Here is a 115343-nt window from a genome sequence, read left to right as displayed (position 1 = left end):
CCCAATTTGGCCGCATCCCAATCAAAATAGGCGAAAACGGCGCGAGGGTATTGTTACGCGATGTCGCTGAAATCACCGATGGCTTCGAAGAAGGCGAGCGCTACTTTAAATACAACGGCCAGAACGCCATGTGGATGGCTGTGAAAGCGACAAAAACGCAAAACATGGTGCCGGTTGCTGAGAGTGTGAAAAAGTATATTGAACAACGTAACAAAACTTTGCCCGACGGCGCGCAGATTAAAATTGTTGTCGATATGACGTATTACCTTAACGCGCGACTGGATATGATGCTCAGCAACCTGTTTCAAGGAGCTGTATTAGTGGCGTTACTGCTCACTATTTTCCTGCGCTTTAGGCTGGCATTCTGGGTGATGGTGGGGCTACCGGTGTGTTTCCTGGGTGCGGTAATGATGATGCCGGTATTTGGCGTGAGCATTAATATCCTCTCACTGTTTGCATTCATCATGGTATTAGGGATTGTGGTCGACGATGCCATCGTGATTGGAGAAAGTGCCTATACTGAAATTGAAAGTAAGGGCGGCGGCGTAGACAATGTGGTGCGTGGTGCGAAGAAAGTAGCTACTCCCGCAACCTTCGGGGTACTGACGACCATCGCGGTGTTCTTACCCTTCACACAAAGTTCTGGGCCAGAAGGCGCTTTCTTTTATAATATTGCGGTGGTTGTTATCTTGTGTTTGGTTTTCAGTTTGATTGAGTCCAAGCTGATACTGCCAGCCCATTTAGCCCATACCCGCTTTTCACCGGTGAAACAAACGAGTTGGCGTGCCCGGTTCAATAAACGCTTTTTTGGGTTTGTAAATGGCCCCTACCGTTCCTTTGTTTCCCGTTGCGTGGAAATGCGCTGGGCGGTGCTTACCTTTTTCATTGCCATGCTTATGGTCACTATGGGGCTTATCAACGCGAACTACGTGCGCACAGTTCCTAACCCGAAAGTACCACACGACTTCCCCAGCGTTCGTATTGAAATGAACGAAACCGTTTCAGATACCGCAACGATAGAAGCGCTGCAAACCATCGAAAATGTCATTTGGCAAATTGAAGAGGATATTGTCAAAGAGTATGGCTCGGGCATGATCCGTGATTTACTTGCTTTCAATGAAGACCGCACCGAAGGACGAATACTAGTGCCACTGGTCGGTGAGGATGATCGTCATTTTGATACATTTGAACTGGCTCGACGCTGGCGTGAAGCCATACCGGCCATACCGGGCATGAAATCGTTCGTTGTACAGGATGATGTGAATGGCGGCGGTGATGATGGAGAGTTCGGCTACTTGTTGTTTGGCCCTGATTTACAAACGCTGAATGCCGCAGGCCGCCAGTTTATTGAAATGTTACAACAGCAGGAAGGGTTGTTCGACGTCAGCTCCACCATTGACCCGGCCAGTAAGGAAGTACAGATGACACTGCGCCCCGTTGCCTATGATCTGGGTCTGGACATTGCCAATATCGCCAGCCAGGTAGGAGCCAGTTTCTTTGGTGGTGAGGCCCAGCGGGTTATTCGGAATGGCGAAGAAGTGCGTGTGATGGTGCGTTACCCGCGCCTGACGCGCGAGCAGTTTTCCTCGTTAAAGTATGCTGTTATCACAACGCCGTCGGGTCGTGAAGTCATGCTGGGGGATGTGGTTGAGCTAACGGAAAAACCCGGCATTAGCTACATTCGCCGCGAGGCGGGCTATCAAAGTGTTTACGTGTGGGGCTCGATTGATGAGCGTTTAGTTGAACCCAACGAAGTCGTGGAAGAGATAAAGGAAAATCTGCTGCCTGAATTGTTTAAGCAGTTCCCCGGCGTGAAAACTGAGCTGGGGGGTGATATAAAGGAACAGCAGGCACAGCAAAACGAACAGGTCATGTTTTTCATTGCTGCCATGATCATGGTGTACATTCTGCTTGCAGTGCCGCTGAAGAGTTATGGGCAGCCATTGATCATTATGTCGGTCATTCCATTTAGCTTTACTGGCGCAGTCTGGGGTCATTTCTTCTTCGGTCTGGACTTAAGCATGATGTCAACCTTTGGCCTGATTGCCGCCGCCGGGGTCGTGATTAACGACAGTCTGGTGATGACCGACTTTGTCAATCAGCGACGCGAGCAAGGTTACTCGATCAAAGAAGCGGTTTTGGAAGCCGGTTGTGCACGTTTCCGAGCAATCACATTGACGTCCATCACCACCTTTGCGGGGGTGTTGCCTATCATGTTTGAAACCAGCTTACAGGCATCGTTCGTGATCCCCATGGCAGTCGCACTGGGTTTTGCGGTCATGTACGCCACCATCGTGACATTGGTGCTCGTGCCCTGCCTCTATCTCATCCTAATCGATTTACGCAAACCTTTTTCGTGGGTTAAACGTAAAGTCAGCTCGCGCAAACCGCACGATGCAGACCCAAGCAATCCAGTGGCAGCGAATAAATAGCGTTGTAGAGAGCGGCTAGCATTATTTCAATAGGAAGTGCTAGCGCTCTTGAAAATTGCAAAAAGCCCCCTACGCTTTATTCATGGTGTTTGGAAATTAAGGGATAGCAATGACACAAACTCAAGATAACGGCGAAAATGCGGTCGGCAATATGAAAGCGATTGAAACTGCGATTGTTAACGAAGAACCGGACCGCTTAAAGTCCTTGCTGGCAGGGCGCACGCTGGACAGCCTACAAAAAAGTTACCTGATTGATTTAGCCAAGTTAAACGGAAGCCCTGAAATCGCGGACATCGTAGAAAATGCGCCTGTAAAACCGTAGGGCGCGTAGAGCCGTCGGTTGCCTCAACGTCAGGATTAATCACACCCGCGTTCATCCGCCATGGCTTGATTAAATGTGGTTAGGGCGATAAAGCCTTGCCCTACTGACTCAAAGAAGGATGCCAAGCGCATACTGAGTAGAGGTGTTTGTAGCCCTGTGAGATTGATGGCGGCAATGGTTCCCTCTGGATCTTTCGGCCGGTTCACAATGTATTTCCGCAAAGACACGATCGTTTCATGGATTTCATGGGCTGAGAACTGACTGAGATCGAGCGCGTTATATTCAATGCTAGCCGCACGTTGGTAACGGGAGCCTATGGGTATTTCAGCGGTCACGATACCGATGTCGGATATGGGTGTTTGGTGTTCTACCAGTCTTGCCAGTAGTTGCCCCTCTACATAACTGTAATGTTGTTGAAAACCGTAAAGATCGTTGTATTCAAGAATGTCGGCAGCACTTCTGTCATCTTGCATAGGCGCCTGAAACAGTGCTATTGATCGCTTCGCAATGTGGGCAACATCTTTGCCAGACGATTGCGTAAAACGACACAGAAAGGCGCTCGTGGCAGCTAGGCGTTTATTTAATGTGGCTGGTTCATTATTGGTAAAAACCAAATAGACGTAATGACCATAGCGGTCAGACTGTAGCTCAGACGGCGAGTATAACTGGGTTAACATGGCAATTAATTCAGCTTTCTTGGGTTTGCCCATGATCCCCAGCAAACCACTGAGCGCGTTAAGACCAGAACCATATTTTGCATTCGCGTTTTCAGGCGCTACATCTACCGCTATTTTTTGAGGCGGGTTAACGCGAGGCGGGTTAACGCGAGGCGGTTCCACGCTAGGCGCGCTAGTAGACGCCGCGGGAGTCTCGGGAGGTGACGCTTGCCGCGTGCTTTGGCATGCGACTAACGTGAGCAATGCGAAACACATGATAATATGGCGACGTTTATGCATTAGGTTTACCGCTGTCATCATTCACCAATCGTTTCAGGCTTTTGATTGACATTTTCGCAACGGCGACCAAGAAAATACTGCAAATTGACACGCCCAGCATCATGGTGCTGTTTAATGTGCTGTCGATGATTAAGTCGTAATAAAGCCACACGCACAGCGATATAGCGAAGGCGGCCAGGATACCGGGAACACCCAACCAGTCTGTGAACTTACTACCAATGTCAGAAAAAAACGGCATGCATCAATCCTTGAGCCACGCTCACTATCGATACAACAAGCATTGCAGCGAACAGCGCAAAGATCAAATTTTAACCAAATAAAGAGACAAGGCTGCTCTTTCGGGCGTTTGTGCTAGGGCCGGTTGAGCTCTGCGATACAAATTTTGTTCACACTATTGCGTTTAAAAGGCACTAAATTAACGGTTTTGTAAATCAGTGATTGAACCACCGTACAATGCCGTGTGTAATGACGTCATTCGCCGCTAGCGATTAGAGGGTAAAGCAATGAAACAGCGCTGGATTGAGTTTATTTTACGTCACCCATGGTGGGTGCTTGTTTTAAACGTTGTATTGCTCGTGGCACTTGCTGCTGGCGTGCAAAATCTATACTTCCGTGGTGATTACAAAGTTTTTTTCCAACCCGATAATGCGCAACGCATGGCGTTTGAAGAAATGCAGAATATCTTCAACAAAAATGAAAATGCCAGCATTGTGATTGCGCCGAAAAGTGGCAATGTATTTACCCAAGAGACGCTCACCCTCATTCACGATTTAACGGAGGCCTCTTGGCAAACGCCGCTGTCTACGCGCGTTGATTCTATTAGCAACTTTCAACATACCTACTCTGAGTTTGATGACTTGATGGTAGAAAGCCTGATAGATTCGCCCTCTGAGCTTACACCAGAACGTATTGCCAAAATTAAAGCGGTTGCGTTGGCGGAGCCCAATCTGCGTGACCGACTCGTATCCGACTTGGGCCACGTGGCCGTTGTGAATATCACGGTACAATTGCCCGACGGTGATCAGACTAAAGAAGTTGACCAAATCAGTCAGTTTGTGCGCGACATGACGGCTGAATTTGAAACGCAATACCCGGATCATACGTTTTACTTCACGGGTATGGTGATGTTAAACAATGCGTTTCAACAGGCAGCAAATCATGATGCACAAACACTGATCCCTCTGATGTTTGTGACCATCATTGTCGTCATGTGGTTATTATTACGCTCAATATTATGTACTCTGGCAACACTTTTGGTGGTTGTGCTGTCCATTGCAGCGACGATGGGATTTGCGGGGTGGAGTGGCTTTTTCTTAAGTATTTCGACGGTTAATGTGCCTACCATGGTAATGACACTGGCCGTTGCTGATTGCATTCACGTGATATCGTCGATGATGTTTGGTTTGAGAGAGGGAAAATCCAAAGCAGACGCGTTGCGCTATAGTCTAGATATAAATGTGATGCCGGTGATCATCACTTCGGTAACAACAGCCATTGGATTTTTAACCCTCAATTTCTCACCCGTGCCCATCTTGCAGGATCTCGGTAATCTGACAGCGATTGGCATGATGCTGGCTTGCTGGCTTTCGCTAACGTTCTTACCGGCGCTACTGAGCGTTGTCAAAATCAAAGCACCGCAAAATCAAACCAGCGACAAACGCTGGTCACTTAAGTTTGCCGACAGCATCATCACGCATCATCGCAAGATTCTGCCCTACAGCATTGTTCTCTTTGTGGCGGCAATCACCTTGGCATTTACTAATCAGGTGAATGACATTGCGATCGAATACTTTGATAAATCCAGTGAGTTTCGCCAAGGTGCCGATTTCCAGACGGACAACGTCAGCGGTATGTCGAACATTGATTTTGCTATCTATACCGGAGAAGCCAGTGGCATCAATGATCCTAAAGTCATGCGCGCTATCGACGCTTTTAGCGACTGGCTGCGTCAGCAGCCCGAAGTCGATCATGTCGCTACGTTGTCAGACACCATGAAACGTCTGAATAAAAATATGTATGGCGATGATCCCAACCGCTACGCTCTGCCGGCCGATAAAGAACTATCAGCGCAATATCTTTTACTCTTTGAGATGTCGTTGCCCTACGGTTTAGACTTAAACAATCAGCTCGACATTGATAAATCAGCAACGCGCGTTGTGGCCACGTTACAAAATTTAGGCAGCGCAGAATTTACCGCATTTGAACAGCGCGCCTATGACTGGTTTAATCAAATTGCGCCTGAGCTACGCATTACAGCGGCCAGCCCACCATTGATGTTTGCTCATATCGGCGAGGCGAATATGCGCGGTATCATTCAAGGAACCTTATTTGCCTTACTGCTTATTTCCGGTCTGCTGATGATCGCTTTAAGGTCAGTAAGAATGGGCTTTATCAGCTTAATCCCCAACATGTTGCCCGCCGGCATTGGCTTTGGAATTTGGGCCTTGATTTCAGCTGAGATTAACCTTGCCCTGGCGGTCGTGCTCAGCATGACATTGGGTATTATTGTGGATGATACGGTGCATTTTCTGAGCAAGTATAACTACGCCCGACGTCGAGGCGACAACGCACAAGACAGTGTACGCTATGCGTTTTCAAGTGTGGGTAGAGCACTGGTGATCACCACCGTTGTACTTGCGCTAGGCTTCTCGACACTGACCTTATCAACATTCGCCTTGAACGCTGATATGGGCTTGCTAACGGCAATTATTATCGTTGTAGCGCTTCTGGTTGACCTTATTTTTCTGCCGGCCGCATTGGTATTCTTCGACAAGAAAACCACTCCTGCCCCTGCTGTACAGACTGGATAAAAAGTGGATAAACACGAATTTACACAAATACGCAAATTCATCGTCAAATTAGGAAAAATGCTGCACAAGTACGGTACGCCGGCGTTTCGACTTGAGGCACATCTCAATGAGGTTGCCGCCCATCTGAATGTGAGAGCAGGCTTTATCTCCACCCCAACGTCACTCACATTCGTGATCTGGAGCGACAAGCATGAAGATGAATATAATCATGCCGCCCGCGTTCAGCCCGGTGATATGGATTTGGGTTCATTGTCGCGCACGGATGAGTTGGTGAATCAGTTATTGGAAAACAAGCTGACATTAGAGGAAGCCGACCGCCAACTGACGGAAATTGATAATCTGGGGGATTTTTATCACCCACTGGTCAGCTTCTTTGCGTTTGGCCTTTCCACGGGGGCTTTTGCGATTGTCATGGGTGCCAGCTTGCATGATGCGTTTGCTGCCGGTGCCATTGGCCTCATTATGTATTTGTTCGCTGTTTGGGCAACTCGCAGCAAGCGCGTCAATCACATGTTAGAGCCTGCTGTCGCGCTCGTTTCAGGCGTTTGCGCCTGTGCCATTAGCAGCTTCATTGACCCAGCAATTAATATTCGCTTAGTTGTCTTGTCGTCGATCATCATCTTCATTCCTGGGTTGGCATTGACCATCGGGCTGGCAGAGTTATCTTCAAGACACCTTGTGTCCGGCACCGCCCGCGTGATGGATGCGCTAATGCAACTGTTTAAATTATACTTTGGTGCCTTTCTGGGAATCGCTTTGGGCTTCGCATTGTTTAGCGAAGTAACCCTTGTTCCCACCGAGCCGCTGCCGAAATGGGCCGCATGGGTTGCCGTACTGATCTTGTGTTCTGCACTAAATGTTATCTTCAAAATTCGTATTAAACACGCACCGTGGGCCGTTATTTGCGGCTTCGTCGGTTATTTTGGCACCTACTGGGCCGCGAAATACCTTGAGTTTGGTTTAGGCACCTTCGTCGGCGCGTTTGCGGTGGGTGTGTACGCCAACCTATTTACACGCGTGGCAAATGCCCCTGCCAGCATCGTGCTCATGCAGGGGTTAATTGTTCTGGTACCGGGCTCAAAAACCTACATTGGCTTAAATTCGTTTGTCTCAGGGCAAGACTTTATGCAGACAGAGCATATTGGGCAGGAGACGTTTGTGATCTTTATGTCGTTAGTCGCTGGGCTTATTTTTGCCAATGTGATCATGCCGACCAAGAAGGCACTGTAGGATCAGCGAAATCGTTTTTAATCAGATAACCCACTTGACGACACTTTCAACGTCGCTGTTGCCAGGCTCACCTCAAGGAAAAAGGCGATTAATCCGCCAGTGATCAGCACCAGCCCAAAAATGAATGTAACCAGTATGGTCACGTCTAAACTGGTGTCGATAAGTCCGTTTAACAACAGCAGAATAACGTCAACACACACGGCCACGGCCGCCCCCGTGAGAAAGTTAATCGACCAGTTAGCAAAACGCATACGCCGACGCAGCGATGTCATTTCAAGCCCTTGCTGGCTCCTCTGTGCGGGTGAAGTCTGTTTCTGATGCTCCTCAATCCACCGTGCCCGATCGATGATACGTGCCAATCTACCCGTGACGACATTGATAATCTGCCCAATACCCACCAATAAGAATACCGGAGCCAGCGATAACTGTATGAGTTCGACAGCTGAATCAGTGAGATGAATTTCCATGTTCGCACCTTTAACGAAAGTCAGCGTAAACGCTACCACTAACCTCTCTCAGGCTCAATTTAAACTGTTCCGACACGACTAAGACTTATGTAAACCAGCCGAATACGGTACTATGCGCGCTACATTAGCGCGGTGTTGCGCCAACTGTAATCCAGCGGAGAAGACTATGTTGATTTGTGGCGTTGATATCAAAGGAACGGAAGCAGTGATTTGCCTGTTGGAGTATCGTGAAGGGGTATTTTTTATGCCCGAGTGTCGAGCTCGCAAGGTTGAATTCAGTAAACGCAACCGACGCACCGATTTGAGCTATTTCCAGTCACAATTTCGACAATTGATGAAAGACTACAAAGTCGAAAAAGTGGTGATTAAAGAGCGCCCACTCACCGGAAAATTTTCTGGCGGCGCGTTGGGGTTTAAGATGGAAGCGGCCATCCAATTGATCAATGATATTGATGTGGAAACCATAAATGCGCAAACATTGAAAGCCTCTTTAAAACGCAACCCTATCACTGTCAGTTTTGCAGAAACAGGCTTAAAAGTGTTTCAAGAACATGCGTTTGCAGTGGCGCACGCTGCACACATGGATATTGTTTATCCTCCGGCGTAATGTGTTAACCTGAGGGTTAGTATTCATCAGCAGTGATGCCCATGCGTTACCTTGTGTTTGCTCTTTGCCTTGTTATTAGCAGTTGCAAAACCGCCGCAGACCTTAAACCTGTCACTGTAGTGATTGGAAGCTGGTACGGATTTTATCCACTTTATTACGCCATCGAGCATCAACTCGATGAAGCTTTTGGCTTACGTGTTAAGGTGCTTGAACCTACCACCATTGCTAATTTGCGGCGAAGCTACCTGCGCGAGCAGGTCGATTTCACGGCGACCTCCATGCTGGAGTTCACCAATGCATCGACCTTAAGTGGGTTGGAGCTGTTCCCATTTCTTATCACTGACTACTCCAATGGCGGTGATGTCATTGTCGCGAAAAAGTCGATTCAACAGGTTTCGCAACTCAAAGGCACTCGAATTGCAGCACCGAGTCAGGGGATCGCGGAGTATATACTCTCAATTGTGTTCAACACGGCCGAACCACAAGAATACATTACTCAGATCCGCATTCCCGAAACCGAGTGTGGTGAAGCCTTTGAAAAAGACATGATTGATGCATGCGTGACTTACCCTCCGGTATCTACCTACTTGTTGAGCAACCCGGACCTTCATACGATTTACACATCGGCAGAACACCCGCAGCGCATTTTTGATGTCGTGTGGGCTAAACCGCATATTGCGCCTGAAGTGCAAGCGCAATTTGTCGCTATGTGGGATGCTGCGGTGGATAAAATACTCGCAGATCCGCAAATGTTTAATCAATTTGTCGCCGACATTGCGTCAGTATCGGTCGACTCTGTGGCAGAGACAATGGCTGGCATTAAGCTGATTGACGCCAATGAACGCGCCAGATTGCTGGCTGAGCCGCAGAACTTAGGCGAAGATTTGGTCATCGCCTGCGGTGTCGCAAAAGGTGAAGGTTGCCACCGATTCGCCAATGCCTTTGAGCCACGCTAAATGATCCGCTTGCCGATTGTTTACAAACTTTTTGTCCCTGTCAGCCTTTTGTTTATTGTGCTGACAGCGGTCGCGGCAACGTGGCTGTTGAGTGAGTTTCGCCAGCAGCAAATTGACACAACAAAAACGAACTTAGTCGGTATTGCCTCGCAAGCCGCCATGCAATTTGATGCATCGATTGATGAAGAAACGCTAAAGCGTGTTGCGACCATGATTGCGCTGAGTGATCACGTGCTCCAAACGACTATCGTTTCCCCTCAGAATGATACTATTTTAGCGACAAGCCGTTATCGTCATGCTAATCATCAACTTCCTGATCTGCCTGCGTTAATGCGCTCCGCCTATGCGAAAGTAAAATACGGCGGCAGTTGGTATTTCACGCCAATTGTGGAACAACACTATGCATTGGCTTATCCGCTGGTTGCCATCGCGCAAAACGGGATTGACAGTAATCAGTTTGTGCTTTTGATCTATATCGACACTTACGAATTAGATGCGCAATTTACCGACTATCGCAATACCGTGATAGTCATCTGCAGCGTTTTTCTAGCCGTGCTGATCACCGCCCTATTCGGACTTATTCACTATTTTGTGCGTAAACCGCTGAATACATTTGAATCAGCGCTACGTAAACAGACCGGCGGTCAGTTCCAATTAGTCAATATTCACAGTAATGACGAATTCTCTGACATCGCTATCGAGTTCAATCGCATGCGCGAAATAGAAGTTGATAGTCTGGCCGCAGCGGAGCAAGCCCGTCAGGCAGCAGAAGCTTTGGCTGCGCAGAAAACACAATTTTTAGCCAATATGAGTCATGAACTGCGCACGCCCATCAATGGCATTCTTGGTTTAGCCCAATTGATGGAAACCACGCACGATCCTGAACGGCAACGAAGTTACCTGACCAAATTAATCAGCGCCTCAAATATATTGCTCTCCGTCGTCAATGACATTTTAGATTTTTCAAAGCTCAGTGAAAAAGGGATGCGCTTACGTGTCAAAGAGACAACGCTGTTTGAGCTGTTGGAAAATTGCGTTTCATTGATCACAGTATTAGCCAATAAGAAATCCATTCAGTTTAAACTGACTATCAGCAGTGCCTGCCCTTTCAGTGTGCACGTAGATGCCGAACGGACTCAGCAAGTACTGCTTAACGTACTCAACAATGCCGTAAAATTTACTCATGAAGGCGACGTACATCTAACCGTGAATTTTACGTGGCATGATGCGCACAGCGGTGAATTGATGTTTATCATCAATGACTCGGGTGTTGGCATCGCTGAGCATGAGTTGCCTCGCTTATTTATGCCCTTTGAACAGCTCGATAACAGTGCTTCTCGCAAAGCCGGTGGAACCGGTTTAGGGCTGTCTATCAGCAAACGGTTGCTGGAGCTGATGCAAGGAAAAATCTCTGTGCGCTCAGAGGCCGGAGAGGGTACTGAATTTACGTTGAGGCTGCCGTGCCAAGCAAAATCAGTAGAGCAAGCAGTTGCTGACGCAGAGCAGCGGTCAGGCCATGCGAAAGCGTTCTCCTTACCCGCGCAGCCATTGCCTCGCCGAGTAGCGTATGTGGTTGAGGTGATCAATCAGCATGTTTTCACTTCAAATACAGTGCCAGAGACAACGCCAGTCGATGCAGTCTTTCCTGAATACCCGCTACCCTGTGCGCTGGTTGATGAGCGGGCGTTACTCGACACGGCGTTTGGAAGCGAGCGAACCCTGCAGCCTCGTGTTGAAAATGAAGACCGGGAAAATGCGGCGCACTCGACATCGCAGGCAATCAATTTGTTGGTGGCCGAAGACAATGACATTAATGCGGTCGTGATCCAGGAAATGCTGATACAACTGGGTTATTCATCATTACTGGTCGAAAATGGGCAACTTGCCATTGATGCGCACAAAAAACACCAATTTGATCTGATCCTGATGGACATTCAAATGCCGGTAATGGATGGGTTAGAAGCAACACGGCAGATCCGTCAATTCGATACGAGCACGCCCATTGTTGGGCTGAGCGCCAACGTGTTGCCAGAAGATAGAGAATTGGCTGAACACGCTGGCATGACCGATTATCTGAATAAACCCGTCAAAAAACGCGAGCTGGAACAGATGTTAAGCCGCCATCTCGTTAAATAATCCTTCAAACGAAATGTGTTTGTAGATATCCACCGAACGCTTAAGAAGCCTTGCCACATCGCGTGCTGAAATTAATCCTCTAATTTCATGCTGCGTTCTGTCTGTTACCAAACAATGCTGCTGATGGTTGTTTTGCTGCGTTTCCAGAACGTCGCTAATGGTGGCGTTGAGCAATTCCCCGTAATCGAAACTGCACAAACTGGCACGGTGCTGCATGAAGTCAGACACGAGCAAATCATCTCGCGATTGCCCTTGCGCAACACGCATCATTATTTTGTCTTCCGTAATATCGTTGTAACTGACCAGACCGACAAAATTGTCATGCTTGTCTAACACCAGTTGTAACTTGACGTGAGCCTGGCGCATCAAGCGCTCTACGTCTGAGGCTTTTTGGCTGGAACTGATCACAACCGGCCTATGTTGACGGAAATCAGTAAACGCTGCTACTGCAGGCATGTGTACTGATAAGGAAGTATTATTTTCAGGCCATGCGAGATGGTCACTATTCTGAACGGCATAAAGTGATAAAGCATTCATAGAAAATCTCCAACAATGTAGTTTGACGCAAAGGCGAACATTCGCGCGTTAATGAGTGATAACTACAGTTTGGAGATAGGTGGTGCGCGAATGCGCTCGTTGCCGTTAGAAAAACGATGCCAGAAACCCTCTGGCGCTCTTAGCGCAACATTATTAATGTTGTGACTAGCTTGAGTCGCAGAATAATCAACGTACCCGTCTACGTCAGACGCGTCGCTTTCCGCTGTGGAGTCAGCGCTAGTCAGCGCCAGACTCAAGTCATAATTACCCTTTTCAAAGCTGTCATCAAAGGAACTCGTTCCGGCGCTACACGCCGCAGCATTGATTAAACACGAAAGAATTAGCAGCCGGAAAAACACAACGTATCCTTTAGCGGTGAGTAGACGCCGATGCATCACAGCCTTCGCTGTCGCAACGCGCTTCCTGTTGTTGGATCTTTTCCAGTTTCTTTAATTTCATGATCCGCGCACCAAATATGCGCTCGACATTTTTACGGCCTAAATAGGCAACGGGCGAATAAGGGTAGCGCTTTTTAAATAACTTCGATAATTTCATAAGCCTCCCGAATAGCGGACATTAAGCACTGAGCAACGGAAATCAGGAAAGTAATTGCCTGTGACGCTACACCAGTGGTAATGCGTCGACAATATGACGTACCACGAATGTGCGGGGTACTCAGTGTGACTGGTTAACAACGTGCGTTTAACACGCGTTTTTGTATAGCACTCTTTTTGTATTCCGTACTCTTAGTATAGTCCCATCCCGCGAAATATAAAGGGTTAATTAAAACAACAAATTTTAATCGTCACGAAAACAGGTCATTCTCGACGTCATCAATACAAGTGCTGGCGGTTTGAAGAACACAGCACCGACTGAGCATTGCAAGGCCGCATGCTCAGTCGGCGCTCAATAGTTGATTACATACCGTATTGATTAGAATCGGTCAGCATTCATCACCTTAACCCATGCACTAACGAAGTCTTTGACAAACTTCTCGTGGGCATCATCAGCGGCGTACACTTCGGCAATAGCGCGCAACTGGCTGTTGGATGCAAATACCAAGTCAACTCGGCTTGCCTGCCATTTGGGTTGACTGTCACCACGTTGACTACCTACGAAATGCCCTTCTTGCTCTGAGTCCAGCGACCATACGGTGTCGACGTCGGTAATATGGATGCAAAAGTCAGGCGTTAACGTTCCCACCTGATCAGTGAGAACGCCTATGGGTGAGCCCTCATAGTTAGCGTCCAACACCCGCATGCCTGCCACTAAAACCGTCATTTCTGGCGCGCTGAGCCCAAGCAATTGCGCTTTATCTAACAAAAACTCCTCTGCCGGCATGGTGTACTCTTTTGCCGCATAATTTCTAAAGCCATCGACTTTCGGTTCGAGTAAAGCGAACGATTCTGGATCGGTATGCTCTTCTGATGCATCGACACGTCCAGGAGTGAATGGGACTTCAAGGACCACACCGGCTTTTTCAGCAGCGCGCTGCACACCGATGTTACCGCCCAGAACAATCAGATCAGCCATCGATACCTGAATACCTTCCTGCGCGATGCCCTTTTGAATATCCTCGAACACAGCCAACACTTTGGACAATTGCTCCGGTTGATTGACAGGCCAGTCTTTTTGAGGTGCTAACCGAATTCGTGCGCCATTAGCCCCACCACGATAATCAGAGCCACGGAATGTCGCAGCAGATGACCACGCGGTATAGACAAGTTCTCGATCGCTCAGGCGAGAAGCACCAATGGCTACTGCCAGTTTCTCAATATCACTGTTACTTAGCGTGTTATCAGCACTGGGCAGCGGATCTTGCCAAATCAAATCTTCATCAGGTACGTCGCTTCCCAGATAGCGCGATTTCGGCCCCATGTCACGATGCATCAACTTAAACCATGCCCGTGAGAATGCATCAGCAAACTCTTCCGGATGCGCATGAAAATGTTCAGAAATTTTGCGGTATTCCGGATCCATTTTCATCGCCATGTCGGCCGTAGTCATCATGATGTCGACCTTCGTATTGCTATCCTCAGCGTCGGGGGCGTGATCTTCGTCCGCCAAATCAACGGCCTGCCACTGTTTGGCGCCTCCCGGCCCGGTGACCAATTCCCATTCATAACCCAATAACACATCAAAGTAACTCATGTCCCACTGGGTAGGTGTGGGTGTCCAAGCACCTTCAATACCGCTGGTAATGGTATCGCGCCCCTTGCCGCTTCTATGGCTGCTTTGCCAGCCCAACCCTGCTTGTTCAATCGGCGCAGCTTCCGGTGCTGGCCCAACATGGTGCTCAGGGGCTGCGCCATGCGCCTTACCGAAGGTATGACCACCCGCCGTTAGCGCGACCGTTTCATAATCATTCATGCCCATTCGCTTAAACGTTTCACGGATGTCTCGCGCGGACCCCAAAGGATCAGGCTCCCCATCGGGGCCTTCGGGATTAACGTATATCAACCCCATTTGTACCGCCGCCAACGGCTGCTCTAACTCGCGATCACCGGAATAGCGCTTGTTGCCAAGCCATTTATCTTCTGCCCCCCAGTAAACATCTTCTTCAGGTGCATAGATATCGGCTCTGCCACCGCCAAAGCCAAAGGTTTTTAAACCCATTGAATCGAGTGCGACGTTTCCCGTCAGCACGAAAAGATCGGCCCACGACAATGCGGCACCGTATTTGCGCTTAATGGGCCATAAAAGACGACGGGCCTTGTCCAGGTTGCCGTTGTCAGGCCAACTGTTAAGCGGTGCAAAACGCTGATTGCCGGTATTAGCTCCACCTCGGCCGTCTGCTTCGCGGTAGGTTCCTGCTGCGTGCCACGCCATGCGGATCATAAATGGTCCATAGTGCCCATAATCGGCAGGCCACCATGGCTGTGAATCCGTTAACATGTCAGCGATATCTTGCTTGACAGCGTCTAGGTCAAGCCCTTTGAACGCTTCAGCATAGTCAAACGCTTCACCCATTGGATCAGCGGATACAGGGTGCTGGTGTAAAATGCCGATATTGAGTTGATTCGGCCACCAATCGATGTTCCGCGTGCCACGGTTGCCAGCTGTCGTATTCGCACCGTGCATAAAAGGACAACCGCTTGATTTCTGTTCTGACATCATATTTCCTTACTGTTGAGACGCTTCTTGGAGGTTACGTCTAGGATTTTACATGAGGATAGGTAAAGAACTGGCGAAACGAAAATGAAGATAACCAATCTGTTTAATTGATTAAATAGATTAGAAACGCCGCATTAATCGCCAACGCTAGAGCGCGTTGATAACGATTAATACGGCGCGGCTCATTGGTTACGCGCGTACTTAGAATCGATAACTCACAGAGGCTCTTAGACTGCGCGGCTCCAATATGTGGTAGTGCTGGTCTTCGACGCCAATAGCCTCACCCGGGAGCCGGCTTTCGTAGAAGTAATCAATATCATGATCCTGACTATCGAATGCGTTCAGCAGCTCCAGAGAGACGGTGACTTGTTCGAACGTATAACCCACTTTAGCATTAACCAGCGTCGTCCGATCCGACGTTTCCCTACCATCTTCTACTAGCGGGCGCTCGCCAAAATGGCGTAGGCGAACGCTACCAAACCAACTGTCGCTTTCGTAGTTTACGCCCGCTTGCACGACTTGCTCAATCGCGCCGGGAATGTGATTTTCGCCTGACGGCAAGTCGGAAAACTGTGCGTCAGTATAAGCATATTCCAAGTCCACAGCCCATTGTGAAGTGATGGCGTAGTAGGCTGTTAACTCGATACCACGGCGCTCAGACTCGCCACTGGCCTCGGTGTTACCAGCATCTCCAACAAACAGCAATTCGCTGTCTACATCCAGTGCCCACAATGCAGCTGATAAGTGCATGTGCTGTGACAGCTCTGCTCGCACACCAACCTCATACCCTAGTGAATCCACAAGAGGGTCAACCGGCTGCACAGCGTCGCCAGACGCAGGATCGACTTGTTGTATTGTTCCGCGTGCATCATTTGAATGAAAGCCCTGACCAATAGAAGCGTAGGTTTCAACCGCGTCACTGAACTGATAAATCAGACTCGCTTTTAACGACACATTGCTATCGCTCTCCTCGCCACGATTGGCACTCAAATCTACACCATTAACGTTGGTGTCGATTAAACTGCGCACGTCAAAGTCGTAGCGGTCGACGCGAGCACCGATGACAGTGCGTAACGACGGTGTCCAAAACGCCTGATTTTCAACATACAACCCAGCACTGCGCTCCATTACTGAGTCGCTGCGGATCGCGCCTCGGCGCAGACGTTGTTGCGTTGCATGTAAGCCAACTTCGTCAATATTATCCACCTGCAGTTGCACACCTACGGTCGTTATTGCATCAATGCTACCCAGAGGAGTTGCCATTCGCTTCTCGGCGAAGCCGCCATACGTCGTGCGATCATCCACTTGCTCAAACTGGTCACCGGCTGTGGGATTTTCCAGAAAATAGGTAAAATTAGACCACAGGTTCAAATCATAACTTATCCAATAAGCCCCGAGTGTAATGTCGTTACTACGCCAAATAGTATTCACGCTGTATCGACTGCTTTCTCCACCCGTGGTGGTATCTATTGAACCAAACTCGTCGATTAAACCGCTCTGCACTGCGCGCAGTGGAATTTGGTCAGCACTGTTCCATTGGTTGTCATAGCCCATTACGCTGACACTTAACTTACCGCCTAACAACGGCGTTGAATATTTAACAAACGCATTGGTTTTATCGACGTCTTCATTGATATCGGTCCATGGGCCACTGTAAGTTTGACGTTCAAGTGCATAATTCAGCGTTCCATCAGACAACTCTGCGCCCTGTGTAATAACACCGCGACGATACCCAAACTCACCCACGGTTAGTGACAGCGTTGGATCAGAAACCGCGCTGGTTGTATTAAACCACGCACTACCTGAACCGCTGAAATCGCCGACATCACTGTAGTAAGCGCCTTTGCGATATTCGAGAGAACCAATCGTTTCGGGAATGATGAAGTTCAAATCTGTGTAGCCTTGGCCATGGCCATGCGTTCTTAGGTTGACGGGCATGCCATCAATCCAGGTTGCAAAGTCAGTGCCGTGGTCTAAATTAAACCCACGCAGAAAATACTGGTTTGCTTTGCCCGATCCACTGTGTTGCGTGACTGCCATGCCTGGCACAAGCTCTAAAATATCACCTGTGCGTAGCATAGGACGAGCCGCAATGTCTGCTTGTCCTGCATACCCTTGGGAAGTAGAAATGGCTTCGCCGATTAAATGAGTTTGCCGCCCTTTTACACTGATCGACTCAATTTCTGCCTGAGAAGCAACATGATCAAGGGTTGGATGAGCAAAGACCATGCTGCTCATTAAAGCGGTAGAAACCGCGCTCGCTACGCTAATATGGCAAGACTTTGTCAATATCCCTCTTTTTTTCGTGTTCATAAGCTATCCTTTGTGTGTGAGTGCATCTGATCAAACAAGTTGATCGTTATTTAAATACACATACTTAACACCGATAAGGCCTCGTTTTTCCATGACAAATAATGCAAAGAAAAGCGCACAATGGCTTGCACAAGCCCCATCAGCATCGCCAGCTCCGACCTTGGGAAAACGAGAAATAGAGGTAATGGAGCTGTTTTGGTCTCAAGGTAGCGCATTGCATACCGCCACCGATATCCTTCAGGAATTGAATCAACACGCAGGCGCCGCCGATGACACGATCACGCTGAATACGGTGCAAAGCACTTTGGAGCGGTTAAGCCGCAAAGCGTTGCTTAAGCGAACAAAGCAAGGCCGTGCTTACGCATATCAAACGGTACAATCAAAACATACGGTCATCAGCCGCCTTATTGCAGAGATCAGTGAGGAAATCAGTGACGATGATCCTAATGTCATGCTCGGCGGTTTCATTGAATTCTTGGAAACTCGCCACCCAAAATGGACGATGCCCTTAACGCTATTAGAAGGTATGAGTAAACTTGCACGTAAAACCGTGGGCAATTAAACGTGCAGCAGTTATTTCTAGCGTTGCTCGCCACCGCGATTTTATTTATCACAGCCAGCTACGTTAGCAGTGTCATTTTTGTTGCAACCAAAACCCGCTTGTCTGCCGCCTCGCCTGCTGCGCGATGTTTGTGGCTGTTAGGGTTAAGTTTAACGCCGGTCATCATTACGGTGATTTCGGCAGTGTCATTAGTGTTCCCCGAACAGGTGAATTTGTTTTCACACATCACGCACTGTCACGGTGAATCCTGCAGCCCGCACGTACCCGCTGAATTAGCTCACAGCGCTTGGGGAACGGCGATGGTAGTCACACTGTTGGCTGCTACAGCAGTGCCTTTTTTGCTTATCAACGGCTATGTATATCGTACCGAAAAGCGACTTGCCACGCTGAGCGCATTATCGAGCGATAAAAATAAGTCTCCCCAGTTCAGATGGCCGTATTCGGTTTTGGAACACAGCACACCAACGGTTTTCTCCGCCGGTTGGCTACGCCCCAGAATTTTCGTATCTACGGCGGCGTTATCGCAGTTTGATAGCGCCGAGTTAACCAAAAAATTAGCTTACGAGCACGCCAGTATGGTGTATCACGATCGTGAACAAAAACGTGCCATTCATGAATTAAGCCGTGCGTGGCCATCTATGGCAAGGCAGAGATTGAAACGTGTATTCGCTGAAGCTGTGCATGAGCGTCAGCGTCATGCTGCGAAGCGATTGCTTCAACAAACTGGAAACGACGCTGGGCAAGATGGTTTGTCATCAAAAGTACCAACGCAGAGCACCCAGTATGTGATAATTGCTTTGCTCGCGATTTACACATGGGCAATGAGTGTCACGCTGACAAGTGCGCTTCACTGGTTTGTTGAGGGAATGTAGTGCCGTCCTTGGCGAGAGATTAGCGTTGGGGAAGGTCTAGCTTAGTTATCCAAATCGGCGGCATTGAATTCGGCGTAACTTACACTGCCATCGCCATTGGTATCAATTTGGTCAAAGTTGCTGGCGAGTGTAGTGTGCACTCGAGCTTCTTCCATGGATATGTAATTGTTGTTGTCGGTATCAAGCGTGTCAAAAAGTTCGCCCATGGCGTTTGCCGAAAACGTGGTACCCACAGAAAGCGCTGCGGCTGAAAAAACAATAGATAGCTGTTTCAGTGAATTTTTCATAATAAGTTCCTCACGGTTATTCAAGGTTTGGACCCTCATTGTGATGAGTCACTTATCGTAATACACATGCTGTGCCATTAACGTTTTATCTAATTAAATCAAAGAGTTGAAAACTATTTGCGCGCAACAGTCTGCCTAATCTGTCGGTCGTTGCCGACAATCTCGCTGTGTAAACTTTACAATGGCATTAAGCTATTGAATTTCAACAATTTATGAGCAATTTTGGTGTGGTAGATTGACTACATAATGGCGCAGAGCCAGAGTCTACTGGTGATGTGATGTGCATCAAACAGTTCAAACAAGACTGTGATTTTTACACAGCGCAATGGACGGCATAAGAAGCGCCGCTACCTTGGAATAAGTGGCAGCGGCACAGGCAGTTTTCTTTAAAACTGGTAGGCAACGCTAAAGGTTGCGGTACGGGGCAAAATAAAACGGCCATTGGGTGAATTGACACTACGAGGGTCGCCCTCAGTCAGCGCATCTTCGTCAGTCACGTTTTGCACTGCGACTTCGAAGCTAAACCCTTCGTAAGCGTACATGATCACACCCACATCCAGCTTTTCATACCCCTCTAGAACGACCGAGTTTGCATTGTCAGAGAATCGATCATCAACCATCGACAGTGTGCCATACACGGTGCCGTAGTAATCGCCGAGATCAAAGTCATAGCTAGGTGTCACGCGAATTTGCCAGCCAGGCTGACGCTGCGCTTCGTTACCCTGATTGTCGGGGCTCTGTGTGATCTCGGTCTCTTGCAACGTAGCGTTTAGCGTGACAGAGAAACCGTTGTCAGCATAGTATGCGCCGTCCAACTCTATCCCGTAAGCTTCGTTGGTCAACACCTGAACTGGGGCTCCGGGTTGGGTTTGGAACGTATCACCTTCCACCTCGTTGTAAAAACCCGTGGCATAAAGGCTAAAATTGGCTCGCGCTAATTTATAACCCAACTCGAACTGAGTCACATCAACGATCAAGTCTTCGCCCGCCTGAAAACGACCAAAGTTATCGCGTAAGTCGTCAAAATAAGGCATTTTGCTGCCTTCGCTGTATCGAGCAAAAACGCCCATGTCTTTTTCGAACTGCCAGTTTGCACCTGCGGTGAAAGCGACATCCGATTCATCATACTGAACCGCTTTAGTGATTACGCCATCGAGACCTTCGTCGACGGTATATTCGATTTCGTGATCTTCACTGCGCACACCAATATCGGCTGTCACGGTGTCTGTTAACTCATACTTTAACGCAGCGTACAACGCGGATGTAGTGCCGTCGCCGGTAGAGTTAATATCGTAGTTCCACGCACAACTGTCTTGATTGTCATTACAGTCGATACCCGTAAGATTCTCGCCTCCACTGGCGATCACATGATAGGAATGGTTGCCCAGTGCCCACCAGTCGTTGGAAGAAAAGTTTGCGCGGTAGTAGCCCAGAGTCGCTTCATAGCGATCGCCAGTTTTGGTCAACGCAAGATCATTGGTAAATGACTCTATGTCTTTGAGCACGACCCAACGACCAATTTGCTGAACCAACGTATCGCCTGCATACACATTACCCGTCACAGCACCCTGTGCATTAGTGCCATTGTCTGCCACGCTGGAGAGCGCAACGGGATCGCCATTGGGCACCAATCCAAAGGTATTGGCTTCACCAGACGTGTAGGCAAACCGATCAACGAATGACCAGCCCTGCCCCAGATCAAGCTCTACGCTGCCTCCTGACACCGCACCATCCCACCCTCGACCGCGACCAAAATCAAACGCCTGACTTTCACCGTCTGGACCAAATTGAACCGTTGCCTGGCGATTTAACGTGCCGATTTGGGTATACGTATTGTCAACGCCCTCTACCAGCGGTGTCGGCAAATACCACGTGCCGTGGTCATCGGTCACGCGAGAAAAAAGGTTGATCTTGCCGTTGTCGAGCTCTTTCGTAAGGTTGACGGTAAACTGGTGGCCTTTTTCCGATGTAAATCCAGCATCGCGGATACCGGGGCTCTGCTGAATATAGCCGCCCACCATAAAATACAGATCTTCAGCGACTTCACCACTTAATACGCCGTCTACCCGTTGCAAATCGTAATCTGAGGTTGTGTATTTAAATGACCCTTCGGTCACTTCGCTACCTTCTTTCAGGATGAAGTTAGTGGTAAGCCCCGGCTGACCATTCGACACGACCGAGTTAGGACCACCACGAAGCCCCTCCATAAACTGAATCGTTTCATCGATTCGAAACAGCGTGGAATTCTCCAAAAACGAAATGGTTGGGGGTGGGAATACCGGAACGCCCTGTAATTGTAACGTTAGAAAGGGCGCGTCGCCTCCTCCCGGAAAACCACGCACAAAGACATTGGCGCCAGATACGCCGCCTGAACTTTCAGACCAGACGCCAGGAATAGCGCGAAACAATTCGGCTGTGCTTTTCGGGGCGAGTCGTTTGATGTCTTCTTCGCCCAGTGAGGTTGTCGCGTAACTGGATTCTACTTTGCGCTGTGCTTTACCACTGGCCGTTCCTGTGACAACAATCTGTTCAAACAAATCGTCTGCGGGTTCATCGCCCGTATTTGTTTCCTGCGCCGTTACCGTTGACGAAAGACTAAAAGCCGTTGCGACAGAAATGGCAAGTACGCTTTTGGTTAAAGGAGTTTTTGTCATGAGTGTTCACCTAGTTGGGAGTCCTGATGTAAACTTTATGTAAAAATGTAATCGTTTGCAATTTATTTTTGCAATCGATTACATTTGATTAACTCTGCGCCGTGGAAAGTTGATGTTAGTTGCTGAAAAGTCATCCGATTCACGCTATATTAATCAATGACATAAGGTGCAGATTGTGAATATATCAAAAAAATTAACACTGGCCGATTTGGCCAAGCTCGCGAACGTATCCACCGCCACGGTATCCCGCGCGCTGAATAATAATCCCCTGATCAAACAGCAGACGCGTGAACGAATTAATGCATTAGCAAAGGAACATAACTTCAGTCTGAATGCGGCAGCCAGCCGATTACGCACTCAAAAAACCAATGTGGTGGCAGTGATCCTCAACATCATTGACGAAACTGAGCAAAGCATTACTGACCCTTTCTTGCTCAAGGTTGTCGGCGATCTCAATAAAGCATTGAATCAGGCTGGCTTCGAATTACTCTTGTCGAACTCGGCGATGGCCCGAGATGATTGGGCGCGCTACTTTATTGATGGACGGCGCGCCGATGGCATCATTGTGGTAGGGCAGGCAAAGAACGACGCCAAGGTGCGCCAAACCGCTGCGCGACACGTGCCCCTCGTGGTATGGGGCGATCCACACTCAAGCGCTGGGTATGTCATCGTCGGCAGTAACAACCAGTTAGGCGGTTTTACCGCCACGCATCATTTGCTCAATAGTGGCTGCCAGAAGGTGCTTTTTCTGGGTGATCCCGAACATGCTGAAATGTCTGAACGTTACCGAGGCTATCGCCAGGCTATCGCTGAGGCGAAGCTGGAGTATGATGAAACACTGACACTGTCCATTGACATCACCAGCACCGCCGCCTACGAAGCCATCAGTGCGCACATTATTAGCCGAGGTCTTACCTTTGATGGCATTTTCGCATGCAGTGACATGGTGGCTCTAGGTGCAATGAAAGCGCTTAAAGAACGCTATATCAATATACCTAACGAGGTTGCCATCATTGGATTTGACGACATAGCGCTGGCAGAGTTAATGCACCCCGCGTTGTCGACAATCAAACAAGACACTGCGGCCGCGGCTGAACATATTGTTGCCCAATTGTTGGCGCAATTAAACGGTGATGCAGCAGAATCGGTCATGATGGACGTTAAACTTATACCGCGCATGTCGACACGCCAACCACCGACTGAATATCGCTGAAACTAATTTAAAAGCAGTCTGCACCATAGCGAATCACAAATGCAATCGTTTGCAATTATTCTTAATTATGCCTACACTCTCGGCATAAAAACCGTCTGAGCCCACCATTTATGTCTCGATACCTCATCATTTTTGCGATTGCAGCCTGCTATTTTGTGTTTGCTATTCTGCTCAATAGTGTGGGCACAGTGATTTTACAATCAATTAACTCATTTGATATCACTAAGACCGATGCGGGGTTGTTAGAAGGGTTCAAGGATTTATCAATCGCCATAGTGTCTTTTCTGGTCGCTTCGTTTGTGCCGCGAATTGGCTATCGATTTGCGCTTGCGGGTGCATTGCTATTGGTCACCGTAGTTTGTTTTATCACCCCCGGTATCGCCGAATTTTGGGCGTTTAAGTTACAGTTCGCCGCGATTGGCAGTGCTTTTGCTTTCGTTAAAATTTCGGTGTATTCCGTTATTGGCCAACTGTCGCCGACCGTCAAAAGCCATTCCTCACTGATGAACTTTATCGAGGGGCTATTTATGGTGGGGGTGTTGAGTGGGTACTGGGTATTTAGCGCCTTCATCGATCCACTCCAACCCACGTCGCTGGGCTGGTTAGCGGTATACTACTGGTTGGCAGGTTTGCTTTTAGTTACCACGCTCATTGTGCTTGCTGCCCCCATCGCTAAACCACCACAGCAACTGCCAAAGCCTGTGGTGCGTGAGTTTGTCGATATGTTGCAGTTGACCTATCAACCCCTGGAGCTTATTTTTGTGATTTCCATCTTCATGTACGTTTTGATTGAACAAGGCATTGGCACATGGTTACCCACCTTCAATAGTCAGGTACTGTTTCTGCCTGCTGACGTTAGTGTGCAGCTAACCAGTTTGTTTGCCGCGATGATTGCCTTGGGTAGACTCAGCGCAGGCGTGATACTGCGAGTTGTCGACTGGTTTACGTTTTTAGTTGTTTGTCTTATTGGTATTGGTGCAGTACTGCTTATCTCGTTGTCTATGACCAATAACGTACCCAACGAGCAAGTCACTACTTTGATGCAAGCACCGTTAGCCGCATTCTTGATGCCTGTAGTCGGGTTAATGATGGCGCCTATCTATCCCGTCCTAAACTCTATTATTCTGAGCGCATTGACGGTATCGAAGCAGCCGCAGATGACAGGACTCATTGTTGTTTTCTCTGCATTAGGGGGCACAACGGGTTCATTAATTACCGGAAAACTGTTCGACACGTTCGGCGGTCAGCATGCGTTCTATCTGATTTTAATACCAATTACATTGTTACTCATTTGTTTAGTGCTGTTTAGGCGTGCAAATCATCGCGTGGCTCAGCATGCAGCGGCTCAAGAACACGGCGTAAAATAACAATGAGCAGACGTAATGAACACGATGAGTGCATGCGATTTTTTAACAGCTCGCTCTTTCACGACGTGCAGACCAGTAACGTGTTTGCGGACAGTAAGACATTTGCTGACGCAATACCGACGCACAGTTTCACGTATGCCGCTAATGCCTACTTGAGTGAAAAACACCTGCAAGATTTTGATTTGCAGCAGTTCGTGCAAACGCAGTTCAGCTTTGCCCCTGTCGGTGAGGTATTGGGTACTCCCAAACCACAATCACTGACTGACTATATTGAGCAACAGTGGTCATTGCTCGCCAGAGCTGCCGATGTTGAGAAAAATACGACGCTTATTCCACTCAGTCACCCTTATATTGTGCCCGGAGGTCGATTCAGAGAGATCTACTATTGGGATAGTTATTTCACCAGCCTCGGGCTGGTGTTGAGTGACAAAATGCCGCTGGTACAATCGATGATGGAAAATTTCATTGAGTTACAACAGCATATCGGACTCATCCCCAACGGCAATCGCTACTACTACGCGACGCGCACCCAGCCGCCAATATTATCGTTATTGCTTCAGCTCATCATTGATACCAGCGATGACGTTAAAGTGAGTCAAAATGACGCGTTTTTCATGCGCAGTCTGAAGGCTATCGAAACTGAATATCGTTTGTGGATGGACGGTGCAGACCAGCTTTGTAGCCATGGCGATAGCCACCGGCGAGTGATCAACGTGCAGGGCTTCACACTCAACCGGTATTGGGATGATGCCGACGGCCCGCGGCCTGAGTCATACCGTGAAGATATTGCGTTGGCGGCAAAAGTCCCTGACGGGGAAAAAGCTGCATTTTACCGGCATTTGCGCGCGGCCTGCGAATCTGGATGGGATTTCAGCTCACGTTGGCTACGCGATCCCACTGACTTTAGCTCAATTCACACAACAGATGTCATCCCTGTTGATTTAAACGCCCTGCTTTACTTAGTAGAGCGGCATCTGGCTGGCTTTCACCAGCGATTGGGTCACTGCCGCGAGTATCGTCGCTACACCGCGCTTGCAGACGACCGACAAGTGGCGATAAACACACTGATGTGGTGTGAACAGCATCAGCTGTATTTTGATTTTGATACGTCACAAGAGATCCGCTCATCCACATGGTCACTTGCCGCTACTGTTCCGCTGTTTGCTGGGCTATGCAGTCATCAGCAAGCACGTCAGATAGAACAAAATTTGCGCACGCACTTTTTAACTTCCGGCGGGTTGATCACAACCTTAAACGACACAGAGCAACAATGGGATTCTCCGAATGGCTGGGCCCCACTACACTATTTCGCTGCCCAAGGGCTTGCACGCTACGGCCTAACCGCTACCGCCACACACATAAAGACAGCTTGGCTTAGCACAGTAAATACCCAATTCGACCGTCACCAGAAAGTTTTTGAAAAATACAATGTCGTCACTCCTTCTGCGCTTGCGAGCGGCGGAGAGTATGATGTACAAGAAGGATTTGGTTGGACAAACGGCGTTACCCTTCAATTTGCTCACGACTTGAGCCTGTTCTAGCACCGCTGCCGTATTACCCAGCCTTTACGTTCAAATCTGGCGCGCTGAATGATAGCATGCGTTTTTCTCACCATGAGTTGGCCTCGTGATCACGCTGTTGTTTCTCTTCAATATTGCCGCTACCATCGCGTTTGCTGTGTCAGGCGCCCTCGTTGCAGCCCGCCATCGGCTCGATTGGATTGGTTTTGTATTTATGGCCTGTATCACAGGCATCGGTGGTGGAACGCTACGCGACACCATTCTTAACGTCCCGGTGTTCTGGCTGGATGATTATCACACCATTTTAGTCTGCAGCGCGTCAGCTATCCTGACGTACTTTGCGGCAAAACATATCTCGCGGCGCTCTAAACCGCTACTGTGGGCTGATGCACTGGGGATGGCCTTATTTACGGCGCTGGGCGCGCAAAAAGCCATGGCACTGGGCATGAATATCCCCGTGGCAACCATTATGGGTGTGTTTAGTGCCTGTCTTGGCGGAATCATTCGGGATGTGATCGTGAATGATGTCCCCGTTGTATTCCAACGAGAGATTTACATCACGGCTTCGCTATCTGGAGCCCTCACCTACTGCTTACTGCATACTTATCTGCCATTGAACGAAAGTGTTGCCTTAGTGGCTGGAGGCTCCGTTGCATTTACCGTGCGTGCGCTGGCAATCACGCAAAATCTGACTATGCCAGCCCATCAAGGGCTGGATGACTAGGCCTAATTTTTACGGCTATATCACCTGGTTCGGATAAAATATTCCGTTAGAGAGCAGTCAGCGATTGTGGCGTAATCGCGTTGACTTATTTAGTTCTTTTTTTGTTCATGAAAGTGTCATTCTGCTGCGCTAGCGTGTAGCTCTATTCATATTGAAGGAGTTACCCATGGGACTCAGCGTTTGGCAAATCGCGCTTGTCGCACTGATTTTTATTCTGTTATTTGGCAGAGGTAAAATTCCTGCCTTGATGACCGATTTGGCTTCAGGCATCAAAAATTTCAAGCATGGGATTAAAGATGACGCTGAGCCGTCTTCTTCACCCCCTAACAACCTAGACGCCAACATAACGGCAGAAAAATCGAAGCAAGATAACTAAAGCCTAAGATGAGGCGACTGTATGTTTGATATCAGTTGGTTGGAGCTGGGCTTTTGCGCAGCCTTCGCGTTGATCGTTATTGGGCCAAAAGATTTACCGGTCGTGTTTCGCTGGGTAGCCAACGTGATCCGCGCAGCGAAAAAAATGATGAATGAGGTTAAAGGCAGCGTCACTCAGCTTGAGCGCGAAATTGGCTTAAGCGAAGGTAATCACAAAGCCGACGCTGCATTTGACCAATACCTGCCAGACGAAGTGCGTCAACACTTACCCAAAGACTTCATTCCCGGCAGTTTATCGCCAGACTACCATCATCAGCGTCGTCTCTCGCAATCGCGTAGAGACGAGCAGCCCGATACGCCTAAAGCCGAGGCCCCCAGTGAATAGTCCTGAAACGGAAGTGAAGACTCCCCTACTCACACACCTGCTTGAGTTGCGTAAACGGCTCATGCTGTGTTTACTCTTTTTTGCGATTGCGTTTGGTATCTCCTACTATTTCGTCGAAGCGGTTTATGCCTTTTTACAGCAACCGTTGCTGCAAGCCTTCCAGGGCGACAGTGAGCGGCGGATGATTTACACCGGCCTGCATGAAGCATTTTTCACCTATCTCAAACTTTCTTTTTTCAGTGCGCTTTTTTTCACCTTGCCGCTGGTGTTAAACCAAATATGGAAATTTATTGCACCGGGGTTGTATCGCCATGAGCAAGGCCACTTTCTGCCTTTATTCATCTTAACGCCGGTGCTGTTTTTTTGCGGCGCGGCGCTGGCGTTTTACTTTGTGATGCCGATGGCGTGGGAGTTCTTTGTAGGCTTTGAAACGCGTCACTCTGAGCAAGCCATTGCGGTTCAGCTTGAAGCGCGTGTTAGTGAGTATTTGTCACTCGTGATCCAGTTAATTTTGGCCTTCGGACTGTGTTTTGAGTTACCTGTTGCATTATGGGTGGCAGCGAAGGCTGGTTTACTTTCGCCAGACTCGCTCAGTCGCTATCGGCGCCACGCCTATGTTGCCGTATTTCTGGTCGCCGCTTTTATGACCCCTCCCGATCTTATCTCTCAAATCGCGTTGGGCGTGCCGGTCATTTTACTCTATGAGTTTTCAATTCTTTTGATCCGCTGGAGTCAGCGTGAGCCTGCGCCTCAGCGCAACAATTCGCTTGTCAAATAAAATCACTAAATCTGTCATCTAACGATCACCATACTGTCAATTAAGTGACCGAAATTTGTCATCTGAGCACGCTACTGTGATCCGTGTCGGGTTGTTGTCAATCGAATGATTGAACCCTTTTTCGCGGTACAACAAACTCTTAAGGACCAACAATGAAAGCGTTACATGACTCAATACCAGATATCGATGCAACCGCTCTCCCGAACGAGCCAGCCAAATCGATTTTTTCAAGACGACAAGTACTGAAAGGTTCAGCAACGGTAGCGGCAAGCACGGCCTTTGTGGCATTAGCCAGCAAGGCAAACGCAGCGTCACTTCCTTATACTGATAGCTATGGGCCTCTATCACCCACGTTAGATAAAGCCACGGGTTTACCCCTTATTTCGCTGCCTGAAGGCTTCGAGTACACCAGCTTCGGTTGGACCGGGCAAATACAAAACGATCGCCTACCGACGCCAACGGATCATGATGGAATGGCGGTGGTCGCTGCGAAAGGTAATGTTGTTGCCATCGTGCGCAATCACGAGTGTTCCGAAGGCGAAGGGCCTAAATCTTCACCCAGAGGAAATCGTGGTGTGTATAACGACGTACAACACGGCGGTACTTCGACACTGTTATTCGACGTAGTCAAAGGCGAATTTTTATCCTCGTACAACAGCCTTGGTGGCACTATCAGAAACTGTGCAGGCGGCCCAACGCCGTGGGGAACCTGGATGTCGTGTGAAGAAACATTCCATGCGTGGAACCAAGGCCCTCAAGGATTTAATCACGGCTATGTGTTTGAAGTACCCGGGTTTGGCTTGTCGGATGGCGTTCCAATCCGCGAAATGGGTCGTTTCTCGCATGAAGCGGCTGCGGTCGATCCTGCCACGGGTTTTGTGTATGAAACTGAAGATGCCGGTTCATCAGCGTTTTACAAATTTGAGCCTGCTGGTGAATGGGGTGATCTGAAATCAGGCGGAACCCTTTACGCAATGGTGTTAGACAACACCAGTCGCGTTGATTTACGTCAGGGATTGGCGGTTGGCACAACGTGGGATGTTACCTGGCAAGAAGTGCCCGACCCCGATGCGATGAGCCAGCGCTGCTACGACCAAGCCACTGATGCTGCAATCGTTGAGCGCGGCGAAGGCTGCTGGTACGACGATGGCAAAGTATATTTTGTGTCTACCTCGGGCGGCGCCGCAAACCTGGGTCAGATTTTCTGCTATGACCCGCGTAAAGAACTCCTCACCATCGTTTATGAATCAACTGATGCCGCTGAAATGGATGGCCCAGACAACATTGCGATCAGCCCTCGTGGCAACATGTTGTTGTGCGAAGATGGGGGTTCAAATCCGAAGCGTTTGATTGGTTTGACTCAATCGGGCAATACCTTCCCGTTCTGCGAAAACAACATCAATCTGGATGCAGGTGATTTAGCGCTTATCGATTCGATTTACCCTGGCACACAAGCCAACTTCTGGGACAGAGTCGGTGAATCGACGGATGGTTCAAATCGACGCAGTTTCACCAGCCGCGAATGGGCAGGTGCTTGTTTTTATGGGCGCTGGTTGTTTGTAAACATTCAGTCACCAGGCGTTACCTTTGCGATTACTGGCCCGTGGGAAAATGGCGCGTTGTAAGTCGAGTTATCTCTTGTTGAATCACGCAGCGCCGTAGAAGGCGCTGCTTTTAAGGAATTGCTATGAAAAATTGTATTAAAATGAGTTTAGCGGCGTTAATGCTAACGGTATCGGGTATCGCAAACAGTGCGATCATTAGCGCTGATTTGGATACGACCTACACAGGTGACGTTTTTGGCGATAGTGGCTGGTTAGACGAGGACACGTTTAACGATGCGATCGATTTCTACGTTTTTGATATCCGCAACGCTGGTGAGTTAAGTATCGACGTCGTCTCAGATATTGCCTTTGGGGCGAGCTTGTATCTGGGCGAGATCACCGAAGAAGCGGGTATCGTGTTTGATAATGATGGTGACTTCTTTACTTTCTTTGAAGATTTGACCTACGTGGGTGGCTTGTCTGCGCTGTTGCCGGCGTTCGGCAATGATACGCTGTTGATCAATGTGATGATGCCTGGCATCTACACCTTGGCTGTGGGTGGCGCTGAAGGGCTTGGTTTACCGGGCGAATTTAGCTACTCATTGAGTGTCAGCAACGCTGTTGCTGCCGTACCTGAGCCACGTACCGTTTTTTTGATGGCTGCGTTTATTCTGGCTATGGGCGCATTGAGACGTCATCAGCAACTCAATCGGTAGGCCGAAGATTAAACCCGCTTTTTAGCGGGTTTAACTGTTCAACACGCTACTCAAACCAACGGTTGTACAACGTTTTCACTGACCTGACGTTGGCCCAGCATGTAACGCCTTCAGCTTCTCGCCAAGCAGCGATACAGCCGGCTTCCCGCCTTTAGCAAGTCCACGGATCGTGAGGCTAACAACCCCCTCAACGCTCGGGTCATACACCCATATAAAAGCCGAGCTCGCCGCTTGGCTGCCACAGCGCTTATCGCCACCCGCCTGTTCACCCGCTTTCAGCGCAGCCATTAATCGCGCGGAAAAATGCGCCTGACGGCCATTGAGAAAGGTTTCATAGGCATCTGAAATGACATCGGGGCTGACTAGCAAATTGCCCATTACAATGACGTCTTCCCCCACATGATGACCGCTGTAATCTTTAATTTGGTCACCTGAATTCACTAGAGGTTGAGCACCTTCTGCAAGACTAATAAGACCTATCTGCTGCTGTTCAGGCGAATACTTATCAACCCGCATTTCGTTTAAAATATGCGTCAGAGATTGATCGGTGTGCATCAGTTCAACGCCTTTCATGCGCGCAAAATAATTGCTCGCCGCCTGAACAACCACAGCGCCCTTGCCGGGTACGATAGACGCGATCCCCGATACATCGGACGTACACGACGCGCCCGCCACGCCCAATTCACCGGTTTGCTTATCCACAGCTAAAATAGACCAGGTGGCGTGCGTGGTAAATGAAAGAAGCATCGTTGCTGTTACGGCGACCCATTTTATGCAATTCACTACACCAGAAAATGTCATGTTTCACTCCCAGAGTTGAGGTACGTAGTGGGTTTGTCGTCACCCGCGATGCGAAGGTTTAAACCGAGCATAAAATAAACTTACCTAAGACTTACCGTCTTTATCGTTTCAGCAGCTTTTCACGCCATACGTTTGCTAAGACTGGGTGCTCTTTTTCACTGCGCTGTCGGACTGCCACGGCCATCGGCCGGTCAATTCCAAATCCAGCGTAAAGCTTAAGAATGTTCGGATCAGAACGATAATGGCAAGGACACCGACTGACTCAAACGACAATGTCACCGCGACTGTTTGAATGATGTCTGCTGCGACTAAAAATTCAAGCCCCAACAGAATGCCTCGGGCTAAGTGATGCCGAATTTGCATCAGTGCCTCAGTGCCAAGGTTTCGTTTAATCGTGATAACCGCCCCTTTTGCAATCGCACTGATCGCGGCAAGTACAATAATAAGAATCCCCAGCGATTCGATAAAAATCGCGCACATTTCAGCAATAGGTTTAATCATCTCCGTCATAAGCGGGTCCTCTCTCATACAGTTCATGGGCAAGCGGTCACTCAAACTCGCTCTAGTGTAAAATAACGAGAACCTCGTTAAAACCTACTGTGATTTGCCGGCGATGAAACTGCAGAAGCCGCTGTACACCGGTTCTTTTTGGAATAGACGGGCAACCTGATTCAACGACATCGCCTGCTAGTTGCGTTGTGTATTGGACGAACGTCAAAGCATCAGAGCGTGTTAATCGTTTCGGTACTGAAAAAAAGGGCTAAAATCTTTCAAATTCGTTGCTGACCTCACCACGCAATGATATGTTATACTATAACACTATTGAATTGGCTAACTTGAAACGTTGGCGTTAATCAACCAAAGGCTTTTTATGTTTCGGTCATGGCTAAATCTCGCGGATAAAGTCGCGGTAGGAATATCCGCACTCTGCGTTATTCACTGCCTTTTATTACCTGCTCTGTTGATCATATTACCTGCCATATCCAGTGTCGGCATTTTTGGCGATGAGCAGTTCAATTGGTGGTTGCTCGTCGCCGTAATCCCTATCAGCTTCGTCGCCATCCTTCTGGGCTTTAAGCATCATAAAGATTGGCATGTGGTTCGCCTTGTCTCAACGGGGATCATGATCCTCACGCTGACTGCATTGTTCGGACACGATGTGTTCGGTGAACAAGGGGAAGTTGTAGCATCAGTGATTGGCTCATTGCTCGTCGCTTACGGCCACCTAAGAAATTTCAAATTTCGCCGTATTCACACAAACTGCCAGGCCCGCTAATGAACATGTCTGAACAACAATGCCCACATCAAGGAGCCCTGAATGAAAAATAAACTGTCCGTAACAGTACTCTCTGGTTTTTTAGGTGCCGGAAAAACCACTGTTTTAAGTCATATTTTAAACAACCGCGAGGGCAAAAAAGTCGCGGTGATTGTTAACGATATGAGTGAAATTAATATCGATGCATCACGGATCAAGAACGAAGTGTCGCTCAGTCGCAGTGAAGAAAAATTAGTTGAAATGAGCAATGGATGTATCTGCTGCACACTCAGAGAGGACTTGCTGGTTGAAGTCAACAAGTTGGCCGCCGCTGGCAAATACGAATATTTAGTGATTGAGTCAACGGGTATATCTGAACCGCTACAGGTTGCTGAAACATTTACGTTCGCAGACGAAGACGGCATATCGTTGTCAGACGTTGCAACACTAGACACCATGGTCACGGTGGTAGACGCCGTCAACTTCATAAAGGACTACGACGAGGCGGTGTATTTGCAGGAAACGGGAGAACATCTTGGCGAAGACGATGAGCGAAGCGTCGCCGATTTGCTGATTGACCAAGTTGAATTTGCAGATGTCATTTTGATCAGTAAAACAGATTTAGTCGATAAAGAAGCCATAGAACGATTGACGGCCATTTTACGCAGTCAAAATACGTCGGCCAAGATTATTCCCATCATCAACGGAAAAATTCATCTAGACCAAGTACTCAACACCGGCCTATTTAATTTTGAAAAAGCCCAGCAGGCTCCGGGTTGGTTGAAAGAAATGCGCGGGGAACATGTGCCAGAAACCGAAGAATATGGTATCAGCAGTTTCAGCTATTCGGCACGACGTCCGTTTCATCCGCAAGCATTTTATGAGTTTTTACATGGCAGCAAAAATTACGGGAAACTGTTGCGCTCTAAAGGCTATTTTTGGCTAGCCACACGACCCGGGTGTGCCGGTCAGTGGAGTCAGGCTGGTGGGATTGCTCGGTATGGGTTTGGCGGCTTATTTTGGAAAGCCGTACCGGCAGAACAGTGGCCTACGGAGCGTGAATACCTCGATGCCATTGCTGCGCTATGGGAAGAGCCATTCGGCGACATGCGGCAAGAACTGGTTTTCATAGGCCAAGATCTCGACAAACAGGCCATGATTGACGCACTTGACGCCTGCCTGCTCAGCGACAGTGAAATGCTTCTGGGTAAGTCTCACTGGAAAACGCTGGCAGACCCCTTTCCAGCATGGGAACAAAGTGCATAACAAGCGGGGTCACCCTGCGGAAAATAATCGAATTAAATTGTGATTAAATCAGAAATATACGTTTTTAGCTGATGGAACGATTGGCGTTAACATTGTCTGAGTATCGTAACGCAACAGTAACCACAACCTAATGAAGGAATCTTTATGAACACATTGTATTCAACCAGTATCGGCCTTTTATCGCTCGCCACTGCCGCATCACTCTCAGCAGCCCCTATTACGGTGGCAGAAGTAGAGGCGGCGCAGAAAGCGTGGGGGGATGGCATTGTTAAAATTGGTCAAGCTAAGGATGCTAAAGCTGCTGCGGTAGCGCATATCGACAAATTTTACGCGTTCGATAGCGGAACCGTCTTGTTTAAACCAACATTGGCCTCGGTAGATCAGTTCCGTGGAACTGAAAAAGAGGCACTGTCTTATTTTATCGGTCAGGACATGAAGGAAGACAATGGTTTCGCGCTGGCCCCGTATACCAATGTAAGATGGGAAAATGAAGGGATAATCACTGACGGCGACTCAGCGATGTCGATGGGCAACTACTTTTTTACCAAAACAAACGGTGAAGAAGTGAAAGTTGAGTACAGCTTTGGGTATATGAAGGACGACGAAGGTAACGTCAAGATAAACCTTCATCATTCATCGTTACCTTATACACCCAACTAGTTTCACATCAAAACGAACTAAGGCCTGCTTCTCAACAGGCCTTTATTTTATGAGTTTGGCGGCAACTCACAATGAAAAGTAATCGTCAGTTCGCAGCAGTCAAAGTCACTATAGGAAATTTTATGAAAGGTTTTAAACGCTCAATGCCAGCCATCGCAGTGGCAGTCTCATTGTCATTGCTTGTGGCAGGATGCTCACGTATTGACGAACAGGGTTCACCGGAAAGCGCATCAACGCAAACCTCTGATGCAGAGAAATCCACCAGTACTCAGGCTAACCCGTTATTGCATGAGTGGGATACCCCCTTCGGCGTGCCTCCGTTCTCTGAAATAGAGAATAGCCATTTTCTTCCTGCTTTTGATGCTGCCATCCAAGAGCATCGCGAAGAGATCCAGCAAATTGCCAATGATGACAGTGTCCCTAATTTCGAGAATACTCTGGCGCAAATGGAATTATCAGGAGACAAACTCACCAAAGTGAGTCGCGTGTTTTTTAACCTAGCCAACACAGAATCAAACGATGAACTTCAACAGCTACAACGCACCCTATCGCCCAAACTCACTCGCCACAGTAACGCCATTCTGATGAATGAGGCCCTGTTTGCCAGAATAAAAACGGTATACGACAGCAGAAACTCAGCCGGATTAAATGCAGAACAAATACGATTGACCGAGCGCACGTACGGCGACTTTGTTCGGGCCGGTGCCAACCTTTCCGATGAGGATAAAGCAACCTTGTCAGAAATCAATGAATCGCTTTCCAGCTTAACGACCCAATTTGGCCAAAACGTATTAAACGATACAAAGGCATTCAGCTTAGTGCTGGGAGAGAATGATTTGGCGGGTCTTCCCCAGTCATTGATCAATGCTGCTGCGGCACAAGCAAATGCTCGTGAGCTTAAAGGCCAATATGTGATCACATTGCAACGTTCGAGTGTTGAACCTTTTCTCCAGTTCTCAGAGCGCCGCGATTTGCGTGAAAAAGCGTTTAAGGGCTGGGCAAACCGCGGAGACAACGATAATGAATTCGACAATAAAGCGATTGTTGAAGATATTGTTAAGTTAAGAGCAAAGCGCGCGCAGTTACTGGGCTACAAACACCACTCTGACTATGTGCTTTCAAATACCATGGCGGGAACGCCTTCTGCCGCGATGGATCTTCTGCTTAAGGTCTGGGAACCGGCCGTCGCCAAAGCGGAACAAGAGCAACAGTGGATTGAGGAACTTATGCAGGCTGACGGCGTGGAGTATGAGCTTATGCCTTGGGATTGGCGATTCTACGCGGAGAAAGTCAGGAAGCAACGGTTTAGCTTGGATCAGAGTGAGATCACACAATATTTTGATCTGGAAAACATGATCGACGCTCAGTTTTACGTGGCAGAACAATTGTTTGGCCTGACGTTTAAAGAGCGATTTGATATCCCACTCTATAATCCGGTGGTCAGAACCTGGGAAGTTCTCGACGCGAACGGCGATACCGTTGGCCTCTTTTTCGGCGATTACTACGCGCGCGATTCAAAGCGCTCTGGCGCTTGGATGAGTGCATTCAGAATGCAGCAAAAACTTGCCGGTGATGTCAAACCACTGATCCTCAATAACATGAATTTGAATAAACCGGCTAAGGGTGAGCCGACGTTGATGAGCTATGGTGACGCGGTAACGCTTTTTCATGAATTTGGTCATGCGCTGCACGGGTTATTGTCTAACGTGACCTATCCGACCTTATCCGGAACCAACACACCGCGTGACTGGGTTGAGTTTCCTGCACAAATTTACGAACACTTTATCGCGCAACCGCAGCTTCTGAAAAAGTTTGCCCGACACTATCAAACTGATGAACCCATGCCGGATGAGTTAATCCAGCGCATTAAAGATGCGAGTACGTTCAATCAGGGTTTCGCCACCGTCGAGTACACAGCGTCGGCGCTGGTAGACATGGCATACCATCAACTTACATCGGTTGATTCGCTAGATGTCAGGGCGTTTGAAGATAAGGTATTAACCGAATACGGTAAACCTGACGCCATCATCATGCGCCATCGCAGCACACACTTCGGGCACATATTTTCCGGCGGTTATTCATCTGCCTACTATGCCTACATGTGGTCAGAAATATTGGATGCCGATGGTTTTGACGCGTTCTTAGAGAAAAATGACATTTTCGATAAAGAAACATCACAGCGACTTTATGACTATGTATTCAGTACGGGCGATACTCTGAATTACCTAGATGCTTACGTGGGTTTCCGAGGCCGTCAGCCCTCTACAGACGCTTTGTTACGTAATCGTGGACTTGATGAGTAACTAGCAAGACGTTGGGTGTCTTATCTCGTCCTCTACTCTCCAAAAACACAAAACCCCGCAATAAGCGGGGTTCTCTATTTTGGCGGAGAGAGGGATTACTCCGGGCATCCTGCCCTTCGCCCTTCGGGCCGTGCTAAAGTATTTGTAAACACTGTAGGTGAGATAATATCAACGCAGCGCCACAAATATTAGAAAGATAGACATTTTCAAAAGAAAGCTAACAAGGATAGGATATCAGTATCTATTATCCGCTCGGGAGTCGCGCAGAACATGTTTTTGAACAATGAATTAGTAGATACCTTTTTGAAAGGCTTGTTATTAACCTCGTTCGCTATGGTTTGGGTGGTTATCTTAGTGCGAGTGAACGGCCTACGCTCATTCTCCAAAATGACTAACTTTGATTTTGTTATGACAGTTGCAATTGGGTCTTTGTTAGCAGGGGCGAGTCAGTCCAACTCATGGTTGGACTATTTTCAGACAATTCTGGCTATGGCCACTTTGTTTATTGTTCAATGCTCGGCTGCCAGACTTCGAAAGGCCTCTGATTCTATTGAATCGTTGATGCAAAATTCGCCGGTGCTACTAATGAAAGACGGTGAGATAATTCACTCGGCGTTAACCGAAACTCGTGTTGCACAAAGCGATCTAATCGCCAAATTACGGGAAGCGAATGTTCTGGCATTCTCTGATGTTCGCGCAGTAGTCCTTGAGACTACCGGGGATATTTCTGTGCTACATGGCTCTCACTGTGCAGAAGAGCTGTTAGATGGTGTAAGAACTACGACCACCTGAACTTAAATCGAGCACTGTCTAATTCCTGCGTCAGATATAGGGGGTGCTAATAAGCTCAATGAGTTGTCAAGCTCGTGGAAACTATGTCAGAAAATTCAGGGTCGTTTACACAATCCTGAATTTACAAATATACAGCGACAAGTTTTACTTTCAGCAATAATATTTATACTGGATTCTCCTTCAAATAAGTTAATGCCAATGCGAGTCGCATCGTGAGTTATCGAATTGCAATAATCGGTGGCGGGCCTAGTGCTCTTTTCACTGTGTATCAACTATCGAGACGTGAACTAGACGGCCTGAGTATAGATATTTATGAGCAATCTTCATGCTTAGGATACGGTATGCCTTACGGACCGAGCGGTGCGGGACACGAGCATTGGAGCAATGTTTCATCAGACGAAGTTCCGCCACTCCCAGAAAGCCTTAAAGACTGGATAGCGTCGCTACCAGACTCAGATATGCACGCCTTCGGGATGGATAAGTCTGCGTTTCATGAGAAACAGGTCGTTCCTAGGTTATTGTTAGGACAGTACCTTCATGCACAATTCACAAAGGTCATTCACGTCGAGCGCAATCGGGGTATCCCTATCAGGGTTCGATTAAACAACCGTGTTTGTGACATTAGTTACTCATGCGGGTCACAAAAATTTCATGTTATTTGTAGCGAACCACCTGGCCAAACGTTTGATTCGGTTATTATCTGTACCGGTCATGTATGGCCTAAATCCACTGAAAATGGTTGTGAAGGTTTTTTTGAGTCTCCTTACCCACCTTCCAAGTTGGAAAAAACGTTCAATCATCCGGTTGCGTTGAAAGGAAGCTCGTTAACGGCGATCGATGCCGCTCTGACGTTAAGTAAAGCGAACGGCAAATATTCACGCGTTGGCAGGCGCTTGCAATACCAGCGGAATGCTGAGAGTACAGAATTCCAATTGAACATGTTTTCTCTCGGTCACTTCCCAAGTGTCAGGTTCCACATTGACCAACCGATGATGGAGACAAACGATACTTTGTCGGATGAATCTATCCAGAAGCACAAAACCGATAATAACGGGTTCATCTCGCTAGATTTTTTATTCGAACGTAATTTTAAGCGTTTACTCATGCTGAGAGACAACCTGCGCTACCGGGCGGTGATGGATAAAAATGTTGAAGAGTTCTGCCAGTGGGTAACCGCTTCGCGAATGGAGTTCGACCCTTTCGCTCTTCTAAAAGCTGATTATTTACAGGCCGAAAAATCTATTCACTTTCAAGAATCCATTGTGTGGAAGGAATTAGTGACCGTGTTAAATGCTACGTTAAACGAACCTGCGAAGTATTTCTCTGCCGAAGATTACCTTCGGTTTAAGAATATGTTGGTGCCCCTTATCAGCGACATCATCGGCCAAATACCACAATCATCTGCGGAACATTTACTCGCACTGCATGAAGCGGGAGTACTAGCGTTAGCGGTTACGTCTAACGATAGCAAGGTGGAGGTAATCGACAACCATGAAATTCGTTACGCTTACACCACTAAATCAGGTATTTGTAAACATCAAACGTTTAAGACCTTCGTCGATTGCACTGGACAAGTACCTCTCGGTCACAAGGATTTACCCTTTCGTTCACTACTAGAAGATGTCGATATAGGTTCAGCAGCTGTGCGATTTCGCGCTAGCTCTACAGCTATTGAATCAAGGAATATCAACTCTATTGCGGTAAGAACTTATGACAATTCGATATTTTACCTCATGGTTGGAGGGGTTGCTATCACCGATAGTTTTCAGTTAGTACTCAGTGATGGCCGGGTATTCGACAACTGTTTTATCACGGCGGTACCTTTTATCAGTGGCTTTAATCCAGACTACTCTGGACTAGATATTTGCCACAACGCTGCTGTTTTGATCGCCGAAAAAATCGAAAGTGTATTAACAAACCCCTAATTAAATTCCCGTTGCTAAATTACGCGACTTGTACATCGGCGTTTCGGCTAGAGCACAGCAGCATAGGCAGAGTGGTACTGGTGAAGTCTATGTTATTGTGCGCTATTTCTCGTTATTTATTTATTTCGATTATCTTGTTTTTACATTTTTTACTCTAAACATTTGAATCAACAATACCCAATCGAAACGCGTGCTTTTTCCTCAAACGCGTTGGCATGTAATTTGTTAGTTTGCAAAGATGATTTACTTAATTCGACAAGTTTGAATTCAGGTGGTTGCGTCAGCAAAGTCAATTGAATAAGGAGATAAGAATGATATTTTTTGAATCCTGGAGTGAAATTTTACGGGTAATTGTATCTGCTCTTGTTATTTATCCATTCCTAATATTGACCACTACCGCGATGGGAACACGCTCGTTTGCCAAAATGAATAATTTCGACTGGTTGGTAACTATTGCAACCGGCTCTATTTTAGGTGCGGCTGTGATGTTAAAAAACGTAGTACTTCTTGAGGTTATTGTCGGTGTCAGCACGCTATTGTGCCTTCAATACTGCTTAACCTATGCAACAGCAAATTTCTCAAAAGTGAGTCATGTCATTAAAACCTCCCCCAAAATGGTTGTTTATCAAGGGGAATTTCTGCGTGATCATATGAAAGCGGAGCGTGTTTCAGAGGACGAGATTAAAGCGGCAATTCGTAAGGCGGGGTTAGGTGATGTTAAATGCGTTCAGGCGGTAATTTTTGAATCGGATGGCGAGCTAAGCGTGATTTGCAACAATCAGTTTAATAACCCGCTCATTTCCGATATAGAGCGTTAATAAGTAACACTCATGAGTTATGCGGCGTATGAAGTGTTACCAGAATCGCTCCCCGACAACAGTAGCGAGCTGCAAAAGCACTGACACTCGTAAAGTGATAGCGCTCTTTCCAATAGCTGCAAATCTCCATATTCGGTTGAGGGAAACGGGAGTAGCTCGTTGAGTACGTCTCGTTGAAAAATAACGGATTCGAGCCGCAGTGGAAATGAATGACTAAATTTAGGCCGTTCAGCTTCCGAATATGAAGCACACACTAACTTTTCATCGCCTAACCTTTTTATAAGACTCAACGTGTGTTGCTCATCAATAATATCAACATCGTTTCGAAAGCTAACGTAATCGCTTTTCGACGTAAGCAACGCTTTGTTTAATGCTGTAGATTTACCGTGTGCGTTATGATCGATATAGATCACGCTGTCTGATTCAATCTTTAGCAGCAGCTTTAGCCCAAATCGTCGTTTGTAGTTGATTGATGAGGTATCCACAACTGTTATCTTAATTTCTTCAAGCGATGAGGAAAATGCGGATAATATTCGTCGTACAGTGGCGAGTGCCCCTGTATTGTTATTGGCGGTATGAATGATAAAGGCATTTTTAAAAGTTTTTGCGCCAGTCATCGCGATAACTCATCCAGTAGTAAAAACATCAACTCAGCAAAATTCAGGCCGTTGCGAGAAAGAAGATTAAGTGAGTAACCTAGCGCAATAGTCGTGTTACCTGCAGTAGAATCCCCGCTCACACTTGGTAAATTTTTCAGGTATTAGTGTAATAATGGTGTGCTTATTTCGTCGTTAGATCTCTTTGGCCCGCTTGAGCGCTAGATTGAGCTGGCATCGCCCTTGCAATAGCTAAAATGAAAATATGATTTCAAAGAACAGCTAAAACAAAATATAGGAGCGAGATATGAGCAAGGTAATAACGGGGCTATTTATGGATTCGGTAAAAGCGAGCGACGCCATAATGCGTTTAGAGGCTCATGGGGTGATCCATGCTGATATAAGTATTGTCGCTAACGATTCTTATTCTAAAGAGGATTTTGCAGTCTCCGAAGGTAGTAAAGCCGCAGAGGGTGGTGCTATCGGTGCGACTGCAACCGGAATTCTAGGTGCAGTAGTGGCTGGGCTGACCGCCGTTGGTGCAGTAGCGACGGGCGGAGCAGGGATTATTGCCACTGGACCACTGGTGGCCGCTCTCGCAGGCGGTGGTGCCGGTGCGGCTGTAGGCGGTACAATCGGAGGCATTATTGGCTCATTTATCCCCGAACACGAATTAAAATACTACGAAGATGCTATCGAAAAGGGCTCCGTTCTCGTAGGCGTTAAATACGATAATTACGACAAAGATGCCGTTGAAAAAGCTTTTGAAGATGCGGGCGCAGATAAGGTATCGAAAGCTTAAGCAAAGATGAAACATACCGGCGTTGGAAGATTTTTTTCAACACTATAAGCTGCACGTGATAGAACCCCGCTTATGCAGGGTTCTCTGTTTTGGCGGAGAGAGAGGGATTCGAACCCTCGTTAGGTTTAACCCTAAACACACTTTCCAGGCGTGCGCCTTCAGCCACTCAGCCACCTCTCCAAAACTGTTATTCTAAAAGCTTTCGCCCTTAAAATGCGCGCGTATAGTAGGGAAAAGCGCGTGGGTTATCAAGCGTTTCCTTTGACTTTCAGTTTTAAGTCGGCCGCAAAATCGAGCATTCTCGTTAACGGCTTCATGGCTTTAACGCGTAAAATGTCATCAACCCGTATTTCGTGCTGTTGATGATTGCCCGTCAGCGCGCTGTAAATAGCCTCAAGGCCATTCATCGCCATCCATGGGCAGTGAGCACAGCTTTTACACGTTGCGCCGTTACCGCCGGTTGGCGCTTCAATAAAGGTCTTATTGGGTGCCTGTTGCTGCATTTTGTAAAAAATGCCTCGATCAGTCGCCACAATAAAGGTCTGATTTGGCAAAGCTTGCGAGGCACTGATCAATTGCGTGGTCGAGCCAACTGCATCGGCCATGTCGACCACGCTAGCTGGCGACTCTGGATGGACGAGAATTGCAGCATCAGGATGAAGCTTCTTCATATCCCGCAATGCCTGTGCAGAAAATTCATCATGCACAATACATTCGCCCTGCCACATCAGCATATCAGCGCCAGTTTGTTTCTGAATGTAGGCGCCTAAATGCTTGTCGGGCGCCCAAATTATCTTTTCGCCGTTGGCTTCAAGATGATCCACGATTTCCAGTGCAATGCTGGATGTCACCACCCAATCCGCTCTTGCTTTAACTGCCGCCGACGTGTTGGCATAAACGACGATGGTATGATCAGGGTGTTGATCGCAAAACGCGCTGAACTTGTCTGCCGGACAGCCTATATCCAAGGAACAAGTCGCTTCAAGTGTCGGCATCAATACCGTTTTTTCAGGGCTTAGAATCTTAGCCGTTTCGCCCATGAACTTAACGCCAGCGACTATCAACGTTTGCTGCTCAGCATCTCGCCCGTAGCGCGCCATTTCAAGAGAATCCGAGATGCAGCCACCGGTTTCTTCAGTAAGAGCCTGAATTTCAGGATCGGTGTAATAGTGCGTGACCAATACCGCATTTTGCGCTTTCAACAGGCGTTTAATCTCACTTTTAAGCCACGCCTGTCTATCTGCACTGAGCTTTTTCGGCAATGCAGGGAAAGGATAGTTGACTTCATCGATGCGGAGCGTAACTGCCATAATAAATCTTCTTCGACTGTAAAAAAAACGGGGGTACTGCTTGCCCCTGATATGCTGCGGATTATACAGCAGTGTCATAAAAATTACATAATTGAAGGTTGTGCCAAAAAGAGAACCAATGGAAATAACTTAGACAGGGTTTCTTCGTTGATGGTGGGTCGTGCTGGATTATTCGTATCATCCTGATACTCACCCTTCGGGCCGTGCTAAAGCACGTTCAAAATTGTTCCTACAATTTTGTCGAACCGCTGCGCTGGTTCGCATCCAGATGAACAGGGTTTCTTCGTTGATGGTGGGTCGTGCTGGATTCGAACCAGCGACCAATTGATTAAAAGTCAACTGCTCTACCAGCTGAGCTAACGACCCTTAACGAAGATTGTTGTTGTGGGCTTGAATGGTGGGTCGTGCTGGATTCGAACCAGCGACCAATTGATTAAAAGTCAACTGCTCTACCAGCTGAGCTAACGACCCTTAACGAAGATTGTTGTTGTGGGCTTGAATGGTGGGTCGTGCTGGATTCGAACCAGCGACCAATTGATTAAAAGTCAACTGCTCTACCAGCTGAGCTAACGACCCTTTCAAGCTGTTGCGTTTGGCTGTTTGACTAGCCCTTGGCAACGGCGGCATATAATACTTATTTAAGCGCTCGGTGCAAGATAAAAATGACTAAAATCGAAACTAGCCGGTTATCTGCTTAAGAACTAAACAAACCGATGAATTAACCACCGGTTTGCGTCAGTCTGTTTTCTGCAAGCTTTCGCGCTGATGAATCAGGATATTCAGTCACAACGCGATTAAACATTTGTGCAGCTAGCGCACCATTTCCCAGTCGTTCCGCAATAATCCCAAGCTTGAGCAACGAGTCCGCTCGCTTTGTGCTGTCAGTATATCGCTGTACGACGGTTTCAAACTGGATCTTTGCCTCTTGCCAATTCTGCTGATTAAACAACAATTGCCCTAACCAGTAGTACGCGTTAGCGGCGTATTGAGAGTCTGGATATTGGCGGATAAACTCACGAAAGGCCGGTACCGCTTTGTCATAATCCCTATCCCTGAGAATAAGGTTCACGGCAGCTTCATACGCTTCGGCTTCGCTATCAGAAGAAGGTGGTTGAACTGATGAAGGGGATTGACCAACATTGCCTGTACCCGCCGTAGGAGGTGAGTTAGGCACCGATGCCGCAGCTCCTTTGAGCGCTTCAACACGCTTATCAATCTCTAGATAAAGCTCGCGTTGTCGTTGCAAGACTTTTTCCAGCTGATTGGTATGAACCTCAACAGCGCCGCGCAACTGATCAATCTCGCTTTGCATATTGTCAAGCTGAGCCTGAATGCGATGCTGGCTTTGCGTTCTGGAGTCAACAATGCGTTCGATAGCGCTCAATCGAGCTTCAAGATCGCTGGAGTTAACATCGATCACTGGCGCTTGCGCCATCACCGCAGCGCTAAGGAACAAAGAAGCGGCCACAAGGGCCGCTGACTTCATGTAACCCATTACTGGTAAACAACTACACCGCGACGATTTTGAGCGAACGCGTATTCAGTTGCACCCATAACCGCTGGTTTTTCTTCACCGTAAGACACCACTGAAACCTGTGATGAGCTAACACCCGCATTCATCAAATAGGTTTCAACAGACTTAGCACGACGCTCACCCAACGCGATGTTGTATTCTGGTGTGCCGCGGCTGTCAGTGTGACCTTCAATCACAACGCGCTGTGACGGGTTTTGCACCAAGAACGCAGCGTGCTTATCCAATACTGGGTAAAACTCTGCTTTAACGGTTGAGCGGTCAAAGTCGAAGTAAACCGTTTGTTCATTTTTCAATGCTTCAAGCTCACGCTGGGCAGTTTGTTCTGCACGTTGCATGCGCTGAGCCGCTTCTGCTTGCACACGAGCCTGTTCAGCTTCACGCGCTGAGCGCTCTGCTTCTGCTTGCTCTTGTGCTACACGGTTGCGCTCTGCAGCCAACTCTTCTTCGCTAGGGCCTGACGAACATGCCATAAGTGTAACAACTGGCAGCGCAATCACTAACGATCTCATAAACTTGTTCATTTGCATTTTCTTTTCCTTATTGTGTGTAAACCATTAAAACAAAAACGGTGACCAGCTTGGCGACTTCACCTGCCCATTCGCGGCAGGCAATCGCGCTTTAAAGCGCCCATCAAGTGACACAAGCGATAATACTTGTCTCCCTTCATGCAGCGTACTATAAATTATCATACTGCCATTGGGGGCAATACTTGGTGACTCATCCAAGAACGTTTTAGTCAGTACCTGAATTGCACCGTCTTCAATTCTTTGACGTGCTATATGGTAATCACCTCGCGTGCGATTTACCAACACCATTTCTTGTCCGTTCGGTGAAATAGCTGCACCGAGGTTCATTTCCCCTTCGTATGTCAGCCGTTGCACTTTCCCCGACGATAAATTTACGCGATAAATCTGAGGTTTACCACCCCGCTCTGAACTAAATATTAAGCTTTTTCCATCCGGCGTCCAAGTTGGCTCTGTATCAATGGTGCGATGGTTAGTGATCCGGCGCAATTGTCGCGAGGCAATATCCATGATGTAGATCTCTGGATTGCCGTCTTTCGACAGCACCATGGCTAACTGTTTCCCATCGGGAGAGAAAGCCGGCGCACCGTTAATCCCAGGAAAATCCGTTAAACGCGTCCGCGTTGTGGTGTAAATGTCCTGAATATAAATTTGAGGCCGTTTGTTTTCAAAGCTCACATAGGCAAGCTTGTCACCCGAGGGCGACCACGTCGGTGACATCAATGGCTCAGGAGAAGATAATAGACGCGTTTCGTTCGCTCCATCGTAATCAGAAATCACAAGCTGATAGGGAAGATCGGTCGTGTCACGATCGCGCACAATCACATACGCCAGTCGAGTTAAAAACGCGCCACGCTCGCCGGTCAGTTTTTCATACACGGCATCGCTGATTTGGTGGGCGTGCTGACGTAAATCATTACCGTTTATCACGGCATTACCACGTGCAATAATGTGATCGCTATTCGATTGCAGTTGTCCATTCACGAGCATTTGCGTGTTACCACCGGTGATTTGCCCACGCAGCACATCAATCAATTCATAAGTCACGACGTATCGGTCGACTGATTGCAGTTCTATTCGGCCAACTAAGATGGTGTCAACGCCGGTCGATGCCCATGCGCTGTAGTTGGTTTCAGCATCCGCCGAAGGAAACTGCGGCATACTGCTCATTGAAATCGGGCTAAATTTACCACTGCGACGCAAGTCATTGATGATCACTTCCGTTACGTTTTCAGGTAGTAAGCCCTCTCCTCGCCATTTAAATGGCACAACCGCAATGGGGCGTGCGCTGTCAACACCTTCGGTGATCACAATCTCAAGCGTGGCGTGCGCACCAGCACTCGTTATAAAAGCCGTTAAGGCGAACAGTAGTCGGGTTAATTTCTTCACAGTTTCACCGTTAATGTTAAGTCTTTAAGTTGGTTGTAGACATCGAGATCATCCGGCACGGGCATTCGGTCTGGCCGCAGTACAGCACTGCGGGAGGCACGACATAATGCGTCATCACCCGATAAGATAGTGACTTGCGTCACTAAACCGTTGCTCGCTAAGCGAATATTCAGTCGACAGGTTTTCCCCTTAAAACTGATGTCGTCATAGATGTAGCGATTAATCGTTTGCGTAATCAAAGCGCGGTATTTTTCGACTTCGCTGAGTACCTGTTGCGAACGACGCTTTGCCTGCGCCGCCTGCTCTGCCGCAAGCTGTTCCTGCATGAGTTTATCCAGCGCTTCCTGCTCTTTACGCTGTGCTTCCTCTTTCGCTTTGCGCTCTCGTTCGGCGCGCTCCCGGGCTTCCTGCGCTTTCTTGCGTTCTGCCGCTTCTTTAGCCTTACGCTCAAGCTCTCGTTGTTCAGCTTGTTCTTTGGCCTGCTTTTCCTTGCGTGCTTTGTCAGCGGCCGCTTTTCGTTTAGCTTCCCGCTCAGCTTCACGACGACGCTCTACTTGCTGTTGGCGCTCGCGCTCTTCTGCCTGCGCAGCCGCTTGCGCAGCTTCACGCGCTTTTTGTTGATCGTGAATTGCCTGTGCATCAATAAACTGCGCTTGGATCACAGCTTGTGGCTGTGCCATGTCTGGCAGCTCGACTTCGCCAATCACAACACTCAGCATCAGTATCGCCGCTATGCCCAGATGTAGCAGCCCGGATTTGGCGAACGACTTTTTATTCTCCGTCATACACGCATCGCATCGTCTGGATTAACCATCAACCGGGTCTGTCATAAGCCCCACCGATGGCACACCCGCGCGTTGTAACAACACCATGAGTTGGATAACGTCATTGTATGGCACAACGCCATCCGCTTTCACAACCACCGGCGTGTTAGGCGCTTTTTGTAATTGCGCAGCGACTAGTGTTGCGAGATCGACAGGGTCCATGGCCTGTTCGTCATCGTCACCAATGTTCAGATAATACAAGCCCTGCGCATCGATAGAGGCAATCATCGGGGGATTGTCTTCCTGCTCTATCATCTCCGCGTTCGCATCAGGTAAATCCACTTTAACGCCCTGTGAAACGAGTGGCGCAGTCACCATAAAAATGATCAGCAGCACAAGCATTACGTCGATATAGGGCACAACGTTAATTTCTGAAACCGGGCGACGGCGTTTTCTTACATACATAAGGTTATTCGCTCTTGTCTACTGCTGGGTAGCGCTAGCAGCCAATGCCTGGCGCTGCAAAATCGCGGAAAACTCTTCCATAAACAAACCATAATTATTTTCGAGCTTCTCGACCTGATTACTAAACCGGTTGTACGCAATAACGGCTGGAATCGCTGCGAACAGGCCAATTGCAGTCGCAATCAAGGCCTCAGCGATACCCGGCGCAACCATCGCCAGCGTCGCTTGCTGAACTTGCCCTAATGCGATGAAGGCATTCATAATGCCCCACACGGTACCAAACAAACCGATATAAGGGCTGATAGACCCCGCTGTTGCCAGGAAAGGGAGATGTGTTTCGAGTTTATCGATTTCGCGCGACATACACACGCGCATGGAGCGGTATGTACCATCGACAATAGCCTCTGGTGCGACATTCGGGCTTTTGCGAAGACGCACAAACTCTTTGAATCCCGCACAAAAAATGCTGCTCATGCCACCGATGGTTTGGCGAGCGGATAATTCTTGATAGAGTTTATTAAGATCGGCCCCGGACCAAAAGCGATCTTCAAACGCAAGCATCTCTTTATTCGCGCGCTTTAAGATACTGCTGCGTTGAAAAATAAATGCCCATGACACAATTGAGATGGTCATTAGTAATAACATTACCAACTGCACCACAAAGCTGGCCTGCAAAAACAGACCGATAAAAGTCAGATCAGTCGACACGTTTCATTTCCCCTAAAATATCAGCCGGCACTCGTGTGGGTTTCAGCGTGTTTACATTCACACTCGCCACCCGAATTTCAGCATCAGCCACAGTGTTATCCTGTGAACCTATTATTATTTGTTTAAACAGCAAACTTGCGCCTTTGCAGTGTACAAGCTCGGTGCGAATTCTCAACAGCTCGTTGAAACGGGCTGGCGCATGGTTATGCATCTCAACGCGTTTGACGACAAAACCAAGCGATTGTTCCATTAACTTGTCTTGCTCAAAACCTAATTCACGTAACCATTCAGTTCTGGCTCGCTCAAAGAATTTCAGGTAGTTGGCATAAAACACGATACCACCTGCATCGGTATCTTCGTAATACACCCGTATTGACATTTCACTCGATCGATATGAATAATTACCCATGATTAGTTTTTCGCATCATTTGTCAAACCAGCAACACCTTTTATTATAGTGAATATCTTATTGAAACCAACAGATTTGAAGCATTTACACAGCACACTAAAGTTTAAAACAAATTTTTAACAGATTAGTTTTTTTAATGGTTATTCAAATTAATTCTCAATTGTGCGTTTGAAAAACGTCGTTATAATGCGCGCATCTGTCACCAAGACATCTGATTTTCCTGTTGACATGAGTTCCCTTGGATTTATTCCTTCCTTAAACACTTGTTGTTTTGCCCGCTGCTTCAGCGGGCTTTTTTTTTGCCCTAATTCTTCTCTTTATGGCCTTTGAAGCCAAAATGTTCATAAGCCCGTGATGAGGCGACTCGCCCGCGAGGCGTCCGTTGCAAGAAACCCTGCTGGATTAAAAAAGGCTCTAAGACATCTTCAATGGTGTCTTTCTCTTCGCCGATTGCTGCCGCGAGATTATCTAACCCGACGGGCCCACCATCAAACTTATCAATAATCGCCATCAACAGCTTTCTGTCCATGTAGTCGAACCCTTGTTGATCGACGTCCAACATATTCAGCGCCGCAGCGGCAACGGATTGCGTAATTTCGCCCGATGATTTTACCTCGGCGTAGTCGCGTACACGGCGCAGCAACCGGTTCGCAATACGCGGGGTTCCGCGCGAACGTGCTGCAATTTCTCCCGCGCCTTCGGTAGCCAGCGCCATGTTTAAATACCCTGCACTACGCGTGATAATGCTGGTTAAGTCTGCAACATTGTAAAACTCTAATCGCTGCACGATACCGAATCGGTCGCGTAAGGGTGAGGTAAGTGAACCGGCTCTGGTGGTTGCACCAATCAACGTAAATGGCGGTAAATCAAGCTTTATCGAACGCGCTGCAGGGCCTTCACCGATCATAATATCGAGTTGGTAATCTTCCATCGCTGGGTAAAGGATTTCTTCAACCACCGGACTCAACCGGTGGATTTCATCAATAAAGAGCACATCATTCTCTTCTAAATTGGTCAGCAGTGCGGCCAGATCGCCGGCTTTTTCCAGCACAGGTCCTGACGTAGTCTTTATATTCACGCCCATTTCATTCGCCACGATATTGGCGAGCGTGGTCTTACCTAAACCCGGTGGCCCAAAAATTAGCAAATGATCCAGTGCATCGCTACGATTGCGAGCCGCCTCAATAAAAATCGACATTTGTTCGCAAACATGTTCCTGGCCCGTATAGTCGGCTAACAGCTTCGGCCGTATGGCACGGTCAATCGCTTCTTCTTCAGGTTTAGCGCTTGCGTTGATAATACGATCAGCTTCAATCATGAACTTTTCTCTAAATCATTGAGCGCAGCGATTCACGGATGAGCGCCTCACTGGTCATGTTTTCCTGGTAAATGCCATTCACTGCTTTACTGGCTTGGGCTGGTTTATAGCCAAGAGCAACCAGCGCACTGACCGCCTCTTCTTTTGCATCGTTTAGTGGCACTCGCGCGTCGCCCTCAATCGGTGAGAGCACAATGCCGCTGTCATCCACTGCACCGGCTGTCAATTCCAGTTTTGCGAGTCGGTCTTTCAGTTCAACCACTAAGCGCTCGGCGGTTTTCTTACCCACGCCGGGTAACTTCACTAAACCACTCACGTCTTCAAACCGGACACATTGCATAAACTGAGCCGCACTCATGCCAGACAATATAGTGAGGCCCAGTTTCGGCCCGACACCATTGGCTTTAATCAATTCGCGAAAAAGTGCGCGTTCGTTCACATCGATAAAACCGTATAACAACTGTGCATCTTCGCGCACCACAAAGTGTGTAAAGACAGTCGCTTGTTGCCCGACTGCTGGTAGTGCATAAAAACTCGTCATGGGTAACTGCACTTCGTAACCAACACCATTCACATCCAATAGTATTTCGGGTGGTTGCTTGCTGAGCAAAATGCCTTGTAAACGGCCAATCATTTAATTTTCTCTATCGTAGTCGACCGCGAACGGTCTTTGACGCCTGCCCCGACAGTCGGATCAGACTTTGTGTAGTATGAGCATGACACAGCGCTACTGCTAACGCATCGGCTGCATCACTTTGCGGCGTTGCGTTAAGATCCAGTAAATGAGTGACCATGTGCTGTACCTGCGATTTCTCTGCACTACCTCTTCCAACAACAGCTTGTTTTATCTGTCTTGCCGAGTACTCCGCCACCGGTAACGCACCCTGAGTCGCGGCAACGATTGCTGCGCCTCGCGCTTGCCCCAGCTTCAAAGCAGAGTCAGGATTTTTGGCCATGAACACCTGTTCGATGGCAAACTGATTGGGTGAGAATTCTTCGATAATGGCGCGAACGCCACAAAATATTTGATTCAGACGATTATCAAGTTCGCCACTCACTCGGATACAGCCACTGCCCATGTAATAAGGCTTGCCTTGCTGATAGCGCAACACACCGTATCCGGTCACCCGAGAACCGGGGTCAATACCTAGAATGATCATGCAGGCTCCGGTACAAACCGCTCAATAGCCAGGCGATTCGTTTCTGACCAAACCGTTTGCATGGCTTGCGCTTTGGATTGCCATTCAAAGGCGCTATGTTCAGTCAGCGTGATCGCGACATTGCTATCAATACAGGCCGCAAATACATATTCCGTGTTGCTCGTCACTCCTTTAGGGTATCGGTACAACCAACGCGAGCGAATTTTATACTGATTGATGGTATGGCAGTCCTGAATCGCCAGTTTTCGAGGATCTAACTGGATACCCGTTTCTTCCATAACCTCACGATAAGCGGTTTGAAGGGGCAGCTCATCTTCTTCAACGGTCCCGGTTACCGACTGCCAAAAAACCGGGTCATCGTTGCGCTGCAATAACAGCACCTGACTGTGTCTGTCATACAAGATTACCAGCGCTGACTCCGGCCGTTTAAGTGCAGTCAATCAGTTACTCACTTTTATCCGCGCTGTCAGACTTACGCGCTATAACCGCCACGCCAAGTTCAGTTAACTGTTCTGGATTGGCGGCGCTTGGAGCATCAGTTAAGGGACATGCAGCCGTTGTTGTTTTTGGAAAAGCCATCACATCACGTATTGAAGTTGCACCCGTCATCAACATCACCATGCGATCTAAACCGAATGCCAACCCCGCATGTGGCGGTGTGCCATACTTCAATGCCTCCAACAAGAAGCCGAATTTCTGCTCCGCTTCCTGCTCGTTAATGCCGAGCAATTCAAAAACCGTGGCCTGCATTGCAGAGTCATGAATACGGACTGAACCACCGCCCAGCTCCACACCATTTAGCACCATATCGTAAGCATTCGACAGCGCATTGGCTGGATCGGCCTTAAGCTGCTCTGCGGTCAAATCTCTCGGTGCGGTAAACGGATGGTGCAACGCATGATACTGACCATCAACCGCCTCAAACATAGGGAAATCGACAACCCACAGCGGCTTCCATTCACCCTTAAGTAAATTCAAATCTTCACCTAACTTAAGACGCAGTGCGCCTAAAGCCTCAGTGACAACGTTTGCTGAATCTGCACCGAACAAGAGGATATCACCATCAGTAGCACCACACCGACGAACGAGTTGTTGCGCGACCGATGCGCCTAAAAACTTAAGCACGGGCGATTGCAGCCCGCTTTCACCGGCGCTGATGTCATTCACTTTCATCCACGCCAGTCCTTTAGCACCGTAGATGCCGACAAACTTCGCGTAATCATCAATTTGTTTGCGAGACAACGACGCACCACCGGGCACGCGTATCACCGCAACTCGTCCGTTGGTGTCGTTTGCAGGGCCGCTGAATACTTTAAACTCAACGTCCTTGAGCAGGTCAGCAACATCAACCAGTTCCAGTGGATTGCGTAAATCTGGCTTGTCGCTGCCAAAACGACGCATCGCGTCGGCATAGCTCATACGAGGAAACTCACCCAAGTCAACATTAAGCAATTGCGCAAACAATTGGCGGATCATATCCTCAGTGATTGCCATCACGCCGTCAGCGTCTAAGAACGTGGTCTCAATATCAATCTGAGTGAACTCAGGTTGGCGGTCAGCGCGTAAATCTTCATCGCGAAAACACTTCACGATTTGGTAATAGCGATCCATACCTGACATCATCAATAATTGCTTAAACAGCTGTGGTGATTGCGGTAATGCGAAAAACTCGCCTTTGTGAGTGCGGCTAGGCACTAAATAATCACGAGCACCTTCTGGGGTTGCCTTGGTGAGGATAGGTGTTTCTATATCCAGAAAGCCATTATCTTCCATATAACGGCGCACAAACCCTGTGACTTTGGCACGAAACATTAATCGCTGCGTCATTAACGGTCGACGCAAATCTAAATACCGATAACGTAAACGCTGCTCTTCAGAATTGTCCTGATTTGAATCCAGTGGCAACGGTGCTGACGCATTGAATATTGAGATTTCTTTGCCCAGGATCTCAATCTCGCCCGTTTTCATGTCTTTGTTTATCTGACCTTCTGGGCGCTTGCGCACTTGACCAACCACTTTGACACAAAACTCATTGCGTACCTTGTTGGCGGCACTGAATTGGTCAGCCAAGTCGGGGTCGAACACAACCTGCACCACACCCTCGCGATCACGGAGATCAAGAAAAATAACTCCGCCCAAATCGCGGCGTTTATTTACCCACCCGCACAGGGTGACGGTTTGCTCAAGATGAGATGCGGTGATGTTGCCGCAATAGTCGGTGCGCATTAAAAAACCTCTAAAAGCTCAGTCACAGCTAACCACTACTCAACACAATTGAGTTTAACCAGCTGACAAATTATTGGAAATCGGGAACATAACCCAAGGCCGCATAGTATAAACAAATGCGCCATAAAAGCACTAGGCGTATTGGTCTTTGCGGACTCGTGGGTTTAATGCCTGAAGGTGGCAGCTTCCAAAGAATGCTTTTTCATCAGCTTATGCATATCGGTGCGGTTTCGACCAGCCATTTCCGCTGCTCGAGTGACATTACCATCGGTCAATTTTAACAGCTTAAACAGATAGTTCTGCTCGAACGCATCACGTGCCTCGGTTAACGACGGCCAACTCTGAGAAGAGGAGGACAACGCCTGCTCAACGAGATGAGCAGCGATAACGGGTGTGTGCGTCAGGGCGACGCATTGTTCTACGACGTTGACTAACTGGCGCACATTGCCAGGCCAATTTGAGGTTGCAAGCAATTGCATTGCGTCATCGGAGAACCGGCTTACGTTGACCTGATGACGCGCGGCACTCTTGTGCAACAGGTTGCGCGCCAATAGCGGAATGTCCTCAGCACGCTGTTTCAGCGTGGGCAATTTTAGATTCACGACATTAAGGCGATAGTAAAGATCTTCCCGGAAGTCTCCTTCTTTCATTTCTTTTTCGAGATCTTTATGCGTCGCTGAAATAATGCGTACGTCTATATCTATCATTTTACTACTGCCAACCGGGCGAATTTGCTGTTCCTGTAAAGCGCGCAGTAATTTCACTTGCAACGTCGTTGGCATGTCGCCAATTTCATCAAGGAACAAGGTGCCACCGTCGGCTTCACGGAATAACCCCTGATTAGCGTGCACAGCGCCAGTAAACGCACCTTTAGTATGCCCAAATAGCTCAGATTCGAGCAGGTTTTCAGGCAGTGCGCCGCAGTTAATTGCCACAAACGGACGGTCGCTGCGCTTACTGGCTTTATGGATCGCATTCGCCAATAGTTCTTTACCGGTTCCGCTAGCCCCCGTTATCAATACACTGACATCGCGCTGGGCGATACGATGTGCTTGGTCTAACATCTGCACCATATCGCTTGACCGGGTAATAATTTCGCTGCACCAATCGCTGTGGGTCGACTCACGTTTGTGGCCGAGTGCTTTATCCAGCAATTTACGCAATTCATCATGATCAACCGGCTTGGTCAAAAACCCAAATACCCCGCGCTCAGTCGCGGCAACCGCATCTTGTATCGTGCCGTGCGCGGTCATTAAAATGACTGGGATGTCTTTTCTTTGCGACATGATTTCTTCAAACAGTGACAAACCGTCTAAACCGGGCATGCGTAAATCGCTCAACACAGCGTCAAAAGCATGTGCATTAACGTGTTTCAACGCCGCTTTTCCATCTTCAGCGGTGATTACGTCAAAGCCTTCACCTTCCAGCCGGATGGTCATTAAGCGCAGTAAACTCTGATCGTCATCGACAAGTAACAAGAGAGGACGAATAAGCCCTGATTTTTTTACCATTCTGCTAGCGCTCCGCGTTTTTCTCAAGAATAGAGGCTTCAACATTGAGTAGTTGATTGACCTTTTCTTCGTTCTCTAGCAATAATTGCGCCTGTTCTTTAATTTGCCCCTGCTGACGAGCATTCACTTCGCTTAGAATGGTAATAGCTGACTCGTACTCCAGGAGTTGTTGACTGGGTTTATACGCTATCGCATCGAGTCGATTGGCCCATTCAGGTGCCAACTTTGATTTGATCTGATTAAAAGTGGACTGCGCTCTTAACCTATCCTGATACGGCGTATCCATTGGTTGCGACAGAATGAATCGCCTTAACTGACCCATCACATCTGTACCTAAGTCTGCCATACTCGCTTTACGCTGCTGCCAGGGCTGTTGGGTGTGTGTCTCCCACAGATTAAACCAATACTCGGCGTGGCACTCAGGCTCAGAAATCTGAACGGATCCATCAGCAATCACACACTGATTACGCTCAGGCTCGCTAGTGGATACATGCTGGGATTGCATCAACTCACACCCGTACATCAACACAGATGCGCTTAGCACCAACCCAAATTTACACAGTTTACGTCTCATATTCCTCTCGCAGACGGTTTTGGTATCGTGACGCGAAAACACACGTCAGCATAAATAACATCGACAATCTTAACGCTGCCCTGCATTAAACGCGCACAGTCAGACACAATTGATAATCCCAATCCAGCGCCTACAACGGAGTCATTGCGGCGTTCTGTACCACGATTAAAGGGTTCAAATAAGGCGGCTTGATCAGGTTGCGCGATTTTCTTACCCCGATTTGCCACATCAATCACATATTCAGAATTTGAATCATGGATCTTAATACTGATTGGTCTTGATTTCGCGCCGTGCGCAATCGCGTTCGACAACAGATTATCCAAAATTCTCCGAAATAGTTCAGTATCAACATGTATAACATCCACCTGAATATCCACTTCAACGGAATGATCGTTTTGACTCAACGCCAAGGCATTCTCGTGTAAACATTCATCCACTATCAGTTTTGCCGACACGTCCACAAAGTCAGGCTCAGCCTGCTGCAACAGTAAATTGTAATCGAGCAGGCTTTCAACTAACGTGTTGAGGCGCTCAGTACTGGATATCAGCAATCCAACGACCTCTTTCTGGGCTGGCGACAGCTCCCCTACCAGTTGCTCATTGAGCAGCGAGCACCCTTCTTTAATGCTGGCGAGTGGCGTTTTCAATTCATGTGACGCATGCCGCAGTAACGCTGTGCGCAAATGTTCGAGTTGTACAAGACGATCCGCCAGCCAATGTAAATCTTTTTCAATACCAATCAGTTCCATCGGGCCATGTCGGCTGATGGGCGGGAGACTGGATTGTTGTTTGGCAATCGTATGGATCACGCGTTTGAGTTTTTTGAATGGCTTGACAATGAGCTGGCTGGCAAAAATTATCAGTAGTAAGGATACTATCGCCAGCATTGCCGTAGACCACGCCTGATCCTGTTTTAAAGACAGCACCGTATTTTGTTGAACACTGATACGATCGGTCACAGTGGCGCTCACACTGGCGCGCAGTTGGTTGACGTAACTGCGAAATTCAGCAAGTTGCGCGTCCAACAGTAGTTCGTCATTAATATCAGCGTAATTGCTTAAGCGTTCAACGCGGCGAGCCAGTCGGCCACATGGCGGTTGCGCTGCGAGTGTCGTACACAAGCTGCTGACATCATTAAGGTAACTTTCCAGCGTTTCATCAATCATCACCGCCAGATTTTCATTTTTGACAATAAAATATTGCCGGATCAAGCGTTCAAGGTCGATAGCGCCGCTCTCTAATGAACGCGAGCCACTGACGATCGAAACGAAAAATGCGTTATCCTCGGCAGTCATTTTCGCCACGCGAGCGAGATCACTTTGGCTCTGCCAAAGTAAGGTCACCAGCGGAATAAGTGCAACAAAAAAACTAACCAGCGTGAGCTGTCGAAGTGAGCCTAGCTGCAAGAGAACAACCCCAGAAGCAATGTGCTATTAGCATTACATAGGAACATAACGACGGCAATGCTCAAATGCGGTTGAACCCCAAGCTCAAATGTCTCTAATTGAAGACACCTGACTGTCGCATTTTATCAATAGGGAATGGATAGTTGGTTTTGATTTGCCTCGTCACTGGGAATATCAAAGTGCGGGCTCAACTGGAGCAGAGCTTCAATGGGCAACGGCTTACTGAAAAAGAAACCTTGTAGATGGTCGCAACCTTGCGACAGTAGGTATTCAATTTGCGCAGGGTTTTCGATGCCCTCCGCACAAATCGTCAGGTTCAGGCGCTTAGCCAGATCGATGATGGTTCCCGTTACCATTCGACTGCGCTCGGAAGTTTCCAGCGCTTGCACAAATTGGCGGTCAATCTTGAGTGTGTCGATACTGATTTGGGTCAGGTATCCCAGCGAAGAGTAGCCGGTGCCGAAGTCGTCTAATGAGATGGCACACCCCATGTTACTGATGCGTCGGAAAAACTTATCACTGGCCGTGAAGCTTTCAAGGTACGCCGATTCAGTGACTTCTAACTCAAAAAAGCGCGGATCGACATTGTATTGTTCAAACAGATCATGAATAAAATCGAACAGGTTTGCATTGCGCAAATCAAACGCGGATAAATTTACCGAAACACGGAAGCGTTGCGAAAAATGTTGTTTGATCTCGGGCAGGTCGATGCAGGCGCGCTCAAGCACCCACGCCGTGATAGAGGGAATTTTACCACCCTGTTCTGCGATCGGGATGAATTCAGCAGGGGATACATCGCCAAGCACCGGGTGGGCCCATCGCAGTAAGGTTTCAAATCCAACGATGCTGCCCGAATGGGCAACTTTGGGCTGATAATGAACTTTAAATTCGTCGTTCGTGATGGCCGCATTAATACTATTGGCTATCATAAGTTTGCGTCGGTGATCCTCATTCATGGTGGAATCGAAAACCGTATACGTGCCCTTGCCCGCCGCTTTTGAACGGTACATCGCGATATCTGCGTTACTGACCAGATCATTGACATCAAAATTCGCATCTACCGCTTTAGAAATGCCAATACTCACACCCACATACAGATCTAGCCCGTTATAGCAAAACGGTTCTTTAAAGGCTTCAATCAAACGTTGAGCCATGCGATGAAAATTCTGCTCTGATGTTTCTCGCGCAGGAATGACCAGAAACTCATCACCGCCAAGACGGGCAACCAGATCGCCATCACGCATGAGCGAGCTAACGCGCCCAGCAACGTCAATCAATACCTTGTCGCCGGTTTCATGGCCTAAGGAATCATTAATGTTTTTGAATCCGTCGAGGTCGAAAAACATCAGCACCAGGTCTTGCTCAGCGCGCAGCGCCCGAGAAAGTTCCAACTTTAATGTGTCCATCACAAATTGACGGTTAGGCAAGCCAGTGAGGCTGTCGTAATTTGCCAGCCGCGTCATGGTGCGTTGCTGTTCAATCAGTTTGGAGGTTTGTTCACGATTAATGGTGAGCTCAGACTCAATCGTCGCAATCATTTTGTTCACACTGTTGACCAGTTGTGTTGTTTCATTGTGACCTGAGACTTTTAATCGCTCGCTGTAATCTTTAGTGAACTGGATACGCCGGGTAAACTCGGAAAGTTTCGCCAACGGCGCCAACTGTTTAGACAACACGCCGTAGTACACTAACGCCATTAAGACGATGACGAAAATTATCGTTGGTATTGTTGTCGCAATCAGCTCCTGCTGACTCTGGCTGAGTTGGTCAGCCATATGAGTGACGATCAGAAAATACCCTTGCAGCGCGCCACCACTGGTGATTTGTTTCACGCTGAACAAATACCCATCCGCGTAAAACTCGGTTAACGGTGGTTCGTTAATCGATTGACTCAATCGGGCGACGGTTTGCTTGTCAGCTCTGCCGTCTTGACCAATGTATTGATACAACTGGGTAAAATCGCGGTCATACACATTGGCGAACATGACTCGTTCATAGGCTTCAAGGCGCAGAAGTGTGGTGGTTACCCCAAATTCGTTGGATAGATTTTCTTCGCTTACGTTACGTTCACTAAAAAACGGTTCCAAATCGGTGCTGATATTACGAGCCAGCGCAGACAAATCGGCCGAACTGGATTGAATAAATAACGATTCATGTCTTTGTGCGGTGAGGTACAGGATCAGTGCGCTGAAAACGATGGCAAACGCGATAGCAACGGCGGCTAACGCACTGCGTATCGTTCTGAACACTGGAATGCGCATTATTCCTGTTGAGCCTTTACATTAAGCTTGGTTTTAATGAATACACTGTGAGGCACATAGAGAAGATCCGCAATCTGTCGGATGGTGGATTCTTCGTATTTATTTAAGTCGTTGTCGATAAAAGCGACTTGCCACAAGCGAGTCATCAGCGCGGTTCGTTGTTCTGATGAATACTGCTCTTTTAAAACACGCGTGAACTGAATTAAATCCACGGCCTCTTTAGCGTTGGATTTTCCGGTTTCAGTCAGTGCGTCCAGTTCTTCTGCTGACAACGAGAATTGCGACTGCAACATGTCTCTAATCGCAGATTGCTCGCGGTTATCGATTTGATCATCGGCGCGCGCCACTTCAAACAACAACGCAGCCGTTGCGAGTTCCAACGTGTGCTCGACGTTGTCGGGGTTTTCTGAGGAATGTTTAAAAAAATCAAGAAACTGCTTAATCATGAGAGCCCTCTCCTCGGCAGATAAGATCGCAGTATACCAGCCGCTTGCTCGGTGTCGAACCAAACCTGAGGTTATTTTCAGTCGATATAAAATTGAATTTTATTTGTTAATGATATTGATTCCCATTTGCATTCATGTTTTACTAGCCACTCATTAACGCACACGGCGTACGCGTGAGTTGATGAAATTTTCACAATCGCTGGTATTGTCTCCACTGGTCCTGACAGATGTATCAGCGCTCCATTTCGATGGAGCTTAAGCTTCGCTGCCGATCGACGGGTCCTGATTTGCAGCGGAGCTTTTTTTAGTTGTTGGGAAACAACATCATGTGTTCCAGCGCTAAGCGAATACCGAAGTATTCACCCACGTTGTGGTCGTGGTGACTGGGTGCAAGGCATAACACCCGTTGAGCTGGAACCGGTTTATCACGATTAGTCTCGGTCAATAATTCTAGGGTGTAAAGAATATGGGCACCGCGAAAGATGCGATTTACCACCAGCGCTTTGAACGGGCTGCTGTCATCGTGAAGGATATCATCAGGACGCACTAGCAATTGCAGTTGCTCGCCGACGTTGCGGTGTTGGCTCCCCTCACAAAAATACGCTTCGCTGGCATTAAAGTCGCCAATCGCGGTATGAATGAATCCCCCCTCGCTCAATATCGCTTGCAGAAAAACACCCTCTCCAATAAAGCGCGCAACAAATGAAGTCGACGGCTCATGGTATAGCTCATAGGCCGTGCCCCACTGATGCATTTTCCCCCCTTCCAGAACAGCAATCTTGTCAGCAATTGCAAACGCTTCATGATGATCGTGCGTGACAATAATCGCGGTGGTGTTGACCTGTTTTAACAGTCTGCGAATTTCCCCTGCTAGCTGTTCACGCAACCGAGTGTCTAAGCTTGAAAACGGTTCATCGAACAGGATCACCTCAGGCTCTGGCGCTAACGCCCGCGCGAGGGCAACCCTTTGCTGCTGCCCACCGGACAATTGATGAGGGAAATTCTGAGCATGTGATGTCAGGTTGACTAAGGCAAGGCACTCTTCTACGCGCGCCGCTCTCGCAGTCGTGTCTAAATGGCGCAATCCAAATGCAATATTCTGCGCAACCGTCAGGTGTGGAAACAGCGCAAAATCCTGAAATACCATGCCGATTTGCCGCTGCGCGACTGGCTTGCATCGTTTAGGGTCGCTGACCACTTCGTGGTTCACCAGAATACTTCCTTGCCGAGGCTTTTCAAACCCAGCAATGGTGCGTAGCACCGTGGTTTTACCACAGCCAGAGGGCCCTAGCAGACACCCAATTTCTCCACGCGCGAGGGAAAAGTTTACGTCTTCAATCACTGGTGCGACGGTTTTAGCATAGCCCACCGTGAGTGATTTTACTTCAAGCATATCAAGAGTATCCTTTGTCCAGCGCTTTGGTTAATACAACGATGGGGATAAGCCCAACCAACACGATAGTAATGGCTGGCAGTGCGGCGTCAATTAAGCGCTCGTCTGACGCCAACTCATAGGCTCGCACGGCGAGCGTATTCACGTTAAATGGCCGCAATACTAACGTGGCGGGCAATTCTTTAAGCACGTCCACAAAGACCAGCAGCGCGGCACTGATAACACTGGCGCGCAACAAAGGGGTATGAATTTTTGCCAGAAGGCGAAATTTACCCGCACCCAGCGTGCTGGCAGCATCATCAATAGCGGGTGAGATACGCATCATACCTGATTCCGTGTTTTGCAAGGCGATGCTCAAAAATCGTATACAGTAAGCGAGGATCAAAGCGACGGCTGTACCAGAAAGAACAAGCCCAACATAGTCGCCGGTTAAAGTATGGCTAAGGTGATTAAGTTGAGCATCGCCCCACCCTAACATGATTAAAACACCTACCGCGATAACCATACCGGGGATCGCATAGCCAAGGCTTAACAGACGCAACTGCCACCGGCTCAAACTGGACGCACTCCAGCGTTGTTGATAGCTGAATACAATAGCGATAACAACGACCAGTACAGCGGTCAAGATGCCCAGCGAAAACGTGGTGGTGATCAAGTCTACAAAGTCTCTGGCCCACAGCTGTTCATATTGACTGGCTGACCACCACAGCAATTGCACAACGGGAATAACAAAACCCAATATCACCGGCAGCGCGCACAGAAATGACACCAGCGCACTTTTCCAACCAACCAACGCGTCACGCTGATTCGACTGTTGTTTTGCGCCTTGTTGATAAAAACGTAATTTTTGCCGACTGTGCTGCTCGAAGACTAATACCAGCAGCACAAACAAGCACAAGATCGCCGCAAGCTGGGTGGCAACATTGCGATTTCCCATTGCGTACCAGGAGCGAAAAATGCCCGTAGTGAACGTATTAATACCGAAATAGTGAACGGTGCCGTAGTCAGCCAAAGCTTCCATCATTGCCAGTGCCGCACCGGTGAATAGCGCAGGGCGCGCCAGCGGCAGGCTGACCTGCCAAAAGTGACTGGCACTGGTGCGACCATGTAATGATGACACTTCCCGCATACGTTGTGACTGCTCACTGAAAGCCGTTCGCGCTAAGATATACACGTAGGGATACAGCACCAACGACATTAACAGGATAGCCGCAGGTAAGCTGCGAATTTCTGGGAAGTAATAGTCGCCGTAATTGACGTTGAACCACTCGCGCAGAAGCTGTTGCACGGGGCCCGCAACATCTAGCATTCCTGTGTATGTATACGCGATGATGTATGCAGGCATAGCCAAAGGGAGCAACAATGACCAACGTAAAATACGCCGGGCAGCAAATTCGTAATGCGTCATGCACCAGGCCGTCACACTACCGATGAGTAAAGTACCTATTCCAACGCCAAGCGTTAAAGTAAGACTGTTGGCGACGTAATCAGCAAGCACTGTGGAGCGTAAATGCTGCCACGCGCTGACTTCAGGAATAAAAAGGTGAGAAACGACGATCAGTAGCGGCGCACAAAGCACCGCACTGATTAAAAGAAGAGAACCTCGCCAAACACTTATTTCCAACCGGCGCGGTCCATTAACATCAATGCTTGCGCATTTCCTTTACCTACCGCCTTCAACGAAACAGATTGTGGCTTAAACTCACCAAATGCCTGCATTAGTGGGCTCCACTCTACTCCCTCGAGCACTGGGTATTCGTGATTTTGCTGCGCATACCACTGTTGGCTTTCTGGCGTAATCATAAACGCCATTAATTGAAGTGCGGCGTCTTTGTTGGGCGCGTGCTTAGCCACAGCGGCACCGGATATATTAATGTGGGTGCCAAAGCTGTCCTGATCCGTCCACACCACTTCGACTTGCTCTGCCTGCGCTTTTTCAGTGGGATCATCTGAGCTCAACATGCCTGCCAAATAATAGGTATTGGCGATGGCAATGGAGCACTGACCCGCGGCAACAGCCTTGATTTGATCACGGTCGCCCCCTTTCGGACTGCGTGCCATATTGTCAACAACGGCCTCCGCCCAATTTTCCACTTTGTCTTTGCCTGCATCGAGCACCAAGGCGGCAACCATAGATTGATTATAAATATTGCTCGATGACCGCACACAAATCTGGTCTTTATAGTGTGGCTTAGCCAAATCAAAAATACTCGTGAGATCAGCCTTATCAACTTTATTCGGATTAATCATCAATGGTCGTGCGCGCTTGGTTAGCGCGTACCAATGACCCGCTTCATCGCGCAGGTGCGCAGGCACTCCCTGTGTTAACACATCAAGCTGTATCGCCTGTGTCAAACCCGCCTCCTGTGCGCGCACCAGACGCCCTGCATCTGTGGTGAGCAAGATATCCACTGGGCTAAATTGCCCTTCAGACTGCATGCGCGAGATTAATGCGTCTGCATTACCGGTGACCAGATTCACTTCGATTCCAGTGGATTCAGTGAACTGATCTAGGAGCGGTTTAATCAGCGCTTCTTTACGCGCGGAGTACACGTTAACGACCTCATCTGACTGCGCCACCGCATTGCTAGCCGCAAACCCGGATAAGGTAGTCGTTGCAACAAGTAACATGGAGATTAATTTCATAACAAAGCCCTTTTTTGAAAATGTTTTATTGATAATAATTCTCAATTACATTAAACGCAATAGGCAACCTCATCTAGACCGGTATACGTGCGACAGCATGTCGGCCATTGTCGATGAACGTCAGTGTTTCGCATAATTCCCTCAGCATACTGATGCCGCGCCCGTAGGTTTCATCAGAAGGCACTTTCTCTAACGCTAGACTGTCAAATCCTTCCCCGCTGTCGGTAACGTGCACCGTGAGAAGGCGTTCCCCTACATCAAATTCAGCACGCAGTTCAATATAGCCGGACTGTAGGTCAGCCAGATTCTGTTCGCGCTGCTCGTAGTACGCCATAAATCCTTCACTGGTGCGTTTCATACTGGAGTCCATACCGAGTACCCCATGCTCAAGTGCATTGCTGTATAATTCGGTGAGTATGGTAAATAGATCGGAGCGGATCCAGGATAAGCCGCGCTGACTGCAGATAAGCTCAATAAAATGCTGTACGCCCTCGCCTTGCTTAAGTTCGTTATGGTGCAGTGTAGCGCTGACTGAAAATGGGAGTGCTGTGACAGGTTGATTGCGCCTGAGAGAGGTTAACGCCTGACAAGTAAACATGGTTAACGTGATATCATCATGTGGTTCGTTGCCGCCTAAAAACTGCTTTAGCGGCGCCATCAATTCTTCAACAGACACGGAGGGGTTGCCCACGAACCAGCGCTCTATCCCTTCTTCCCCAAACATCTCTCCCTCAGCGTTGGTGATCTCTATCAATCCATCGGTGAAAGCCAATAAACGCGAACCCGGTTCCGTTGAGTATACTTCGTCTTTGTCGTCAAACTCATCGGCTTGTAAAATACCCAGCGCCATGTGTTGGGAGCCAAATTTTGTGACCAGTTCGCCGGTGGGCGACTGCAACAACAAATTCGGCATGCCGCCATTCCACACATTCAAACGACAACCGTTCTCACTGACTTCAACGATAGCGGCGGCAAAAAACATATTGATCGGGAGAAGGCTTTCAAGCGTCGTGTTAAGCGTTGACGCGATTTCAGACACAGACAGACCTTTCGTGGCCATCGCCTGAAAAGCTTTGGTCACCGGTAGTGCACCAATCGCCGATGCAAGCCCGTGCCCGGTGAAGTCTCCAATCAAAAAGTATAACCCACCGTTCGGGCTGGCCTCACACAAAAAAACGTCGCCGCTGAACTCCGCTGCGGGGAAGAGTCGATAATCGAAATACCGAGTCACCAGCGGATTGTTAACAATCGCCTGGCTAAAAATATGCTCAATAATTTCGTGTTCGCGCTCGATGGAATGACGAAAATAGGTTAATTCTTTGTTCTGTAACTCAGCTTTTTTACTCAGTTCTCGGGTTCTGGCGTGTGCTCTAACTTTGGCCAGCAGTACCGTCTTATTGAACGGTTTCGATACAAAGTCATCACCGCCAACATCAAGACATTTGGCAATGGTTTCTTCATCATCTAAAGAAGTGATAAAAATGATGGGCAGATAGACGTTATCGTTGGTATTTTTCAATTCTCTGGCGACATCAAAGCCGCTCAGATCGGGCATCACCACGTCGAGCAAAACAATGTCAGGCTGGATTTTTGAGGCTAATACAATCGCTTCGTGCCCTGAGCGCGCTTCGTAGACGTCCAGCAGACCATCTTCTTCCAGCATGTGCACCAGTAAAAACCGATTTATTGATTCATCATCAACAATCAATATTCTCATAACCGGCAGACTTACTTAATGTCGAATTTTTTATCAAATCGTGAAATGGTGAGTATTTTGAGCACTTGAGGGCGACAGTGTGTAATCCGAATAGTCGGAACGCTGTCTTTAAGCACTTTTTGCATATTCAGCAGCATCCCCAACGCGGAGCTATCCATGTATTCAGTGTGAGCGAGATCAACTTCAACCACGTTGACGGACTCAGGAAGATCGGCATAGGCTTTTCGAAAATCCTGTACTTTACCGAAATCGAACTTATCGTCCATTTTGATAACCAGTAGCTTCTCATCCGTTGAAAGTTGCGTTTCTAAAGCCATCGTGTTTTCGCCTGTGATTGGGTTAACATACAAAACTTCTTTGGTTTATTATGACCTTAAGCGAAAACGATTGAAACGGGTTTTTACGTGAAACCGCAGCGGGGAGAAGAAATGTCAAATAGTCGATTGGTTTACTCTACCGATTCTGGCCGTATAGCGCCAACTAAGGCACCAGCTCCGGTGCCCACTTCTGACGGGATTGTTCGGATCCACAAGGAAACGAAAGGGCGTAAGGGCAAAGGGATGTCGATCATCAAAGGACTTCCCTTGGATGAAAAAGCGCTGAAACATTTGTGTAGCGAGTTAAAAAAGAAGTGTGGTTGTGGCGGCTCGGTGAAAGACTTCACTATAGAGATTCAGGGTGATGTGCGCGAAAAGCTAAAAGGTGAACTTGAAAAACTCGGTTATACAGTAAAATTAGCAGGCGGCTAGCTCTACTGCTATCCTAGCCCCCTTACGCCGTCATTACATTTGAGAACATCATGGACAAACTTTCCCTTTCTGACCTAAGCATACTGCTGGTCGAACCGTCAGACACACAGCGAAAAATCATCACCTCGTTATTGTTGAAAGAGAATATCGATTCAGTGGATGCGGTGTCTACCGTGGGTGAAGCTGCGGCGGCACTTAAGAACCATCCCACCGATTTGGTTGTCAGTGCCATGTATTTTGAAGACGGCACCGGACTCGACTTACTCAAGAAAATCAAGCAGGATAAAGAACTTGCGGCGACGCCTTTTATGCTGGTATCCAGCGAGAATCGACTCAGCAAACTGGAAGAATTTAAACAGGCGGGGGTTGCTGCCATTCTGCCCAAACCCTTTGAGCCATTGCATCTCTCTCGTGCGCTCAACGCCAGTTTGGATTTGATCAACACCGATGAGCTGGATCTTGACCTCTTTGATGTCCATGAGGTACGTGTTTTATTAGTCGACGACAGTCGCTTAGCGCGCAACCATATCCGCCGCGTACTTGAAGGTATGGGGTTACGCAAAATCAAAGAAGCTGAAAATGGTGCTGAAGCCCTCACCTACATAAAAGATCACCAATTCGACCTTGTCGTGACCGACTACAATATGCCTGAAATGGACGGTCGGGAGCTTTCTGAGTTTATTCGCTTCAACCCAGAAACAACCCACATTCCGATCATCATGGTCACCTCTGAAGCCGCTGATAGTGCACATATGACGAATATTCAGCAGACGGGTGTGAATGCTTTGTGTGATAAACCATTCGAGCCGACGGAAGTTCGCGCCATGCTGGCGGCACTGCTCAGTGAGTAACCGTGCAAATTTTCTGCGGGTGATCGGCGCTTTGTCGTTGACTTCAGCGACGTTGCACCATACAGTCAAGTGATGAAAACACACAACAATGCCATCCGCTTTTTTACTAACGGCTTTATGAACGACTGAGCTGGGCGGTTTTGTGCGTAAACTAAACCTCCCGCTGCGGAGGTTTTTTTATAACTAAAAGGAATCAGAATGCCAACAGATGCGCTCTCCCCGCTCCGCGAAGCGATAACGCGAGTGGACACTGAATTGCTTAGGTTACTCAGCGAACGTCGCGAGTTAACCAATCAGGTAGCGGAAACCAAAATTGAACATCATATTCCCGTGCGCGACCAACGCCGTGAAGAGCAACTATTGGTCCGCTTGATCAAAGAAGGTAAGCGCGTTGGACTAGATCCGCATTACGTCACTCAAATTTTTCATGCCATCATTGAAGACTCCGTTTTAAACCAACAAGCACTGTTGGCTGAAAGGGCTAACCCCGGCAGCGCGTTGCCGTTGAACCGTGTCGCGTTCTTGGGCGACAAAGGTTCGTACAGTTACCTCGCTACGCAAAAGTATTTCAGCCGACGCCCCGGTGAATTACTCGAAATAGGCTGCCAGAGCTTTTCAGAAATCGTCAAGAAAGTCGAAAACAACGAAGCCGATTACGCTGTGTTGCCCATTGAAAATACCTCGTCAGGCAGTATTAACGAGGTGTATGACCAGCTTCAACACACATCATTAAGTATTGTCGGCGAGCTGACCCATCCGATTAAGCACAGTATGTTGGTGGCGTGTGAAACAGCTTTATCCAGTATCAAAGTGCTCTATGCACACCCACAGGTGTTCGCGCAATGTAGCCACTTTCTAGCGGAACTAGGCAATGTTGAAGTGAAGCCCTGCGACAGTACCTCAACGGCCATGTTGACGGTGAGTGAGTCAAATGACCCGACGATTGCCGCGATTGGCAGTGAAGCGGGTGGCGCGCTTTATGGGCTAAGCGCGATTCGTTCGAACCTTGCCAATCAAAAAGAAAACCATAGTCGCTTCATCGTCGTTTCACGCAAATCGGTAAGCGTTCCATTACAGGTTCCTGCTAAAACCACGCTCATCATGTCAACCGTTCAGAAGCCTGGCGCGCTGGTTGAAGCTTTACTGGTGCTCAAAAACAACAGTATCAACATGACGAAGTTAGAATCACGGCCAATCACGGGTAACCCGTGGGAAGAGATGTTTTACGTCGACGTAGATGGCAATACTGCCGATGGCCCGATGCAAAACGCATTAGAGCACCTGGCAGGGATAACGCGTTACTTGAAAGTGCTGGGTTGTTATCCAAGCGAAGAAATTAGCCCTACCCGTGTCGCCGCGGTGAACGCTCTGGCAGAGTGAGGACAACAGGCGCTGGGAAGCAAAACGCGCATTTCATACGATTACGAGGGCGGCCGTTTACAGACGGCCCTAGGGCCTGCCCCAGGGACGCGTCGGCTAAGATTCATTTCTGCTTAGCAACTTATAACCCTCAGCTTCATAATCATTGATGCATTTCTGGAATTTGTTGTGAAGCTTAATTTCGTCAAAGTAGCCCAGCGCGTAAGCATCACACTTAACTTTCATTTTTTCGCTGTTTTCCAAAACGGCTACCATCTTTAATTCCGCAAAACCTAACTTATAGGCCAATTCAGTAAACTGCGAATACACAACAAAAAGAAGCGAAACCAGTAGCGTGGCTGTGATTAATTTTTTCATTTTTATCCTTAAACCATTATGACTCTTGGAGCTCAGCAATAAGTAAGCCAATCGTGTCAACCCAGATATCTTAAGAGTTTCAGAGCATGCGCTTCAATTTAAAAAGCACATATTGCTAATAAATAGTCTAAAATGCTAAAAATTAATGAATAAGTGATATTCGCAGACACGGTGGACTTATTCGTTTATGCGCAGTTTGGGTGAGCTGAAGCCTTTTGCGTGACTTCAACAATCTTGAAGTTTGAACCTAACCGACTAAAAGCAGATCATTAGCGCAACATCTGGTCATCGTCAGCTTTGAGTAACAGCTTTTTGCTGTCAACCAGACACTTTTTAGCGTAATCACCTAACCAATTGCCTATTTCCAGAAACTGTTTGATGAAGTCTGCTTTGTCGCCGGTTCGAAATAAATCGAGTGCTTCGCCGAAACGTTGATGAAAGTTTTCCAGCAACCTGACGTTGCGCGGATCGTTGAAGATGATATCAGCGTAGAGCTTCGGATCTTGAGCAAACAACCTGCCCACCATCGCCAACTCAAGACGGTAAATCGGTGAACTGAATTCGGTTAGCCTGCGCAAATCCGGTGCCTCATGGGCCAAATGAGCGCCATACACAAAGGTGTTGAAATGTCGCATCACCTGAATAAAGGCCATGGCCTCATCGTGCTCCTTTGCCGAACACCGCTGCACCTTAGCACCCCATACCCGCATCTGCTCAATCAACCAGTGGTAATGTTCAGATTGACGCCCATCGCACACCACCACAACTTGCTTTACCATGCCTTTGGAGTCTGGACCAAACATAGGATGTAAGCCCACGACCGGCCCTGAGTGTTTTACCATCATGGCACTTAGCGGACTTTCTTTGATACTGGTAATATCAGCCAGAACGCAATCATCTGGTAATGGCGGGAGTTGGTTTATCACCGTGGACGTAAGCGTGATAGGAACACAAACCAGCACCAGATTTGCCTGTCTAAACAATTCAGGGGCTCGCGGCCAATCCTCTTGCTCGACAATGGTCACTGGATAGTGACTGCGTTCAAATAGTTCGACGAAAATCCGACCGAGCGCGCCACGTCCACCCACAATGACCACTTTTTGTATTGCAGGGTTAACCTGCAAAAATTGCCCATCTTGCGTCGCGTAAGACTCTCGCATGATTCGCCGCAGTAAATCCTCGACCAACGAGGGCGACACACCGGTGCGCAATGCCTGCGCCATCCTTCGTTCAAGCAACTCAGCTTCCCGCTCTGGCACATAAATTGGCATACCTGTGCGGCTTTTTACTTCCCCCACTTTTTTAGTCACTGCACTGCGACGCTTTAACAAATCGACCAATTGTTCGTCCAATTGGTCGATTTGCAGGCGTAGCTCAGTCAACTCTTCAGTGGCGTCGCGCTCAGACATTACCGTTCACTTAAAAATTTGCTTTGACGCATGGGTAACACCGTGATTAATTTATCTCTGGCCTGGCTCACTACCTGCTCAGTGGTAGCCCAATCAATGCAGCCGTCAGTGATTGAAACGCCATAGCTAAGATCAGCACGTGCAATACCGTTACTTTTTTGATTCCCTGAATTTAGGTGACTCTCTAACATAATGCCAATAATTGACTGGTTGCCCTCAAGAATTTGATTCACGACATTTTGAGCTACCAACGTCTGCCGTTTGAAATCCTTGGCCGAATTTGCATGGCTGCAGTCAACAACTAAGCTTGCGGCCAGGCCTGCGTCCGCGAGTTCTTTCTCGCAATCAGCGACACAAACACTGTCATAATTGGGTTGCTTTCCGCCGCGCAGGATCACGTGCCCATCTGGGTTTCCTTGCGTTTTAATAATACTCACTTGACCCTGCTTATTAATACCCATAAAACTATGCCCTGACGCGGCTGATTTAAGCGCGTTAATAGCAATCTCAAGACTGCCATCGGTGCCGTTTTTAAATCCTACCGGCATAGACAAACCACTGGCCATTTCTCGATGCGTTTGCGACTCACTGGTGCGCGCACCAATAGCTGACCAACTGAACAGCTCCGCCAAATATTGTGGGCTAATGGGGTCAAGCGCCTCAGTCGCTAGCGGTAGCTCAAGTTCAGCCAACCAGATAAGTAGCTCGCGTGCCTTACGTAAACCAGCTTCAATATCAAAACTTCCGTCAAGGTGTGGGTCGTTTATTAACCCTTTCCAACCGGTGGTAGTGCGTGGTTTTTCAAAATAAACGCGCATCACGATATACAAGCTATCTTTGCAGGTTTCGTGCAACTCCTTGAGCTTAAGTGCATATTCTTTTGCTGCATCGGTGTCATGGATCGAACACGGCCCGCACACGACCAATAAGCGATGATCTTTGCGATGTACAATGTCTGAAATAATCTGGCGCGACTGACCAATCGCTTCAAGTGCTTTTTGGCTGACCGGAAGTTCGTTCGCCAGTGCTTCTGGCGTGAGCAGAACCTCTTCGGCAGAAACATGAATGTTATTTATTGAGTCCTTTAACATGAAAATCTCGTTGTGATATGGATGAATGGTGGCTGTTGCCGCAGAACTACAGGCTATGGTTCAGGAAGGGCTTCTGCTCTGTAATTATTATTTTACACTTCAATAAATCACAATAGCCTGCATGCTATTGACTTTTTAACAAGTAACAGATGCTAAAGCAAGCTGATTCGTGACTATCGGATTGCGCGATGCTGACGGGCATCGCGCAATCCGATGATATTGGCTGGTTTAACCCGCCGCAGGATACACGTAGCTAGATTGAATACCCAATGGAAGACCCAGACCCCAATAAGCCAGCAAGAACACTGTCCATACTAAAAGAATAGTAATACTGAAAGGTAGCATCAGTGAGAGCAATGTGCCTATTCCCGTTGACTTAACATAGCGCTGGCAGTAGACCACGACTAACGGGAAATATGGCATCAGTGGTGTAATAATATTGGATGAGCTGTCGCCGAGGCGATAGGCTGCCTGTGTAAGATCAGGTGAAATATTCAATTGCATCAGCATCGGCACGAAAATAGGGCCTAACAGCGCCCACTTTGCTGATGATGAGCCAATAAACAAATTAACAAATGCGGTCAGAAAAATAATGCCGACGATGGTTACCATGCTGGGTAACGCCAGCGCACGAAGCACTTCAGCACCTTCAATCGCCAGCAATGCGCCGAGATTTGATTTACCAAATGCGTCAATAAACAAAGCGCAGAAAAACGCCATCACAATATAGTAGCTCATGCCCTGCATCGCTTTGGTCATGCTGTCGATCATGTCTTTTGTTTTCTTGTAAGTTCCCGACATGTACCCGTAGACAACACCCGGCATTAGAAACAGTAAAAAAATGAGTGGCACAATCGACTGCATAATCGGTGCCGCAAAGGTGGTCAACTCACCATTTGCATCCCGCATTGGTGACGTTTCGGGGATCAGTATCAATACTAATGCAACAATGCCTAACAACATGACTACCGAAGCGGCCCTTAATGCTTTGGTCTGCTTCGGGGAAAGATCTTCAAACTTAGGAATGTCTGCGGGATCACCATCGACCTCCACGTCTTTTAGTCGTGGTTCAATCACCTTATCGGTGAGATACCAAGCAATTGACACAATCAGTAAGGTTGACGCGGAGTTAAAGAACCAGTTGTTCAACGGATTGACCTGAATGGTAGGGTCAATAAGTTGCGCAGCACTTTGCGTAAAACTTTGTAGTAACGGGTCAATAGCGGAGGGAATAAAGTTCGCACAAAACCCGCCACTTACCCCCGCAAATGCGGCGGCGATACCGGCAAGCGGATGTCTTCCCATTGCGTAAAATATCACCCCGGCAAGTGGAATAACCAAAACATAGCCGGCGTCTGTTGCTGTGTGGCTCACGATAGCCACAAGCACGACCATGGGCGTAAGCAATTTTGCGGGTGTTGAATCCAGCATGCGCTTAAGGCCTGCACTGATAAAGCCGGAATGCTCAGCTACACCTACACCAAGCATCGCAACCAATACAACGCCTAACGGCGCAAAGCCAGTGAAAATAGTAACCATTCGGCTAAGAAAATCTGCCAGAGAGTCGCCAGTCAGTAAATTGTTAACCACCACCGGTGTACCCGTACGCGGGTCAATGGTGTCGAACGAAATACCTGATAGTGCGGCTGATAACCCCCACACAATCAATAAGCAGATAAAAAATATGATGGCAGGATCAGGGAGTTTATTTCCCACGACTTCGACTTTGTCGAGTGCGCGGGTCACCCAGGTTGAGTTTGCTGTTGTCATTCGGTGGCCTTGAAGGTTGTTTTTATAGTCATGAGCGTCTTCGCTCTCTTCTTCATATTTATTTAACCACAGCAGGTTGAAAGTGGCACTCTGTTTTAACTTTATTCGCGATTAAATTGCGTTGCGGCCTGTAAAGATTTCGCCTGCGGCGATGTCACGAGTTACGGTGACACCCGCGCCGATGATAGCGCCATCACCAATGGTAACGCCGGGTAGCACAATGACATTCGCCCCCAGCCAGACATCGTTGCCCACCATCACCGGCGCAACCAGTTGAATACCCGATGCTCTTTTTTGCGCATCTTTAGGATGCGTTGTTGCGGTGATCACACTATTCGGGCCGACCATGACTCGGTCGCCAAAGGTGACTCTCGCCCCATCAAGAATGACTACATTGTGGTTCAGGTAAAGTTTATCGCCTGCCACGATGTTATTGCCGAAGTCACAGGTGAATGGGGTTTCTATGATTGCTGTTTTGGCAAACGGCAGCAGCTTTGCAAGGGTTTGTTTGCGTTCAGCTTTGCTATCGGGCGACAATTGATTGAGCGCAAAGCACAGCTGCTTGGCGCGGTGCCGCTGTTGTTTTCGACTGGAGTCCATTGGCAATAATTCGGTTAGCGGGACCATGTAGACTTCAATAGACTCCAATCAAGGTGGCGCCCATCGCGTGACGGGCGTTAAGCATCACTTGAGCGCAAAGCTCAGTGTGCGTATTGGCGACGGCGCATACACATTAACATTAAGCCGCCAACAAGCGCCAGCGCCAATGCTTCGGGCTCGGGAACTGATTGGGCTTCAAGCGCTTTGATTGAAAACATCGCTCGACCGTTAGGATTAAAACGGGTGCCCGCGTAATTCGGATCCAGCGCCCAGCTAAATGTGGCAGTTCCTGACACATCAGTCAACGCTTGGCCGTTTTGATGCTGCAAATAGAATGTAGATGGCGTATCACGGGTGACACCAAAATCATTTCCATCGACTGAAAATGTTAGACTAGAGGATGAAAAAAGCCCATCAAAACCACTCACATTCATCCAAATACCCAGTGTATTCCACACACCCGCAGCAGACGTATGGGTGAGAATGAAGTCATCTAACTTAAATGTTGTTGTGGTGCCTGAACGACTTAATGACCACGTAAACTGATGAGAAAACAGTGCGCTGTTGCTGAGCGATTTCCAAGCAAGGTCGCGCGTTGTATTATTGCCCCATTGTTCACCATGAGTGAGAAACACGTCCTTTCCAGCGGTAGCGCCAGAGGATAAATTTTCATCCACTTTCACTTCTGAAAAAAACAACTTTTTGTAGTCGCTAGGTTGTTCGACCAAGATCAGTGAGGCTAATGACGGCGTGGAAAACACACCCGCTAAGCTCAACAAGACTAAACGCAGAAAAGACATGATTACCTCTTATGGAGCCGTTGCTCCAACAACAAAAGACATCACCTGACACCATTATCAGCTGAACGAGTTTCAACATGGTCCACTGATAGGATGATATAATGAAAATACTGTGCCAGAATTTTATTTTATGATTTTCAAATGGTTAGAGATAATCCAACACCGCACTGTAAAAATACCTGACATCCGGTGTAATTGATTTTGAGCGACAAAAAAGCCCGCGTGATGCGGGCTTTCGAATTAGTTAACGTTAACGCAGAAATTAGTATTTTAGTTAAGCTTCTCTTTGATACGCGCAGATTTACCTGAACGCTCACGTAAGAAGTAAAGCTTAGCACGACGCACGTCACCACGACGTTTAACAGAAATCTCAGCGATTGCAGGGCTGTGAGTTTGGAACACACGCTCTACACCTTCACCACTAGAGATTTTACGTACTGTGAAAGACGAGTGCAGGCCACGGTTACGCTTCGCAATAACAACACCTTCATACGCCTGAAGACGTTCTTTTTCGCCTTCTTTAACACGCACTTTAACGATTACTGTGTCACCCGGACCAAACGCCGGCACATCAGTTTTGAGCTGTGCTTGCTCAATTTTTTTGATGATATCTTGACTCACTTTACTCATCATATCCTCTCATTGAGTTAACTGTCGTTGTGCCGCTTCCACGCTTGCTGAAATTCATCTAGCAAACGTTTCTGCTCCTCAGTCAGAGCTCGATGTTTAATTAATTCAGGGCGTCTTAACCAAGTTCTACCAAGAGCTTGTTGCAGTCGCCACTGCCTGATTTTTTCGTGATCACCGCTCAGCAAGACACTGGGTACGGCTTTATCACCCAACACTTCGGGCCTGGTGTAATGAGGGCAATCGAGTAAATTCTGACTAAATGAATCTTGCTCTGCTGATTGATGATGACCCAAGACACCGGGCTTTAACCTGGCAACCGCATCCATCAACACCATAGCAGCGAGTTCACCGCCGCTGAGCACGTAATCACCGATTGACCATTCTTCGTCAATGTGGTTTTCAATCACGCGCTCATCAATACCTTCGTACCGACCACACACTAATATCAAACTGTCCATCGAGGCCAGCTCAATAGCGCCAGCCTGATCCAGCTTTCTGCCCTGAGGCGATAAATAAATCACCTTAGTGTTGCCACTAGCCGCTGCTTTAGCAGCCAGAATTGCGTCTGTTAATGGCTGAACCATCATCAACATACCGGGACCACCGCCGTAAGGCCGGTCATCCACGGTACGATGTTTATCGTGGGTATAATCCCGAGGATTAAAGTGAGAGAGTTCCAACACACCAGACTTAACGGCTCTGCCAAACACTCCCTCTTGGGCGATGCTGTTAAACATGTCAGGAAATAAACTGACCAGCCCAAACCAACTCGTCGCTGGCATTAAAATCCTGGGTCCCAATCGACCGTGATAGTCTTCGCCTGCATATCCACCGATTTGATCACGCTCTCGCGGATAAAGGGCAGCATGCGTTCTTTCTGACCAAAGGCGTCATTGCTTTGCGCTTTTACCAACATGACATCGTTGGCGCCAGTTTCAAACATTTCCTTTACCGTGCCCAACCCGTAGCCATCCAGTGTTTCCACTTGCATGCCGATCAGGTCGCGCCAGTAAAAATCGTCCCCGTCTAACGCAGGTAGCTGGTCTGACTGAATGCTGATATCGCAGTTTTTGATGCGCTCTGCATCATCGCGATTGTCGACACCGGCCAATTTCGCCACCAAGGTTTTGCCGTTTGGACGCCATTGCTCAATCAGGTAAGTCTTCGCATCACTCAGTATCCACGGAGTGTAGTCAAAAATACCTGTCGATTCATCGGTATAGCTGTTGATTTTAACCCAACCTTTAACGCCATACGGCGCGCCGATTTTGCCAATCACCAGTGTGTCAGACGCTAGACTCATCTATACCTCTTTCAGGACTGCTTACGCAGTCGCTTTTTTTGCATCTTTTACCAAGCGTGATACACGGTCAGAAAGACCAGCGCCCTGCCCAACCCAATGCTCAACACGATCAAGATCTAAGCGTAAACGCTCTGCCTGACCTTGCGCTGTAGGATTGAAAAAGCCGATGTTTTCAATAAAACGACCGTTGCGCGCGCGGCGACTGTCTGCCACCACAACTTGATAAAATGGGCGCTTTTTAGCACCACCACGCTGTAAACGAATAATAACCATAATTGCCTCAACTCGTTGTAGCGTTACCGTTAACTAATTACCTAACATCGATGGACTTAACAGCCCCCGAAATTAAGGTCGCGAGATTATACGGAAATTGACCATGGAATCAAGGAGAAACTTAGCAAGATGGCGAGGGTGTTTTAGCCAGACTGTCTGAGGCTTGCAGGGTTTTCGCTAAGTACCGGTTAAATGACGTTATCCATTGCTGAGGCACTGCCGCTTTAGAAAATATAAAATGTACTTCAGTCACGTGGAGTGACACCGGCGACACAACCCACGTCGCATTAGCTTGCTGCGAAAAAACGGTACACAAAGCCCCTTTGTCATCAATGACCATATCGACGCGACCTTGCTCAAGCAAGGCAACTCGTTGGGGTAAATCAAACTGATGAACAAAGGATGTTGGAAAGCGCGATTTGAGTGACTCGACCTCTTCACCAAAATAGCCATGCGTATTAAGCGCCACTTTTTTACCGCTTCTCAACGCTTCTTCCATACTCACCAGAGAAACCAAATGCATATCAATCCGATAGATAAGACCGACCGATTCTGTACGATAAGGTGTTGAAAAATGATAGTGATCTGCGCGTTGCGGGGTATAAGAGGCTCCTAACGATACGTCAAACGTACCTTTAGGCAATTCTTTGGCGACTCTCTTTTCATTCATCGTCAAAACTTCCAGTTCACACTCCATCGCCCGCAGTGTTTCATGTAAAACGGCATAGTCAGAACCTGCGTAATGATTGCCCGTTGTTCTATAAAGATAGGGCGGCCAATCTCCACTGAAGGTCATCACGATAGCATTATCACACATTGGCTTAGCACCAGCGGGCATCGCAAAAAACACAATGGACACCAGTGTAGAGAACACCCACAAACGCGTGACAATGATGCTCATGATTATCGAGGCGGGAACATCCCGCCGGGGCCACCCATGCCGCCGGGTGGCATCATACCGCCCATTCCACGCATCATCTTTTTCATGCCGCCACCGGACATTTTTTTCATCATTTTTTGCATTTGCGTGAATTGTTTCAATAAGCGGTTCACATCCTGAATTTGCGTGCCTGATCCGGCGGCGATGCGTTTCTTCCGTGAGCCTTTGATTACATCAGGGCGCTGGCGTTCGGCAGGCGTCATCGAGTTGATAATCGCTTCCATCTGGTTGAACTGTTTGTCATTGGCTTTTTCTTTGATCTGTGAGGTCATCTTGCCCATGCCGGGCATCTTGTCCATTAGCGACATCATGCCCCCCATGTTGCGCATCTGTTCCAGTTGCTCCTTAAAGTCCTGCAAATCAAAACCTTTACCTTTCTGAACTTTACTGGCCAATTGTTGCGCTTTTTTCTTATCGACCTTGCGTTCAACTTCCTCAATCAGCGACAACACATCGCCCATGCCCAGAATGCGGGATGCAAGCCTTTCTGGGTGGAAAGGTTCAAGTGCATCAACCTTTTCGCCCATACCCAAGAATTTGATAGGTTTACCCGTGATATGCCGCACAGACAACGCCGCACCCCCGCGGGCATCGCCATCGGCTTTGGTTAATATGACACCGGTGAGGGGTAACGCCTCATTGAATGCTTTGGCGGTATTGGCCGCATCCTGCCCCGTCATCGCATCGACGACAAACAACGTTTCAACAGGGTTTACCGCTTTATGAAGCGCCTGAATTTCAGACATCATCTCGCCGTCAACATGGAGGCGACCGGCAGTATCGACCAACAATACGTCGAAAAACTTCCGCTTTGCATGGTCAATTGCTGCTTGAACGATATCAACAGGCTTTTGCAATACGGTTGATGGAAAACACTCTACTTCCACTTCCGCTGCTAATGTTTCTAGCTGCTTGATGGCCGCAGGTCGGTACACGTCAGCACTGACCACCAGCACTTTTTTGTTTTCGCGTTCGCGCAAATGCTTGGCCAGCTTACCCACGCTAGTCGTTTTACCAGCCCCCTGCAGACCCGCCATCAACACGACGGCAGGCGGTTGAACACTCAGATCGAGTTTTTCATTTGCATTGCCCATGACAGATTCAAGCTCGGATTGAACGACCTTAATGAACATCTGGCCGGGCTTGAGACTCTTGCTCACCTCAGTGCCTAGCGCCCGCTGTTTAACCTGATTGACGAAATCTTTCACCACAGGCAGCGCGACGTCCGCTTCCAATAATGCCATGCGCACTTCGCGCAAAGTGTCTTTAATATTGTCTTCTGTTAAGCGGCCTTTGCCACTGACGTCACGTAACGTCTTACTTAAGCGATCGGTTAAATTTTCAAACATGAGTGCGTTTTACTCTCAGAGAATATGCCCGCATTATAACGGAAAGTGATTAGAGTGCTAACCCGGACTTTGCAATGATCTGGCAATTAACACACTGCTTGATTACTATCTACCCTATGAACTCGCGGCAATGAAAACGAATAGGCCGCCTTAACGCATTGCCACACTAAAGGATGCATGTGACGACACCACTGATATTTACGCTCGCAACACTTGCCGCTTTGCTTTATATCGTTTCGACTCTGGCACTGACGGGGCGTTTTTTCCATATCGACGGCCCCAAGGATTTGATGAGCCGGGGATTGGCTGGCGTAGCGGCTTTGCTCCACCTCGTGTCGCTCTATTTTTCAGTCAGTGCCGCAGGCGATATCAACCTGGCACCAGCAGCGCAAAACATGAGCATGACCAACGTGCTGTCGTTAGTTGCCTGGCTAATGACGGTGTCGATGCTGATCAGCAGTTTTTATCTGAAGAATGTCATATTGCTGCCTGTCGTCTTTTGCTTTGCGGCCTTATCGTTGCTGTTGACCATTCTGCTGCCCGCAACCTACGTGGTGAATATCGCCCTAAAACCCGGTATTGTTATCCATATCACGCTGTCTTTGTTTGCCTACGGCACACTGACCATAGCACTGCTGTATGCCCTGCAAGTCGCCTACACCAACACGCAACTTAAAGAAAAAAGCACCGCGTTATTGCATTCATCACTGCCACCGCTGATGACCGTTGAGTCTATTCTCAACAAGCTATTGTCCGTGGGCACTCTGCTATTGTTAATCGCGATTGTCAGCGGCGGGCTGTTCTTAAATAATATGTTCGACCATCAGCATATTCATAAAACCGTCTTAACGCTGATGGCATTTGCGGTTTATGCATTAGGCCTACTAGGCGCTTGGCAATGGGGTTGGCGGGGCCGACCTTTATTGCTGACAGCCGCGATTGGAAGCACCCTATTAACACTCGCTTACTTCGGCAGCCGCTTTGTGCGCGAGGTCTTATTGTAGAATGAGTCAAACAAAAGTTTCACTTGAATCATACACGGCTAGCCACTACATTGGCTTTCGCAAATAACGAAGGGAAAATCTGTTGGACGTTTTATCCACTGGCACGCTATTTATCATACTGAGCGTGCTCATCTTGTGCTCTGCTTACTTCTCAAGTTCCGAAACCGGCATGATGTCGCTGAACCGGTACCGCCTCAAACATCTGGTGAACGAAAATCACAGTGCGGCTAAGCGTGTTCAGGCGCTGCTAGATAGGCCCGACAGGTTAATCGGCCTGATTCTGATTGGGAATAATCTGGTCAATATTGCCGCGACGGTGGTTGCGACTGAAATCTGTATGCGCTTGTTCGGTCCAATATGGGGGCCCATTCTGGTGACCGTTGGGTTGACCTTAGTGATCTTGGTTTTTGCTGAAGTCACGCCTAAGACACTCGCTGCGCTCTACCCTGAAAGAATTGCTTTTCCAAGTTCATTGCTACTTTTACCTTTAATGAAACTGCTTTACCCCATGGTGTTTCTGATCAATGGCATCACCAACGGGCTGCTAGCACTGCTGCGCATTAAACCCACTGACGGCAGTAGCGACTCACTGAGTCGCGAAGAACTACGCACCATTGTGTTCGAAGCGGGCGCTTTGATACCCAAACGCCACCAAGATATGTTGGTGAGCATCCTAGATTTGGAGAATGTCACCGCTGAAGACATTATGGTTCCTCGGAATGAAATCGTGGCTATTGACGTCAACGACGATTGGAAAGACATTCAACGTCAGTTGGTGAATTCTCAACACACACGCGTTTTATTGTTTAGAGATAAAATTGACGACGCCGTCGGTTTCGTACATGTGCGTGATGCGCTGCGCTTACTCTCTAAAGACCAATTCTCAAAAGCGACACTACTGCGGGCTGTGCGGGAAATTTATTACACCCCTGAATCCACTCAACTTCACACGCTCATGTACAAATTTCAGGCCGAAAAAGAGCGAATTGGTCTTGTGGTTGATGAATATGGCGATATTCAGGGGTTGGTGACACTTGAAGATATTCTTGAAGAAATTATCGGTGATTTCACCACCAGCATGATACCCACACACAGTAAAGAAGTTACCGTACAACAAGACGGCAGTGTGCTTGTCGATGGGAGCGCAAACGTGCGCGAACTCAATAAAGAAATGAATTGGAATTTGCCGCTGGAAGGGCCAAAAACATTAAGTGGCTTAGTGGTCGAGTATTTGGAAGAAATCCCGGATAACAAAGTCAGTTTGCGTCTCGCAGGCTATCCAATGGAAATCGTCGATATCAGCGATAATAAAGTGAAAACGTTGCGGGTCATGCCTGATTTGTATAAGGCAGAGAAAGCGAAACTGGATGAATCCTAAACGCTGCAGTTAACCTTGACGCAAACGCTGAATTTTTGATTTGTAGAAACTCACCTTGTCGTTCAGCGAATCCAGTTTACCCATCAACTCAGAAAGCTCTTCATCATCTGCAATATCGGCTTGATTGCGATGTTGTTCCAAAGCTTTTTTGAGTTGTGCGGGTAAAGCCAGCACAGCGTTTCTGCTCATGATCCGTAACGTCAATTCAGTGGTAGTGAGAAGTTATATTGTTATCGGTCAGCCGTCTATTTTCTGAACCTAATCGTGTTGCTGATTTAACGTTATCAACTGACCGATTCCGTTGGCTTTCACTAAATCAATTACCGCGAAGGCACTGGTAGCGAACAGCGGTGGTGAAGAGAGATTGCACAGTTCGGCCGTTAAGAAGCTAACCAGAGGCATATGACTAACGACTAAAATCGAGCGGCAGGTATCACTGGCACCGGCCACAATCCACTGCGCTTCCTTGGCTGAATTCATTGGCGTAACTTGTTCGCAATCGATTTTACGTTTAACACGCAAGCCAACGGTCAGTATGTCATAAGTTTGCTGTGTGCGCCGGTAAGGGCTGATGAGCGCTAGGTCAAATGCGCCCGTGCCGGACATGTGGGTTTCGATTTCCCGCATGGCCGTCGTGACCTGTTGGCGCCCGCGTTCGGTTAACGCCCGCGCTCTGTCGTTCGAAAATGCAGGCTCCGCTTCACCATGTCGAATAATAACAACCCTAGTCGTCGATTGCGCGTTTACATCACTCAAGGTTTTCGCCAGTATTTGTCTACAACGCTCAACATAAGCGTTTAAGAAACTGTGAAGTATTCCCGCTAAAATTACAACTAGTTCACAAGAATAATCACAAAAGGATTGTGCAAACAAACCAATCGACTATGCTCAAACGAATGGTTTTCATCACTCTGTATGACACTCTTGAACCGCAAAAGCTCTCAATGCCAACAATTTGTGCTCGATAACGGTGTAAAGTTGCTTCACGTCAAGACGAGCAAGCCAGGTAAAACGGCTTTCGCTGCTGCCATTGGCTCAGGGCATTTTGATGATCCAGCGGATTGCCAAGGATTGCACCATTTGCTAGAACACATGCTGTTTATGGGCAGTGAAAATTGGCCTGAACCCAATCAGGCCATTGAAACAATAGAACGACTCGGTGGCAGTCTAAATGCGTTTACCAGTACCGAAACCATGACGGTGCAAGGTGAATGTCATAGCATGCACCTGCGCAAAACCTTTTCTGTGCTGGCAGATATGCTTGAACACCCACTATTCAATCACAATGCCATCAATGCAGAAATTGACACCATTGATGCAGAGTTCCGGTTTAAACAGAATGATGATTTGCGGCGGCTCTATCAAGTGCATAAAGAAACGGCCAATCCGCAGCATCCCTTTAGCCAGTTTTCGGTGGGAAATAAACATATTTTTCAGCAATATGATGTAGCGGCGTTGAAACGTCGGCTGCACGCGTTACACGATAGCGCATTTTGCGGGCAAAACGTGTGCGTCACTGTTGTATCTGATCTTGAGATGTCTGTGATTCTGCCCATCGCGAAAGCCACATTAGGTGCTATCCCCACAGGAGAACAGCGCTCTAAGCCGGAGCTTCCGCCGCTTTACACGGCCAATGAGCTCGGTGTTGAAATTGTCGTTAAACCGCTATCAGATACTCGTCGGTTAATCCTTACGTTTGCCTTGCCGGCATTAACGATTGAAGATATTCCCGCACTCGGGTTCATTAGTCATTTACTGGGTGATGAAAGTAAAGGCAGTATCCTCTCGGTACTGAAAAAGCGTGGTTGGGTAAGCAGCTTAAATGCGGGCGGCGGCATAGACGGGCGCAATTTCAAAGATCTCAACATCAATATGCAGGTCAGCGCTGAAGGCGCTCACCATCGATACGATATTGCGCACGCGATTTTCACCTATTTAGGCCACTTATCAGGGGACGAGCCGCAACAATGGCGATTGGAAGAGCGACGAAATATGGACAAGCTGCATTGCCAGCAGCGCAAGGTTCTGGCAACCTCCGAGTTGGCAGGGCAATTAGCAAATGGTCTTTTTCGATTTGATGCTGAGTCGCTCTGTCAGCTTGAATTTGAAGCACCTGAATACAATCTTTCTTCCATTAAGCATTTACTCGCGCAGTTAAATCCCAGCACACTCAGGTTGAAATATATTAGCCAGTCTGTCGCGACCGATAACATAGCGCAGTGGTATGATACGCCGTACGCTATGACCCACCTGTCTAAAGAGACAATACGAGCATGGTCTGCCCCCACCAATGAATCCATTGATTTGCAACAGCTCTCACTGCCTCAGCCAAACCCTTATGTGAGTGCTCATGGCGAACGCCGTTCAGGCGACTTTGCCAATGAACGCCCTAAGCGTTTCTGGCAACAAAAAAATGCTGAGGTTTGGATAGCTGGACATGCCGACATTAAACAGCCACTGGCTGATTGTTATCTATCATTCGAGTTTCCGACACTGGTGTCAGAGCCCGCAATGATGGCAGCCAAAAAGGCGTGGGTGTCTAGCCTTTGTGACGCAATTCAAGGTGACTTTTACGCCGCTGAAATTGCTGGCCTGCACTATAGAATCTATGGCCATCAAGGTGGGTTGAGTATTCACACATCTGGCTTTAGTCTGAAACAGAAGGACTTAGTCAGTAAATTAACTAACGCCCTATTCACGCACTCAATTTCACCTGAGCGCTTTACCTATGCGCAAGACGCGCTCGCCAGAAGCTTACAAAATAGCCTGCTAAACAAACCGGTTAACCGTTTATTCTCCCGGCTTGGCGTACTCATGCAGCGTTACAGTCACGCGCCTCAAGCCGTGCTCTCTGCGCTTAATACCTTGTCGTTGGAAGATACACTGAATTACCGAGCTCAGGCGTTAAACGCGTTTTCAGTACAAGGTTTTTTACACGGTCAGTGGCGAGCCAGTGATGCTGACGCGATCACTACACTTCTGGCTGAAAAGACGCACGTTGACTATGATTACGCCGCTATCAGTCGTGATGTGGTTAAATTAACGCCTCAGTATACGTATTTTCACCATGTTGATAGTCAGCAGTCTGACTCAGCTGCCATGCTGTTTTTGCAAGCGCCCTCCAGTAGCGCATTTCACACGGCGCTAACCATGGTGTTGGAGCAGATGCTCACGTCGCCATTCTTTTCAGTATTACGCACGCAGAAAAAACTGGGCTATATCGTAGGCAGTGGTTTCGTCACGCACAACGCCCGCGCCGGTATGGTGTTTTACGTGCAGTCCCCGTCTGCAGATGCGCAGACGCTGGTGAACGAAATCACACAGTTTCTCATCACCCAACTAGAGCACATCGATTACTATCGCGAGTTTTGGCCGCAGATCCAACAAAACATCATTCGACAACTTCGCTGTACTGACATCAGTTCGACGGCTCGTGCGCAACGTTTATGGATGAGCCTGGGATTGAACGACACGCAATTTAATCGGAACGAGCAAATGGCTAATCACGTCTCGGCACTCACATTCGAGAACCTGGTTGCGCATGCAGTTCAACTGCAGCAGCGTCAATCCTTTGGCGAACTCGTGCTGTTCAGTCATGGCAACGGTTCGGTGGATGAATCATTTGCGCAACGCGATAATGCGAAAATTCTCAATGATGTTGATGTGTTCAAATCACAGATGACTTATCTTTAAGTGACAAAAATCGTAAAACTTGCTTGATATTTGTACTAGAACAATACTTTAGCCCATAAATAGCTTGTACAGTGCAGAGCAACTTGGCATATTTACCGTTGAACGCATGGAACGCAAATAACAAAAATTATAAGGCAGCTAATCGCTGCTAATAGGTATTTTGTGCTCAGCAGTAGAACCCGCGGTTTTACAATACGCTTGTTTATCTTCGCGGCGCTTTTTGCGCTGCCGGTATTTTATGCTTTTTCACAATCCTATCTTAGTCGCCCCTTCGTACGAGCAATAGACGACGCACCTAGCGTCAATCATATTGTGCAGGATAAGTACGGGTTTATTTGGATGGCCAGCACAAGCGGACTGATCCGCTACGACGGATACGAAAAAGAGAAGTTTTCGTTTCAGCAAGACAGTCAGAACCGGGTGCTCTATGGTGATATCAATGCGATAGCAACTGATCAATTAGGCCGGTTGTGGGTTGCCGGGTCTCAGGGACTCGCCCGTTTCGACGCTGATACAGAGCGATTCATCAATTATACAGCGCTAAACAGCCCCCTGGTCGATGGCCATATCACCGCACTTACACAAGGCAATAACGGCACGCTCCTTCTGACCGACCAGCGCGGCCTTTATCGTTATACCGTGGTTGACGACACGATTGAAAGGCTAGACACGCCGCAGAGCAATTTTCCTCAATTTCAAATCAACGTTCTCTACCAAGACAATGAAAAAATATGGATGGGCACGGTTGGGAATGGCGTTTTTGCCTTCAATCCTGATGACCAGCAAATTTACAATTTGGCCAACGAAAACCCATGGAATATGAAATTACCGGTAAAGTCACTGATCACCATGGAGCAATACGCAGGCAGTTACTGGTTGGGAACTGACAAAGGTCTGTTTGAAGTTTTTGACGGTAATCGCGTTCGTGATGTTTTCGGAGACGCCGACCGACCCGATTTAAAAGAATTAATCATACGAGATATCAAACTCAATAACGGGCTGCTTTGGGTGGGTACTTCCAGTGGCTTGCTCTCCATCAACAGTGAAAAGCTGATAGAGCAAACCCTGCTGACCGTTGGGCAGGGTGAAGAACGCTCCATGGCGAATTACGTATACAGTCTACATGTCGACCCGTATGACGTGCTGTGGATTGGAACATGGGAAGGGGTTTATCGAAAACTTCCGATTCAGCCCCGAGCACCAACACTCCTCAGCTCGTTTTATAAAAACGGCACTCGGCATAAATTCGAAAATATTTGGTCAATCGCGCCGCTCTCTGATGGCCGGGTTTGGGCTACCGGTGAACAGGATAAAATTTATCTTATTGATAAATCAGCCGAGAACACGAGTATTTATCAAGGACTCACACAGTCGTCTATCTGGGACCTTGCCGTAGATTTTACTGGTGCAGTTTGGCTGGGAACATCGAATGGAATTTTTCAATATCGGTTGGATCAGCAAAACAAATTAGCGCTAAATGCCCACCTGTTTAAGGGCAGTCTGATTGACTCGATGTTAGAAACCGAACGTTACCTTTGGTTTTGGCACAACAAAAATGAGATCGTGAAGCTAAACGTTGCTACACAACAAACTACGTTTATCAGTAGCCCAGAGGGCGTTAGCACCGCGATTCCGGTAGCAGAGGATGACCTCGGAAGAGTCTGGTTCAATACCAATGCGGGCACCATGATTTTTGAACCCAACACGCAAGTGTTCTCATTCCCATTTGCTGATGATGCTCAGCACCCGATGCATTCAATATTGATCACGTCTTTCTACAGTCATGCCGGTCATTATTACGTAGTAACAGACGTCAACGGTATTTTCAAACTGGAAAAGCAGTCGCTCGTTGTTGATGACAGAAAAGCGTCCAGTAAATCAACTGTGATGGCCGCCGTCGGTGTCGGAAGTTCGATTTGGTACGCTGATTCCAAAAGTATTCAGGAAATCACCCTACCCCGAATGGATCGCGGTGAGTTTATTCCCAGCAATGCTTTGCAGAATAATGAATATTTTGAGTGGTCCGCGGCCGCGGGCCCTGACAATATGCTGTATTTTGGTGGTGCCAGTGGTATCTCTCGGTTTAGCCCGAATTTTTTGTATGAACAAAACGCATCTCAAACGGTACCACCCGCCCCGAAGATACTTGAGTTTACACTATTTAACAGCGCGATTGATTTTGATGACAAATCAACGACTATTTTAGATAAGCCTATTTATCTCACAGACAGCATTTATCTGGAGAACCAAGAAAACCGATTTGGGTTTAAATTTGGAGTCGTCAACCCACTTGCAAAGGAACAAATCGAGTACAGACATCGTTTACTTGGCTTGGATGAAACGTGGAACAACAGTAAAAATGAGCGGTCTGAAACATATAACAGCTTGCTCTTTGGCAATTATGTATTTGAAGTACAAGCTAGAACGCCTGATTCTGGCTGGTCAGACAGCACACGACTTAATATCACCATCGCCCCGCCTTTGTGGTTGCATAAGCATGCTCTGATCTTTTACGCGTTTTTCCTTGCGCTGGCCACCATTTATTTTATCCGCCAATACCAGGCACGTAAGGCTTCACAACTCGCCATTCAGGAGAGCGAAGAGCGGCTTAAACTAACACTCTGGAGCAGTGGTGATGAGCTGTGGGATTGGGATATTTACGCAGGGCAAGTACATCGGTCCAATATGTGGGGCACCTTAGATTTTCCGCAGGACGACATTCGCACCAACTCGGCGTATGAAGCAAATATTCACCCGAGCGATATAGAACGGGTTAAAAACGCGATCCAGGAACATCTGGATGGTAATTCAGAATATTATGAAACCGCCTTTCGCGCGAAAACCTATAAGGGCGAATGGTTGTGGTTGCTTGACCGAGGTAAAGTGGTTAAACGTGACCAGCACAATAAACCATTGCGCATGACCGGCACGTTAAAAAACATTCAGCACCTTAAACAAGCCGAAGAGCAGTTGTACCTGTTTAAACGGTCAATTGAGAATATTTCTGAAGGGGTATTCATCACCAACACCGAGTTCCGCTTTGTATCAGTGAACAATGCGTATTGTAAGTACACGGGGGAAACCCGCGAGAAAGCGTTGGCAAGTTACTTATTTTTTCATCAATACCCTGACGCGTTCACTCAGGAAATTAAAAAGTCACTTCGTCAAAAAGGTAATTGGTCCGGTGAAGTGGAGTCTCTTCGAAGTAACGGCGTTAAGTTCGAGATGGAGCTTAATATCGATGCTGTTTACGGTGACGACAGCAAGATCAGCCATTATGTGGGTGTTTTTTCTGATATCACTTCACGTAAAAATACTGAGAAAGAATTACTCAAGCTCGCCAATGTTGATCCGCTGACCGACTTACCAAATCGCTCATTCTTCCAAGCAAGCCATCAAAACTTAGTGCGCAAGGACGTACCACACACCTTGATGTGTTTAGACATGGATAATTTCAAGAAAATCAACGATTCTTTAGGCCATCAGACTGGCGATATTCTTATTAAACAGATCGCACGACGCGTGCAGCGCGTGGTTGGTTCTGTGGCGACCTGCTACCGGTTAGGCGGTGATGAATTCAGCTTATTGCTGGAAAATCGCGCTGACGTTCACACCATCACGCATTTTGCCCAAAATGTATTAGACACACTTTCCCGCCCATTCGTGATTAATAAACAGGAGTTTGTGCTGAGCGCAAGCTTAGGCATCGCATTCTATCCGGATGACGGTGCGACCCCGCAAGAGCTTTTGAAGAACGCCGACACTGCCATGTACTTCGCCAAAAATAGCGGTGGCAACAGTTACCAATTCTTCAGTGGCGAAATGAATCAAAACGCGGTTCGTCAGTTACAAATAGAAAATTTAATACGACAAGGGCTTCGCGACAATTTGTTCACGGTATTTTACCAGCCCAAAGTAGACATCACGTCTGGCAAGCTGGTGAGTATGGAAGCGTTGGTGCGATTTGAGCACCCTCAAAAAGGTATCGTTTCGCCGAGTCAGTTTATTCCACTGGCGGAGCAAACTGGGCAAATTATTGAAATTGGTGAACAAGTCCTGCGCAAAGCCTGTGAAGACACAAAACGCTGGGTAAATGCAGGGCTATTTGCTGGACGCGTTGCCGTCAATATTTCGGCAAAGCAGTTTGAATTGCCCGATTTAGATGATCGCATTGATAAAACACTTCGCCAAGTTGGCCTTTCGCCACTTCATCTTGAATGTGAACTCACTGAAGGCACCTTGATGGAGAATCCCGATCAAGGCTTAAAGCTCATGCAGCGCCTACGCGAACGAGGGATCCATTTAGCGTTGGATGATTTTGGAACCGGTTATTCATCGCTGGCCTACTTAAAGAAGTTTCCGCTGAACACGTTAAAGATAGACAAAGCGTTCATTGATGATATCGCAGTCAGCAGTGTTGATCGCCACATGGCCGCTGCCATTATTAATATCGCGCACAACCTCGGACTTAAAGTCGTAGCAGAAGGTGTCGAGCATGAAAACCAACTGTCAATTTTACGTCGCTACGATTGTGAAATGCTGCAAGGCTATCTGTATAGCAAGCCGCTCAATGCGGATAAATTCGAAAAGCTACTTCGCGAGAATCAGAAATTACATCAGTTGATTGGCGAGTCTAATTTGCCCTAAGCTCCTTGCTGCTAGGCGCAGCATGTTTTTTCTCAAGTTATTTGTATACCATCCGATAATATTTTTACCCAAGATGACTATGTGCACTTAAAAAAGTGGCACGCCTTTAGCTTAGTATTGGGTGTTCGTCTAAATACTGACGGCAACAACTACAATTAAATAAAACTAGAGGAACATCATTATGTTGAAAGCGTTTGCAGTTGCACTCCTTATGACGTCAGCACAGCCAGCAGTATCAGCTAATGCGGAAGGTGCAAAAGCGCCAACAGTTAGCAAGACTATCGTTGTAGTCGAAGAGCCAGCAGGCAGAAAGCGTCCACGTCACCAGTGGTAAGCACCTAGCTTAAATGGAATTTTTTCTAGGATAGATTTGAATAGAAGAGAGGCATTACGCCTCTTTTTTTTGTCTGATTTTTCATACACCAAAACCCACCACGGCACTGCATTGCCGTTCCTTCTGGCAAAATTAAGCCATTCTTTAATGATATTCTGACTGGCCAACCTTGAGCATCTGGTGCATATCGCACAGTACAGCAGCATACCAATCACATGCGATGAAAGAGATATTTTGTTCCAGTGAAAGACGGACCTTGCAGCTATTTGAGTCTATAGCGCTATTCTGGTTTCGCTTTTCGCACGTTCCTCTGTTTAGGTCAGTTCAACCAGCGCTTAGCAAAAAACCGAGGGAAACTGAATGACCTCTATATCGTTGGCTTTTACAACGATGAGGACTATTCACACCTCGGTTTTTATTAGGATTGACTGAATGGCGTATTCAAACAGTCACCGTTGGATGATTATTTAATAAAACGTTTTGCCCTGCTCAGCCATCGACACTAGCACGTCAGCCGGTTTGAACTTCGCATCGATACTGCTCAGCTCATTGAGTCGGTCAACAACATGTCGGATCCCCAAGCTGTCCATGTACCTGAAAGGGCCGCCAAAGAATGGTGGGAAGCCAATGCCAAATATGGCACCGATATCGCCGTCTCGCGCGTTTCTGATCACGCCCTCGTCCAGACAACGGGCCGCTTCGTTGAGCATCATCAGCACACATCGCTCTGCTATCGCTGGGCTGCTCATCCGTTGCTCAGGTGATATGTTGAGCAATTCATAGATCGAATCATCCACTTCCTTACCTGACTTTTTGCCTTCATATAAATAAAAGCCGCTGCCATTCTTCTTACCTTTACGCCCATCCGCCAATACTTTGTCGAACGCAGCCGGTGCCGTAAAGCGCTCACCGAATTCTTCAACCAAAAATGGGATAATCTTAGTGCCTACATCAATACCGACTTCGTCGAGCAACTTCACCGGCCCGACAGGGAAGCCGAACTTCACCAAAGATTTGTCGATGTGATCGATAGGCTCTCCTGAGAGTAGAATGCACGCGGCTTCATTCATGTAAGGCGCGAGTATTCGATTGACATAAAACCCTGCGCCGTCTTTAACGACAATAGGTGTTTTGCCTTGTCGCTTTGCAAATTCGACGGTGGTCGAAATAGTGTTATCAGACGTGCTCTCATGCGCAATCACTTCCGCAAGCGGCATCTTGTCAACCGGTGAAAAGTAGTGCAGGCCGATCACATTTTCTGGCCGATCCGCCTTGGCAGCAATCTGCGTGATTGGAATTGAAGACGTATTGGACGCAAAAATAGTGGCGTCCTTACAATGATTTTCGATATCAGCAACCATTTGTTGCTTCAATGCAACATCTTCAAACACCGCCTCAATTACCATGTCAACGTCGTTAAACCCAGTGTAATCTGTGCTACCGGTTAACCGCGCCAGCTCTTGCTGCATTTGCGATTTGAGCATGATTTTGCGTTTAACGCGCTTATTTAATAAGTCATAACTGTATTTAATCGCGTTGGCAATGCCTTCTGAGCGAATGTCTTTGATCCGCGCCGGCACTTTGGCTTTAGTGGCTGTTACGTAGGCGATTCCGCCGCCCATCAGGCCGCCACCCAGTATACCCACTTTTTTCACTTTCGCTGGCTCGACACCATCAACACCCTGCTCTTTCTTCATGTCGGTCGTGGCAAAAAAGATGTTGCGTAATTGCAACGACTCAGGCGTCATTAACAGTTCACCGAAATGCCGAGCCTCGACGCGTAAACCATCACGCATACCGTCACTCATACCGGTTTCGATACAATCGATAATGCGTTCTGGCGCTGGATAGTTTCCTTTCGTCTTGGCCAGCGTTTGCTTGCGCGCTTGTTTAAACAAAAAGCTGCGCCCAAACGGCGTCTCTTCCAGTACACGATCAGTGGCACTTAACTTGGGTTTGCTGCGACTCGGCTTAGATTTTTGCGCATATTGAATTGCCACGTCCATAAGAATGGATTCGGGAACCATGTCATCAACGATACCGTACTTCTTGGCCTGTTTTGCGCGAGCAGGTGAACCGGTCAGCATCATTTTCATCGCCTTTTGGATCCCAATTAAGCGCGGCAAGCGTTGTGTTCCGCCACTACCTGGTAGCAAACCCAATTGAACCTCAGGTAAACCCATTTGTGTAATAGATGCATCAGTGCAGACCCGATAATGGCAGGCTAGCGCCAGCTCAAGGCCGCCTCCCAGTGCAGGGCCGTGTATCGCTGCCACAAAGGTTTTTTGCATTTTTTCAATGCGATTAAAGACATCCTGCCCACCTTTAGAGAGCGCTTCTGCATCTTGTGCATTCTCGCACGCTGCCAGCATGCTGATATCTGCACCGGCCACAAACGACTTGGGTTTGCCACTGGTTAACACAACGCCTTTTATGTCGTTGTCGTTCTCAATGGTGTCCAACATCGCTGTGATTTGATCACCAAAGGCTTGCTTGAGCGTGTTCATTGACTCGCCCGGTACATCCATGGTTAGAACCGCTACGCCGTTGTCACGCTTTTCTAGTGAAAACACGTCATTTTTCGTCATTATTCAGTCTCCACAATCATTGCCGCTGCCAGACCACCTGCAGCACACGCCGTCAACAGGCCAGTTCCGCCACCGCGACGATTTAGTTCATTTAGCATCTGCGTAATCATACGAGTCCCCGTCGCCGCAAATGGGTGACCGTAGGCAATCGAGCTACCCATCACATTGAATTTTTCCATATCAATTTCGCCGGTTGCTTTGTCACGGCCTAATTTTTCTTTTGCAAATTTATCACTGGCAAACATTTTTACGTTCGCTAGTGTCTGAGCAGCAAATGCCTCATGCATTTCAATAAGCGTTAAGTCATTTAAGCTCATTCCGGCGCGGTCAAGCGCAATAGGTGTCGCATAAGAGGGCCCCATCAACATGTCTTCCCACACATCGATTGCCGCAAACGCGTAGCTTTTGATGTAACCCAAGGGTTTATACCCTAAGGCTTTGGCGCGACTTTCCGTCATCATTAACACGGCAGAAGCACCGTCTGTGAGTGGTGTTGCATTCGCAGCCGTCACCGTACCGTGTTTCCGGTCAAACACAGGGCGAAGCTTTGCGTAACCTTCCAGTGTTGAATCAAACCGTACGTTGTTGTCACGCTCCAACGCGCCTTTGAATGGTTCAGCGTACGCTGTCATCACTTCATTAGCTAACTTCCCTTCTTCCCAGCTTTGCGCCGCAAGCGAGTGACTGCGGTGTGCTAGCGCATCTTGGTCAGCGCGGCTTATGCCGTGGGATTTCGCCATTTGCTCAGCCGTTTGCCCCATCGACAACCCGGTAGAGTATTCCGCTACAGCAGGAGGGACAGGAGCGAGATCTTTAAGCCCTAACCGTCTGAATATCGAAAACTTTTGACCAAATGATTTCGCTTTTTGTAAATCCACCAGCGCGCGCGCCAAATTTTTTGATACGCCAATAGGTGACACCGACGTTGAGTCTGCACCGCCAGCAACCCCCACTGAAATATTTCCAGCGAGCATCGACTCCGCGATATTAACGGTTGACTGAAAGCTAGTCGCGCACGCCCTTGAAACACTGTAAGCGTCTGTTGAAACCGGCATATTTGTGCCTAACACTATTTCCCGTGCAATGTTAGGGGCTTCAGGCATTTGTACAACCTGACCGTAAACCAGCTGTTCGACCCACTGCGGGTCGACGTTGTTTCTGATCAACATTTCGTTGACCACCATTTTGCCCAAATCTACCGCAGGAACACCATGAAAATAAGTTGCCATTTTGGCAAACGGAGTTCTAAGCCCAGCAACAATCGCAATGCGGTCGCCGTCACGGGTCGTTACGTTTTGTTTACTCGCCATATTTGATTCCATTTGTTACTCAAACCAAGTGGTCTGACCTGTAATTCGTTCGATTCTTACAGACTGGCGCTGAAATATCAATGCCTAATGAGCTATCAGCTTAGTACGTCAATCTGACTTCAACGTTCAATTCGCTTTATCAATATAGACCCGCATGCATGATTTCGCCGCCATGATTTTTCCTCAAAGTGCTTGATATCTTTAAACCAAACCCAATATCTTTGCAAAATTAAACCGATTTGAACTTAATGAGTCAGTGAAGCACCAATAAGGGTTTTGCACGACTTAACCGATTGAAAAGGAATCACTGCATGGCATTAGCGCAATTTGAACAGCTTCAGCAGTATCTAGACTCTCAAGTGGTAGGCCAACGCGGTCTGACTTCCAACATTCTTATCGCACTTCTCGCCGATGGGCACCTTTTGGTTGAAGGTCCTCCTGGCCTCGCCAAAACACGGGCCGTTAATGCATTAGCTGATGGTATCGAAGCAGACTTTCACCGTGTACAGTTCACGCCAGACTTGCTTCCAGCTGATTTAACCGGAACCGATATCTACCGGCCGGAAACAGGCGAATTTGTATTTCAATCAGGTCCTTTGTTTCACAACCTGGTGCTGGCGGATGAGATAAACCGAGCGCCCGCAAAGGTGCAGTCTGCTCTTTTAGAAGCCATGGCCGAGCGCCAGATTACGGTAGGAAACAAAACCTATCCTCTGTCAGATTTATTTTTAGTGATGGCGACGCAGAATCCGTTGGAACAGGAGGGAACGTATCCGTTGCCGGAAGCACAGCTCGACCGCTTTCTAATGCACGTTGAGATCACCTACCCGGATGCAGAAAGTGAACTTGAAATTTTGCGTCTCACGCGCAACGAAGCAAAACACGTCAATGCATCTGTGCCTCAGAGAATTACTCAGCAGGATTTATTCGCAGCGCGCCAGGCTATTTTGAATTTGCACCTAGCGCCGGCGCTTGAGAATTACATTGTTCAGTTGATTATGGCTACCCGCCAGCCGGAAAAGTATGCTGCGGAGCTGGGCGCTACGATTGAATTTGGAGCAAGCCCTCGGGCGACTATTTCTTTGGAGCGCTGTGCACGAGCTCATGCCTGGTTGATGGGGCGTGACTTTGTCGGGCCTGATGACATTCAAGCGGTGTTTCATAATGTCATGCGCCACCGCATCATTCTCAGTTACGAAGCGCAGGCGGACGGTAAAACAGCGAACCAAACGCTTGATCTCATCCTCAACGCGGTGGCTGTGCCCTGATATGTCTGCGTCAGTCAGTCCTCAGCAGATCGCTCAATGGCTTGAGCAATACAAAACCAGCGGAACAACATTGTCTCTTGCTGAGCTATTGCAGTACCGCCACCACAGCGCACTGGTAGATTTGACACCGAAGCGAGCCCCACAGGCTCGCCTTTCAGGTACGTATGTGACCAAATTAAAAGGGCGTGGCATGGAGTTTGACGAGTCCCGCCACTACCAACCCGGCGACGACATTCGCGCGATTGACTGGCGCGTGACTGCGCGAACGGGCAAAACGCACACCAAAATCTATCGAGAGGAGCGTGAACGTCCTGTCACATTGCTCACCGATTTATCCAGCACCATGCAATTTGGCAGTCAGTTTGTGTTTAAATCGGTGCAGGCAGCTCATCTTGCCTCGTTAATTGCATGGGCAGCGATTGATCGCGGCGACAAAGTCGGAGGCATTTCGTTTAATTCGCAAAGCCACTTGGAGTTAAAACCTCGCAGTCGTCAGAGCGCGGTGCTTGCTCTGACACATCAACTGATCACATTGCAAACGGCCAACATGGTTGATGATAAGCAAACATCGGCGCAACGATCGCACTTGAGTTCACAACGCTTTTTAGACGCGTGCCAGCGTTTGAGACGGTTGATTAAACCGGGCAATTTAGTGTGGATTGTATCCGATTTTCATCATCTTGACGCGCAAAGCGCAGCCCTTATCGCTGATATGAATCGTCACTGCGAAGTGCGTGCCTGTGTCGTGGCCGACCCCATGGAACGCGCATTGCCATCGCAGCGCTTCAGGCAAACATTGAATGTGACTGATGGTGAACACGAGCAGACCATCACCCTGGGCAATGCTCAATTGCAGAAGCAATATCAGCGCTGGGCCAATGAGCGACACCTGCATTTAGCCACGTTGCTTCAGCAAGCCAATGTGATGGCGTTTACGTTGGATGCAGGCATACCGCTCTTACTACAAAAACTTCAACCGATTCATTTGTCACAGTTGAAGGTGGCCAGTTAGCTTATGGATCCTCTCGCGCAACTGAACGACATTCAACTGACCGAGCCAACTGGCTGGTGGCCATTGGCATGGGGTTGGTGGGTGCTGATTGCAGCGGCCATCAGCCTATGTGTCGTTTTGCTGGTATATTTTCGACACCAGCGTTTGAAAAACCGTGTTCGCCGGGCCGCCCTCGAAGCACTAGATCGCCTCGCATCAATGCCGCCGTCTGAAACGTCATTCATGGCGATCAACGACATATTAAAACGTATCGCGATCCACTACTATTCGCCCCAAACCGTTGCAAAATTGCATGGTCAGCATTTTCAAGCGTTTTTGCGCGCCCAGCTTCCTGACAAGCGCCGGGCTACCTTTGACCAGTTACTCGGTGATTATTACCATGCTCTTTACGCTGGCAATCCACCTCTTGAGAATGTTTCCGCACAATTGGCGGCTGCAAAGCTGTGGTGTAAACACGCCAAGTTAGATCATGCTCGCGCTGTGTCGGAGGTTCAACATGCTTGAATTTACCTGGTGGCCGGTGCTGTTTACGCTTCCTCTACCGTTCATTTTCTGGCTTTTACCGCGGCGCCAGACTCGCGTGCAGCGAGCACTTTTATTACCGTCAGTACCGGCCAACCTGCCCACAGCGTCGAAAATATCGTCGACACATTGGGTCACGAAAGTGGTGGCGATACTGGCGTGGGTTGCACTGGTAATTGCGGCATCAAACCCCCGCTATCTGGGCGAACCAATCAGTATTCCGAATGAAGCCCGTGAAATGATGATTGCGGTCGACTTATCAGGAAGTATGGAAACAAAGGACATGCAAATCAATGGTCAGCAGGTTGACCGACTTGTGATGATCAAGAGTGTCCTTGAAGATTTTATCTCTCGCCGCGTCGGTGACCGGTTAGGGTTAATTTTGTTTGCTGATACGGCTTATTTGCAAGCACCGCTCACGTTTGATCGCGAAACCGTACGTACGTTATTGAACGAAGCTGTGATTGGATTGGTTGGTGAACAAACGGCGATAGGTGATGCCATTGGGCTGGCCGTTAAGCGCTTTCAGCGTAAAGACGAATCGAACAAAGTTCTCGTGCTACTAACTGATGGACAGAATACCGCTGGCAATATCAGTCCGGATCAAGCGCTGGAATTAGCCAAAGATGATGGTGTAACAATCTACACTATTGGGGTAGCAGCCGACAGCATGACCGTACAAAGTATATTTGGAAGTCGCCAGATAAACCCTGCTCGCGAACTCGATGAAGGCATGTTGACACGTCTTGCCCAGGAAACCGGCGGACAGTATTTCCGAGCGCGTGACCGCGAAAGCCTGGCCCAAATCTATCAGTTACTCGATCAGCTCCAGCCGGTTGAGGGCGAAGCGCGTAAGATGCGCCCCCAAACCGCCTTATTTATGTACCCATTAACGGTCAGCTTATTGCTGACGGTGTTATTGGCGCTAATCGCCATCCTTCCGGCATTGTGGGCGCGTGCAACCAATCGCTTTGTTCCCAATCAATTTCAGGAGGATAAATGACTGTAGACTGGCAATCTTTGCATTTTATCCGACCTGAGTGGCTGTGGGCGTTACTGCCTCTTTGTCTTGCGGTAGTAGGGCTGCGCTTCATCCAACGTCATTCTAGCGGTTGGCAAAGGGTATTACCCACCCATCTTCACCGCGCCTTGTTGGGGAGCAATACCTCATCCAAAAAAACATCTGCCCCACCCCTATGGCTGCTTGCACTGTGCTGGTTGTTTGCAGTGATTGCGTTGGCAGGCCCTACGTGGGAAAAGCTGCCGCAGCCGGTATACAATGTCAAACAGGGCAATGTCATTGTTATTGATATGTCATTATCAATGCGCGCGACGGATATATCGCCGTCTCGGCTCGAGCGCGCTCGGTTTAAAGCGATTGATCTTATTAAGGCCCTTGGTGACGGTGAAATCGGTATGGTCGCCTACGCAGGTGATGCGTTCGTGGTTAGCCCATTGACCGAAGATGCTAACAACGTGATTAATTTGATACCCAGCTTGTCACCCGAGATCATGCCAATTCCGGGCAGTGAGCCGCTACGAGGTTTTGAGGTGGCTAGCGAGTTATTAGACAACGCTGGCTACACACAAGGTAACTTATTCTGGTTTACTGATGGCATTGATAATACCCAGTATGCGGCGTTGGCTGAATTTGTTGAACAATCAGACTATCGACTACATACACTGGCGATTGGTACGCAACAAGGCGCGCCCATTCAACAACTCAGTGGGGAATTATTGAAAGACAGTAACAGAGCGATTGTTATACCGAAGACGGAACCAGCACGATTGCGCGCCGTCAGTCAACGCGGTTCAGGCGAATTTACTTCACTTACCGCCAGTGATGCGGATATTCAAACCCTTATCAGTCACACAGCAGCGTTCGATGATAGTGAGTCAACATCATCGGATAGCGCCAAAGGCGACGTTTGGCAGGATATGGGGCCCTTCTTGGCTATCCTATTGCTGCCGTTTGCAGCTTATGCGTTTAGGCGCGGACTCATTTTTTCGTTCATGTTAACCGTGTTGTTCTTAGCGCCTCTGGGTACACCAGTTGCCGTCGCGCAATCCACCGACACACAGGATCCAGTATCATGGTTGGACAGTGCGTTGAAAACCGACAACCAGCGCGCACAACAAGCTTATGATGCCGCAAATTTTGAGCACGCTGCTAACTTATTTAATGACCCAATGTGGGCCGGCGCTGCCCACTACAAGGCAGGAGATTACGCGGCAGCTCTGGACAGCTACAGCCAAGTCGAATCCGTTGCGGCACGTTACAATCAAGGCAATGCGTTGGCCCAGTTAGGCAAACTCAAAGAGGCGATTGCCGCTTATGACGATGTGATAGCGCAACAACCTGACCACCAACGTGCGATTGAAAACAAAGCGCTGTTAGAACAATTATTGGAACAACAACAGCAATCATCCAGCGATCAGAGCAACGAAGACAATCAACAGCAAGACTCTGAGCAGACCGATGGTGAGTCACAAAGCGATAGCTCATCACAAAATAATGGTGAAGATAATGGCGAATCAGGTGATCAAGAAAACCAAAGTTCAGAGAATAATCAAGGTCAGTCTGAGCAGGAACAAGCTGATATGCGTGAAAACCAAGCGCCGCCAGAATCATCAGAGCGCGAACAATCGCCTCAATCTGATCAACCTGACGCGGAGTCTGACACTGACTCAAGTGATGCTCAGAGCGATATGGATACTGAAACAGAAAATGAGCCGGCAGCGAGCGAACTCGACTCCGCTGTGCCCGACAGTGAGCAGCCTTTAACCGACGAAGAACGAGAACAGCTTCAGCGCATGCAGAATTTGTTACGCCGAGTACCAGATGACCCCGCTTTTTTGCTGCAGCGCAAAATGCAACTTGAGAATCAGCAGCGCCGTCGCGAGCGTGCGCCACCCACCAATCAGAAGAACTGGTAGCCGTATGAACACTGTTAGTCTATTTCTCTCTCGAACACGCGTCGCATTCTGGATAGTGATTGGCGCACTTTACTGCGCGCACATGCCGATAGCACAGGCCGATGTCAGCGCTTTGCAAGCCACGGTAGATAAAAACCCAATCATGTTGGATGAATCATTTACACTCACCGTTACCGCTGATGGAGATGCTGAACGTGATGCATTCGACTCATCAGCGTTACTGAATGATTTTGTTGTTGGGAGAACATCGGTCAGTAGCCAGACGCGGATGATCAACTTCTCGACTACACGTTCAACAACATGGTCAACGGTTTTGTTTCCGCGCAGTACGGGCACATTCACGATCCCTGCATTTACTATTGAGGGGGTTTCCAGTGAACCGTTTAGCGTCGAAGTTGTGCCGGTATCGAACGGCACAGGCCAAGAAACCCGCGATATCTTTGTCACCTCAGAGCTAGCGTCTACCACTGTGTACCTGCATCAACAAGTGCATTACACCGTTAAACTCTATTTAGCCAAGGATATCGAGCGCGGCAGTTTACAGGCTCCCGCGTTGGATGAAGCCGACATCCAACAAATTGGGAACGACGCTGAGTACAGCGAAATTTTCAACGGTAAGCGCTACCGCATTATCGAACGACACTTTGTTATCACCCCACAACGTTCTGGCACATTGACGATCCCGGGTGCTGTGTTTCAGGGTGAAGTGATAGCCAACAGCCGACAAAGTTTTGGTTTCTTCAATCGCACACAAAGCGTCAGTCGCGTCAGCCCTACCCTCGAGTTAACGGTGAATCCTATTCCCAGCGATATAGACGGGCATTTCCTTCCGAGTGAGTTTGTCGATATTCAGGAAGAGTGGAGCGTGAGCGACGACGAATGGCAGGTTGGCGAACCGGTCACTCGCACGCTGACGTTAACCGCCTTAGGTGTGACTGAATCCATGCTGCCCGATATTGACGATCAATATCCACCGGATATTAAAACGTACCCGGATCAGGCCAATACGGCCACCGCCGAAAAAGATCGTCGTTTGATTGCTCAGCGCACCGAGAGCATTGCGCTGATCCCCTCGCGCGCTGGTCAGTTCGTGATTCCGCCGGTTACCGTACAGTGGTTCAATGTGGTAACGCAGGAAACGCAGACAGTATCGCTGCCCGGCCGTTCTATTACGGTTAAAGCGAGTACGACTAACGGCTCTTTGCCAGCGCAGTCACCGGTTCAGCCATCCAATCCGCCAAAAGACGCTGCCGACGATGTGAACAGTCTCGACAACGATGCCATGCAGCCCTCCTTGATCTCCCCTGTGGCGGGGCAGAATAAGCTGCGAACGGCAGATTTTCATTCGTTCAAGAATCCCTGGGTTGGCGTGAGTGTGGGCTTATTGGCAATCTGGCTCATCACGCTGGTATGGGGTTTTAAACAGCGCCGTCATTCCCCAACAAAGGCCAAGCCTTCGCCGACAACGGCGCGCACCGACACGGAAAAAGCAGCGTGGCAGCAATTATCCTCAGCGCTGAAAAGCCAACAGGTTCAGCGTATTGAGCCAGCGCTTAAAACTTGGCTTCAAGCCGTTTCACCATCACACGCCGGACAGCACGATCTCAGGCAAATGGTTGACTCGGTAGGCGACAGAGGATTAAAAGATGCGATTAACCAAATGTATGCCAGCCGATATCGCTCGCAAGCTCAGGAGCAATGGCACAGTCAACCCTTGATGGAAGCATTGGAGTCTGTGAGACAGAAGCATAAACTCGCATCTCACAACGAACAAAAGCTACCGCCGCTTCATCCTCAGTAGTTTGAGATGATGGCCAGCTCGCAATCAACAATGAAGAGGTTTCATATGAAAAATCCGTTACTACTTTCCGCCGTTGCATCCGCTTTATTGCTAAGCGCGTGCTCACCTGCGCCACAGCAAAATACGCAGAATACTGCTTCCGTTGAAGCGCCCAATGCCGCTTCGTCAGCGGAAACACCTCAAACGGAATCTGAGAAGCTGGCGGCATTCTTCGAACGAACGTTTGAGGAAGATCTGCGAGAAAGTCCGATGCGCCAAAGTTATCTGGGCCTGAAATGGGATTATGACAAGTGGGACGATATTTCAACTGCTGCTGTCGATGAGAGAGTCGCGCGCCAAAAAGCGCGTCTCAAAGAAGCAGAGCAGTTCGATACCAGCAAGCTATCAGAAAAAGAACAATTGAGTTTACGCATCTTTCAAACAGCGGTAGCGCGAGAGCTCGCCAACGATGAGTTTCGCCTACACACTTACATCATGCACCAATTCCGCGCCTTTCACACCATGGTGCCTAGCTTTCTTATCAATATTCATCGAGTCAACGAATTATCCGACGCTGAAGCCTACGTAAAGCGCCTGGAGGGCGTTGATGACATGTTTGATCAGGTTATTCAACAGCTCAAGTTACGCGAAGAATTGGGCGTCTATCCTCCGAAATGGGCTTACGACCAGATGATCCAGGCGTCAAACAATGTGATCAGCGGAAATCCGTTCACTGAAAGCGTTGAAGACTCTACCATTTATGCCGATTTTAAAGCGAAGCTTGACGAACTGGCATTATCCAATGCCGAAAAATCTGGCCTATTAAAGCGCGCTCAAACTGCCCTGCTGGAATCCGTTCAGCCAGCGTATGAAAAACTCATTGCCGAGCTTCAGCACCAGCAAACACTCTCACCGGAAGGTGACGGTGTGTGGCGACTCCCAGACGGTGAAAAGTGGTATGAAAATCGTCTGGCGTGGTTTACCACAACCTCACTTGATGCCGAACAGGTTCACCAGTTAGGTTTAGACAATGTTGAACGCATCCATACCGCCATGCGCGGCATTATGGAACAAGTCAACTTTGATGGAACGCTGCAGGAATTCTTTGAGTTTATGCGCAGTGACGATCAGTTCTATTATGAAAACACCGATGCAGGTCGAGACCGTTACATGCAAGAAGCCAAAGCGCATATTGATAATATGCGGGAAAAAATCCCTGAGTATTTTGGGCTGATCCCAGAGGCTGATATGATCATCAAGCGCGTAGAGCCGTTCCGCGAGAAATCGGCCGGTAAAGCGTTCTACCAGAGCCCGAGTAAAGACGGTACGCGGCCTGGTATTTATTACGCTAATTTGTATGACATGCGAGACATGCCGATTTATCAGATGGAAGCGCTGGCATATCACGAAGGAATTCCTGGGCATCATATGCAACGCGCTATTGCGCAGGAACTCGATGGCATTCCCGAGTTTCAGAAGTACGCTTCGTTTACCGCATACACTGAAGGATGGGGTCTGTACACTGAAGAGCTGGGCAAAGATATGGGCTTTTACAAAGATCCCTACTCTGATTTTGGCCGACTTGCCATGGAGCTGTGGCGCGCCTGCCGCCTGGTGGTAGATACCGGAATTCATGCCAAACAATGGTCACGTGAAAAAGCTATCGATTACCTCATTGAAAATCCCCCTAATCCGCAGAACGACGCGGTCAAAGCCATTGAGCGTTACATCGCCATGCCCGGTCAGGCAACGGCTTATATGATTGGTAAACTGAAAATTATGGAGCTTCGTGAACGTGCGCAAACCACCTTGGGTGACGCTTTTGACTGGCGTGGTTTCCACGACGAAATTCTCAAGGATGGACCGGTGCCATTGTCTATTCTTGAAGAAAAAGTCGACGCATGGATCGAGACTCAACGCTAAACCTTCTTAACGGTCCTCCTCAATCGGGTAAATACGCAGCGAATGACCATTGCGTGTTTACCCTATTCACTATTGCTCATTCGGCATCCTTTCCGATAAACCGATGATTTTTATGCCTAATAGGCTTACTATGTCGTGGAGTGGCGACCTCTGCTCGCTATTAAAAGTGGAATATTTAATGTTTGCCGGAAAGAAAAAACCGCTGCGCTCGGTCTCCTCAGACATGATGAGTAAACAAAAACGCTATGAAGCACTTGTGAACGCCACGCATGCGGATGTATTTCGTTATGCCTATTGGCTAATTCGAGACAAAGCCATTGCTGAAGACGTGGTACAGGAAACCTATTTGCGCGCGTGGAAATCACTGGATTCGTTGCAGGATCAGAAAGCCGCTAAATCCTGGTTAATCACGATTTTACGGCGTGAAAATGCACGACGTTTTGAGCGTAAGCAGTTTGATTTAGTCGATATTGATGACGTGCATGTAGAGGACGACATTCACGACAACGAAACAACCTTGGAGCATGCCGAACTGCGAAAGTTAATGGCAGGGTTAAGCGAGGAATACCGCGAACCGCTGATTTTGCAAATATTGTTTGGTTACAGCGGCGAAGAAATCGCAGCTCAGCTTGATTTGAATAAAAATACCGTGATGACGCGTTTATTTCGGGCGCGTAATCAATTGAAAGAGGCATTAGAAAGTCGTAATGAACACAGAGGTCGACACAATGGATGAGCTAGAGTTTAGACGAGCCGTTTATGCTGATCCACAGTCTGATGATCCGCGGATTAAAGAGGCTGCTCAGCGTGATCCGAAAAAAATGTCATTTCTTCAAGAATTGAAGCAACTAGACGCTGACCTTAAACAAGCCAGTAAAGTTGAGGTACCTGAAGATCTTGCCAGCAAGCTTATTTGGCAAGGCACCCTCAGTGACTTTGAAGCGCACAAACGTAAAAGCCGCATGCATTTGGCGCTGGCAGCGTCGGTCGCCTTTGTCGTGGGTATCAGCTTTACCGTGTGGCAACAACAGCGCCACACGATTGACTTTAGTCACGAGGCGCTAGCGCACATGTATCATTCTGAAATACCGCCAGGCGCATCAGCGTCGACCGTATCACTGAGTGATATTAATGCCAAACTAGCGACTTTTGGCGGCACGCTTCTCAGCGATTTAGGCACAGTGAAAGCGGCAAATTATTGTCATTTGGATAATGTACGTTCACTGCATCTGATATTAGATACCGCGCAAGGGTTGGTGTCAGTATTTGTGTTGCCGCAAATGGATAATGGCTCATTTGAACCGGCATTTGCCGATAGTCAGTTCAGTGGCGAAAAATTACCAATCAGTAAGGCGAATGTGCTTGTGGTGGGAGAGAAAGGAAAAGATATTTCCACGGTCAAGCAGCAGGTTCAGCAACGCATGGTGTTTTCTGCGTAGGCAGTTCAACTAAGCCTGTCTTTTGTGTAATCACGGTTGCTGTTATGCTGTAGCGATACAATAATAATAACAACGACTTGATTATGCAAACAGGCACCTTAGTCTCACTGGGAATTTATTTTTTAGCAATGCTGGCTATTGGCCTCTGGGCTTATCGCAAGAATGAGGTCAGCGTTGAAGGCTACATGCTGGGCGGCCGCCAACTAAGTCCTTCGGTCACGGCACTATCTGCAGGCGCCTCTGATATGAGCGGCTGGATGCTAATGGGCTTGCCTGGCGCGATGTATGTATCAGGCTTATCAGCCAGCTGGATTGCGTTTGGGCTGACACTCGGGGCGTTTCTGAATTATCTGCTCGTCGCTCCGCGATTGCGTGCCTACACGGAAGTTGCGAACAACTCCATTACCTTGCCCGATTATTTTGAAAATAGATTTAATGATAAATCTCGCATCTTGCGCATTGTCGCATCCATTGTCATCGTGATTTTCTTTACGCTGTACACATCATCCGGTCTTGTTGCGGGCGGGAAGTTGTTTGAAAGTTCATTCGGCTATTCGTATGAATGGGGCTTGTATATTACCGCCGGCGTCGTGGTTGCCTACACCTTGGTAGGCGGGTTTATGGCCGTGAGCGTAACCGACTTTGTGCAGGGCTGTATCATGTTTATTGCACTGGTTATGGTACCCACCACCGTTATCTTCGAGTTAGGCGGCATCACACAGTCACTTGAGTTGGTGACTTCGCAAAGTCCAAACGCACTGGCACTGTGGATAGATGCGGCGACCAACGAGCCTCTCACGTTCATTGGCATTGTGTCGTTGATGTCATGGGGTCTGGGTTACTTTGGGCAACCACATATTATTGTGCGCTTCATGGCGATCCGCTCGCTCAAAGATATTCCGACCGCTCGTCGTATTGGTATGAGTTGGATGATCGTGTCGTTGATTGGCGCATTAGGCACCGGTTTATTCGGCGCTGCGTTAGTTAACTCAACCGACTTGACCCTTGCCGATCCTGAAACCGTATTCATCTACTTAAGCCAAATATTATTTAACCCACTCATCGGTGGCTTTTTGCTGGCCGCTATTCTGGCTGCGATTATGAGCACAATTTCTTCACAGCTATTAGTAACATCGAGTTCTTTAGCCAACGACCTCTACCACTCGTTTTTCAATCGAAGCGCATCACAAGCTCATTTGGTCATCGCCGGTCGGGTTGCGGTTATCACGGTCGCGGTGGTGGCGATTATGCTTGCCTTTGACCGAACTTCGACCATTTTATCATTGGTCAGCAATGCGTGGGCCGGATTTGGAGCGGCATTTGGGCCACTGATCCTATTCTCTTTATTCAATGCCAACATGTCACGCGCGGCGGCTATCGCCGGTATGGTCTCAGGCACTGTCACGGTTCTTTTCTGGATCTACGCACCCATTACCATCGGCGGGCAAACACTAGGTGCCATCATGTATGAGATCGTTCCCGGATTTACCGTATCTACCCTAACAATCCTCGCGTTTATCAAGGCCGCGCCGACGCATGATCCTCACATTGCCAACACTCATCGTGTGTTTGAAGAAAAGCTTCTGCGCGATATGGAATAGATTATGACGTTTTCATAGCGAATTAGCCTAGTCGAACGGATTCGACCTGTGTTATCGTTCTATGTATAGAATTAATTTGCATATACAGATTTCATCTAACATAGAGCGCCTCGATCAATGACTACGTCTATTCCCACTTTAACGCACCTTAAAGAGCTCGAAGCCGAAAGTATCCATATCTTTCGGGAAGTCGCAGCAGAGTTTGATAATCCCGTTATGCTGTATTCCGTCGGCAAAGACTCGTCGGTTTTATTGCATTTAGCGCGTAAAGCCTTCGCGCCGGGCAAAATTCCATTTCCGTTACTTCACGTCGACACCACGTGGAAATTCAAGGAAATGATCAAGTTTCGCGATGAACAAGCAAAAAAACATAACCTTAACCTACTGGTTCACACGAACCCGGACGGTATTGCACAGAATATCAATCCCTTCGATCATGGCAGCGCCAAACATACCGACGTGATGAAAACCGTTGCGCTAAAGCAAGCACTGGATCAATACAAGTTTGACGCCGCTTTTGGCGGGGCGCGTCGCGATGAGGAAAAGTCTCGCGCGAAAGAACGTGTGTATTCGTTTCGTGATGCTAATCACCGCTGGGATCCTAAAAATCAACGTCCAGAGCTGTGGAATATTTATAACAGCCAAGTCAATAAGGGCGAGAGTATTCGAGTGTTCCCGATGTCTAATTGGACTGAACTGGATATCTGGCAATACATTTACCTTGAGAATATCGAAATTCCTTCATTGTATCTGGCTAAACCCAGACCGGTTGTCGAGCGAGATGGTGTGTTAATTAAGGTCGACGATGACCGCATGCCGCTGCGCGAGGGTGAAACACCGATGATGAAATCTGTACGTTTTCGTACGCTAGGTTGCTACCCGCTGACCGGTGCAGTGGAATCAGAAGCCAGCACACTACCTGAAGTTATTCAGGAAATGTTGCTAACGAAAACATCTGAACGCCAAGGTCGAGTCATTGATCACGATTCATCAGGGTCAATGGAGAAGAAGAAAATGGAGGGCTACTTCTAATGACGTCTAATATTGTGTGGCACGAACACGGTGTCGATAAACAGCGTCGCGCTGAGTTGTTGAAACAACAACCCCGCGTGTTCTGGTTCACCGGATTAAGTGGTTCGGGAAAATCGACCATCGCAAATCTACTTGAGCAGAAACTGGTTGAACAAGGTAAACACACCTACTTACTGGATGGCGATAATGTGCGTCACGGTTTATGCGGCGACTTGGGTTTCAGCGCAAAAGACCGCGTCGAAAATATCCGCCGTATCAGTGAGGTCACAAAATTATTTACCGATGCGGGCACCATCGTCATCACTGCCTTTATCTCACCCTATCGAACCGATCGTGAATTCTGCCGCAAGCTGCTGGATGATGGCGAGTTTGTGGAAGTGTTCATTGATACACCGATCGAAGTGTGCGAGCAGCGCGACCCGAAGGGACTTTACAAGAAAGCACGCAGTGGCGACATCAAAGATTTCACCGGCATAGACTCGGAGTATCAGGCCCCGCGAAATCCGGAGATCCACGTAAAGTATTCCGATCAGTCACCTGAACAAACGGCGCTAGCGCTTTACGAACAGCTTGTAAGCAAAGGGTACGTGTAAAATGCAAGACGCCTTATTAGAGCAAGTACTCGATATCGCTAAGCGGGCCGGGGACAAAATCATGCAGATTTATGCCCGCGACTTTGAAGTCACCGATAAAGCCGACGACAGTCCTTTGACAGAAGCTGACTTAGCCGCGCACCACACGATAGTCGACGGGCTCAAGTCAATATCGGACTTGCCTATCCTGTCGGAAGAGTCGGCCAATATTCCTTGGTCAGAGCGCAAAGAGTGGCAACAGTATTGGTTAGTTGACCCACTGGATGGCACCAAAGAATTCATCAAGAAAAATGGCGAATTCACCGTCAACATTGCCCTTATCGACCAAGGCGAACCGGTCATGGGCGTGGTTTATGCCCCAGCGCTTGAACAGAGCTTTATGGGCATGAAGGGCCAAGGCGCGTGGCGAGAAAAAGACGGCACACGCTCGCCCATCAAATCGTTGCCGCACGCAGACGGAGAAACGTGGAAAGTGGTTGGTAGCCGCTCGCACCAGAGCCCTCAGATTGCTGCGCTACTTGAGGCCCTGCCTGGTGAAACCGAGCTAGTGGCAATGGGGAGTTCATTAAAACTGTGTCTCGTTGCCTGCAATGAAGCTCACCTGTACCCCAGAATCGGCCCCACCTCTGAATGGGACACAGCGGCAGCCCATGCGGTGGCTATCGGTGCAGGCGCTCAAGTGGTTGAACTGAGTGAGTCTGATCCTGCTGGCGATGTGGTTAACGGCAATAACCCGGCACTGCGGTATAACCAAAAAGAATCTTTGTTAAACCCCTATTTTCTAGTGAGCAACCCCGCATGAACAACGAAAACGAACTGTTAAAGACCGACATTTTAGAATATTTAGAGCAACACGAACGTAAAAACCTGATGCGCTTGCTGACCTGTGGCAGTGTAGATGATGGCAAGAGCACACTCATTGGCCGATTATTGCACGACTCAAAAATGATCTATGAAGATCAACTTGCCGCCATTACGAAAGACAGTAAAAAAGTTGGAACCACGGGCGAAAAGGTTGATTTGGCGCTACTGGTTGATGGCTTGCAGTCTGAACGGGAGCAAGGGATCACTATTGATGTTGCCTATCGCTACTTTTCAACCGACAAGCGTAAATTCATTATTGCTGACACGCCGGGGCATGAACAGTACACGCGGAATATGGTCACAGGGGCATCGAACTGCGATCTTGCGATTATCTTGGTTGATGCGCGCGGGGGTGTGAAAACACAAACGCGTCGTCACTCGTTTTTAGTGTCACTGTTGGGCATCAAACACGTTGTGGTCGCGATTAACAAAATGGATTTAATGGATTACAGCGAGTCCGTGTTTGAATCCATCAAAGCGGATTACCTTACCTTTTCAAAGCAGTTGAATATTCCCGATATTCAATTCGTGCCAATTTCAGCACTGGAAGGTGACAATGTCGTTAACAAAAGCGAGAAAACGCCGTGGTTTACAGGCACACCACTGATGGAAACACTGGAAACCATTGAGATTGGTGAAGATGCCAATCATGACGACTTCCGCTTCCCTGTACAATATGTCAACCGCCCTCACCTGAATTTCCGCGGTTTTGCAGGCACGGTCGTTTCTGGTGAAATTCAAAAAGGCGACAAGATCACTACCCTTCCCTCGGGGAAAACGTCCACTGTGGCGTCAATTGAAGTGTTCGAAGGTCAACTCGACCGCGCTTTTACGCCACAGGCCGTGACTTTGACGCTTGAAGATGAAATTGACATCTCTCGCGGTGATATGATCGTCAAATCAGATAACAAGCCATTACTCAGTAATGTATTGAAAACCCATTTAGTATGGATGTCTGACGAGTCATTAATGCCCAATAAGCAGTACAGCTTCAAATTTGCCACGAAAACCGTCACGGGCAGCATTTCATCTATCGACCATCAGATTGACGTCAACACCTTGAAGCACAGCCAGGCATTGCACCTTAATCTGAACGAAATTGGTGTGGTAAACCTTAAACTCACTCAGCAAGTGGCGTGCGACCCCTACAGCAAAAATCGCAAAACCGGCGCATTTATAGTGATAGACAGGTTAACCAATGGCACCGTTGGGGCAGGTATGGTGATCGAGGCTGGAGAAGTGAACACCGACAAAGCCGCAAACTATTCTGAATTTGAGCTTGAATTTAACGCACTGGTGCGCAAACATTTCCCACATTGGAACGCGACAGATATCAGTCAATCCTGATTAAGCACACATAATGGAACTAAACCAACTGATTGTGCTGGCGGTATTCGCCGGCACAATCATCGCATTGGTGCTGTCAAACCAGCGCCCTTCAACGATTTTTGCGTCTGCCGTATTGCTATTAATGCTGACTCAGCAGCTCAGTTTTGCTGACGTACTCCAAAATATCACCAATCAGGGCTTAGTGACTCTGGTATTGCTGCTAATGGTGAGCAATGCGGTGGATAAAACAGCACTACTTAAGCGCCTTGGCCGCTCGCTGGTCACGGCCCGCTTCCGACAAAGTTATTGGCGGCTATTTGGGTTGACGTTCTTTTCCTCTGCACTACTGAATAACACGGCCATCGTGGCAAGTTTGATTGGTCCGGTTAAACAAAACCAGTACCATCCGCCCAGTCGATTACTGATCCCTTTGTCCTATGCAGCTATTTTAGGCGGCACGGTGACGCTGATTGGCACATCGACCAACTTAATTGTGGACAGCTTTTTGATTGAGCACGGCCACGAAGGATTCAAGTTCTGGGACTTCACCCTGTATGGCCTCGTTGCAGGGCTTAGCTGTGGTTTACTCATGTTTTTATTGTCGCCCATGTTACCGGCGCTCGCAGGCCAAAAAGCGCAATATCGAGAGTATTTCATCGAAGCTAAAGTGGAACCTGATTCGGAACTCATCGGCAAAAGCGTGGAACAAAATCACTTACGTAATTTACCGGAATTATTCTTGGTCGAAGTGGTACGTCGTGGCGAATTAATCACGCCGGTAACCCCCGATTTGGTCATCGAAGTGTCAGACAAGCTGATTTTTTCCGGGAACGTGAGCAAAGTAGATAGCCTAGCCCATATTAAGGGCTTGCGCCTGTTTGCTGAAACCGATGGATTGCTGCGCGAAAACCTGACCGAAGTTATCGTTTCAAACCGCGCTCAAGTCATTGGGCAAACATTGAAACGCATTGGTTTTAGGGCCTTATTCGATGCCGCCGTGGTTGCTATTCGACGCGACGGTGAGCGATTATCAGGTAAACTGGGTGAGATACCGTTACAAGCAGGTGATTTTCTGCTGCTGGCAACCGGGCCAGACTTTTTTAAACGACACAATTTGAGTAAAAACTTTTTTATTCTTAATGATCAGAAAATTAGCCGCCCTCTTAAGCTTCACAATGAAGTGGTTACCGTTGCTGGCTTTTTGATCACGGTCGGTTTGGCCGCTTTTTCTCTGGTCCCTCTGCCCATCGGATTGCTGTTTTTCATCGCGATACTGGTTGGCTTTAAAGTGACTTCCAATAACGAGATTAAACGTAATCTCCCCCTTAATTTGATCATTGTGATTGTTGGTGCGCTCAGTCTTGCGACAGCACTGGAAAACGTCGGTATCATCGCGTTGTTCACTGAATTTCTCTCGCCTTTGCTGAGTAACACAAGCTGGCTAATGGCGTTGATATGCGTATATGTCGCGACAGTACTATTAACAGAGTTTGTGACCAACAATGCCGCAGCAGCACTGATGTTTCCGTTTGCCTATGGGATGGTAGAGGCGCTACAAGCACCTTTGATGCCCTTTGCGTTAGCCGTCGCCTTTGCAGCCAGCGCAAGTTTTATTTCGCCCTATGGTTATCAGACCAATTTGCTCGTGTTTAACGCCACCCAGTATCGGTTTAAGCACTTCGCCAGCATTGGCCTGCCTATCTCGCTCACCTACTCCACCATCGTGTTAGCGTTGTTAAATTGGGTGTATTTCTAAAGACGATAATGTGCTGACTTCGACCTTGCTCGAGCGAGACTTGAGTAGGGTCGTTGTGAAGCATGGCGAGCATTAGTGATTATCTTTCTGTCAAAAGTAAAGATATTGGTGATTTCACTCTTTTTTTTTTTGGCCGTAACGCTTGGCTTTATTAACAATAAGCGCATCAGGGAAGTCTACTTTTTTAACTTTGCCTCCTGATTTTATGGCGTTAGCAATTGTAAAATCTTTTAAGGTGCCCCATACCGCTTGACTGTCCTCAAAAACAAGATTTGGCTCAGCAAATAACGCATGGATAACATCAATGATTTTTTCTTTGCTGATGTTGTAGCGCTTACCTTTCCCGCTAACTTGGTTTGTTAGGTGGCCTTGCTACTGAAGCTTCCTCTAAACCAAGCGCAATCAGGCCGCATTCGTACAACGGCGGGCTAACGCCGAACGAGTCAGAGAGAAGATACTGGAATTACTATAAACCCGTGGCCAAAAACAGTTGACCACTACATGTCGCATTTGCGTTCAATGTAAGCAACATCATCGTTAATAAAAAGAGCGTCGATCTCATAGTGCACCTAACGCTAAGCTAACGGGCACAAATGCAGCGCGAAAATGGCGGAGCCGCGCTGCGTTTGTGTCCCAGTGACCGAAGGGAACGAGTTTAGCGCTCTGTTATGCAGCGATCCCACTTACGGAGAGATTTGAAACGTCTGCGCGAGTACTCGCATGTTCCATTGTAATAGCGATCATATTTCCATTGGAATCCACATCTAATAGCGTATTTTCGTCTAGGTCTTTGGTTTCAAAAACCTCTCCATCACTAAACTGGATGTAGAGCGTATCCGTGTCTTCAAAATAGCTCATTTTCATGGTTTGAACCTTCTGTCGAAAAAAGCATTGTGAACAGTTTGGTTGTCCCCTAATAAGACAACACGCAAATATTTATCATCCATTTCTTGGATTGCAGCCCACTTGCGTATTCTGCCATCTGCTTGAACGAATGTCTTTACTGGGTTTTCGCAAACGAACTGTATCCATTCGAGCTTAATGGAAGCCCTATCTGGTCGGGATTTTAAATTATCAAAATACTTTGTAGTTTTCATTTTCTACCAGCGGTATAACGCCGACCTAAGCGGCAGTTTGTATTTGCTAAAATCTGCAACAATTGAACGCAGTGAAATGCAGGTTTTAGCAAATGCAAAATGTCCGAAGGAGCGCGAGCGACTGACTTTAGGTCTTTGTTATTTTGCATCTTTCTGGACGCTCCAATCAATTGTGAAACAAATCACCGATACAAAAAGCCCGCCTATCAAAAGCCAAATTCCAAGTTCATCATTGCTGTTATACTTTGATGCAGTAGAACGATAACTCTTTATCATCTTATTGTCGCTCACAACTTGATATAGCGGATGAATAGTTTGAAACTCCCATAGAGCAGAGTCGGAGTCGTTTGGGTCGTACAAGATCTGAATCTCTACGTCTTTCTTATTTAGCACAGACGTCACAGCGCCTATCGCCCAGCAACAGAATGATAAACAAATGTTTTGTCGTACTCTTTGCGTTTAAATCGGAGTGTATCTCGGTTTTTACCCTTTGCTTCAAACCACTCTATTGTTCCAGAAATTTCCTCTAAATCATCGTAACTAGGTATGCCATTATTAAAAAGCACAATCAACAACATCATCCCACTAAATAATAGGCTGTACTGTATTTTTACTTAAATCTTTAAACTTCATGGATGCAAACTAACGCTAAGCTTTGGGGCGCAGGCATGTTGCGATAATTGCGAAGCGCCCACATGCCTGCGTCCCAACCACCGAAGGGAGTGCCAATAGCGTATTGTTAGGTCCTGCAATGCTTACTCCCTATTTTTTATAAATTCTTGTAGCTCGCTCGAAAAGCCTGAAATATGCTGAGGTCCCAGTAAGCCTTCAGATTTCATTAAGGCCAGTTGGAGCATAGCTTTTGACCTGGAATTGTAGTCGAATATTGTGGTGATGCGTTTCTCACCATTCTCTATCAACCTATATAGGTATTGGTACTTTTGGTGGTTTGAAAGGGAATTATCATCGAGTCCTTCGCGAACATCATCCAAAACCTGTTTACAGCATGAATCTAGAGTTGAGGCTTTAATGAGCTTAAAATGCTTCCAATCTGCTTCCGAAATCATTGTTTCCTCCACGAAGGCCTAACACCCACATAAGGGGTAGTAGCACGTGGGCTAAAATCCGAACGAAGCGACAGAGCCCACGTGTTACTGTCCCAGGGAGCTTGCGACCGACTTAATGTGATCGTTATACAACTCTATCATGGTCATCACGCTGAATTAATATGCTCTTTATCACAATGGACAAAACGAAACCGGCCGCAATTGAAAAGTATACTACTGCGTCAAAATATGGAGTTAGATTAAAAGATGGGTCTAAAGAACGAATTATTGAAAATGTCATTAATATTCCACTAACACCAAGACCACATATGGAAATAACAATGCCGCATTTCTATGCGATTTATCTTGTTCTCTGTGTCTGAAAGCATGTACCGAATCACGTGCCATTAATGAAAACATAGAGAATGCGACAAATGCCCAGCCCGGCATTTTAGCGATTTTGTCGCCATGGTCTAAAAATATAAGAGTTATAGCAAAAAGTATTGATGGTAAGAACGAAAAAGAAACTTCCAATATCGCTGAAACGGTTGAATTCCAAACTATCGTGGTACTTTGCCAAAATTGATGCATTTTGTTTCCAAAACTCAAAATTTAATCCTTAGCTAAGTGAGTTGTATAACGCTAAGCTAACGGGCACGAACATGCGGCGACAATGGCGAAGCCGCCGCGTGTTTGTGCCCCAGCGACCGCAGGGAGCGAGTTTAGCGCCTTGTTATATCCCGTTGTTGCCATTTTGACGTGGTCAAGCCAAATCGACCAACCCAGTTAAGCTACTTTTCTCTCATTTCTTACATCTAATTCGTATTGGTTT

At 48.0% G+C, this 115343-nt stretch carries 105 protein-coding genes and 4 tRNA genes (1 of these 109 running past the window's edge); 50 read left to right on the top strand and 59 right to left on the bottom strand.

Going from position 1 to position 115343, the window contains the following annotated elements:
• Positions 1-2432 carry the 3' portion of an efflux RND transporter permease subunit gene (locus tag KIU71_RS14385; RefSeq protein ID WP_214131992.1) on the top strand. Its footprint begins 721 nt before the window's first position, so 2432 of the gene's 3153 nt are visible here — the last part of the coding sequence; the start codon falls outside the window, past its left edge; the stop codon is at positions 2430-2432.
• A gap of 109 nt (positions 2433-2541) precedes the next feature.
• Positions 2542-2754, top strand: coding sequence for a hypothetical protein (locus KIU71_RS14380; RefSeq protein ID WP_214131991.1), 213 nt, complete (start codon positions 2542-2544; stop codon positions 2752-2754).
• Between the two features lie 35 nt (positions 2755-2789).
• Here KIU71_RS14380 and KIU71_RS14375 read toward each other — a convergent pair whose 3' ends face one another.
• Together KIU71_RS14375 and KIU71_RS14370 are read right to left on the bottom strand one after the other, a co-directional pair.
• Positions 2790-3710 carry a hypothetical protein gene (locus tag KIU71_RS14375; protein ID WP_214131990.1) on the bottom strand — a complete coding sequence of 307 codons (921 nt, stop codon included), beginning with the start codon at positions 3708-3710 and terminating at the stop codon, positions 2790-2792.
• Entirely contained in the window at positions 3703-3948 is a 246-nt protein-coding gene (locus KIU71_RS14370) for a hypothetical protein (protein WP_214131989.1), read from the bottom strand. Before KIU71_RS14370 ends, KIU71_RS14375 begins: the two co-directional genes overlap by 8 nt.
• 265 nt (positions 3949-4213) lie before the next feature.
• Between KIU71_RS14370 and KIU71_RS14365 the strand changes: the two genes are divergently transcribed.
• Both KIU71_RS14365 and KIU71_RS14360 read left to right on the top strand, forming a co-directional pair.
• Positions 4214-6520: an efflux RND transporter permease subunit gene (locus KIU71_RS14365; RefSeq protein WP_214131988.1), complete on the top strand. Its 2307-nt coding sequence runs from the start codon at positions 4214-4216 to the stop codon at positions 6518-6520.
• 3 nt (positions 6521-6523) lie between these two features.
• Positions 6524-7750, top strand: coding sequence for a threonine/serine exporter family protein (locus tag KIU71_RS14360; protein WP_214131987.1), 1227 nt, complete (start codon positions 6524-6526; stop codon positions 7748-7750).
• Positions 7751-7767: 17 nt separating this feature from the next.
• Here KIU71_RS14360 and KIU71_RS14355 read toward each other — a convergent pair whose 3' ends face one another.
• A complete protein-coding gene (locus KIU71_RS14355) occupies positions 7768-8217 on the bottom strand; it encodes a DUF2721 domain-containing protein (RefSeq protein WP_214131986.1) in 450 nt (149 codons plus the stop codon).
• A gap of 166 nt (positions 8218-8383) precedes the next feature.
• On the opposite strand from KIU71_RS14355, the gene KIU71_RS14350 reads away from it, so the two are divergent.
• From KIU71_RS14350 to KIU71_RS14340, 3 genes are read left to right on the top strand one after another with little or no spacing between them, the layout of a single operon-like run.
• Positions 8384-8824, top strand: a complete 441-nt coding sequence (locus KIU71_RS14350; RefSeq protein ID WP_214131985.1) for a DUF3010 family protein — start codon at positions 8384-8386, stop codon at positions 8822-8824.
• Between the two features lie 41 nt (positions 8825-8865).
• Entirely contained in the window at positions 8866-9780 is a 915-nt protein-coding gene (locus KIU71_RS14345) for an ABC transporter substrate-binding protein (RefSeq protein ID WP_214131984.1), read from the top strand.
• On the top strand, positions 9781-11916 hold the full coding sequence (locus tag KIU71_RS14340; protein WP_214131983.1) for an ATP-binding protein: 2136 nt from the start codon (positions 9781-9783) through the stop codon (positions 11914-11916). It begins immediately after the preceding gene.
• Here the strand turns inward: KIU71_RS14340 and KIU71_RS14335 are convergent.
• From KIU71_RS14335 to KIU71_RS14315, 5 genes are all read right to left on the bottom strand, one after another.
• A complete protein-coding gene (locus tag KIU71_RS14335) occupies positions 11893-12453 on the bottom strand; it encodes a CBS domain-containing protein (protein WP_214131982.1) in 561 nt (186 codons plus the stop codon). The genes KIU71_RS14340 and KIU71_RS14335 overlap by 24 nt on opposite strands.
• 62 nt (positions 12454-12515) lie before the next feature.
• Complete coding sequence (locus KIU71_RS14330; protein WP_214131981.1) at positions 12516-12812, bottom strand: hypothetical protein; 297 nt, start codon at positions 12810-12812, stop codon at positions 12516-12518.
• A 10-nt stretch (positions 12813-12822) separates the two neighbouring features.
• Entirely contained in the window at positions 12823-13008 is a 186-nt protein-coding gene (locus tag KIU71_RS14325) for a hypothetical protein (RefSeq protein WP_214131980.1), read from the bottom strand.
• 378 nt (positions 13009-13386) lie between these two features.
• Entirely contained in the window at positions 13387-15567 is a 2181-nt protein-coding gene (gene katG / locus KIU71_RS14320) for a catalase/peroxidase HPI (protein WP_390881898.1), read from the bottom strand.
• A 201-nt stretch (positions 15568-15768) separates the two neighbouring features.
• The gene (locus tag KIU71_RS14315; RefSeq protein ID WP_250207523.1) at positions 15769-17880 is read right to left on the bottom strand and encodes a TonB-dependent receptor; all 2112 of its coding nucleotides are present in this window, start codon (positions 17878-17880) and stop codon (positions 15769-15771) included.
• 91 nt (positions 17881-17971) lie between these two features.
• Between KIU71_RS14315 and KIU71_RS14310 the strand changes: the two genes are divergently transcribed.
• Entirely contained in the window at positions 17972-18442 is a 471-nt protein-coding gene (locus KIU71_RS14310; protein ID WP_214131978.1) for a BlaI/MecI/CopY family transcriptional regulator, read from the top strand.
• Positions 18443-18444: 2 nt separating this feature from the next.
• On the top strand, positions 18445-19314 hold the full coding sequence (locus KIU71_RS14305; protein ID WP_214131977.1) for a hypothetical protein: 870 nt from the start codon (positions 18445-18447) through the stop codon (positions 19312-19314).
• Between the two features lie 41 nt (positions 19315-19355).
• On the opposite strand, the gene KIU71_RS14300 is transcribed toward KIU71_RS14305, so the two are convergent.
• Positions 19356-19601, bottom strand: a complete 246-nt coding sequence (locus tag KIU71_RS14300; protein ID WP_214131976.1) for an EF-hand domain-containing protein — start codon at positions 19599-19601, stop codon at positions 19356-19358.
• 386 nt (positions 19602-19987) lie between these two features.
• Positions 19988-22255: a TonB-dependent receptor gene (locus tag KIU71_RS14295; protein ID WP_214131975.1), complete on the bottom strand. Its 2268-nt coding sequence runs from the start codon at positions 22253-22255 to the stop codon at positions 19988-19990.
• 175 nt (positions 22256-22430) lie between these two features.
• On the opposite strand from KIU71_RS14295, the gene KIU71_RS14290 reads away from it, so the two are divergent.
• The 9 genes from KIU71_RS14290 (at position 22431) to KIU71_RS14250 (ending at position 30877) form a co-directional block, all read left to right on the top strand.
• On the top strand, positions 22431-23468 hold the full coding sequence (locus tag KIU71_RS14290; protein WP_214131974.1) for a LacI family DNA-binding transcriptional regulator: 1038 nt from the start codon (positions 22431-22433) through the stop codon (positions 23466-23468).
• Positions 23469-23578: 110 nt separating this feature from the next.
• Complete coding sequence (locus KIU71_RS14285; protein ID WP_214131973.1) at positions 23579-24835, top strand: MFS transporter; 1257 nt, start codon at positions 23579-23581, stop codon at positions 24833-24835.
• 32 nt (positions 24836-24867) lie between these two features.
• Positions 24868-26376: a trehalase family glycosidase gene (locus tag KIU71_RS14280; RefSeq protein ID WP_250207522.1), complete on the top strand. Its 1509-nt coding sequence runs from the start codon at positions 24868-24870 to the stop codon at positions 26374-26376.
• An 85-nt stretch (positions 26377-26461) separates the two neighbouring features.
• Positions 26462-27079, top strand: coding sequence for a trimeric intracellular cation channel family protein (locus KIU71_RS14275; RefSeq protein WP_214131971.1), 618 nt, complete (start codon positions 26462-26464; stop codon positions 27077-27079).
• Between the two features lie 166 nt (positions 27080-27245).
• The gene (gene tatA, locus KIU71_RS14270; RefSeq protein WP_214131970.1) at positions 27246-27455 is read left to right on the top strand and encodes a twin-arginine translocase TatA/TatE family subunit; all 210 of its coding nucleotides are present in this window, start codon (positions 27246-27248) and stop codon (positions 27453-27455) included.
• 21 nt (positions 27456-27476) lie between these two features.
• Positions 27477-27839 (top strand): Sec-independent protein translocase subunit TatA/TatB, encoded by a 363-nt coding sequence (locus tag KIU71_RS14265; RefSeq protein ID WP_214131969.1) that lies wholly within the window; start codon positions 27477-27479, stop codon positions 27837-27839.
• Positions 27832-28617, top strand: a complete 786-nt coding sequence (gene tatC, locus KIU71_RS14260; protein WP_214131968.1) for a twin-arginine translocase subunit TatC — start codon at positions 27832-27834, stop codon at positions 28615-28617. Before KIU71_RS14265 ends, tatC begins: the two co-directional genes overlap by 8 nt.
• Positions 28618-28769: 152 nt before the next feature.
• Positions 28770-30242: an alkaline phosphatase PhoX gene (locus KIU71_RS14255; RefSeq protein WP_214131967.1), complete on the top strand. Its 1473-nt coding sequence runs from the start codon at positions 28770-28772 to the stop codon at positions 30240-30242.
• A gap of 62 nt (positions 30243-30304) precedes the next feature.
• Entirely contained in the window at positions 30305-30877 is a 573-nt protein-coding gene (locus KIU71_RS14250; protein ID WP_214131966.1) for a PEP-CTERM sorting domain-containing protein, read from the top strand.
• Between the two features lie 75 nt (positions 30878-30952).
• Here the strand turns inward: KIU71_RS14250 and KIU71_RS14245 are convergent, their stop codons facing one another.
• Together KIU71_RS14245 and KIU71_RS14240 are read right to left on the bottom strand one after the other, a co-directional pair.
• The gene (locus KIU71_RS14245; protein ID WP_214131965.1) at positions 30953-31678 is read right to left on the bottom strand and encodes a DUF1028 domain-containing protein; all 726 of its coding nucleotides are present in this window, start codon (positions 31676-31678) and stop codon (positions 30953-30955) included.
• 135 nt (positions 31679-31813) lie between these two features.
• Positions 31814-32188: a DUF1622 domain-containing protein gene (locus KIU71_RS14240; protein ID WP_214131964.1), complete on the bottom strand. Its 375-nt coding sequence runs from the start codon at positions 32186-32188 to the stop codon at positions 31814-31816.
• Between the two features lie 361 nt (positions 32189-32549).
• On the opposite strand from KIU71_RS14240, the gene KIU71_RS14235 reads away from it, so the two are divergent.
• The 7 genes from KIU71_RS14235 (at position 32550) to KIU71_RS14205 (ending at position 40697) form a co-directional block, all read left to right on the top strand.
• The gene (locus KIU71_RS14235; RefSeq protein WP_214131963.1) at positions 32550-32954 is read left to right on the top strand and encodes a MerC domain-containing protein; all 405 of its coding nucleotides are present in this window, start codon (positions 32550-32552) and stop codon (positions 32952-32954) included.
• Positions 32955-32996: 42 nt separating this feature from the next.
• Entirely contained in the window at positions 32997-34199 is a 1203-nt protein-coding gene (gene zigA, locus KIU71_RS14230) for a zinc metallochaperone GTPase ZigA (protein WP_214131962.1), read from the top strand.
• A gap of 144 nt (positions 34200-34343) precedes the next feature.
• On the top strand, positions 34344-34859 hold the full coding sequence (locus KIU71_RS14225) for a phosphoribosyl-AMP cyclohydrolase (protein WP_214131961.1): 516 nt from the start codon (positions 34344-34346) through the stop codon (positions 34857-34859).
• A gap of 122 nt (positions 34860-34981) precedes the next feature.
• Complete coding sequence (locus KIU71_RS14220) at positions 34982-37162, top strand: M3 family metallopeptidase (protein WP_250207521.1); 2181 nt, start codon at positions 34982-34984, stop codon at positions 37160-37162.
• 270 nt (positions 37163-37432) lie between these two features.
• On the top strand, positions 37433-37954 hold the full coding sequence (locus KIU71_RS14215; RefSeq protein WP_214131960.1) for a DUF421 domain-containing protein: 522 nt from the start codon (positions 37433-37435) through the stop codon (positions 37952-37954).
• 212 nt (positions 37955-38166) lie between these two features.
• Complete coding sequence (locus KIU71_RS14210; RefSeq protein WP_214131959.1) at positions 38167-39879, top strand: FAD/NAD(P)-binding protein; 1713 nt, start codon at positions 38167-38169, stop codon at positions 39877-39879.
• A 311-nt stretch (positions 39880-40190) separates the two neighbouring features.
• The gene (locus tag KIU71_RS14205; RefSeq protein ID WP_250207520.1) at positions 40191-40697 is read left to right on the top strand and encodes a DUF421 domain-containing protein; all 507 of its coding nucleotides are present in this window, start codon (positions 40191-40193) and stop codon (positions 40695-40697) included.
• A gap of 17 nt (positions 40698-40714) precedes the next feature.
• Here KIU71_RS14205 and KIU71_RS14200 read toward each other — a convergent pair whose 3' ends face one another.
• On the bottom strand, positions 40715-41314 hold the full coding sequence (locus KIU71_RS14200; protein WP_214131958.1) for a glycosyltransferase: 600 nt from the start codon (positions 41312-41314) through the stop codon (positions 40715-40717).
• A 286-nt stretch (positions 41315-41600) separates the two neighbouring features.
• Between KIU71_RS14200 and KIU71_RS14195 the strand changes: the two genes are divergently transcribed.
• On the top strand, positions 41601-42095 hold the full coding sequence (locus KIU71_RS14195; RefSeq protein ID WP_214131957.1) for a hypothetical protein: 495 nt from the start codon (positions 41601-41603) through the stop codon (positions 42093-42095).
• A 90-nt stretch (positions 42096-42185) separates the two neighbouring features.
• On the opposite strand, the gene KIU71_RS14190 is transcribed toward KIU71_RS14195, so the two are convergent.
• The 27 genes from KIU71_RS14190 to KIU71_RS14060 all read right to left on the bottom strand — a co-directional run bounded on the left by KIU71_RS14190 (position 42186) and on the right by KIU71_RS14060 (position 66173).
• Positions 42186-42275, bottom strand: a tRNA-Ser gene (locus KIU71_RS14190).
• Between the two features lie 68 nt (positions 42276-42343).
• Positions 42344-43405 (bottom strand): quinolinate synthase NadA, encoded by a 1062-nt coding sequence (nadA, locus tag KIU71_RS14185; protein ID WP_214131956.1) that lies wholly within the window; start codon positions 43403-43405, stop codon positions 42344-42346.
• Between the two features lie 290 nt (positions 43406-43695).
• Positions 43696-43771, bottom strand: a tRNA-Lys gene (locus KIU71_RS14180).
• 29 nt (positions 43772-43800) lie between these two features.
• Positions 43801-43876, bottom strand: a tRNA-Lys gene (locus KIU71_RS14175).
• Positions 43877-43905: 29 nt separating this feature from the next.
• Positions 43906-43981: transfer RNA gene (locus KIU71_RS14170), tRNA-Lys, on the bottom strand.
• Positions 43982-44123: 142 nt separating this feature from the next.
• Positions 44124-44891, bottom strand: coding sequence for a tol-pal system protein YbgF (gene ybgF, locus KIU71_RS14165; RefSeq protein WP_214131955.1), 768 nt, complete (start codon positions 44889-44891; stop codon positions 44124-44126).
• Positions 44892-44899: 8 nt separating this feature from the next.
• Positions 44900-45466: a peptidoglycan-associated lipoprotein Pal gene (gene pal, locus KIU71_RS14160; RefSeq protein WP_214131954.1), complete on the bottom strand. Its 567-nt coding sequence runs from the start codon at positions 45464-45466 to the stop codon at positions 44900-44902.
• Positions 45467-45493: 27 nt separating this feature from the next.
• Positions 45494-46852 carry a Tol-Pal system beta propeller repeat protein TolB gene (tolB, locus tag KIU71_RS14155; protein WP_214131953.1) on the bottom strand — a complete coding sequence of 453 codons (1359 nt, stop codon included), beginning with the start codon at positions 46850-46852 and terminating at the stop codon, positions 45494-45496.
• Complete coding sequence (gene tolA / locus KIU71_RS14150) at positions 46849-47637, bottom strand: cell envelope integrity protein TolA (RefSeq protein ID WP_214131952.1); 789 nt, start codon at positions 47635-47637, stop codon at positions 46849-46851. Before tolA ends, tolB begins: the two co-directional genes overlap by 4 nt.
• 21 nt (positions 47638-47658) lie before the next feature.
• On the bottom strand, positions 47659-48081 hold the full coding sequence (gene tolR / locus KIU71_RS14145) for a protein TolR (RefSeq protein ID WP_214131951.1): 423 nt from the start codon (positions 48079-48081) through the stop codon (positions 47659-47661).
• Positions 48082-48099: 18 nt separating this feature from the next.
• Positions 48100-48789: a protein TolQ gene (gene tolQ / locus KIU71_RS14140; protein WP_214131950.1), complete on the bottom strand. Its 690-nt coding sequence runs from the start codon at positions 48787-48789 to the stop codon at positions 48100-48102.
• Positions 48779-49198 carry a tol-pal system-associated acyl-CoA thioesterase gene (gene ybgC, locus KIU71_RS14135; RefSeq protein ID WP_250207519.1) on the bottom strand — a complete coding sequence of 140 codons (420 nt, stop codon included), beginning with the start codon at positions 49196-49198 and terminating at the stop codon, positions 48779-48781. The genes tolQ and ybgC overlap by 11 nt, the downstream gene beginning before the upstream one ends.
• A 304-nt stretch (positions 49199-49502) precedes the next feature.
• Positions 49503-50516, bottom strand: a complete 1014-nt coding sequence (ruvB, locus tag KIU71_RS14130) for a Holliday junction branch migration DNA helicase RuvB (RefSeq protein WP_214131949.1) — start codon at positions 50514-50516, stop codon at positions 49503-49505.
• A gap of 10 nt (positions 50517-50526) precedes the next feature.
• A complete protein-coding gene (ruvA, locus tag KIU71_RS14125) occupies positions 50527-51150 on the bottom strand; it encodes a Holliday junction branch migration protein RuvA (RefSeq protein ID WP_214131948.1) in 624 nt (207 codons plus the stop codon).
• 10 nt (positions 51151-51160) lie between these two features.
• Positions 51161-51676 carry a crossover junction endodeoxyribonuclease RuvC gene (gene ruvC / locus KIU71_RS14120; RefSeq protein WP_214131947.1) on the bottom strand — a complete coding sequence of 172 codons (516 nt, stop codon included), beginning with the start codon at positions 51674-51676 and terminating at the stop codon, positions 51161-51163.
• Positions 51673-52116 (bottom strand): dihydroneopterin triphosphate diphosphatase, encoded by a 444-nt coding sequence (gene nudB / locus KIU71_RS14115; RefSeq protein ID WP_214131946.1) that lies wholly within the window; start codon positions 52114-52116, stop codon positions 51673-51675. Before nudB ends, ruvC begins: the two co-directional genes overlap by 4 nt.
• Before the next feature lie 4 nt (positions 52117-52120).
• Positions 52121-53902 (bottom strand): aspartate--tRNA ligase, encoded by a 1782-nt coding sequence (aspS, locus tag KIU71_RS14110; RefSeq protein WP_214131945.1) that lies wholly within the window; start codon positions 53900-53902, stop codon positions 52121-52123.
• A gap of 164 nt (positions 53903-54066) precedes the next feature.
• Entirely contained in the window at positions 54067-55413 is a 1347-nt protein-coding gene (locus KIU71_RS14105; protein ID WP_214131944.1) for a sigma 54-interacting transcriptional regulator, read from the bottom strand.
• Between the two features lie 4 nt (positions 55414-55417).
• Positions 55418-55987 carry a hypothetical protein gene (locus KIU71_RS14100; RefSeq protein ID WP_214131943.1) on the bottom strand — a complete coding sequence of 190 codons (570 nt, stop codon included), beginning with the start codon at positions 55985-55987 and terminating at the stop codon, positions 55418-55420.
• Positions 55984-57393, bottom strand: coding sequence for a HAMP domain-containing sensor histidine kinase (locus KIU71_RS14095; protein WP_214131942.1), 1410 nt, complete (start codon positions 57391-57393; stop codon positions 55984-55986). Before KIU71_RS14095 ends, KIU71_RS14100 begins: the two co-directional genes overlap by 4 nt.
• A 125-nt stretch (positions 57394-57518) precedes the next feature.
• Positions 57519-59654 (bottom strand): EAL domain-containing protein, encoded by a 2136-nt coding sequence (locus tag KIU71_RS14090; RefSeq protein WP_250207518.1) that lies wholly within the window; start codon positions 59652-59654, stop codon positions 57519-57521.
• Positions 59654-60100 carry a tellurite resistance TerB family protein gene (locus tag KIU71_RS14085; protein ID WP_214131941.1) on the bottom strand — a complete coding sequence of 149 codons (447 nt, stop codon included), beginning with the start codon at positions 60098-60100 and terminating at the stop codon, positions 59654-59656. Before KIU71_RS14085 ends, KIU71_RS14090 begins: the two co-directional genes overlap by 1 nt.
• A 304-nt stretch (positions 60101-60404) precedes the next feature.
• Positions 60405-61493, bottom strand: coding sequence for an ABC transporter ATP-binding protein (locus KIU71_RS14080; RefSeq protein ID WP_214131940.1), 1089 nt, complete (start codon positions 61491-61493; stop codon positions 60405-60407).
• A 1-nt stretch (position 61494) separates the two neighbouring features.
• Entirely contained in the window at positions 61495-63117 is a 1623-nt protein-coding gene (locus KIU71_RS14075) for an ABC transporter permease (protein WP_214131939.1), read from the bottom strand.
• Positions 63108-64139: an extracellular solute-binding protein gene (locus KIU71_RS14070; protein ID WP_214131938.1), complete on the bottom strand. Its 1032-nt coding sequence runs from the start codon at positions 64137-64139 to the stop codon at positions 63108-63110. The genes KIU71_RS14075 and KIU71_RS14070 overlap by 10 nt, the downstream gene beginning before the upstream one ends.
• A gap of 73 nt (positions 64140-64212) precedes the next feature.
• Entirely contained in the window at positions 64213-65856 is a 1644-nt protein-coding gene (locus tag KIU71_RS14065) for an ATP-binding SpoIIE family protein phosphatase (RefSeq protein ID WP_214131937.1), read from the bottom strand.
• 11 nt (positions 65857-65867) lie between these two features.
• Positions 65868-66173 carry an STAS domain-containing protein gene (locus KIU71_RS14060; protein ID WP_214131936.1) on the bottom strand — a complete coding sequence of 102 codons (306 nt, stop codon included), beginning with the start codon at positions 66171-66173 and terminating at the stop codon, positions 65868-65870.
• Positions 66174-66284: 111 nt separating this feature from the next.
• Between KIU71_RS14060 and yciH the strand changes: the two genes are divergently transcribed.
• The 3 genes from yciH (at position 66285) to pheA (ending at position 68836) form a co-directional block, all read left to right on the top strand.
• On the top strand, positions 66285-66605 hold the full coding sequence (yciH, locus tag KIU71_RS14055; RefSeq protein WP_214131935.1) for a stress response translation initiation inhibitor YciH: 321 nt from the start codon (positions 66285-66287) through the stop codon (positions 66603-66605).
• A 50-nt stretch (positions 66606-66655) separates the two neighbouring features.
• On the top strand, positions 66656-67456 hold the full coding sequence (locus KIU71_RS14050; RefSeq protein WP_214131934.1) for a response regulator: 801 nt from the start codon (positions 66656-66658) through the stop codon (positions 67454-67456).
• A 198-nt stretch (positions 67457-67654) separates the two neighbouring features.
• On the top strand, positions 67655-68836 hold the full coding sequence (gene pheA / locus KIU71_RS14045; RefSeq protein WP_214131933.1) for a prephenate dehydratase: 1182 nt from the start codon (positions 67655-67657) through the stop codon (positions 68834-68836).
• A gap of 96 nt (positions 68837-68932) precedes the next feature.
• Here the strand turns inward: pheA and KIU71_RS14040 are convergent, their stop codons facing one another.
• The 12 genes from KIU71_RS14040 to ffh form a co-directional block, all read right to left on the bottom strand.
• Positions 68933-69193 (bottom strand): hypothetical protein, encoded by a 261-nt coding sequence (locus KIU71_RS14040; RefSeq protein ID WP_214131932.1) that lies wholly within the window; start codon positions 69191-69193, stop codon positions 68933-68935.
• A 269-nt stretch (positions 69194-69462) separates the two neighbouring features.
• Positions 69463-70602: a bifunctional chorismate mutase/prephenate dehydrogenase gene (gene tyrA / locus KIU71_RS14035; RefSeq protein ID WP_214131931.1), complete on the bottom strand. Its 1140-nt coding sequence runs from the start codon at positions 70600-70602 to the stop codon at positions 69463-69465.
• Entirely contained in the window at positions 70602-71693 is a 1092-nt protein-coding gene (locus KIU71_RS14030; protein WP_214131930.1) for a 3-deoxy-7-phosphoheptulonate synthase, read from the bottom strand. Before KIU71_RS14030 ends, tyrA begins: the two co-directional genes overlap by 1 nt.
• A gap of 228 nt (positions 71694-71921) precedes the next feature.
• Positions 71922-73463, bottom strand: a complete 1542-nt coding sequence (locus tag KIU71_RS14025) for an AbgT family transporter (RefSeq protein ID WP_214131929.1) — start codon at positions 73461-73463, stop codon at positions 71922-71924.
• Positions 73464-73574: 111 nt separating this feature from the next.
• Positions 73575-74090, bottom strand: coding sequence for a sugar O-acetyltransferase (locus tag KIU71_RS14020; protein WP_214131928.1), 516 nt, complete (start codon positions 74088-74090; stop codon positions 73575-73577).
• Between the two features lie 74 nt (positions 74091-74164).
• Positions 74165-74863, bottom strand: coding sequence for a hypothetical protein (locus tag KIU71_RS14015; RefSeq protein WP_214131927.1), 699 nt, complete (start codon positions 74861-74863; stop codon positions 74165-74167).
• Positions 74864-75133: 270 nt separating this feature from the next.
• Positions 75134-75493: a 50S ribosomal protein L19 gene (gene rplS, locus KIU71_RS14010; RefSeq protein ID WP_214132045.1), complete on the bottom strand. Its 360-nt coding sequence runs from the start codon at positions 75491-75493 to the stop codon at positions 75134-75136.
• A gap of 17 nt (positions 75494-75510) precedes the next feature.
• Positions 75511-76275 (bottom strand): tRNA (guanosine(37)-N1)-methyltransferase TrmD, encoded by a 765-nt coding sequence (gene trmD, locus KIU71_RS14005; protein WP_214131926.1) that lies wholly within the window; start codon positions 76273-76275, stop codon positions 75511-75513.
• Positions 76275-76796: a ribosome maturation factor RimM gene (gene rimM, locus KIU71_RS14000; protein ID WP_214131925.1), complete on the bottom strand. Its 522-nt coding sequence runs from the start codon at positions 76794-76796 to the stop codon at positions 76275-76277. The genes trmD and rimM overlap by 1 nt, the downstream gene beginning before the upstream one ends.
• 21 nt (positions 76797-76817) lie before the next feature.
• Complete coding sequence (gene rpsP, locus KIU71_RS13995; protein WP_214131924.1) at positions 76818-77069, bottom strand: 30S ribosomal protein S16; 252 nt, start codon at positions 77067-77069, stop codon at positions 76818-76820.
• A 121-nt stretch (positions 77070-77190) separates the two neighbouring features.
• Positions 77191-77970, bottom strand: a complete 780-nt coding sequence (locus tag KIU71_RS13990; RefSeq protein ID WP_214131923.1) for a substrate-binding periplasmic protein — start codon at positions 77968-77970, stop codon at positions 77191-77193.
• 2 nt (positions 77971-77972) lie between these two features.
• Positions 77973-79358, bottom strand: coding sequence for a signal recognition particle protein (ffh, locus tag KIU71_RS13985; RefSeq protein ID WP_214131922.1), 1386 nt, complete (start codon positions 79356-79358; stop codon positions 77973-77975).
• 179 nt (positions 79359-79537) lie between these two features.
• On the opposite strand from ffh, the gene KIU71_RS13980 reads away from it, so the two are divergent.
• Both KIU71_RS13980 and KIU71_RS13975 read left to right on the top strand, forming a co-directional pair.
• Entirely contained in the window at positions 79538-80362 is an 825-nt protein-coding gene (locus KIU71_RS13980) for a cytochrome C assembly family protein (protein ID WP_315853299.1), read from the top strand.
• 82 nt (positions 80363-80444) lie between these two features.
• Positions 80445-81740 (top strand): HlyC/CorC family transporter, encoded by a 1296-nt coding sequence (locus KIU71_RS13975; protein WP_214131920.1) that lies wholly within the window; start codon positions 80445-80447, stop codon positions 81738-81740.
• Between the two features lie 9 nt (positions 81741-81749).
• Here KIU71_RS13975 and KIU71_RS13970 read toward each other — a convergent pair whose 3' ends face one another.
• Positions 81750-81929 (bottom strand): hypothetical protein, encoded by a 180-nt coding sequence (locus KIU71_RS13970; RefSeq protein ID WP_214131919.1) that lies wholly within the window; start codon positions 81927-81929, stop codon positions 81750-81752.
• Between the two features lie 69 nt (positions 81930-81998).
• Positions 81999-82496: a SixA phosphatase family protein gene (locus tag KIU71_RS13965; RefSeq protein WP_214131918.1), complete on the bottom strand. Its 498-nt coding sequence runs from the start codon at positions 82494-82496 to the stop codon at positions 81999-82001.
• Between the two features lie 159 nt (positions 82497-82655).
• On the opposite strand from KIU71_RS13965, the gene KIU71_RS13960 reads away from it, so the two are divergent.
• The 3 genes from KIU71_RS13960 to KIU71_RS13950 all read left to right on the top strand — a co-directional run bounded on the left by KIU71_RS13960 (position 82656) and on the right by KIU71_RS13950 (position 90414).
• Positions 82656-85433 (top strand): insulinase family protein, encoded by a 2778-nt coding sequence (locus tag KIU71_RS13960; protein WP_214131917.1) that lies wholly within the window; start codon positions 82656-82658, stop codon positions 85431-85433.
• Positions 85434-85595: 162 nt separating this feature from the next.
• Entirely contained in the window at positions 85596-90080 is a 4485-nt protein-coding gene (locus KIU71_RS13955; RefSeq protein WP_315853298.1) for an EAL domain-containing protein, read from the top strand.
• A gap of 181 nt (positions 90081-90261) precedes the next feature.
• A complete protein-coding gene (locus KIU71_RS13950; protein ID WP_214131916.1) occupies positions 90262-90414 on the top strand; it encodes a hypothetical protein in 153 nt (50 codons plus the stop codon).
• Positions 90415-90881: 467 nt separating this feature from the next.
• Here KIU71_RS13950 and fadJ read toward each other — a convergent pair whose 3' ends face one another.
• On the bottom strand, positions 90882-93002 hold the full coding sequence (fadJ, locus tag KIU71_RS13945; protein WP_214131915.1) for a fatty acid oxidation complex subunit alpha FadJ: 2121 nt from the start codon (positions 93000-93002) through the stop codon (positions 90882-90884).
• Complete coding sequence (gene fadI, locus KIU71_RS13940; RefSeq protein WP_214131914.1) at positions 93002-94312, bottom strand: acetyl-CoA C-acyltransferase FadI; 1311 nt, start codon at positions 94310-94312, stop codon at positions 93002-93004. Before fadI ends, fadJ begins: the two co-directional genes overlap by 1 nt.
• Before the next feature lie 311 nt (positions 94313-94623).
• On the opposite strand from fadI, the gene KIU71_RS13935 reads away from it, so the two are divergent.
• The 15 genes from KIU71_RS13935 (at position 94624) to KIU71_RS13865 (ending at position 112368) form a co-directional block, all read left to right on the top strand.
• Entirely contained in the window at positions 94624-95580 is a 957-nt protein-coding gene (locus KIU71_RS13935) for an AAA family ATPase (RefSeq protein ID WP_214131913.1), read from the top strand.
• A gap of 1 nt (position 95581) precedes the next feature.
• Entirely contained in the window at positions 95582-96592 is a 1011-nt protein-coding gene (locus KIU71_RS13930) for a DUF58 domain-containing protein (RefSeq protein ID WP_214131912.1), read from the top strand.
• Between the two features lie 3 nt (positions 96593-96595).
• Positions 96596-97096, top strand: coding sequence for a DUF4381 domain-containing protein (locus KIU71_RS13925; RefSeq protein WP_214131911.1), 501 nt, complete (start codon positions 96596-96598; stop codon positions 97094-97096).
• The gene (locus KIU71_RS13920; protein WP_214131910.1) at positions 97089-98117 is read left to right on the top strand and encodes a vWA domain-containing protein; all 1029 of its coding nucleotides are present in this window, start codon (positions 97089-97091) and stop codon (positions 98115-98117) included. Before KIU71_RS13925 ends, KIU71_RS13920 begins: the two co-directional genes overlap by 8 nt.
• A complete protein-coding gene (locus tag KIU71_RS13915) occupies positions 98114-100051 on the top strand; it encodes a vWA domain-containing protein (RefSeq protein ID WP_214131909.1) in 1938 nt (645 codons plus the stop codon). Before KIU71_RS13920 ends, KIU71_RS13915 begins: the two co-directional genes overlap by 4 nt.
• 4 nt (positions 100052-100055) lie before the next feature.
• Complete coding sequence (locus KIU71_RS13910; protein WP_214131908.1) at positions 100056-101852, top strand: BatD family protein; 1797 nt, start codon at positions 100056-100058, stop codon at positions 101850-101852.
• A 45-nt stretch (positions 101853-101897) separates the two neighbouring features.
• Positions 101898-103754 (top strand): DUF885 domain-containing protein, encoded by a 1857-nt coding sequence (locus tag KIU71_RS13905; RefSeq protein ID WP_214131907.1) that lies wholly within the window; start codon positions 101898-101900, stop codon positions 103752-103754.
• Between the two features lie 178 nt (positions 103755-103932).
• The gene (locus KIU71_RS13900) at positions 103933-104490 is read left to right on the top strand and encodes a sigma-70 family RNA polymerase sigma factor (protein ID WP_214131906.1); all 558 of its coding nucleotides are present in this window, start codon (positions 103933-103935) and stop codon (positions 104488-104490) included.
• Positions 104462-105193, top strand: coding sequence for a DUF3379 family protein (locus KIU71_RS13895; protein WP_250207517.1), 732 nt, complete (start codon positions 104462-104464; stop codon positions 105191-105193). Before KIU71_RS13900 ends, KIU71_RS13895 begins: the two co-directional genes overlap by 29 nt.
• An 83-nt stretch (positions 105194-105276) precedes the next feature.
• Positions 105277-106794: a sodium/proline symporter PutP gene (putP, locus tag KIU71_RS13890; protein ID WP_214131905.1), complete on the top strand. Its 1518-nt coding sequence runs from the start codon at positions 105277-105279 to the stop codon at positions 106792-106794.
• A gap of 117 nt (positions 106795-106911) precedes the next feature.
• Positions 106912-107826 carry a sulfate adenylyltransferase subunit CysD gene (gene cysD / locus KIU71_RS13885; protein ID WP_214131904.1) on the top strand — a complete coding sequence of 305 codons (915 nt, stop codon included), beginning with the start codon at positions 106912-106914 and terminating at the stop codon, positions 107824-107826.
• On the top strand, positions 107826-108419 hold the full coding sequence (gene cysC, locus KIU71_RS13880; protein ID WP_214131903.1) for an adenylyl-sulfate kinase: 594 nt from the start codon (positions 107826-107828) through the stop codon (positions 108417-108419). The genes cysD and cysC overlap by 1 nt, the downstream gene beginning before the upstream one ends.
• A 1-nt stretch (position 108420) precedes the next feature.
• The gene (cysQ, locus tag KIU71_RS13875) at positions 108421-109221 is read left to right on the top strand and encodes a 3'(2'),5'-bisphosphate nucleotidase CysQ (protein WP_214131902.1); all 801 of its coding nucleotides are present in this window, start codon (positions 108421-108423) and stop codon (positions 109219-109221) included.
• A complete protein-coding gene (cysN, locus tag KIU71_RS13870; protein ID WP_214131901.1) occupies positions 109218-110630 on the top strand; it encodes a sulfate adenylyltransferase subunit CysN in 1413 nt (470 codons plus the stop codon). Before cysQ ends, cysN begins: the two co-directional genes overlap by 4 nt.
• A gap of 13 nt (positions 110631-110643) precedes the next feature.
• A complete protein-coding gene (locus KIU71_RS13865; protein ID WP_214131900.1) occupies positions 110644-112368 on the top strand; it encodes an SLC13 family permease in 1725 nt (574 codons plus the stop codon).
• Between the two features lie 666 nt (positions 112369-113034).
• Here KIU71_RS13865 and KIU71_RS13860 read toward each other — a convergent pair.
• Complete coding sequence (locus KIU71_RS13860; RefSeq protein ID WP_214131899.1) at positions 113035-113232, bottom strand: DUF2283 domain-containing protein; 198 nt, start codon at positions 113230-113232, stop codon at positions 113035-113037.
• A gap of 177 nt (positions 113233-113409) precedes the next feature.
• On the opposite strand from KIU71_RS13860, the gene KIU71_RS13855 reads away from it, so the two are divergent.
• On the top strand, positions 113410-113730 hold the full coding sequence (locus tag KIU71_RS13855) for a hypothetical protein (protein WP_214131898.1): 321 nt from the start codon (positions 113410-113412) through the stop codon (positions 113728-113730).
• Between the two features lie 490 nt (positions 113731-114220).
• Here the strand turns inward: KIU71_RS13855 and KIU71_RS13850 are convergent, their stop codons facing one another.
• Together KIU71_RS13850 and KIU71_RS13845 are read right to left on the bottom strand one after the other, a co-directional pair.
• Positions 114221-114532 (bottom strand): hypothetical protein, encoded by a 312-nt coding sequence (locus KIU71_RS13850; RefSeq protein ID WP_214131897.1) that lies wholly within the window; start codon positions 114530-114532, stop codon positions 114221-114223.
• 279 nt (positions 114533-114811) lie between these two features.
• The gene (locus KIU71_RS13845; RefSeq protein WP_214131896.1) at positions 114812-115120 is read right to left on the bottom strand and encodes a hypothetical protein; all 309 of its coding nucleotides are present in this window, start codon (positions 115118-115120) and stop codon (positions 114812-114814) included.
• Positions 115121-115343 lie beyond the last annotated feature (223 nt).

This window comes from Alteromonas oceanisediminis, assembly GCF_018474025.1.
In the GTDB taxonomy this organism is placed as follows: Bacteria; Pseudomonadota; Gammaproteobacteria; order Enterobacterales; family Alteromonadaceae; genus Alteromonas_E; species Alteromonas_E oceanisediminis.
Note: the sequence above shows the minus strand (reverse complement) of the source record. Positions and strands in the feature narration are given on the sequence as shown.

Excerpts from the sequence above, each read along its gene's own strand:
- cysC (WP_214131903.1), top strand. The coding sequence starts at position 107,826 with ATGACGTCTAATATTGTGTGGCACGAACACGGTGTCGATAAACAGCGT.
- KIU71_RS14340 (WP_214131983.1), top strand. The coding sequence starts at position 9,781 with ATGATCCGCTTGCCGATTGTTTACAAACTTTTTGTCCCTGTCAGCCTT.
- tyrA (WP_214131931.1), bottom strand. The coding sequence starts at position 70,602 with ATGTCTGAGCGCGACGCCACTGAAGAGTTGACTGAGCTACGCCTGCAA.
- KIU71_RS14310 (WP_214131978.1), top strand. The coding sequence starts at position 17,972 with ATGACAAATAATGCAAAGAAAAGCGCACAATGGCTTGCACAAGCCCCA.
- KIU71_RS13910 (WP_214131908.1), top strand. The coding sequence starts at position 100,056 with ATGAACACTGTTAGTCTATTTCTCTCTCGAACACGCGTCGCATTCTGG.
- KIU71_RS14020 (WP_214131928.1), bottom strand. The coding sequence starts at position 74,090 with ATGGTCCCGCTAACCGAATTATTGCCAATGGACTCCAGTCGAAAACAA.
- yciH (WP_214131935.1), top strand. The coding sequence starts at position 66,285 with ATGTCAAATAGTCGATTGGTTTACTCTACCGATTCTGGCCGTATAGCG.
- tolR (WP_214131951.1), bottom strand. The coding sequence starts at position 48,081 with ATGTATGTAAGAAAACGCCGTCGCCCGGTTTCAGAAATTAACGTTGTG.
- katG (WP_390881898.1), bottom strand. The coding sequence starts at position 15,567 with ATGTCAGAACAGAAATCAAGCGGTTGTCCTTTTATGCACGGTGCGAAT.
- KIU71_RS14350 (WP_214131985.1), top strand. The coding sequence starts at position 8,384 with ATGTTGATTTGTGGCGTTGATATCAAAGGAACGGAAGCAGTGATTTGC.
- KIU71_RS14380 (WP_214131991.1), top strand. The coding sequence starts at position 2,542 with ATGACACAAACTCAAGATAACGGCGAAAATGCGGTCGGCAATATGAAA.
- cysD (WP_214131904.1), top strand. The coding sequence starts at position 106,912 with ATGACTACGTCTATTCCCACTTTAACGCACCTTAAAGAGCTCGAAGCC.
- KIU71_RS14100 (WP_214131943.1), bottom strand. The coding sequence starts at position 55,987 with ATGAGACGTAAACTGTGTAAATTTGGGTTGGTGCTAAGCGCATCTGTG.
- KIU71_RS14195 (WP_214131957.1), top strand. The coding sequence starts at position 41,601 with ATGAGCAAGGTAATAACGGGGCTATTTATGGATTCGGTAAAAGCGAGC.
- KIU71_RS14040 (WP_214131932.1), bottom strand. The coding sequence starts at position 69,193 with ATGAAAAAATTAATCACAGCCACGCTACTGGTTTCGCTTCTTTTTGTT.
- ffh (WP_214131922.1), bottom strand. The coding sequence starts at position 79,358 with ATGTTTGAAAATTTAACCGATCGCTTAAGTAAGACGTTACGTGACGTC.
- aspS (WP_214131945.1), bottom strand. The coding sequence starts at position 53,902 with ATGCGCACCGACTATTGCGGCAACATCACCGCATCTCATCTTGAGCAA.
- KIU71_RS13900 (WP_214131906.1), top strand. The coding sequence starts at position 103,933 with ATGTTTGCCGGAAAGAAAAAACCGCTGCGCTCGGTCTCCTCAGACATG.
- rplS (WP_214132045.1), bottom strand. The coding sequence starts at position 75,493 with ATGAGTAAAGTGAGTCAAGATATCATCAAAAAAATTGAGCAAGCACAG.
- KIU71_RS13925 (WP_214131911.1), top strand. The coding sequence starts at position 96,596 with ATGGATCCTCTCGCGCAACTGAACGACATTCAACTGACCGAGCCAACT.
- KIU71_RS13865 (WP_214131900.1), top strand. The coding sequence starts at position 110,644 with ATGGAACTAAACCAACTGATTGTGCTGGCGGTATTCGCCGGCACAATC.
- KIU71_RS14105 (WP_214131944.1), bottom strand. The coding sequence starts at position 55,413 with ATGGTAAAAAAATCAGGGCTTATTCGTCCTCTCTTGTTACTTGTCGAT.
- KIU71_RS14050 (WP_214131934.1), top strand. The coding sequence starts at position 66,656 with ATGGACAAACTTTCCCTTTCTGACCTAAGCATACTGCTGGTCGAACCG.
- KIU71_RS14215 (WP_214131960.1), top strand. The coding sequence starts at position 37,433 with ATGTTTTTGAACAATGAATTAGTAGATACCTTTTTGAAAGGCTTGTTA.
- KIU71_RS13950 (WP_214131916.1), top strand. The coding sequence starts at position 90,262 with ATGTTGAAAGCGTTTGCAGTTGCACTCCTTATGACGTCAGCACAGCCA.
- KIU71_RS14300 (WP_214131976.1), bottom strand. The coding sequence starts at position 19,601 with ATGAAAAATTCACTGAAACAGCTATCTATTGTTTTTTCAGCCGCAGCG.
- KIU71_RS14225 (WP_214131961.1), top strand. The coding sequence starts at position 34,344 with ATGAACACATTGTATTCAACCAGTATCGGCCTTTTATCGCTCGCCACT.
- putP (WP_214131905.1), top strand. The coding sequence starts at position 105,277 with ATGCAAACAGGCACCTTAGTCTCACTGGGAATTTATTTTTTAGCAATG.
- KIU71_RS13895 (WP_250207517.1), top strand. The coding sequence starts at position 104,462 with ATGAACACAGAGGTCGACACAATGGATGAGCTAGAGTTTAGACGAGCC.
- KIU71_RS13970 (WP_214131919.1), bottom strand. The coding sequence starts at position 81,929 with ATGAGCAGAAACGCTGTGCTGGCTTTACCCGCACAACTCAAAAAAGCT.
- KIU71_RS14015 (WP_214131927.1), bottom strand. The coding sequence starts at position 74,863 with ATGTCTTTTCTGCGTTTAGTCTTGTTGAGCTTAGCGGGTGTGTTTTCC.
- KIU71_RS13915 (WP_214131909.1), top strand. The coding sequence starts at position 98,114 with ATGACTGTAGACTGGCAATCTTTGCATTTTATCCGACCTGAGTGGCTG.
- pheA (WP_214131933.1), top strand. The coding sequence starts at position 67,655 with ATGCCAACAGATGCGCTCTCCCCGCTCCGCGAAGCGATAACGCGAGTG.
- KIU71_RS14205 (WP_250207520.1), top strand. The coding sequence starts at position 40,191 with ATGATATTTTTTGAATCCTGGAGTGAAATTTTACGGGTAATTGTATCT.
- KIU71_RS14325 (WP_214131980.1), bottom strand. The coding sequence starts at position 13,008 with ATGAAATTATCGAAGTTATTTAAAAAGCGCTACCCTTATTCGCCCGTT.
- ybgF (WP_214131955.1), bottom strand. The coding sequence starts at position 44,891 with ATGAAGTCAGCGGCCCTTGTGGCCGCTTCTTTGTTCCTTAGCGCTGCG.
- ruvB (WP_214131949.1), bottom strand. The coding sequence starts at position 50,516 with ATGATTGAAGCTGATCGTATTATCAACGCAAGCGCTAAACCTGAAGAA.
- KIU71_RS14240 (WP_214131964.1), bottom strand. The coding sequence starts at position 32,188 with ATGACGGAGATGATTAAACCTATTGCTGAAATGTGCGCGATTTTTATC.
- KIU71_RS14375 (WP_214131990.1), bottom strand. The coding sequence starts at position 3,710 with ATGCATAAACGTCGCCATATTATCATGTGTTTCGCATTGCTCACGTTA.
- fadJ (WP_214131915.1), bottom strand. The coding sequence starts at position 93,002 with ATGACGAAAAATGACGTGTTTTCACTAGAAAAGCGTGACAACGGCGTA.
- KIU71_RS14345 (WP_214131984.1), top strand. The coding sequence starts at position 8,866 with ATGCGTTACCTTGTGTTTGCTCTTTGCCTTGTTATTAGCAGTTGCAAA.
- KIU71_RS14365 (WP_214131988.1), top strand. The coding sequence starts at position 4,214 with ATGAAACAGCGCTGGATTGAGTTTATTTTACGTCACCCATGGTGGGTG.
- ybgC (WP_250207519.1), bottom strand. The coding sequence starts at position 49,198 with ATGGGTAATTATTCATATCGATCGAGTGAAATGTCAATACGGGTGTAT.
- KIU71_RS13860 (WP_214131899.1), bottom strand. The coding sequence starts at position 113,232 with ATGAAAATGAGCTATTTTGAAGACACGGATACGCTCTACATCCAGTTT.
- KIU71_RS13905 (WP_214131907.1), top strand. The coding sequence starts at position 101,898 with ATGAAAAATCCGTTACTACTTTCCGCCGTTGCATCCGCTTTATTGCTA.
- KIU71_RS14285 (WP_214131973.1), top strand. The coding sequence starts at position 23,579 with ATGTCTCGATACCTCATCATTTTTGCGATTGCAGCCTGCTATTTTGTG.
- KIU71_RS14065 (WP_214131937.1), bottom strand. The coding sequence starts at position 65,856 with ATGAGAATATTGATTGTTGATGATGAATCAATAAATCGGTTTTTACTG.
- KIU71_RS14295 (WP_214131975.1), bottom strand. The coding sequence starts at position 22,255 with ATGACAAAAACTCCTTTAACCAAAAGCGTACTTGCCATTTCTGTCGCA.
- KIU71_RS14250 (WP_214131966.1), top strand. The coding sequence starts at position 30,305 with ATGAAAAATTGTATTAAAATGAGTTTAGCGGCGTTAATGCTAACGGTA.
- KIU71_RS13850 (WP_214131897.1), bottom strand. The coding sequence starts at position 114,532 with ATGATTTCGGAAGCAGATTGGAAGCATTTTAAGCTCATTAAAGCCTCA.
- KIU71_RS13930 (WP_214131912.1), top strand. The coding sequence starts at position 95,582 with ATGTCTGCGTCAGTCAGTCCTCAGCAGATCGCTCAATGGCTTGAGCAA.
- KIU71_RS13935 (WP_214131913.1), top strand. The coding sequence starts at position 94,624 with ATGGCATTAGCGCAATTTGAACAGCTTCAGCAGTATCTAGACTCTCAA.
- pal (WP_214131954.1), bottom strand. The coding sequence starts at position 45,466 with ATGCAAATGAACAAGTTTATGAGATCGTTAGTGATTGCGCTGCCAGTT.
- nadA (WP_214131956.1), bottom strand. The coding sequence starts at position 43,405 with ATGGCAGTTACGCTCCGCATCGATGAAGTCAACTATCCTTTCCCTGCA.
- tolA (WP_214131952.1), bottom strand. The coding sequence starts at position 47,637 with ATGACGGAGAATAAAAAGTCGTTCGCCAAATCCGGGCTGCTACATCTG.
- KIU71_RS14280 (WP_250207522.1), top strand. The coding sequence starts at position 24,868 with ATGCGATTTTTTAACAGCTCGCTCTTTCACGACGTGCAGACCAGTAAC.
- KIU71_RS14335 (WP_214131982.1), bottom strand. The coding sequence starts at position 12,453 with ATGAATGCTTTATCACTTTATGCCGTTCAGAATAGTGACCATCTCGCA.
- KIU71_RS14060 (WP_214131936.1), bottom strand. The coding sequence starts at position 66,173 with ATGGCTTTAGAAACGCAACTTTCAACGGATGAGAAGCTACTGGTTATC.
- KIU71_RS14315 (WP_250207523.1), bottom strand. The coding sequence starts at position 17,880 with ATGAACACGAAAAAAAGAGGGATATTGACAAAGTCTTGCCATATTAGC.
- cysQ (WP_214131902.1), top strand. The coding sequence starts at position 108,421 with ATGCAAGACGCCTTATTAGAGCAAGTACTCGATATCGCTAAGCGGGCC.
- KIU71_RS14070 (WP_214131938.1), bottom strand. The coding sequence starts at position 64,139 with ATGAAATTAATCTCCATGTTACTTGTTGCAACGACTACCTTATCCGGG.
- KIU71_RS14245 (WP_214131965.1), bottom strand. The coding sequence starts at position 31,678 with ATGACATTTTCTGGTGTAGTGAATTGCATAAAATGGGTCGCCGTAACA.
- trmD (WP_214131926.1), bottom strand. The coding sequence starts at position 76,275 with ATGCCAGCGACGAGTTGGTTTGGGCTGGTCAGTTTATTTCCTGACATG.
- zigA (WP_214131962.1), top strand. The coding sequence starts at position 32,997 with ATGAAAAATAAACTGTCCGTAACAGTACTCTCTGGTTTTTTAGGTGCC.
- KIU71_RS14265 (WP_214131969.1), top strand. The coding sequence starts at position 27,477 with ATGTTTGATATCAGTTGGTTGGAGCTGGGCTTTTGCGCAGCCTTCGCG.
- KIU71_RS14255 (WP_214131967.1), top strand. The coding sequence starts at position 28,770 with ATGAAAGCGTTACATGACTCAATACCAGATATCGATGCAACCGCTCTC.
- KIU71_RS14355 (WP_214131986.1), bottom strand. The coding sequence starts at position 8,217 with ATGGAAATTCATCTCACTGATTCAGCTGTCGAACTCATACAGTTATCG.
- KIU71_RS14200 (WP_214131958.1), bottom strand. The coding sequence starts at position 41,314 with ATGACTGGCGCAAAAACTTTTAAAAATGCCTTTATCATTCATACCGCC.
- KIU71_RS14090 (WP_250207518.1), bottom strand. The coding sequence starts at position 59,654 with ATGCGCATTCCAGTGTTCAGAACGATACGCAGTGCGTTAGCCGCCGTT.
- KIU71_RS14085 (WP_214131941.1), bottom strand. The coding sequence starts at position 60,100 with ATGATTAAGCAGTTTCTTGATTTTTTTAAACATTCCTCAGAAAACCCC.
- tatA (WP_214131970.1), top strand. The coding sequence starts at position 27,246 with ATGGGACTCAGCGTTTGGCAAATCGCGCTTGTCGCACTGATTTTTATT.
- KIU71_RS13855 (WP_214131898.1), top strand. The coding sequence starts at position 113,410 with ATGGAAGCCCTATCTGGTCGGGATTTTAAATTATCAAAATACTTTGTA.
- KIU71_RS14235 (WP_214131963.1), top strand. The coding sequence starts at position 32,550 with ATGTTTCGGTCATGGCTAAATCTCGCGGATAAAGTCGCGGTAGGAATA.
- KIU71_RS13990 (WP_214131923.1), bottom strand. The coding sequence starts at position 77,970 with ATGAGCATCATTGTCACGCGTTTGTGGGTGTTCTCTACACTGGTGTCC.
- rimM (WP_214131925.1), bottom strand. The coding sequence starts at position 76,796 with ATGAGTCTAGCGTCTGACACACTGGTGATTGGCAAAATCGGCGCGCCG.
- ruvC (WP_214131947.1), bottom strand. The coding sequence starts at position 51,676 with ATGATCATTCTAGGTATTGACCCCGGTTCTCGGGTGACCGGATACGGT.
- KIU71_RS14080 (WP_214131940.1), bottom strand. The coding sequence starts at position 61,493 with ATGCTTGAAGTAAAATCACTCACGGTGGGCTATGCTAAAACCGTCGCA.
- KIU71_RS13960 (WP_214131917.1), top strand. The coding sequence starts at position 82,656 with ATGACACTCTTGAACCGCAAAAGCTCTCAATGCCAACAATTTGTGCTC.
- cysN (WP_214131901.1), top strand. The coding sequence starts at position 109,218 with ATGAACAACGAAAACGAACTGTTAAAGACCGACATTTTAGAATATTTA.
- KIU71_RS14220 (WP_250207521.1), top strand. The coding sequence starts at position 34,982 with ATGAAAGGTTTTAAACGCTCAATGCCAGCCATCGCAGTGGCAGTCTCA.
- fadI (WP_214131914.1), bottom strand. The coding sequence starts at position 94,312 with ATGGCGAGTAAACAAAACGTAACGACCCGTGACGGCGACCGCATTGCG.
- KIU71_RS14025 (WP_214131929.1), bottom strand. The coding sequence starts at position 73,463 with ATGACAACAGCAAACTCAACCTGGGTGACCCGCGCACTCGACAAAGTC.
- KIU71_RS14030 (WP_214131930.1), bottom strand. The coding sequence starts at position 71,693 with ATGTTAAAGGACTCAATAAATAACATTCATGTTTCTGCCGAAGAGGTT.
- KIU71_RS14370 (WP_214131989.1), bottom strand. The coding sequence starts at position 3,948 with ATGCCGTTTTTTTCTGACATTGGTAGTAAGTTCACAGACTGGTTGGGT.
- ruvA (WP_214131948.1), bottom strand. The coding sequence starts at position 51,150 with ATGATTGGCCGTTTACAAGGCATTTTGCTCAGCAAGCAACCACCCGAA.
- KIU71_RS13920 (WP_214131910.1), top strand. The coding sequence starts at position 97,089 with ATGCTTGAATTTACCTGGTGGCCGGTGCTGTTTACGCTTCCTCTACCG.
- rpsP (WP_214131924.1), bottom strand. The coding sequence starts at position 77,069 with ATGGTTATTATTCGTTTACAGCGTGGTGGTGCTAAAAAGCGCCCATTT.